The organism is Granulicella tundricola MP5ACTX9 (genome assembly GCF_000178975.2).
In the GTDB taxonomy this organism is placed as follows: domain Bacteria; phylum Acidobacteriota; class Terriglobia; order Terriglobales; family Acidobacteriaceae; genus Edaphobacter; species Edaphobacter tundricola.
In genome coordinates this window covers 1,433,470-1,547,373 of sequence record NC_015064.1, presented here as the reverse complement: position 1 = coordinate 1,547,373, position 113,904 = coordinate 1,433,470, and the positions used below count along the sequence as shown (strand labels likewise).

General features: G+C 62.3%; 110 protein-coding genes (2 of these 110 cut by a window edge). 69 read left to right on the top strand and 41 right to left on the bottom strand.

Translation table 11 applies throughout. The annotated features are described in order from the left end of the window. A protein-coding gene (locus ACIX9_RS06595; protein ID WP_013579703.1) for a hypothetical protein crosses the window boundary here: on the top strand, window positions 1–271 show its final stretch. Its footprint begins 581 nt before the window's first position; only the last 271 of its 852 coding nucleotides appear in the window; its start codon lies off the left edge, out of view; the stop codon is at window positions 269–271. Window positions 272–293: 22 nt separating this feature from the next. Here the strand turns inward: ACIX9_RS06595 and ACIX9_RS06590 are convergent, their stop codons facing one another. From ACIX9_RS06590 to ACIX9_RS06575, 4 genes are all read right to left on the bottom strand, one after another. Continuing rightward, a complete protein-coding gene (locus ACIX9_RS06590) occupies window positions 294–1,193 on the bottom strand; it encodes an SMP-30/gluconolactonase/LRE family protein (protein WP_013579702.1) in 900 nt (299 codons plus the stop codon). 109 nt (window positions 1,194–1,302) lie between these two features. Further along, window positions 1,303–2,265 carry a vWA domain-containing protein gene (locus tag ACIX9_RS06585; protein ID WP_013579701.1) on the bottom strand — a complete coding sequence of 321 codons (963 nt, stop codon included), beginning with the start codon at window positions 2,263–2,265 and terminating at the stop codon, window positions 1,303–1,305. 176 nt (window positions 2,266–2,441) lie between these two features. Then, window positions 2,442–4,682, bottom strand: a complete 2,241-nt coding sequence (locus ACIX9_RS27330; RefSeq protein ID WP_013579700.1) for a TonB-dependent receptor — start codon at window positions 4,680–4,682, stop codon at window positions 2,442–2,444. 174 nt (window positions 4,683–4,856) lie between these two features. Continuing rightward, entirely contained in the window at window positions 4,857–5,825 is a 969-nt protein-coding gene (locus ACIX9_RS06575; RefSeq protein ID WP_013579699.1) for a quinone oxidoreductase family protein, read from the bottom strand. Window positions 5,826–5,932: 107 nt separating this feature from the next. Between ACIX9_RS06575 and ACIX9_RS25655 the strand changes: the two genes are divergently transcribed. Together ACIX9_RS25655 and ACIX9_RS06570 are read left to right on the top strand one after the other, a co-directional pair. Beyond that, window positions 5,933–6,199 carry a hypothetical protein gene (locus ACIX9_RS25655; protein ID WP_157477357.1) on the top strand — a complete coding sequence of 89 codons (267 nt, stop codon included), beginning with the start codon at window positions 5,933–5,935 and terminating at the stop codon, window positions 6,197–6,199. Continuing rightward, a complete protein-coding gene (locus tag ACIX9_RS06570; RefSeq protein WP_013579698.1) occupies window positions 6,171–7,538 on the top strand; it encodes a T6SS phospholipase effector Tle1-like catalytic domain-containing protein in 1,368 nt (455 codons plus the stop codon). The genes ACIX9_RS25655 and ACIX9_RS06570 overlap by 29 nt, the downstream gene beginning before the upstream one ends. Before the next feature lie 5 nt (window positions 7,539–7,543). On the opposite strand, the gene ychF is transcribed toward ACIX9_RS06570, so the two are convergent. The 3 genes from ychF to ACIX9_RS25650 all read right to left on the bottom strand — a co-directional run bounded on the left by ychF (window position 7,544) and on the right by ACIX9_RS25650 (window position 9,497). Further along, a complete protein-coding gene (gene ychF, locus ACIX9_RS06565; RefSeq protein WP_013579697.1) occupies window positions 7,544–8,644 on the bottom strand; it encodes a redox-regulated ATPase YchF in 1,101 nt (366 codons plus the stop codon). Window positions 8,645–8,685: 41 nt separating this feature from the next. Beyond that, window positions 8,686–9,228, bottom strand: a complete 543-nt coding sequence (locus ACIX9_RS06560) for a GNAT family N-acetyltransferase (RefSeq protein WP_013579696.1) — start codon at window positions 9,226–9,228, stop codon at window positions 8,686–8,688. Window positions 9,229–9,290: 62 nt separating this feature from the next. Continuing rightward, the gene (locus ACIX9_RS25650; RefSeq protein ID WP_157477355.1) at window positions 9,291–9,497 is read right to left on the bottom strand and encodes a hypothetical protein; all 207 of its coding nucleotides are present in this window, start codon (window positions 9,495–9,497) and stop codon (window positions 9,291–9,293) included. Between ACIX9_RS25650 and ACIX9_RS06555 the strand changes: the two genes are divergently transcribed. Next, window positions 9,478–9,957, top strand: a complete 480-nt coding sequence (locus tag ACIX9_RS06555) for a DUF6036 family nucleotidyltransferase (RefSeq protein WP_408609722.1) — start codon at window positions 9,478–9,480, stop codon at window positions 9,955–9,957. The genes ACIX9_RS25650 and ACIX9_RS06555 overlap by 20 nt on opposite strands. Window positions 9,958–9,987: 30 nt before the next feature. On the opposite strand, the gene ACIX9_RS06550 is transcribed toward ACIX9_RS06555, so the two are convergent. Further along, entirely contained in the window at window positions 9,988–10,965 is a 978-nt protein-coding gene (locus ACIX9_RS06550) for a glycosyltransferase family 2 protein (protein WP_013579694.1), read from the bottom strand. A gap of 255 nt (window positions 10,966–11,220) precedes the next feature. On the opposite strand from ACIX9_RS06550, the gene ACIX9_RS06545 reads away from it, so the two are divergent. Further along, window positions 11,221–11,847 (top strand): hypothetical protein, encoded by a 627-nt coding sequence (locus ACIX9_RS06545; RefSeq protein ID WP_198152166.1) that lies wholly within the window; start codon window positions 11,221–11,223, stop codon window positions 11,845–11,847. Window positions 11,848–11,924: 77 nt separating this feature from the next. Here the strand turns inward: ACIX9_RS06545 and ACIX9_RS06540 are convergent, their stop codons facing one another. Beyond that, a complete protein-coding gene (locus tag ACIX9_RS06540; protein WP_013579692.1) occupies window positions 11,925–12,680 on the bottom strand; it encodes an SDR family oxidoreductase in 756 nt (251 codons plus the stop codon). A gap of 125 nt (window positions 12,681–12,805) precedes the next feature. On the opposite strand from ACIX9_RS06540, the gene hrpB reads away from it, so the two are divergent. Together hrpB and ACIX9_RS06530 are read left to right on the top strand one after the other, a co-directional pair. Continuing rightward, window positions 12,806–15,142, top strand: coding sequence for an ATP-dependent helicase HrpB (gene hrpB, locus ACIX9_RS06535; protein WP_013579691.1), 2,337 nt, complete (start codon window positions 12,806–12,808; stop codon window positions 15,140–15,142). 192 nt (window positions 15,143–15,334) lie between these two features. Beyond that, window positions 15,335–16,108: an N-acetylmuramidase domain-containing protein gene (locus ACIX9_RS06530; protein WP_041596973.1), complete on the top strand. Its 774-nt coding sequence runs from the start codon at window positions 15,335–15,337 to the stop codon at window positions 16,106–16,108. 2 nt (window positions 16,109–16,110) lie between these two features. Here the strand turns inward: ACIX9_RS06530 and ACIX9_RS06525 are convergent, their stop codons facing one another. Beyond that, window positions 16,111–17,232, bottom strand: coding sequence for a VWA domain-containing protein (locus ACIX9_RS06525; RefSeq protein WP_013579689.1), 1,122 nt, complete (start codon window positions 17,230–17,232; stop codon window positions 16,111–16,113). Next, entirely contained in the window at window positions 17,216–18,259 is a 1,044-nt protein-coding gene (locus ACIX9_RS06520; protein WP_013579688.1) for a VWA domain-containing protein, read from the bottom strand. Before ACIX9_RS06520 ends, ACIX9_RS06525 begins: the two co-directional genes overlap by 17 nt. A gap of 157 nt (window positions 18,260–18,416) precedes the next feature. Between ACIX9_RS06520 and ACIX9_RS06515 the strand changes: the two genes are divergently transcribed. Beyond that, entirely contained in the window at window positions 18,417–19,928 is a 1,512-nt protein-coding gene (locus tag ACIX9_RS06515) for a hypothetical protein (RefSeq protein ID WP_013579687.1), read from the top strand. On the opposite strand, the gene ACIX9_RS06510 is transcribed toward ACIX9_RS06515, so the two are convergent. Next, complete coding sequence (locus tag ACIX9_RS06510; RefSeq protein ID WP_157477351.1) at window positions 19,917–21,536, bottom strand: ArnT family glycosyltransferase; 1,620 nt, start codon at window positions 21,534–21,536, stop codon at window positions 19,917–19,919. The genes ACIX9_RS06515 and ACIX9_RS06510 overlap by 12 nt on opposite strands. Before the next feature lie 108 nt (window positions 21,537–21,644). Between ACIX9_RS06510 and ACIX9_RS06505 the strand changes: the two genes are divergently transcribed. From ACIX9_RS06505 to ACIX9_RS06475, 7 genes are all read left to right on the top strand, one after another. After that, window positions 21,645–23,039, top strand: a complete 1,395-nt coding sequence (locus ACIX9_RS06505) for a DUF1015 domain-containing protein (protein WP_013579685.1) — start codon at window positions 21,645–21,647, stop codon at window positions 23,037–23,039. Between the two features lie 186 nt (window positions 23,040–23,225). Further along, window positions 23,226–24,245 carry an N-acetylmuramoyl-L-alanine amidase family protein gene (locus tag ACIX9_RS06500; protein WP_013579684.1) on the top strand — a complete coding sequence of 340 codons (1,020 nt, stop codon included), beginning with the start codon at window positions 23,226–23,228 and terminating at the stop codon, window positions 24,243–24,245. After that, complete coding sequence (locus ACIX9_RS06495; protein WP_013579683.1) at window positions 24,242–24,931, top strand: GerMN domain-containing protein; 690 nt, start codon at window positions 24,242–24,244, stop codon at window positions 24,929–24,931. The genes ACIX9_RS06500 and ACIX9_RS06495 overlap by 4 nt, the downstream gene beginning before the upstream one ends. Further along, entirely contained in the window at window positions 24,931–25,746 is an 816-nt protein-coding gene (gene murI, locus ACIX9_RS06490) for a glutamate racemase (protein WP_013579682.1), read from the top strand. Before ACIX9_RS06495 ends, murI begins: the two co-directional genes overlap by 1 nt. A gap of 57 nt (window positions 25,747–25,803) precedes the next feature. Further along, window positions 25,804–26,181, top strand: coding sequence for an EVE domain-containing protein (locus tag ACIX9_RS06485; protein ID WP_013579681.1), 378 nt, complete (start codon window positions 25,804–25,806; stop codon window positions 26,179–26,181). A 58-nt stretch (window positions 26,182–26,239) separates the two neighbouring features. Further along, on the top strand, window positions 26,240–27,016 hold the full coding sequence (locus ACIX9_RS06480; protein ID WP_013579680.1) for an enoyl-ACP reductase FabI: 777 nt from the start codon (window positions 26,240–26,242) through the stop codon (window positions 27,014–27,016). A gap of 91 nt (window positions 27,017–27,107) precedes the next feature. Continuing rightward, window positions 27,108–27,608 carry a DinB family protein gene (locus ACIX9_RS06475; protein ID WP_013579679.1) on the top strand — a complete coding sequence of 167 codons (501 nt, stop codon included), beginning with the start codon at window positions 27,108–27,110 and terminating at the stop codon, window positions 27,606–27,608. A gap of 43 nt (window positions 27,609–27,651) precedes the next feature. Here the strand turns inward: ACIX9_RS06475 and ACIX9_RS06470 are convergent, their stop codons facing one another. Beyond that, complete coding sequence (locus ACIX9_RS06470) at window positions 27,652–28,929, bottom strand: metal-dependent hydrolase family protein (protein ID WP_041597491.1); 1,278 nt, start codon at window positions 28,927–28,929, stop codon at window positions 27,652–27,654. 65 nt (window positions 28,930–28,994) lie between these two features. Between ACIX9_RS06470 and ACIX9_RS06465 the strand changes: the two genes are divergently transcribed. Together ACIX9_RS06465 and ACIX9_RS06460 are read left to right on the top strand one after the other, a co-directional pair. Beyond that, window positions 28,995–29,246, top strand: coding sequence for a hypothetical protein (locus tag ACIX9_RS06465; RefSeq protein WP_041596971.1), 252 nt, complete (start codon window positions 28,995–28,997; stop codon window positions 29,244–29,246). Next, window positions 29,234–29,752 (top strand): PIN domain-containing protein, encoded by a 519-nt coding sequence (locus tag ACIX9_RS06460; protein WP_198152165.1) that lies wholly within the window; start codon window positions 29,234–29,236, stop codon window positions 29,750–29,752. The genes ACIX9_RS06465 and ACIX9_RS06460 overlap by 13 nt, the downstream gene beginning before the upstream one ends. A 25-nt stretch (window positions 29,753–29,777) precedes the next feature. Here the strand turns inward: ACIX9_RS06460 and ACIX9_RS06455 are convergent, their stop codons facing one another. From ACIX9_RS06455 to ACIX9_RS06445, 3 genes are all read right to left on the bottom strand, one after another. After that, complete coding sequence (locus ACIX9_RS06455; RefSeq protein ID WP_013579676.1) at window positions 29,778–31,592, bottom strand: ABC-F family ATP-binding cassette domain-containing protein; 1,815 nt, start codon at window positions 31,590–31,592, stop codon at window positions 29,778–29,780. Between the two features lie 32 nt (window positions 31,593–31,624). Next, window positions 31,625–32,377 (bottom strand): DUF1223 domain-containing protein, encoded by a 753-nt coding sequence (locus tag ACIX9_RS06450; RefSeq protein WP_013579675.1) that lies wholly within the window; start codon window positions 32,375–32,377, stop codon window positions 31,625–31,627. A 163-nt stretch (window positions 32,378–32,540) separates the two neighbouring features. Then, the gene (locus tag ACIX9_RS06445; protein ID WP_332308628.1) at window positions 32,541–32,888 is read right to left on the bottom strand and encodes a hypothetical protein; all 348 of its coding nucleotides are present in this window, start codon (window positions 32,886–32,888) and stop codon (window positions 32,541–32,543) included. Between the two features lie 230 nt (window positions 32,889–33,118). Here ACIX9_RS06445 and ACIX9_RS06440 point away from each other — a divergent pair, with 230 nt between their 5' ends. Further along, window positions 33,119–33,703 (top strand): shikimate kinase, encoded by a 585-nt coding sequence (locus tag ACIX9_RS06440; protein ID WP_013579673.1) that lies wholly within the window; start codon window positions 33,119–33,121, stop codon window positions 33,701–33,703. A gap of 102 nt (window positions 33,704–33,805) precedes the next feature. Beyond that, window positions 33,806–34,888 carry an AI-2E family transporter gene (locus ACIX9_RS06435; protein WP_013579672.1) on the top strand — a complete coding sequence of 361 codons (1,083 nt, stop codon included), beginning with the start codon at window positions 33,806–33,808 and terminating at the stop codon, window positions 34,886–34,888. 41 nt (window positions 34,889–34,929) lie between these two features. Here ACIX9_RS06435 and ACIX9_RS06430 read toward each other — a convergent pair whose 3' ends face one another. Beyond that, window positions 34,930–35,865 carry a hypothetical protein gene (locus ACIX9_RS06430; protein WP_157477349.1) on the bottom strand — a complete coding sequence of 312 codons (936 nt, stop codon included), beginning with the start codon at window positions 35,863–35,865 and terminating at the stop codon, window positions 34,930–34,932. Window positions 35,866–35,944: 79 nt separating this feature from the next. Here ACIX9_RS06430 and ACIX9_RS06425 point away from each other — a divergent pair, with 79 nt between their 5' ends. Together ACIX9_RS06425 and ACIX9_RS06420 are read left to right on the top strand one after the other, a co-directional pair. Then, window positions 35,945–36,502 (top strand): hypothetical protein, encoded by a 558-nt coding sequence (locus tag ACIX9_RS06425; protein WP_013579670.1) that lies wholly within the window; start codon window positions 35,945–35,947, stop codon window positions 36,500–36,502. 69 nt (window positions 36,503–36,571) lie between these two features. Continuing rightward, window positions 36,572–37,339, top strand: a complete 768-nt coding sequence (locus ACIX9_RS06420) for an RsmE family RNA methyltransferase (RefSeq protein ID WP_013579669.1) — start codon at window positions 36,572–36,574, stop codon at window positions 37,337–37,339. Between the two features lie 78 nt (window positions 37,340–37,417). On the opposite strand, the gene dnaJ is transcribed toward ACIX9_RS06420, so the two are convergent. From dnaJ to ACIX9_RS06395, 5 genes are all read right to left on the bottom strand, one after another. Then, entirely contained in the window at window positions 37,418–38,569 is a 1,152-nt protein-coding gene (gene dnaJ / locus ACIX9_RS06415) for a molecular chaperone DnaJ (RefSeq protein WP_013579668.1), read from the bottom strand. 73 nt (window positions 38,570–38,642) lie between these two features. Then, window positions 38,643–39,188, bottom strand: coding sequence for a nucleotide exchange factor GrpE (locus ACIX9_RS06410; RefSeq protein WP_013579667.1), 546 nt, complete (start codon window positions 39,186–39,188; stop codon window positions 38,643–38,645). Window positions 39,189–39,337: 149 nt separating this feature from the next. Next, complete coding sequence (gene hrcA / locus ACIX9_RS06405) at window positions 39,338–40,426, bottom strand: heat-inducible transcriptional repressor HrcA (RefSeq protein ID WP_013579666.1); 1,089 nt, start codon at window positions 40,424–40,426, stop codon at window positions 39,338–39,340. 84 nt (window positions 40,427–40,510) lie between these two features. After that, complete coding sequence (locus ACIX9_RS06400) at window positions 40,511–41,341, bottom strand: Mrp/NBP35 family ATP-binding protein (protein ID WP_013579665.1); 831 nt, start codon at window positions 41,339–41,341, stop codon at window positions 40,511–40,513. A 75-nt stretch (window positions 41,342–41,416) separates the two neighbouring features. Then, a complete protein-coding gene (locus ACIX9_RS06395) occupies window positions 41,417–41,938 on the bottom strand; it encodes an acyl-CoA thioesterase (protein ID WP_013579664.1) in 522 nt (173 codons plus the stop codon). Window positions 41,939–41,986: 48 nt separating this feature from the next. Between ACIX9_RS06395 and ACIX9_RS06390 the strand changes: the two genes are divergently transcribed. Continuing rightward, on the top strand, window positions 41,987–42,301 hold the full coding sequence (locus tag ACIX9_RS06390) for a tetratricopeptide repeat protein (RefSeq protein WP_041596969.1): 315 nt from the start codon (window positions 41,987–41,989) through the stop codon (window positions 42,299–42,301). 4 nt (window positions 42,302–42,305) lie between these two features. Here ACIX9_RS06390 and ACIX9_RS06385 read toward each other — a convergent pair whose 3' ends face one another. Next, on the bottom strand, window positions 42,306–42,782 hold the full coding sequence (locus tag ACIX9_RS06385) for an Hcp family type VI secretion system effector (RefSeq protein ID WP_013579662.1): 477 nt from the start codon (window positions 42,780–42,782) through the stop codon (window positions 42,306–42,308). Between the two features lie 183 nt (window positions 42,783–42,965). On the opposite strand from ACIX9_RS06385, the gene ACIX9_RS06380 reads away from it, so the two are divergent. Both ACIX9_RS06380 and ACIX9_RS06375 read left to right on the top strand, forming a co-directional pair. After that, on the top strand, window positions 42,966–44,519 hold the full coding sequence (locus tag ACIX9_RS06380) for a sigma 54-interacting transcriptional regulator (RefSeq protein WP_013579661.1): 1,554 nt from the start codon (window positions 42,966–42,968) through the stop codon (window positions 44,517–44,519). 295 nt (window positions 44,520–44,814) lie between these two features. After that, window positions 44,815–48,624, top strand: coding sequence for a carboxypeptidase-like regulatory domain-containing protein (locus ACIX9_RS06375; RefSeq protein WP_013579660.1), 3,810 nt, complete (start codon window positions 44,815–44,817; stop codon window positions 48,622–48,624). Window positions 48,625–48,702: 78 nt separating this feature from the next. Here the strand turns inward: ACIX9_RS06375 and ACIX9_RS23595 are convergent, their stop codons facing one another. Further along, on the bottom strand, window positions 48,703–49,239 hold the full coding sequence (locus ACIX9_RS23595; protein ID WP_049789240.1) for a type VI secretion system amidase effector protein Tae4: 537 nt from the start codon (window positions 49,237–49,239) through the stop codon (window positions 48,703–48,705). A gap of 12 nt (window positions 49,240–49,251) precedes the next feature. Continuing rightward, window positions 49,252–49,986: a hypothetical protein gene (locus ACIX9_RS06365; protein WP_013579658.1), complete on the bottom strand. Its 735-nt coding sequence runs from the start codon at window positions 49,984–49,986 to the stop codon at window positions 49,252–49,254. A 238-nt stretch (window positions 49,987–50,224) separates the two neighbouring features. Here ACIX9_RS06365 and ACIX9_RS06360 point away from each other — a divergent pair, with 238 nt between their 5' ends. Together ACIX9_RS06360 and ACIX9_RS06355 are read left to right on the top strand one after the other, a co-directional pair. After that, window positions 50,225–50,839: a sigma-70 family RNA polymerase sigma factor gene (locus tag ACIX9_RS06360; RefSeq protein ID WP_041596967.1), complete on the top strand. Its 615-nt coding sequence runs from the start codon at window positions 50,225–50,227 to the stop codon at window positions 50,837–50,839. Then, window positions 50,830–51,099: an anti-sigma factor family protein gene (locus tag ACIX9_RS06355; protein ID WP_013579656.1), complete on the top strand. Its 270-nt coding sequence runs from the start codon at window positions 50,830–50,832 to the stop codon at window positions 51,097–51,099. The genes ACIX9_RS06360 and ACIX9_RS06355 overlap by 10 nt, the downstream gene beginning before the upstream one ends. Here ACIX9_RS06355 and ACIX9_RS06350 read toward each other — a convergent pair. Beyond that, window positions 51,088–51,555, bottom strand: coding sequence for a hypothetical protein (locus ACIX9_RS06350; protein ID WP_013579655.1), 468 nt, complete (start codon window positions 51,553–51,555; stop codon window positions 51,088–51,090). The genes ACIX9_RS06355 and ACIX9_RS06350 overlap by 12 nt on opposite strands. 182 nt (window positions 51,556–51,737) lie before the next feature. Here ACIX9_RS06350 and ACIX9_RS06345 point away from each other — a divergent pair, with 182 nt between their 5' ends. The 15 genes from ACIX9_RS06345 (at window position 51,738) to ACIX9_RS06275 (ending at window position 64,747) form a co-directional block, all read left to right on the top strand. Continuing rightward, window positions 51,738–52,196, top strand: a complete 459-nt coding sequence (locus tag ACIX9_RS06345; RefSeq protein ID WP_013579654.1) for a MerC domain-containing protein — start codon at window positions 51,738–51,740, stop codon at window positions 52,194–52,196. Further along, window positions 52,193–53,248 (top strand): CgeB family protein, encoded by a 1,056-nt coding sequence (locus ACIX9_RS06340; protein WP_013579653.1) that lies wholly within the window; start codon window positions 52,193–52,195, stop codon window positions 53,246–53,248. The genes ACIX9_RS06345 and ACIX9_RS06340 overlap by 4 nt, the downstream gene beginning before the upstream one ends. Continuing rightward, the gene (locus tag ACIX9_RS06335) at window positions 53,245–54,408 is read left to right on the top strand and encodes a glycosyltransferase family 4 protein (protein WP_013579652.1); all 1,164 of its coding nucleotides are present in this window, start codon (window positions 53,245–53,247) and stop codon (window positions 54,406–54,408) included. The genes ACIX9_RS06340 and ACIX9_RS06335 overlap by 4 nt, the downstream gene beginning before the upstream one ends. Window positions 54,409–54,428: 20 nt before the next feature. After that, window positions 54,429–55,226, top strand: a complete 798-nt coding sequence (locus tag ACIX9_RS06330; protein ID WP_013579651.1) for a CPBP family intramembrane glutamic endopeptidase — start codon at window positions 54,429–54,431, stop codon at window positions 55,224–55,226. Window positions 55,227–55,264: 38 nt separating this feature from the next. Next, window positions 55,265–55,564, top strand: coding sequence for a ribbon-helix-helix protein, CopG family (locus ACIX9_RS06325; protein ID WP_013579650.1), 300 nt, complete (start codon window positions 55,265–55,267; stop codon window positions 55,562–55,564). Continuing rightward, the gene (locus ACIX9_RS06320) at window positions 55,561–55,752 is read left to right on the top strand and encodes a hypothetical protein (RefSeq protein ID WP_013579649.1); all 192 of its coding nucleotides are present in this window, start codon (window positions 55,561–55,563) and stop codon (window positions 55,750–55,752) included. Before ACIX9_RS06325 ends, ACIX9_RS06320 begins: the two co-directional genes overlap by 4 nt. Window positions 55,753–55,778: 26 nt before the next feature. Beyond that, the gene (locus ACIX9_RS06315; protein ID WP_013579648.1) at window positions 55,779–56,438 is read left to right on the top strand and encodes an orotate phosphoribosyltransferase; all 660 of its coding nucleotides are present in this window, start codon (window positions 55,779–55,781) and stop codon (window positions 56,436–56,438) included. Between the two features lie 36 nt (window positions 56,439–56,474). Beyond that, window positions 56,475–57,302 carry a helix-turn-helix domain-containing protein gene (locus tag ACIX9_RS06310; protein ID WP_013579647.1) on the top strand — a complete coding sequence of 276 codons (828 nt, stop codon included), beginning with the start codon at window positions 56,475–56,477 and terminating at the stop codon, window positions 57,300–57,302. A gap of 55 nt (window positions 57,303–57,357) precedes the next feature. Continuing rightward, a complete protein-coding gene (locus tag ACIX9_RS23590; protein WP_083808401.1) occupies window positions 57,358–57,882 on the top strand; it encodes an SgcJ/EcaC family oxidoreductase in 525 nt (174 codons plus the stop codon). A gap of 68 nt (window positions 57,883–57,950) precedes the next feature. After that, window positions 57,951–58,412: a nuclear transport factor 2 family protein gene (locus tag ACIX9_RS23585; RefSeq protein WP_013579645.1), complete on the top strand. Its 462-nt coding sequence runs from the start codon at window positions 57,951–57,953 to the stop codon at window positions 58,410–58,412. A 137-nt stretch (window positions 58,413–58,549) separates the two neighbouring features. Then, window positions 58,550–59,593 (top strand): S-methyl-5-thioribose-1-phosphate isomerase, encoded by a 1,044-nt coding sequence (gene mtnA / locus ACIX9_RS06295; protein WP_013579644.1) that lies wholly within the window; start codon window positions 58,550–58,552, stop codon window positions 59,591–59,593. Window positions 59,594–59,638: 45 nt separating this feature from the next. Next, complete coding sequence (locus ACIX9_RS06290) at window positions 59,639–61,531, top strand: VWA domain-containing protein (RefSeq protein WP_013579643.1); 1,893 nt, start codon at window positions 59,639–59,641, stop codon at window positions 61,529–61,531. 44 nt (window positions 61,532–61,575) lie between these two features. Continuing rightward, entirely contained in the window at window positions 61,576–61,890 is a 315-nt protein-coding gene (locus tag ACIX9_RS06285) for a hypothetical protein (protein ID WP_013579642.1), read from the top strand. 86 nt (window positions 61,891–61,976) lie between these two features. Beyond that, window positions 61,977–62,420: a large conductance mechanosensitive channel protein MscL gene (gene mscL / locus ACIX9_RS06280; RefSeq protein ID WP_013579641.1), complete on the top strand. Its 444-nt coding sequence runs from the start codon at window positions 61,977–61,979 to the stop codon at window positions 62,418–62,420. A gap of 134 nt (window positions 62,421–62,554) precedes the next feature. Further along, on the top strand, window positions 62,555–64,747 hold the full coding sequence (locus ACIX9_RS06275; RefSeq protein ID WP_013579640.1) for a M28 family metallopeptidase: 2,193 nt from the start codon (window positions 62,555–62,557) through the stop codon (window positions 64,745–64,747). A gap of 399 nt (window positions 64,748–65,146) precedes the next feature. Here ACIX9_RS06275 and thiC read toward each other — a convergent pair whose 3' ends face one another. Further along, window positions 65,147–66,631 (bottom strand): phosphomethylpyrimidine synthase ThiC, encoded by a 1,485-nt coding sequence (gene thiC, locus ACIX9_RS06270; protein WP_157477838.1) that lies wholly within the window; start codon window positions 66,629–66,631, stop codon window positions 65,147–65,149. Between the two features lie 267 nt (window positions 66,632–66,898). Here thiC and ACIX9_RS06265 point away from each other — a divergent pair, with 267 nt between their 5' ends. The 8 genes from ACIX9_RS06265 (at window position 66,899) to ACIX9_RS26330 (ending at window position 72,047) form a co-directional block, all read left to right on the top strand. After that, the gene (locus tag ACIX9_RS06265) at window positions 66,899–67,423 is read left to right on the top strand and encodes a DsbA family protein (RefSeq protein ID WP_013579637.1); all 525 of its coding nucleotides are present in this window, start codon (window positions 66,899–66,901) and stop codon (window positions 67,421–67,423) included. A 19-nt stretch (window positions 67,424–67,442) separates the two neighbouring features. Continuing rightward, entirely contained in the window at window positions 67,443–67,688 is a 246-nt protein-coding gene (locus ACIX9_RS06260; protein WP_013579636.1) for a hypothetical protein, read from the top strand. 2 nt (window positions 67,689–67,690) lie between these two features. Then, window positions 67,691–68,350, top strand: coding sequence for a nucleotidyltransferase family protein (locus ACIX9_RS06255; protein WP_013579635.1), 660 nt, complete (start codon window positions 67,691–67,693; stop codon window positions 68,348–68,350). 341 nt (window positions 68,351–68,691) lie between these two features. Next, entirely contained in the window at window positions 68,692–69,891 is a 1,200-nt protein-coding gene (locus ACIX9_RS26780) for a cytochrome c maturation protein CcmE domain-containing protein (protein ID WP_013579634.1), read from the top strand. After that, window positions 69,888–70,367: a Cys-tRNA(Pro) deacylase gene (ybaK, locus tag ACIX9_RS06240; RefSeq protein ID WP_013579633.1), complete on the top strand. Its 480-nt coding sequence runs from the start codon at window positions 69,888–69,890 to the stop codon at window positions 70,365–70,367. The genes ACIX9_RS26780 and ybaK overlap by 4 nt, the downstream gene beginning before the upstream one ends. Beyond that, window positions 70,364–71,038 carry a heme exporter protein CcmB gene (locus ACIX9_RS06235; RefSeq protein ID WP_013579632.1) on the top strand — a complete coding sequence of 225 codons (675 nt, stop codon included), beginning with the start codon at window positions 70,364–70,366 and terminating at the stop codon, window positions 71,036–71,038. The genes ybaK and ACIX9_RS06235 overlap by 4 nt, the downstream gene beginning before the upstream one ends. 60 nt (window positions 71,039–71,098) lie before the next feature. Continuing rightward, window positions 71,099–71,914: a cytochrome c biogenesis protein CcsA gene (gene ccsA, locus ACIX9_RS06230; RefSeq protein ID WP_013579631.1), complete on the top strand. Its 816-nt coding sequence runs from the start codon at window positions 71,099–71,101 to the stop codon at window positions 71,912–71,914. Beyond that, window positions 71,904–72,047: a hypothetical protein gene (locus ACIX9_RS26330; RefSeq protein ID WP_013579630.1), complete on the top strand. Its 144-nt coding sequence runs from the start codon at window positions 71,904–71,906 to the stop codon at window positions 72,045–72,047. The genes ccsA and ACIX9_RS26330 overlap by 11 nt, the downstream gene beginning before the upstream one ends. A 271-nt stretch (window positions 72,048–72,318) precedes the next feature. Here ACIX9_RS26330 and ACIX9_RS06225 read toward each other — a convergent pair whose 3' ends face one another. Then, window positions 72,319–72,669, bottom strand: coding sequence for a hypothetical protein (locus ACIX9_RS06225; protein WP_049789238.1), 351 nt, complete (start codon window positions 72,667–72,669; stop codon window positions 72,319–72,321). A 328-nt stretch (window positions 72,670–72,997) separates the two neighbouring features. Here ACIX9_RS06225 and ACIX9_RS06220 point away from each other — a divergent pair, with 328 nt between their 5' ends. Both ACIX9_RS06220 and ACIX9_RS06215 read left to right on the top strand, forming a co-directional pair. After that, complete coding sequence (locus ACIX9_RS06220; protein ID WP_232298805.1) at window positions 72,998–74,206, top strand: YncE family protein; 1,209 nt, start codon at window positions 72,998–73,000, stop codon at window positions 74,204–74,206. Window positions 74,207–74,304: 98 nt separating this feature from the next. Continuing rightward, window positions 74,305–80,334, top strand: a complete 6,030-nt coding sequence (locus ACIX9_RS06215) for a choice-of-anchor D domain-containing protein (RefSeq protein WP_013579628.1) — start codon at window positions 74,305–74,307, stop codon at window positions 80,332–80,334. A gap of 9 nt (window positions 80,335–80,343) precedes the next feature. Here ACIX9_RS06215 and ACIX9_RS06210 read toward each other — a convergent pair whose 3' ends face one another. After that, window positions 80,344–81,984 (bottom strand): carboxylesterase/lipase family protein, encoded by a 1,641-nt coding sequence (locus tag ACIX9_RS06210; RefSeq protein WP_013579627.1) that lies wholly within the window; start codon window positions 81,982–81,984, stop codon window positions 80,344–80,346. Window positions 81,985–82,076: 92 nt separating this feature from the next. Between ACIX9_RS06210 and ACIX9_RS06205 the strand changes: the two genes are divergently transcribed. The 5 genes from ACIX9_RS06205 (at window position 82,077) to ACIX9_RS06185 (ending at window position 85,160) form a co-directional block, all read left to right on the top strand. Further along, window positions 82,077–82,979: a sensor histidine kinase gene (locus tag ACIX9_RS06205; RefSeq protein WP_013579626.1), complete on the top strand. Its 903-nt coding sequence runs from the start codon at window positions 82,077–82,079 to the stop codon at window positions 82,977–82,979. A gap of 9 nt (window positions 82,980–82,988) precedes the next feature. After that, window positions 82,989–83,666, top strand: coding sequence for a MarC family protein (locus ACIX9_RS06200; RefSeq protein WP_013579625.1), 678 nt, complete (start codon window positions 82,989–82,991; stop codon window positions 83,664–83,666). 62 nt (window positions 83,667–83,728) lie between these two features. Then, entirely contained in the window at window positions 83,729–84,004 is a 276-nt protein-coding gene (locus ACIX9_RS06195; RefSeq protein ID WP_041596966.1) for a hypothetical protein, read from the top strand. Continuing rightward, window positions 83,998–84,417, top strand: coding sequence for a PIN domain-containing protein (locus ACIX9_RS06190; protein ID WP_013579624.1), 420 nt, complete (start codon window positions 83,998–84,000; stop codon window positions 84,415–84,417). The genes ACIX9_RS06195 and ACIX9_RS06190 overlap by 7 nt, the downstream gene beginning before the upstream one ends. Further along, window positions 84,414–85,160, top strand: coding sequence for a response regulator transcription factor (locus tag ACIX9_RS06185; protein ID WP_013579623.1), 747 nt, complete (start codon window positions 84,414–84,416; stop codon window positions 85,158–85,160). Before ACIX9_RS06190 ends, ACIX9_RS06185 begins: the two co-directional genes overlap by 4 nt. A gap of 45 nt (window positions 85,161–85,205) precedes the next feature. Here the strand turns inward: ACIX9_RS06185 and ACIX9_RS06180 are convergent, their stop codons facing one another. Continuing rightward, window positions 85,206–85,811, bottom strand: a complete 606-nt coding sequence (locus ACIX9_RS06180) for a DUF4126 domain-containing protein (protein ID WP_013579622.1) — start codon at window positions 85,809–85,811, stop codon at window positions 85,206–85,208. Between the two features lie 305 nt (window positions 85,812–86,116). On the opposite strand from ACIX9_RS06180, the gene ACIX9_RS06175 reads away from it, so the two are divergent. After that, window positions 86,117–88,102: a M1 family aminopeptidase gene (locus tag ACIX9_RS06175; RefSeq protein ID WP_013579621.1), complete on the top strand. Its 1,986-nt coding sequence runs from the start codon at window positions 86,117–86,119 to the stop codon at window positions 88,100–88,102. Between the two features lie 64 nt (window positions 88,103–88,166). Here the strand turns inward: ACIX9_RS06175 and ACIX9_RS06170 are convergent, their stop codons facing one another. Then, complete coding sequence (locus tag ACIX9_RS06170) at window positions 88,167–89,405, bottom strand: ABC transporter permease (protein WP_013579620.1); 1,239 nt, start codon at window positions 89,403–89,405, stop codon at window positions 88,167–88,169. A 3-nt stretch (window positions 89,406–89,408) separates the two neighbouring features. Next, window positions 89,409–90,668, bottom strand: coding sequence for an ABC transporter permease (locus ACIX9_RS06165; protein ID WP_013579619.1), 1,260 nt, complete (start codon window positions 90,666–90,668; stop codon window positions 89,409–89,411). Between the two features lie 83 nt (window positions 90,669–90,751). On the opposite strand from ACIX9_RS06165, the gene ACIX9_RS06160 reads away from it, so the two are divergent. From ACIX9_RS06160 to ACIX9_RS06145, 4 genes are all read left to right on the top strand, one after another. Then, the gene (locus ACIX9_RS06160) at window positions 90,752–91,165 is read left to right on the top strand and encodes a BlaI/MecI/CopY family transcriptional regulator (RefSeq protein WP_013579618.1); all 414 of its coding nucleotides are present in this window, start codon (window positions 90,752–90,754) and stop codon (window positions 91,163–91,165) included. 2 nt (window positions 91,166–91,167) lie between these two features. After that, entirely contained in the window at window positions 91,168–92,460 is a 1,293-nt protein-coding gene (locus ACIX9_RS06155; RefSeq protein WP_013579617.1) for a M56 family metallopeptidase, read from the top strand. Between the two features lie 30 nt (window positions 92,461–92,490). Beyond that, window positions 92,491–94,077, top strand: a complete 1,587-nt coding sequence (locus ACIX9_RS06150) for a Do family serine endopeptidase (protein ID WP_013579616.1) — start codon at window positions 92,491–92,493, stop codon at window positions 94,075–94,077. A 352-nt stretch (window positions 94,078–94,429) separates the two neighbouring features. After that, the gene (locus tag ACIX9_RS06145; protein ID WP_013579615.1) at window positions 94,430–96,064 is read left to right on the top strand and encodes a hypothetical protein; all 1,635 of its coding nucleotides are present in this window, start codon (window positions 94,430–94,432) and stop codon (window positions 96,062–96,064) included. 54 nt (window positions 96,065–96,118) lie between these two features. On the opposite strand, the gene ACIX9_RS06140 is transcribed toward ACIX9_RS06145, so the two are convergent. Continuing rightward, a complete protein-coding gene (locus ACIX9_RS06140; RefSeq protein WP_013579614.1) occupies window positions 96,119–97,012 on the bottom strand; it encodes an SDR family oxidoreductase in 894 nt (297 codons plus the stop codon). A gap of 139 nt (window positions 97,013–97,151) precedes the next feature. Between ACIX9_RS06140 and ACIX9_RS06135 the strand changes: the two genes are divergently transcribed. The 3 genes from ACIX9_RS06135 (at window position 97,152) to ACIX9_RS27320 (ending at window position 103,305) form a co-directional block, all read left to right on the top strand. Continuing rightward, window positions 97,152–99,209, top strand: coding sequence for a beta-galactosidase (locus tag ACIX9_RS06135; RefSeq protein ID WP_232298804.1), 2,058 nt, complete (start codon window positions 97,152–97,154; stop codon window positions 99,207–99,209). 115 nt (window positions 99,210–99,324) lie between these two features. Then, window positions 99,325–99,750, top strand: a complete 426-nt coding sequence (locus tag ACIX9_RS27325) for a helix-turn-helix transcriptional regulator (RefSeq protein ID WP_013579612.1) — start codon at window positions 99,325–99,327, stop codon at window positions 99,748–99,750. Window positions 99,751–99,924: 174 nt separating this feature from the next. Continuing rightward, window positions 99,925–103,305 carry a TonB-dependent receptor gene (locus ACIX9_RS27320; protein WP_013579611.1) on the top strand — a complete coding sequence of 1,127 codons (3,381 nt, stop codon included), beginning with the start codon at window positions 99,925–99,927 and terminating at the stop codon, window positions 103,303–103,305. Window positions 103,306–103,343: 38 nt separating this feature from the next. On the opposite strand, the gene ACIX9_RS24610 is transcribed toward ACIX9_RS27320, so the two are convergent. After that, entirely contained in the window at window positions 103,344–103,469 is a 126-nt protein-coding gene (locus tag ACIX9_RS24610) for a hypothetical protein (protein WP_013579610.1), read from the bottom strand. Between the two features lie 97 nt (window positions 103,470–103,566). On the opposite strand from ACIX9_RS24610, the gene ACIX9_RS06120 reads away from it, so the two are divergent. Beyond that, complete coding sequence (locus tag ACIX9_RS06120) at window positions 103,567–103,773, top strand: TOBE domain-containing protein (RefSeq protein ID WP_013579609.1); 207 nt, start codon at window positions 103,567–103,569, stop codon at window positions 103,771–103,773. A gap of 118 nt (window positions 103,774–103,891) precedes the next feature. Here the strand turns inward: ACIX9_RS06120 and ACIX9_RS06115 are convergent, their stop codons facing one another. The 4 genes from ACIX9_RS06115 to ACIX9_RS06100 are packed head-to-tail and all read right to left on the bottom strand — an operon-like array spanning window position 103,892 to window position 108,274. Beyond that, window positions 103,892–104,491, bottom strand: a complete 600-nt coding sequence (locus ACIX9_RS06115) for an HAD family hydrolase (protein WP_013579608.1) — start codon at window positions 104,489–104,491, stop codon at window positions 103,892–103,894. A 19-nt stretch (window positions 104,492–104,510) separates the two neighbouring features. After that, entirely contained in the window at window positions 104,511–105,212 is a 702-nt protein-coding gene (locus tag ACIX9_RS06110) for an L-ribulose-5-phosphate 4-epimerase (RefSeq protein ID WP_013579607.1), read from the bottom strand. 9 nt (window positions 105,213–105,221) lie between these two features. Next, window positions 105,222–106,673 (bottom strand): L-arabinose isomerase, encoded by a 1,452-nt coding sequence (araA, locus tag ACIX9_RS06105; RefSeq protein ID WP_013579606.1) that lies wholly within the window; start codon window positions 106,671–106,673, stop codon window positions 105,222–105,224. A gap of 17 nt (window positions 106,674–106,690) precedes the next feature. Beyond that, window positions 106,691–108,274: a ribulokinase gene (locus ACIX9_RS06100; RefSeq protein ID WP_013579605.1), complete on the bottom strand. Its 1,584-nt coding sequence runs from the start codon at window positions 108,272–108,274 to the stop codon at window positions 106,691–106,693. A gap of 265 nt (window positions 108,275–108,539) precedes the next feature. Here ACIX9_RS06100 and ACIX9_RS06095 point away from each other — a divergent pair, with 265 nt between their 5' ends. From ACIX9_RS06095 to ACIX9_RS06085, 3 genes are all read left to right on the top strand, one after another. Beyond that, window positions 108,540–108,956 carry a hypothetical protein gene (locus tag ACIX9_RS06095; RefSeq protein ID WP_013579604.1) on the top strand — a complete coding sequence of 139 codons (417 nt, stop codon included), beginning with the start codon at window positions 108,540–108,542 and terminating at the stop codon, window positions 108,954–108,956. 98 nt (window positions 108,957–109,054) lie between these two features. Beyond that, window positions 109,055–110,080: a radical SAM protein gene (locus ACIX9_RS06090; protein WP_013579603.1), complete on the top strand. Its 1,026-nt coding sequence runs from the start codon at window positions 109,055–109,057 to the stop codon at window positions 110,078–110,080. Window positions 110,081–110,104: 24 nt separating this feature from the next. Continuing rightward, complete coding sequence (locus tag ACIX9_RS06085) at window positions 110,105–110,866, top strand: class II aldolase/adducin family protein (RefSeq protein ID WP_013579602.1); 762 nt, start codon at window positions 110,105–110,107, stop codon at window positions 110,864–110,866. A 63-nt stretch (window positions 110,867–110,929) separates the two neighbouring features. On the opposite strand, the gene ACIX9_RS06080 is transcribed toward ACIX9_RS06085, so the two are convergent. Both ACIX9_RS06080 and ACIX9_RS06075 read right to left on the bottom strand, forming a co-directional pair. Then, window positions 110,930–112,090 carry a Gfo/Idh/MocA family protein gene (locus tag ACIX9_RS06080; RefSeq protein ID WP_013579601.1) on the bottom strand — a complete coding sequence of 387 codons (1,161 nt, stop codon included), beginning with the start codon at window positions 112,088–112,090 and terminating at the stop codon, window positions 110,930–110,932. Window positions 112,091–112,250: 160 nt separating this feature from the next. Continuing rightward, entirely contained in the window at window positions 112,251–112,631 is a 381-nt protein-coding gene (locus ACIX9_RS06075) for an ArsR/SmtB family transcription factor (protein ID WP_013579599.1), read from the bottom strand. Window positions 112,632–112,759: 128 nt separating this feature from the next. On the opposite strand from ACIX9_RS06075, the gene ACIX9_RS06070 reads away from it, so the two are divergent. After that, window positions 112,760–113,236 carry a DinB family protein gene (locus ACIX9_RS06070; RefSeq protein ID WP_013579598.1) on the top strand — a complete coding sequence of 159 codons (477 nt, stop codon included), beginning with the start codon at window positions 112,760–112,762 and terminating at the stop codon, window positions 113,234–113,236. 171 nt (window positions 113,237–113,407) lie between these two features. Here the strand turns inward: ACIX9_RS06070 and ACIX9_RS06065 are convergent, their stop codons facing one another. Continuing rightward, window positions 113,408–113,904: the end of a glycoside hydrolase family 28 protein gene (locus ACIX9_RS06065; protein WP_013579597.1), read on the bottom strand. Its footprint extends 940 nt past the window's final position; only the last 497 of its 1,437 coding nucleotides appear in the window; the start codon falls outside the window, past its right edge; it ends in the stop codon at window positions 113,408–113,410.

Here is a 113,904-nt window from a genome sequence, read left to right as displayed (position 1 = left end):
CGGATATACGTTCGGCAACAAGGCGAAGGCGGGCAAGATCAAGAAGGGCACGACCTTGTCGCGGACGGAGTGGATTTCGCAGAACCCCTCTCCGGCGTTCTTCAAGGAGGTCTACCAGACGATCCGGTTCTACGCCGATAGCGGAAACCTGACATACGAGACGGTGGGGTCTTACCGGTACCTTTACAAGCGCAATACGCAGCTGGGAACCTGCTCGGCTACGTCCGATCTGGATCAGTTGTTCATGCACTATCTGGGGCTGGCGACGTAATCTTTCAGACGACGGGCGCGGCTTACTTCGGCATTGGGATGGAGATGGCTTTGCCGGTGCCGCGCTCTGCGATCCAGATGGTATTGCCTGCGGGTTCTACGGCGGTGGGAGTCGTCAGGCCTTCTTTGAGGACGGTTACGCTGGCCCTCTCGCCGGTGATGGTCAGGAGGGAGATGCGGCCGCTGCCGTTCTCCGCTACGAGGAGCTTGCCTGCGGCGGAGCGCATGCCGTCGGGGCCTTTGACGGGCTGATCCATCCAGATGTCGATGGGGCGACCAGGTTTTCCAGCGGCGTCTACGGGGATGCGGTAGAGCTTGTTGAAGACGACGTTGTTGACGTAGAGGACGCCGTCCAGGAAGGTGATGCCGTCTACGCCGTTGAGGAGGCGGTCTTCCAGGTAGAGCTCCGGGGTGGTGGCTCCGGATGCGAGGCGATAGATCTTGCTGTTGGCGGTGTCGGTGAAGTAGAGGGCTTTGTCGGGGGCGGGGGCGAGGGCGAGGTCGTTGCAGGTGCTGGTCTCACCGGGGAGGGTCCAGCGGAGCCTGGGCGCGGCGGTGGTGAGGTCGAAGGCGCGAAGGGTGGTGCGGCGGCGGGTGGGTTTGGTGTCGGGGATGGGGGTGAGCTGGCAGGACCAGAGGGTGTTGGTGGCGGACTCGGCGAGCATGCCGAAGAAGAAGGTGCCGGGGCCTTCGGCGGTGGCGTCGACGAACTTCTCCGCGGTGGCGGAACCGGGGCGGAGCTTGTAGATGAAGGGGCTGCTGGCGCTGCCGACGATGAGGACGCCGTTGGGCGCGAGGGTGAGGGATTCAGGCTGGGATTTGGCGTCGGCGATGAGGGTTTCCGAGGCGGGGGCCTGGGCGGAGGCGATGGAGGTCAGGACGGCGAAGGTGATGGCTAGGCTGCGGGCGCTGAAGCTGGGCATCGAATGCTGATCCTGATGGGGGAAGTGGGGACGGGATCAGAGTAGCAGGGTTGCAGACGTGAAAAAGCCGGACTCTTGCGAGTCCGGCTGAGGTGGGTTGAGTTTCGGGTTAGGCTTGCGGAGCTTCGTGGTTGCCGGGGCGAACGACGTCGGCGTGGCGCAGCTTGAGTTTGGGTATGGAGCTTTTGACGTTGATGCGGACGAGCTGGGTGCGGCCCATGGCGCCGGCATCGGCCTGGAAGGTGGCGATGAAGGTCTCGGAGATGTCCTTCTGGAACTCCTTGAAGAAGGGCAGGAGCGAGACGGGATTGCCCATGCCCTGGTAGTAGGCTTCTCCGCCGGTGGCCTGGGAGAGCTGGTTGAGGTAGGACTGGCCGCTGAAGCTGGCGCGTCCGCCACGGATGCCTGCGTCGCCGTAGTAGATGGAGGAGACGGCTACGCCTGCGCGCTGGGCGTCGGCGATGGCGGTTTCGACGTAGGGGCTGTCCTGGTTGAGCACGGAGGTCGAACCGTTGTAGGGGTCGACGCCGTTGGTGATCATGATGGCGAAGCGTGCGCTGGTGCCGGAACGGGGGCCTGAGTCTGAGGAGGAGTCGTTGCCGGGCCAGTGCTTGACGAACTCGGACAGGCAGAAGTACGGGCTGGCGGAGATGCCGGGGATGCCGAAGGGGATGCGGATGGCGTTGACCGCATCCTCATGATTCGTGGTGAATTGGGAGGCTACGCGGACGCCTCCGTTGGACATGTAGCCGACGAGGATCTCGGTGCCGGTGGGGAGGGTCTCGATGAACTTCTTGACGTCTTCGAGCTGGACGGCGGCGCTGCGGCGGAGGCCATCGTCGATGAGGAGGGCGATCTGAACGCCGGTGGGCGGGATGGGCTGGATGCTGGTGAGCTGGACTTGACGGTTGTTGACTTCGAGCTTGGTGGTGTCGAGGGTGGGGATGGCGGGGTTCTTGGAATCGACACGGATAAGGGTCTGGGTTGGGACCAGGCCCTCCTGCTGGGCTTGCGCTACAGCCAGGGGAAGCAATGTGGCAAAGGTCAGTGCAGAGAGGAGTTTCATGCGCATGGTTGAGGGTCCTTTGCCCTCACACGATTAGACGCAGAAACTGGGGGGTGGGTTCGGGGACGTGCATATGATTGCCTTCTGAGGAAAGCGAATCACTGAGGACACGGAGGGTAGAACGAGGACACAGAGAAGACTCTCTCTTTTTGCTCTGTGTTCTCTGTGATTCGCTTTCCTTTCTAGTCGCCGCCTAAGCGGAGTTTGAGGCCGGCGCGGATGGTGAGGGGGGGGCCGGGGTAGCCGATGGGGCCTATGTGCTGGTCGTTGAGGAGGTTGGTGAGGTCTGTGAAGAGCATGAGGTTGTGGAAGACGGAGTAGCTGAGGTTGGCGTCGAGGCGGGTGTAGCCGAAGTCGAGGTTATGGGTGGGGAGTGCGAGGGTGGGGGTGAAGGTGCTGTCGTCCGAGCGGCCGGCGAGGGAGGCGGCGAGGCCGGCGGAGAGGGCTCGGCCGGTGTACTGGATGGTGAAGTAGCCGGTGTTGGCGGGGCGACGGAAGGGGCGGGAGCCGACGACTGGTGTGTAGAGGCTGGTGGTTGCTGCAGACTGCTCGATGAGCGAGGCCATGTAGGTGTAGCCGCCGCGGATGAAGAGGCGGGCGAGGGGCTGGTAGCGAAGCTCGGTGGTGAAGCCCTGGGTGCGGAAGGCCTGGGTGCCGGAGAGGGCGAGGGCGTTGGGGGCGAGCTGCTCGGTCTGGTGGGAGAACTGGTTGTGGAAGTAGGCGGCGTGGAGGATGAGCTTGCGACCCAGGATGTTTTGATCGACGGCGAGGTCCAGGGTGCGGGAACGCGCAGGAATGGTGACCTTGGAGACGATCTCCGGGAGGCCGGGCTCGCGGGAGGACGCGGCGACGGTGGCGTGGAGCGAGGTGCCACGGAAGCGGCGTGCGCCGAGGTACACGGGCGTATAGGTCAGGCCGAGGCGGGGGGAGCCGGTGAAGCCTATGAAGTTGGAGTGGTTGAGATCGCCGGAGGCCTCTCCGAAGAGGCGGTGTTTGTATTCTGCCTTGAAGGCGGTGGCGAAGGTGAGGTTGGTGAGGTTGAAGCTGCTGCTGAAGCTGGGGGCTGGTGTTCCCTGCTGCTGACTGGGAGCGAGGCCGGCCTGGGCGTCGAGGGCTCGCTCATTCTGGTAGCGGAAGGTGAAGAGGCCGGTGAGCCATTGGGTGAGGGGATAGTCGGTCTGGTAGGTGGCCTGGTCGCGGTTAGTGGCCTGGTCTGCGCGTGCGGGGAGGTTGGGGTAGGTGGCGAGGCCGGTGATCGTCGAACCGTTGGCTCCGCGCAGGGTGACGAGGCGCGGGGCGGGTTCGGTGTAGACGAAGAGCTGCTCACGGCGGCGGACGAGGCCGTAACGGAGCTGATTGTGCCAGCCGCCGGCGGTGCGGGTGTCGAAGGTGAAGGTGCCGTAGAGGTTCTGGGCGGCGTCCCGGGTGCTGGGGGTGAGGCCCAGATCGTAGGCGATGGGGAGCGGGGCGGCGCTGGTCTCCTGGCGCAGGGTGGCGCGGAGGCTGGTGTTGGCGGCGATGTTGTAGCCGGCGTTGAGGGCGGCGGTGCCGGTGTTGAACTGGTCGTTGGAGAGGGCGTTGGAGATGTTGAAGTGGGAGTAGGCGGCGAAGAGGTCTGCGCGGCGACGGGTGAGGGTGACGGCGGCTTCGTTGCGCCAGGCGTGGAGGTTGCCGGCGTCGCCGGAGTAGTCCAGCGCGGGGTGCGCGGTGGAAGCTCGGGGAGTGGCGAAGGCGATGGTGCCGGCTTCCGCGGCGGGGGCTTCGGTGGGGTTGGGGCCGGGGGCCAGCTGGACGGCCGCGGAGCTGGCCAAGGCGGCTAGGCCGGTGGTGGAGAAGGTGCCGTAGTTGAAGGCTCCGCCGAGCGACTGGATGGGCTGGCCGTCGAGCAGGACGGCGTTGGCGTCGGGGTTTGCGCCACGGAGGTACAAGGCCGCGGGCTGGCCTTGCTGGCCGGTCTGGACGAGGAAGGTTGCGGGGGCGAAGGGGAGCTGGCTGGGGATCTGCGCGGGGGTGAGGAGGTGATCGGCGGGGAGCTGGGTGAGGAGGGTGGAGAGCTGCGCGAGGGGTGTGTCCAGATTGTTGGGGAGGGTGGTCTTGAGGGGGGTGAGGGAGGATGGGTCCATGGTGATATCGCGGGTGACGAGATCGGTGCGGCCGGCGTAGAAATCGACGCCGATCTGCGGGGCGAAGTAGGGGGAGGCGGTGAGGAGGAGGAAGCGGCCGGCGACGTCGGTGCGGATCTCGTATTCGCCGTCGACGCCGGAGACTGCGTCCGCGACGGAGCGGGTGCCGGCACCGAGCTGAATGAGCTGAATGCGGGCGCCGGGGACGGGCTGGCCGAAGGGGCCGGTGACGGTGCCCTGGACTACGACCGCGTGGGCGGGGACCGCCAGGGAGAGAAGAGCTAAGGGCAGGAGACGCATCTGGATTGAGGATACGACTCTTGCGAAGGTGGTGGGTGAGCGGGCCGGTTCGATTCTGAGGCGAAAGGTTTTCTTCCAGCTGTCAGCTATGAGCCGTGAGCTATCAGCTTGGGGCTCTTACTTCCCACCCATCGCGGTGAGACCTGCGATGGATGGGGCACGGATGTGTTTGTGCTACGGCAGGAGGAGGAGCTTGCCGGTGGTTTTGCGGGATTCGAGATCGCGGTGGGCCTGGGCGGCTTCTGCGAGGGGGTAGGTGTGGGCGATGCGGAGCTTGAGGGAGCCCTCCGCGACCCAGCGGAAGACGTCGCGGGCGCGCTGCTCGAGATCTTCGCGGGTGGCGACGTAGTCCTTGAGCGTAGGGCGTGTGACGTAAAGGGAACCCATCTGCGAGAGGCGGATGAGATCGAACGGCGGGACTGCGCCGGAGGCTCCGCCGAAGAGGACGAGGGTGCCGCGGGGGCAGAGGCACTTGAGCGACTGCTCGAAGGTGGACTTGCCGACGGAGTCGTAGACGACGGGGAGGCGAGTGCCTTCGGTGATCTGGTGGACTCGCTCGACGACATCCTCCTGGGTATAGAGGATCACGTCGTCCGCGCCTGCTTCACGAGCGAGGGCAGCCTTCTCTTCCGTGGAGACGGTGGTGATGACGTGTGCGCCAAAGCGTTTGGCCATCTGGATGAGCAGGAGGCCGGTACCGCCTGCGCCCGCGTGGATCAGGATCTTGTCGTTGTACTGGGGGACGAACGTTGAATGAAGAAGGTAGTGAGCGGTCATGCCCTGGACGAGCGCGGCTGCGGCCTGCTGGGCGGAGATGTTGTCCGGGAGCTTGAGGAGCGCGGAGGTGGGGGCGAGGGCGAACTCGGCGTAGGTGCCGGTGGCAGCGTTGAAGGCGACGCGCTCCCCGACGTGGAAGCCGGTGACGCCTTCGCCTAAGGCAACGATGGTTCCTGCGGCCTCCTGGCCGAGGGTATAGGGCAGTTGGGCGGGGTAACGGCCTTCGCGGAAGTAGGTGTCGATGAAGTTGACGCCGGAGGCTTCAATGCGGACGGAGACCTGTCCGGGGGTTGGGGTGGGATCTGGGAGTTGGGTGAGGGTGAGGACCTCTGGTCCGCCGGTCTGGGTAATCTGAATGGCCTGCATAGCTACCTGGTATGCCTCCGAAGAATTGATGATGTCGAACTTATTTTTGACTTAGGCAACAAGATACACGTTCCATAGCGCGGGGATACTGCCTCGCATTTCTGGTGATGGCGCAGCATGAAAATGCGTTGCCTGCGGTGTCTCGGCCTGTCCTGGATGAGGCAGTAGATTTTTACCGAAACAGGAATCCGGAAGGGCCGGGACTTCCTTTGAGGGCCGGAATGGCGAAGATCAAACGATTGATCGAGTCGCGCTGCAGCCGGAGTAATTTTCTGCTTTCTTTCTTCTGCGGAATGGGGTGTATTCATTGCAATCTTTTATTCCTGATCTCTGCCGAGGTGCGCGATGCCGAAAAATATCGTTGTTTGCTGTGACGGAACGGGTAATGAGTTTGGCGACTCAAACTCCAACGTGGTGAAGCTCTACACCTGCATGAAGGTGGATAAAGAGCAGGTGGCGTACTACCATCCGGGCGTTGGGACGATGGGCAATCCCAACAAGACTGGCGTGGGCAAGAAGATGAGCCTGATCTACGGGATGGCGTTTGGCGCAGGGTTCATGGATAACCTTGCCGATGCGTATCGCTTTCTGATGGCGCAGTACAACGACGGCGACGGGCCGATGGACGCCGACCGGATCTACCTCTTCGGCTTCTCTCGCGGTGCGTACACGGTGCGTGCGCTGGCTGGCGCGATCTCCATGTTCGGGCTGCTGTGTCCGGGCAATGAAGGGCATCTGCCGTACCTGCTGCAGATGTACTCGACGGAGAGCAAGGCGGCTTATGGACGGGATAATCGCCACGGACGCCGGTTGCAGGAGACTGCTGAGTCGATGGCGTTTCGTGAGACCTTTTCGCGCCAGGTGCCGATCCACTTTGTGGGGGTGTGGGATACGGTTTCATCCGTGGGCTGGATCTACGACCCGGTGAAGCTGCTGTTCGACGGGCAGAACCCGGTGATGCGTAAGGGCCGGCATGCGGTCTCGGTGGACGAGCGGCGCTGCTTCTTCCAGGACAATCTCTGGGGGCAGCCTTTGACCCCTGCTGAGACGCCCGTGCTGGCTCAGTGTTATGCCGATGCCGCGGACCGGCAGCAGGATATCGTGCAGGCTTGGTTCGCAGGGGTTCATTCCGATGTGGGTGGAAGCTACTCGCAGAGCGAGTCCGCGCCTGCGATGGATGCGCTGCGCTGGATGCTGGATGAAGCCGTTGCTGACGGTCTGATTCAGAACGATGAGAAGCGCACGGTGATCTTCGGGGAGACCGATGCGGCGCTGCCGGGCTTGAGCGATTTGAACAAGCCGGCGCTGCCTGGAGTGTGCCTGCACGAATCGCTGAACTGGAAGTGGAAGCCGCTGGAGTGGTTTCCCCATACGTACTTTGACGATAAGGGAGACCCACAGTTGCAGTGGTCGCCGTGGCCGCACCGCAGGGAGATCCCGAACGATGCGCTGATCCACCCGAGCCTGTGGAAACGGCTGACCACCGATGCCAACTACCAGCCGCCTAACCTGAATCAGCACGACACCGTTCCGTATGAGGCTTCAGGAACACCCTTGCTGCATCCCGAGGTGAGAGCGAAGGTGCAGGCGGAGGGCTTCCGGGTATATCGACCGGGGCAGGTGGCGAAGAGCAACGCCGTGGCACAGATGAGCAGGGCCGCGGCGGTGCTGTTCGGGCTGGGGCTTACGTTGCTGATGCGGCGGAAGGGATAGGGCGGCTAGACGTTGAACTTGAAGAAGAGGATGTCGCCGTCCTTGACGACGTACTCCTTGCCTTCTGACTTGAGGAGGCCGGCTTCCTTGACGGCCTGCTCTGAGCCGAGGCGGAAGAGGTCTTCGCAGTGGTAGGCGTCTGCCTTGATGAAGCCGCGCTCGAAGTCCGAGTGGATGACTCCGGCGGCTCCGGGGGCCTTGGTTCCCTTCTTGATCGTCCAGGCGCGGACCTCCTGCACCCCACTGGTGAAGTAGGTATAGAGGCCGAGGAGGCGGTAGGCGGCGTGGATGAGGCGGTTGAGACCGGGCTCCGTGAGACCCATCTCCGAGAGGAACTCCTGGCGCTCGGCTGCGTCGAGCTGGGCGATGTCGGCCTCCATCTGACCGCAGATGCGGACGACCTCACTTCCCTCTTCCTTGGCGCGTTTCTCGACGGCGTCGGTCCATTCGTTGCCGGTGGTGAGGGCGGACTCGTCTACGTTGGCGACGTAGAGCATGGGCTTGGCGGTGATGAGGAAGAGGTCGCGTGCGATGAGCTTTTCATCGTCCTCCAGCTCTGCGACGCGGGCGGGCTTGCCTGCGTTGAGGACCTCGCGGAGCTTCTGGATGGCGGAGTGCTCGGACTTCTGGGCGGCGGTGGCGGACTGGGACTTGGCGGCTTTTTCTGCCTTGACGGCGCGCTTTTCCACGGTGTCGAGATCGGCGAGCAGAAGCTCGGTGTTGATGATGTCGATGTCGTGCAGCGGGTTGACGCCGCCGGCGACGTGGATGACCTCAGGGTCCGCGAAGCAGCGGACGACGTGGAGGATGGCGTCGGTCTGGCGGATATGGCTGAGGAACTGGTTGCCGAGACCTTCACCCTTGGACGCGCCTTCGACGATGCCGGCGATGTCGACGAACTCCATGGTGGTGGGGACGATAGAGTCGGGTTTGACCATGGTGACGATGCGATCCATGCGCGCGTCAGGGACCTGGACGACGCCGACGTTGGGGTCGATGGTGCAGAAGGGGTAGTTGGCGGCCTGCGCCTCGGCTGAGGTGAGGGCGTTGAAGATGGTGCTCTTGCCTACGTTGGGCAAGCCTACGATTCCGACGTTTAAGGGCATAGAGTCTAGTTTCTCATGGGCCAGTGAAAGCCGACATCAAGTCAATGTGCGTCTTTGGTCATGCGGACGATTTCTATGGTCTGTCCGTCGGCTACGGGGACCTGGATGCGTTCGAGTTCGCGGTAGCCTGAACGCTTGTAGAGACTGACGCCGGTGAGGGTGCTCCCCATCTCGTAGCGGCGGAAGCCGGCGGTATGGGCGGCTTGTTCTGCTGCGTGAAGGAGCATGGCTCCGATACCTTGGCGAGCCCAGTCGGGGTGGACGAAGATGGCTCGGATCTTGGCGGCGTCCACTGCGGGATCGAGCCAGTCCGGGGCCTTATCTTCAAGCTGATGATCGCCTCCGTAGAGGGTCTTGCGGGCGCTCCAGCCTCCGCAGCCGATGAGGATGCCGTCTTCTGTCTCGGCGGCGAAGTAGCCTCCGTCGGCGACGAGGCGGGTGTCTACGGTGAAGACCGTGGCGATGGCGGCTTCGCGTTGGGCTTCGTCGTAGTCGCCGGCCTGCAGGCCACGGACGGAGGCGCGGATGAGCGCGGTGATCTGGGGGATCTCATCGGTGCGGAGCGGCCTGATGTGGATCGGCACGGACAACCTCCAAAACTTCACAGCTGGAGTCACGTTCGGTTCATTGGATTCAAACACGAAGTTCAATGCCGGTGGGCGCGGATGAAGCCCCAGGGCGGTAGAATATAGCTATGGACAAGACTATCCGCAGAGTCACCGATGTGGCGGAGCAGCGGGCTGAGAACTTCCGCTACTGGCAGAGTCTTCCCGCCGGGGAGCGTCTGGCGGCGGTCTGGGACGCGACTCGCGATGGATATGCCTTCAAGGGAGATGCCGGTGGAACTGAGCAAGGATCACCTCGAACTCTTGTCCGCTTTGAACGGTCAGGACGTTAAGTATCTCGTCATCGGTGGCTATGCGGTTGGTGTGCACTCAGAACCACGGGCGACGAAGGATCTTGACGTCTTCATTCGCCAGGACGAGCAAAACAGCGAGGCTGTCTTTCGTGCGCTCGCGTCGTTTGGGGCGCCGCTAGCAGGTTTAACAGCGGCTGATTTCAATGACGGAAAATCGTTCTTTCAGATGGGGCAGCCCCCTCATCGTGCTGATGTTCTGCAGGCCATCAGCGGTGTGGAATTTGATGAATGCTATGAACGCAGGGTGTACGCGGTTGTCAACGGAAGCCTGACTGTTCCTGTCATCTCTGCGGTGGACCTGGTCAAGAACAAACGGACCGTGGGGCGTCTGCGTGATCTGGCTGATGTAGAAGACATTCTTGAGGCACAACAGGCCCTCAAGAAGGAACAATGAAGTCTTACTGTTCCCAGCCATCAGTCATTTTTAGTGGAGGAGGGATTCTTCGTTGCTGCGGAGGCGCAGGATGCGGTCGACCGCGTACGGGGCGCGGTGTTCGGCGGTGTGGAAGTGGCGGACCTGGAGCTCGCCCAGGAGGCCGATGCCGAGCATCTGGATTCCGCCCAGGATCAGTACGCTGGCGATGGTGAAGTAGGGGGCGTGATCGTCGTGGACGGCGGTGTGGGTGAGGAGCTTCAGGGCCATCAGCCAGACGCTGATCACGCCGCCGCTGAGGATGCCGGCCGCGCCGATGGTGCCGAAGAAGTGCAGCGGGCGCGTCATGTACTTGAGCAGGAAGCGGATGGTCAGGAGATCGAAGAAGACGCGGAAGGTGCGGGAGAGGCCGTAGTGGCTCTTGCCTGCGACGCGCGCGGGGTTCGAGATGGGGACTTCGCAGATGCTGGCGCCGTACCAGCTTGCCAGCGCGGGGATGAAGCGGTGCATCTCGCCGTAGAGGGGGATGTTCTGGATGACCTCGCGGCGGTAGGCCTTGAAGGTAGTGCCGAAGTCGTGGATATCGACGCCGGAGAGCGCGGCCATGAGGCGGTTGGCGATGCCGGAGGGGATGCGCCGCAGAAACATATTGTCTCCGCGCTCCGAGCGCCAGCCGCTGACGACATCGTAGCCCTCTTCCAGCTTGGCGAGGAACTGCGGGATCTCGGTTGGCTCGTGCTGGAGGTCGCCGTCCATGGCCAGGATGAAGTCGCCCTGGGCATGATCGAATCCGGCGGCGAGGGCGCTGGTCTGGCCGAAGTTGCGGCGGAGTTTGACGACCAGGACGCGGGAGTCGACGGCGGCGATCTCTTCCAGCAGGCGGTAGGTGCGGTCGAGCGAGCCGTCGTCTACAAAGACGAGCTCAAAGCTCTCATTCAACTGCTCCATGACGGCTTTGAGGCGGTCATAAAGCGTGGTGACGTTCTCCTCTTCGTTGTGAAACGGGACGACGATGGAGTATTTCGGCACCCTCTAATCATACTCGTCCGGGCCGGGCGGAGGACAGCGAGAAAGGTGTTCCGGGCGGGGGCAAATGAAAAAGATTAGCGAAAAGACATTCCGCTTGTGGCGTGCGCTGGGTTAGTGTGGGAGCATAGCAGGGAAAACATTTGCACTTGCATTGGGGCAGCCTGGGCGGATCGTTACGCCTGTGCCGCTGCCCTGGTTAGATTGCCTTTGCTGAATCGCCTTTGGAGGAATTGGATGGCTCGACGGATTCTGGTTTTGATCTTGATCGTAATTCTGGTGGTGAGCTGCTACTACGCGTGGAAGAACTACGAGCATCGCCAGCGTATGGACGACGGCAACGTCAGTTGCACGGGCTGCCTTTCGCCCGAGCAGGAGAGCGCCTTCAAGCGTGAGAACGCGGGCGAAACCGCCGACGGCCAAAGCGAACATAAGTTCGACTTCAGGGGCACGGAGCAGGATCGGCATAACGGCGAAAACGGGCGGCGGTTTGATGACGGTGGCGGCCAGCCGGTGCCGGATAACGATCCGAACCAGCGCTTCCGCATCCCGGAGCGTGACGGCGGCTATGCGGACGATCGCGGGCACGACCGTGCGGACGATCGTGGCTTCGATCACGCAAATGACCACCGCTTTGACGACCAGCAGCGCCGCTTCGACGACCCCGGCCGGCGTTCCGACCGGCCCGACTTTGGGCGGGACACGCTGCAGCCCATCCCTCCCAACGGCGCGGCGTTTGCCGGACGGGGCGAGTATCAGTGGTATCGCGAAGGCAACCTGACCTGGCGATTGAACACGGAGACGGGTGCGAGCTGCGTGGCCTATGCGACGTTGGAGGAGTGGCGCAAGCCGCTGGTCTTTACGCATGGCTGCGGACGCGGCTAGATCGTTGCACGGCTTCACAGCATGAGAAAAGCCACCCTTTGCGGGGTGGCTTTTTTTGTTTGGGTTGCGGGGGCAGGCTACCAGGGGAGCTCGTCGCCCATGTGGATGAAGCGGCCGGTGGGGCCGTCCGGTCCCAGCAGTGCAAGGGTGACGCTGGTCTTGGCACCGTCCACGATCTCCATGGGTGCGGCGTCCGTGCCCATCTCCGTCTTGACCCAGCCGGGGTGGGCGGAGTTGACCTTGATGGGAGTGTCCTTGAGCTCTGCCGCCAGGTGGATGGTGTAGGCGTTCAGTGCGGACTTGGACGCGTCGTACGCCAGCAGCTTGATGCCTGCGATGGGGCTCTTGGGGTCCGCGTGCAGGGTCAGCGACCCGAGGATGCTGGACAGGTTGACAATGCGGCCGGCGTCGCTCTTGCGGATCAGCGGGAGCAGCTCATTGGTGAGATAGACGACGGCGAAGACGTTCGTCGCGAAGATCCCCTCAAGCTCCTGCGGTGAGGTGGTGCTGGGCTTGGCGGCGTTGAACATGCCGCCCTCCGCGCCGATGCCGGCGTTGTTGATCAGGATGTCGAGCTTGCTGAAGTGCTTGAGGATGTATGCGGCTGCGTTGCGGCGGTCTTCCACGTCGGTGACGTCCAGCTTGACGCCATAGGCATCGATGCCTTCACCCTTGAGGATGCCGGCGGCATACTCCGCGGCCTGGAGGGTGCGTGCGCCGAGCACGACGCTGACGCCTTGCTGTCCGAGCTGACGCGCGGTCTCAAAGCCAATGCCACGGTTCGCGCCCGAGATGAGCGCGACCTTCTTCTGTTCTGCCTGCTGCTCTGCCATGAAACTCTCCTTCTGCTGCATGTTCATAGACACATCTGGGGTGCTGGTCGATTCAAAGATTCGGCGGCTTCCCTGCCGTCCACGCGCATTGACCCTGCCCGGCGGGCGTGTTCCGATGGAAGCCGGTGACTCAAAAAGCTGCTGTACCTTTCGCACTTCCCATCGACGAGATTCTACCTGCGATTCTGTCTTCGCTGGCGCGCACTCCCAACCTTGTGATCGAGGCCGCACCCGGCGCGGGTAAGACGACGCGCGTGCCGCCGGCGCTGCTGGGGCTGGTGCAGGGCGAGATCCTGGTGCTGGAGCCGAGGCGGATTGCGGCTCGGCTGGCGGCGCGGCGGGTGGCTGCGGAGCTGGGTGAAGAGGTGGGTGGGACGGTCGGGTACCAGGTGCGGTTTGAGGAGGTCAGCGGCCCACGCACGCGGCTGCGCTTTGTGACCGAAGGTATTCTGACGCGGCGGTTGATCGGCGACCCCACGCTGAAGGGCGTGGATGCGGTGGTGCTGGACGAGTTCCATGAACGGCATCTCGATGGCGACCTGGCGCTGGCGTTGCTGAAGCGATTGCAGGTCTCGCGGCCTGAGCTGCGGATCGTGGTGATGTCGGCGACGCTGGAGGCTGCGGCGGTCTCGGAGTACCTGGGCGGCTGCCCGATGCTGCGGTCTGAGGGACGGCTGTTTGAGCTTGCGGTGCGGCATATGCCGTACTCTCCACTGACGCTGGCCGCGCAGGTCAGGCATGGGGTTGAACTGCTGACGAAGGATGAATCATCCGGGCACATTCTGGTGTTTTTGCCGGGCGCGGCGGAGATTCGCAAGGCTATGCGGGAGTGTGAGACGGTGGCGCGGAAGGCCGGGATGATCGTGCTGCAACTGCATGGTGACCTCACGCCCGCAGAGCAGGATCGTGTGGTCTCGCCTTCGGCTGAACGCAAGCTGATTCTGGCGACGAATGTTGCGGAGAGCTCGGTGACGATCGACGGCGTGTCGGCGGTGATCGATAGCGGGCTGGCGCGGGTGGCGTCGTATTCGCCGTGGACAGGGCTGCCGACGCTGGCCGTTAGCCGGGTCAGCAAGGCCTCGGCGCGGCAGCGGGCGGGACGCGCAGGACGTACCGGCCCTGGACGCGTGCTGCGGCTCTACTCCGAGGAGGACTACCGGCAACGTGCGGATCATGACGCGCCGGAGATCGTCCGGAGCGACCTTGCGCAGTTATGCCTGGCGCTGCGGGTCATGGGGCTTGCGGGCTTCGATGAAATCGACTGGCTCGACGCGCCGCCACCCCCGGCGGTGGAGCGTGCGGAGAAGCTGCTGGATGGCCTCGGGGCGGTGGGCGCGATGGCGGAGAAGATGTCGCGCTATCCCCTGCCGCCTCGGCTGGCGCGGCTGGTGGTTGAGTCTCAGGCGCGCGGCGTGGGCGCGCAGGGATGCCTGGCGGCGGCGATGTTGAGCTCCGGCGAACGCAGCCCGCAGCATGATCTGTTGACGGCGTTGGAGGCCGAGCATGATGGGCGGACGCTGCAACTGCAGAAGCAGCTCGGCAGGATTGCCCATGCGAAGGAGGGCAGAGACGATGACGACGCGCTGCTGCTTTCAGTCCTCAGCGGCCATCCGGATCGTGTGGCTCGGCTGCGTGCGGGGAGCCAGGTGCTGCTGTCTTCCGGCGGTTCGGCGGAGCTGGACGGCGAGCCGCCGCCTTATGAGTTCATGGTCGCGCTGGAGGTGGAGGACCGCACCGAGAAGCCGCTGCCGCTGATCCGTATGACCGCGCGCATCGAGCCGGAGTGGCTCATCGACCTCTTCCCTGAACGCATGCGCGAGGTCTCCAGTTTGAGCTGGCATCGCACGGCCGAGCGGGTCGAGGCGGTTGAAACGCTGCTCTACGAAGAGCTGATCGTGCAGGAGTCGCGCGACAGTATGCCAGCCCCGGAGGCTGCGGCGGCGTTGCTTGCGGAGAAGATGCTGGAGGTCGGAGTCACGCGCTTCGTCGAGGAGGCTGCGCTTGCGGATCTGAACGCCCGCATCGAGGTTGCAGGCATCACCCCGCCTGATCTTTCAGCGGTCCTCAACGATCTATGCTTTGGCAAGCGCAGCTTTGCGGAGCTGAAGAACTCATCGGCTGATTTGCTGGCGATGCTCGAACAGGCTGCCGGCCAGAGCAAGCTGCGCGAGGCCGCGCCTACCAGCGTCAAGCTGCCCAGCGGCCGGCAGACCAAGGTCCACTACGAGACCGGCAAGCCGCCCTGGATCGCGTCGCGCCTGCAGGATTTTTTTGGCATGACGGAGACGCCGCGTATCGGCCCCGGACGCACGCCGGTGGTGGTGCATCTGCTTGCGCCCAACCACCGCGCCGTGCAGACGACCACCGACCTCGAAGGCTTCTGGACGCGGCTCTATCCGCAGGTGCGGCGTGAGCTGATGAGGCGGTATCCGAGGCACGCATGGCCGGAACGCCCGGAGTAACTCTCGGCCCCGGCGCTTGTCTTTTCCAATTGACAGAGCACTTGTGGTTCACTAGTTTAGCGCTACCGATTCAAGTAGCTTTTCATCGATCGACCCGGGCCCGTCCACCTCGCTTACACTGTTGCGTCCGCTGTCTTTTATGGCAGCACTTACGCCTGTCCCACCCCTGATTCCCTACCTTGCCTGGAGAAGATGATGCCTGATTTTGTTGGAAAAAGCCTTGCGTTGAGCGCCGACGGACTGGCTGATGTCGCGCAGAAGCTTGGCGTGGGAAGCGCCGAGATCCAGACCGTCGTCTCGGTCGAAACGCACGGTGCGGGCTTCCTCCAGGATCGCCGTCCGCAGATCCTGTTCGAGCGCCATTTCTTCTCCCGCCTGACCCAGGGCGCGTACGACGCGAGCCACCCCGGCATCAGCTCGCCGACGCCCGGCGGCTACGGCATGGGTGGTGCGAATCAGTACGTTCGGCTGGCCGAGGCCGTCGCGCTGAACCGCCATGCGGCGCTGATGAGCGCGTCTTGGGGCATCGGGCAGGTGATGGGCGCGAACTTTGCGGTGGCGGGCTTTCCGGACGTGGAGACGATGGTCGCGGACATGTGCGATTCAGAGGATGCGCAGCTCGCAGCCGTGGGCGGCTTCATCCTGGGCAACAAGCTCAACCGCTTTCTTGCCGTGCACGACTGGCAGTCGTTTGCACGCGGATACAACGGCGCAAACTACGTCATCAACCACTATGACGTGCAGTTGAACGGCTTCTACCAGAAGATCAATGCGGGGGCTTCACCGGATCTTCACGTCCGCTCCGCGCAGGTGTATCTCACCTTCAACAACCTGGACCCGCATGGGATTGACGGCTCGATGGGACCGGGAACGCGATCCGCCCTGATTGAGTTTCAGACAGCTCAGAACCTCTCCCAATCGGGCGAGGCAGACGATCCAACCATGGCCGCGCTGCTGCCGGTGTAGGTTTACTTGGCAGCCACTGCGCCTGTCGTTGTCCGTGGATAGTATCCGTTGCGCGTGCGAACCTGCAGGCGTCCGAAGCCCTTGGACTTGGCCTCCACATGCACCTGCCGGTAGCCGCCCTTGCTGGGCGGATTGGTGGAGCGGTAGGCGATGGTGTACTGGGTCCGGATATCCGCTGCAACCTCCGCCGCAATGCCGTCCACTTCCTTGAGCGACTTCGGGAAATAGGCCTGGCCGCCGGTCTCAGCCGCCAGGCTCTCCAGCACCTTGCGCGCGTGGCGGGACTCGCGCCGATCCGTATCCTCACCGAAGAGCAGACCCACGCAGTAGATCACCGGCCCGTCGAGATCCTGGATGCGGCGGATGGACTGCTCGAGCGTCGCGCTCGAAGCATTGTCCTCACCGTCCGTGATGATGATCAGCACCTGTTTGGTGTTCTTGGCGTTCTTGGTTAGGTAGTCGGCTGAGGCGACCAGTGCGTCGTACGCCGCGGTGCCTCCGCTGGATTTGATGTAGCTCAGGCCCTGCGAGAGCTTGTCGACGCTGGTGGTGAAGTCCGTGTCGATGAAGGCCTCGGTGCTGAAGTCGACCAGGAACTCTTCGTCCATGGGGTTCGAGAGCTTCACCAGGTCGATCGAGGCTTTGTCCACCGCGTTGCGCTTGTCGTACATGGAGCCGGAGCTATCGATCAGGAGGCCGATCGAGACCGGCAGGTCCTGGTGCTTGAAGCTGTTGATGGTCTGCGGGACACCGTCTTCATAAACGTGGAAGGCGTCCTGCTGCAGTGTCTGGATGGTCTGGCCGCTGCCATCGATGACGGACGCATTCAGTACGACCTCAAAGGCATCCTGTTTCAAGGTGTAGCGTCCACCCTGGCCTTTTTCCACCTGCGGGCCCTGGGTGGGTGCGGCCGCGGTTACGCCGGGCGCGGGGTCTGGATCGGGGGACGGCACGGGGTCGCGATCCACGTTTAGAGGGGCGGTGGTCGGAACCTGGCTTGGAGTCTGGGCCGGGATCGGCGTCTGAGCAGGGACAGCCGGAGCGGTCTGGGCCTCCGCACCCATCGCGCCGCCCACCATCAATCCCATGACGCAAAGTGCTGCAAAGTTACTGCGAAGCTGCATAGTACCCCTGGCGATAGTGAACATCCATAGCCGGCAAGCCTGGCGGAGGCACCAACCGTACCTTCAATTTACGCCAGTTGCCGTCTTTCTTCACTTCAGTTGGACGGTAACCAATGACATACTCGTTGCGCAACTCCGCACTGATTCTGCTGGCGATATCCGCCATGTCCGCAATGTCGGTCACCGGAAACATGCGCCCGCCGGTCATCTCGGAGATGTCCTTCAGCAGCACCGGCCCAAGTTGCTCCTCCTCGGTCGGCGCATAGGCGTCGTAGATGCCGATGGAGTAGATCTGGACGTCGCTCTCCCGCACCACGCGGCGGAGTTCGCCTTCCGTGTAGCGGCTGCGATTGTCGCCGCCGTCGGAGACGATGAGCAGCGCCTTGCGGTCGTACTTGGCCTCCTTGAGCTTGTTGACGCCCAGGTAGACCGCGTCGATCAGAGCCGTGCGGTTCTCCGGCTTCAGCATCACCATCCTGGCCTCCACATCCTCCACGTCTGATGTGTAATCCACGATGACGGCTGGCTTGTCATTGAAACCGACTACAAAAAACTCGTCCGCCGGGTTGGACGTCCGCAGAAACTCGCTCAGCGCCTTGCGCGCCCGCCCAAACTTTGAGGTCATGCTGCCGCTGAGGTCGAAGACGATGCCGATCGTTACCGGCGCGTCCTGGGTGGAGAACGTCTTGATCACCTGCCCTGTGTTGTTGTCGAAGACCTCGAAGTTAGTCGCCTCCAGCCCGGTCACCAGACGATTGGTATCGGTCGTGGTCACCGTCATGGGCACCAGCACCAGGTTGGCCTCCAGCCGCAGCCTCGCACCGTTCCTGGGCCTGGCCACGGTGGCCTCCGGCAACTTATCTTCCGGCGCAGCCGGAGCCTTGGCTGCGGGCGGCTTGGGAATCGACGTCTCCACCTTATCCAGCGGATTTTCTTGTCCCCGGCCCAGAGGTCCACACGCCAGCGCAAGCGCGAGCACCCCCAGCATCCGGCCCAACCCGTTCTTCCACCGTTCCCGATCCCGCATAATAGGCCCTATGCCCGCGCAGCTCAGTCGTTTGCAGGCAGCAATCCACGCCCGCAGATTACACCTAAGACGCTGTTTTCGAACACTTCATGACAAACACAGGACAACTTCCGTTCCAGCCTGATCAACGTTTTCCTTCTATCGATCAAAATTCTCCGTGAAAAGCCTCCGCACCCTCCAGATCCTGACCGTTACCGCTCTCGGCATGGCCGCGCTGCTGGCGCTGATCCCCGCCGCCGGGCATGACCAGCTCTGGTTCCTGCTGATGGCCCAGCGCTGGCTGCACGGCGCAACGCTGTATGGGCCGGAGATCTTCGACTCCAACACTCCCGCCGTCGTCTGGCTCTCGGCCATCCCGGTCGCGATGGCCGAGCGCCTGCACCTCGGCATCCCCTTCGCCGCCAAGCTCCTGGCTGTGCTGCTCGAAGCTGGGATCGCCACGCTTTCCTGGCGAATCCTGAGCCTCCGCGTCACCCTCAGCCCGTCACAAAAAGCGTTCCTGGCCTTTGCCTTCGTCACCCTCTTCGCCATCGTCCCGGCGCGGGATCTCGGCCAGCGCGATCAGCTCGCTGTTCTGCTCTGCCTGCCTTATGTGCTGGCCGCGGCGTCTGAGTCCTCGCCACCGTTGGCGCTGCTGGCTGCGATTGGAGCCTGCCTCAAACCCCAGCAAGCGCTCGTCCTCGTCGCCGTTGAAATCACTGTCCTGATTCGTAGACGCCGCCCTCGTGTCGACTCCGCCGTCATCCTCCTCGCCGGCGCGGCGTTCCTGCTTGCCGTCCACCACCTCACGCCGCTCTTCTTCACCCTCACCCTGCCCACCCTGCTTTCGACCTACTGGGCCATCGCCCACCTGACGCTCTTTCAGCTCTTCCTTGAATCCCTCCAGCTTCACGTCCTGGCCCTGATCGCCTTGGCACTCTTTTTCCGCCCGCGCCTTCAATCAGCGCCGGCAACCACCCTCCGCCCCACCATCACCCTGTTCCTCGTCGCCGGAACCGCTGCCACCCTTGCCTATTACCTCCAGGCCACGGGCTGGTACTACCAGCAGCTCCCGGGCATCGCGTTCTTCGGTTGTGCCCTCGCGCTTGAACTCGTCGTCCTCACCGATGCCCACCCCATCCCGACGCCCGCGTGGTTCCCCTACGCGACCGCCGCCCTCGGCGTGTTAGCCCTGACCCTCACCATCCACTTCTCGGGCTACCCCTTCAGCCTGCGCCCATTCACGGAAGACCGCACCTACGCCATAGACACCCCGGACCCAACGTTCTTCGCCAGCCTACCCCCAGGCACCCCCATCGCCACCCTCACCACCTCGGTTGACGACGCCATCATGCCCGTCTACCGCTATCGCCTCATGTGGTCTCAGCGCACCAACAACCTCTGGACGCTCCCGGCGATCCTTCGCGGCACCAAACTCACCCCGCTGCGCCGCGCCGAGCTCATCGCCCAGCAACACCGCTGGATGGTCGAAGACCTCACCCACTGGCAACCGAAGCTGGTCCTCGTAGCCCGCTGCCAGGACCCCGCCGTCCGATGCCAGGAGCTCGAAGACCGTCACGACAACCTGCTCGCCTTCTTTCAGCAGGACCCCGCCTTCAACGCCATCTGGAGCCACTACCGCTTCCTACGCAGCTCCGGCCCTTACGACGCCTACGCTCTACTGCCCTGAATGCGCCCGTCCCGGCTTGACCGTGACCTCGTAGAGCTCCGTGTCGCGATACGAATCGCTGGTCCGCGCCACCACCCTGATCTCCGCCCCATCCGCCGTCAGCTTCCGCAGCAGCCAGTCCTCCGGGTAGTCGTACCGGCCCAAGACGAAGAATCTGGGATGCTCCCGCACGAAGTCCCCGTACCCCGCAACGTGCCCGCGCAGATGGAAGCGCTCCGCCACGGACTGCATCTGCTCGAAAATATTCGCGTGCGCGAATTGCGTGCTTCCGGCCTTGTCCGTCAGGTAGTAGAGCCGATCCAGCATCTGCGCGTTCTCATGATGGTTCATCTCCATGAACGTCAGGCCGCTGGCGTCCACCAGAGGCAATGAGGCATCCATTGCAGCCGTGATCCGGCAAGCCTCGCAGGGCTTCACCCTGGGCTCCGAGTTCGCGACCGTCGGGATCAGCTCTCCGGCGGCAATCTGCTGCGGCACCACCAGCCAAAGCCCGGACATCAGCAGCACGATCCCTGCTCCCAGCAGCCCCACTCGCTCGTCCAGCCGCCCCCCGGAGATCGTCCAGCGGCCAAGCAGCGCCGTTGTCAGGATCACCACGCCCAGCGTCGCAATCGCACCGTATCGCGGAAAAAATGCACCATGCGAGGCCATCAGATCCAGAATCAGGAGCAGCGGAGCAGTCATCATCCAGATCACCGTCAACCACTCGGCCCCGGTGAAGAACCACGCCGCCCCCCGCTCCTGCGGGCCGCCGCGCAGATGCCTCACTCCCAGCACGACCAACACCGCCAACGCGGTCAGCGCCAGCGCCACAAGCTCCCGGTTCACGGACGCGATGTAGAAGTTGAAGATGGCCTCGCCATCCGGCTGAAACGCGGCCGGAAAGATGGCCTGCCCGTGATTCCGCAGCATGGGCACGTAGATCGCCGTCACCGCCAGCGGCGTTACCAGCGCGGCCAGCACCGCCCAGTCCGTTTTGCCCCGCTGCCTGCGGCTCCAAAGCTCTGCCAGGATCAGCCCCGCCATCGCCAGCAACGCAAAGATATGGCTCAGCAGCATCCCCACGCACCCCGCCAGCAGCAGACCGAGCCCCAGCCGCCGCCTGCCATCGGTCGCCTCCTGATACCCCACCATGGCCAGCGCCACAAACCCCAGCATCAGCGTGTACGGTCGCGCCACCACCGCAAACTGGAACAGATCGCTCTCCAGCAGCAGCATCGCTGCAAATACGCCGAACATCACGCCCATCCGCCGCTGCACGAACCGAAACGTGCAGAGCATCCACACCAGGAAGCCCGCAATCTCCGGCAGCCGCACCGCCAGCGTATTCACCCCGAACAGTGCAAACGACCATCGGCTCAGCAGGTACACCAGCGGAGGATTCAGGTCGAGCGTGCGCAGGTCGAACCACATCTGCTGGAGCGTTGGAGCCTGCGCGATGTAGTAGGTGAAGAGCTCGTCATGCCACATGGGCGCATGGCGGGAGGCGTCGAACGCTGCCGGCAGATACACCAGCACCAGCAGGACCGCGGCCAACCACGCATGCCGCTCAAAGAACGCGCTCACCGCACCCAGCGCCGCTCCCGCACGCATTCTGAACCACGTCAAAGCAGCCCACCTCGCCGGTCGTAAAGGTAGGCCCGGCACCTCAAAGTATAGCCAACACCCCAGTAACACCCGCCCCCGTACAATCGAAGCTGGAGAAACGACACAGACATGGCAAAGATCTACCCCTTCCGCGCCCTCCGTTACGACACCACCAAGGTCCAGATGGAAGACGTCGTCACCCAGCCCTACGACAAGATCACGCCCGCAATGCAGCAGGCCTACTACGACCGGTCCAAGTACAACCTGATCCGCGTCATCCTGGGCAAGAAAGAGCCGGATGACACCGATCCCTACGCCGCCGGCTCCATCGACACGCCGCAGCAGAGCGTCTACACCCGCGCCGCCGAGAGCCTGAAGTCCTGGCGTAAGAAGGGCATCCTCAAGGAAGAGGGCGAGCCAGCGCTCTACGGCTACTCCCAGACCTACACCGTGCCCAATACGGATGAGGTGCGCGAACGTCGCGGTTTCATCGGTCTCGGCCATCTCTACGACTACGCCGACCAGGTCGTCTACCGGCACGAGCAGACCTTCCCCAAGCACAAGTCGGACCGGCTGGCGCTCTTCAAGTCCACCCGTGCCTACTGTGAGCAGATCTACATGCTCTACAGCGACCCCGCCTTTACCGCTGAGAAGCTTATCTTCGACCGCGGCGCAGCAGCCGACCTCCAGATCACCGACGAGTACAACGTCGTCCACCGCGTCTGGAAGCTGACCGATCCACACCTCATCAACCTCATCGTCGGGGCCATGGCGGATAAGAAGCTGATCATCGCGGACGGGCACCATCGCTACGAGACCAGCGTCACCTACATGCACGAGCGCGCCGAGCAGCTGGGGCTGAACCAGCCGAAGTCCGACGAGGACGATCGTGAGTCCGAGGAATCGCCCTCAGCTCGCGTCGACGAAGGCCACTCGTTCCTGCCCAAACCGACCTTCCCGGAGGCCGCCATGATGATGACCTTCGTCAACATGGAAGCGCCCGGCATTACCATCCTCCCCACCCACCGCGTCCTCTTCAACCTGGGCGACTTCATCACGGCGGACTTCCTCGCGAAGGCTGCGGCGTACTTCGAGATCACCCCGCTCATGGAACCGAACCTAGAAGAACTCTCCGCCACGGACAAGACCGCGTTCGTAGTCGTCACGCGCGACGGCATCCACCTCCTGACCGCGAAGCCTGAGGCTATCGCAGAAGCCCTGCAAGGCATCAGCGCCCGCCAGGCACAGTTGGACGTCGTCCAACTCCACACCCTTGTCCTTGAACGCCTCATCGGCCTCTCCCACGAGTCCATTGCGGCGGTCGAGAACATCCGCTACCTCCGCGATGCCAAGGAAGCCGTCGAGCAGGTCCACAAGGGCGAGGCAGACGTGGCCTTCCTCATCAAGCCCGTCACCCTCACCCAGCTCCGCGACATCTCACTGTCCAACGACGTGATGCCGCAGAAGTCCACCGACTTCTACCCGAAACTGCTGAGCGGCCTCGCCATCTACGCGCTCGACTAGGCCGATAATTCCACGCATTCACGGCCCATCGTAAATGCGTGGGAGCCTCATTTCGTCCAGTGGGTCATGATTGGCCCGGAACACGAAGTCCAGACCTAACCCAATTATTTTGAAGACTTTGCATACTTTTACCGGGGGAGGGGTCAAGTCTACAAATCCCTTCCCTTACAATCACCAGAGCCTCCTGTGATCCCCTTCCGCATCGCCGTGCTGCTGCTCGCCGCCTCGTCCGTCCAGGCGAGCGCCCAAACAGATGCACCCGCAGCCACGCCAACACCTAAGCCCCACAAGCGAGCCGCGAAGCCCTACCAGCCCTCCTTCAACCCCACCCTGATCCTGCTCGACCCGGCGCACGGCAACCAGGATAGCGGCGCGACGCTTGGCCCCAACCTGAAGGAGAAGGACCTCAACCTGGCCTTCGCCCAGCGCCTGCGCGGCCTGCTGCAGGCCAAGGGCTTCACCGTCCAGCTCACCCGTGAGGCCGACGCACCGGCCCCCGCAGCAGCGCCGCCCGCCGATCCCGATAACCCCACTCCGCCTCCGCCACCCCCGCCCCAACTCACCCCGGACCAGCGCGCCGAGCAGGCCAACCGCCTCCACCCCGGGGCCTGCCTCCTCATTCACACCACTCCCGCCGGCCACGGCGTCCACCTCTTCCTCTCCGCCTTGACGGCACCCAACACCCAGGCTGAGCCTCGCCAGGTGCTCCTGTGGGACACCGCCCAGGCCCCGGCTCTCGCCCACTCCACCACCCTCTCCGGCCGCCTGGCCGAAACCCTCACCGCCCAGTCCATCCCCCTGGTCACCGGCCGCGTCTCCGTCAAGCCCATCGATTCGATGAGCTGCCCGGCCGTGACGCTGGAGATCGCGCCGCTGGCTGAAAAGGGCGGCAAAACCACGCCGGTGCAGGATCAGGCGTACCAGCAGAAGGTCGCCGCAGCGATCGCGGAAGGTCTGGGCAACTGGCGCACCGACGCTGAGGCCATCCTGCAGGCGGAGGCCGCTGAGGCCGCACGTGCCGCCGCCGCGCTCAACCCAGCCAAACCAGAGCCCGCAAAGCCCGCAGCCAAGCCCAAACCAGCCAAGCCCGTCGTTACGCCAGGCCACCTGATCCCCGGCCAGATCGCTCCACTGCCCAAGATTCCCCAGATCGTTGCACCCACCACCAAGCGCCCGGCAGCTCCAGCGCCAGGAGTCCCCCAGTGATCCCCAAATATCAGCGCATCGTCTACTGGACCCTGCTGGGCGGCATCCTGCTGATGGCGCTGCTGCTGATCCATGGCTGTATCCGCAGCCGTGACCGCGTCATCGCGCAACGCGACGCCAGCCCCATCGCCGCGCCGGTCGACGCGCCCGAAGAGTCGGCCCAGATTGCCACGGCCAACGATTCCGACAGCACGGTCACGCTCGACGCCATCACCCTGCCGCTTCCGCAGGAACCCTCCGTCCGCGCCCGCATCCTGCTGGATCGCCTGCTGGCCGACGCGGCGCTCCCGGCGTCTACGCACCCCCTGCCCCCCGGCCCCGCCATCGCCGGCGTCTTCTTCCTCCGGCTGCCCATCAACAATCCCGCCGATACCGGCCAGCAGGCTCACGCCTCGACCTCCCCCTACGGCACCACCCACTACGCCGGGAGCGTGCTGGCCGTGGTCGACTTCACCCAGGCCTTCGCCGACGCGCATCCTTCCAGCATCCAGTCTGAAGACCTTACCCTCCGCGCCATCATGACCACGCTCCACGCCAACTTCCCAGAGGTCGCGGAGGTTCGGTTCCTCGTAGCCGGCGTCTCACGCGACACGCTCGCAGGCCACGCCGACCTGACCCGCCCTTACCCCACCACCGACCCCGCCACCGCCATTCACCCCCTGGCCGCGGACGGCAACCCCGAATAATGTCCCTCGCGAATCCAAACGGTCCCACCATTGGCGTCTTCGACTCGGGCTTCGGCGGCCTTACGGTTCTACGCGCGCTGCTGCCGCTGATCCCCGGCGCACGCTACCTCTACCTGGGCGATACCGCACGCCTGCCATACGGAGCCAAGTCCCAGCAAACCATCGCCCGCTACGCGCTTTCAAGCGCCGCCTTTCTGCTGGAGCAGGGCATCGAGATGCTGGTCGTGGCCTGCAATACCGCGACGGCGCTTGCGCTTGATGACCTGAAGCAGGCGTTGCCCATCCCGGTCGTCGGCGTCATTGCCCCCGGCACCGCTGCCGCCGCCAGCGCGAATGCCGACACGAACGTGCTGGTCCTTGCTACCACCGCCACTGTTCAATCCGGGGCCTACACCAGAGCCTGCACAGCCCTTGGCTTAACCGCCTACGAGAAGGCCTGTCCGCTGCTCGTTCCACTCGTCGAAGAAGGCTGGATCGATCATCCCGTCACCGCCGAAGTCCTGCGCATTTACCTCACGGAGGCCTTGGAAGAAGCCCCCAATGCGACGACGCTGCTCCTCGGCTGCACGCACTACCCCCTGCTCCGCCCGATGATCGAGCGCACCCTCACCGCCCTGAATCACCCGCTGAAGATCATCGATTCCGCCACCGCAACCGCCCACGCCGCAGCCGCCCTGATCCCGGCGTCCGCACAGTCCGCCCACGCAACCTGCACCTTCTACGCGACCGATTCCATCGAGAAGTTCCAGCGCCTGGGCACCAGCTTTCTGGGCCAGCCTTTACCTGAAGTTCACCTCATAGACCTGGGCGGCTAAGCACTTACTGCACCATCACTGCCTCACCACCGCCCCATACTGCCTTACACTGCCCTTATGCCTTTCCTCCTCAAGACCGAGCCCAACAAGTACTCCTACGACGACCTGCTCCGCGACAAGGAGACCGTCTGGGACGGCATCGCCAACAACCAGGCGCTGCTCTACCTGCGCAACATGAAAAAGGGTGAGAAGCTCGTCATCTACCACTCGAACATCGGCAAGGCCGCCATCGGCACGGCCAAGGTGGTCTCCGTCGACGCGACCGATCCGAAGAATCCGCAGGTGCGCATCGCTCCCGGCAAGCGGCTGAAGAACGAGAAGCCGCTGGACCAGATCCGCGCTGCCGCCGTCTTCACAGACTCCATCCTGTTCCGCCAGTTCCGCCTCTCCGTCGTCCCCATCACGGACGAGCAGTACGACTGGCTCGTCGCCTGACGCCTGCGTCCGGCCAAACTGCTATCCTTACCCACGAACTCACAGGAGCACACGCATCATGATCGATCTCAAGGGCAAAATCGCCGTCGTCTTCGGCCTTGCCAACAAGCGCAGCATCGCCTGGGCCATCTGCCAGAAGCTTTCGGAAGCGGGCGCCACGCTCGCCATCTGTTACCAGAGCGAGCGCCTCCAGAAGGACGCTGAAGCTCTCGCGGCCGAGCTGGGCGCCATCAACGGAACCGCCGCACGCACCTTTGCCTGCGACGTCTCCTCCGACGAGCAGATCGACACTGTCTTCGCGCAGCTCAAGGATGCTTATGGCAAGCTCGACATCCTCGTCCACTCCATCGGCTTCGCGCCCAACATCAAGAACACCGTCGTCCAGACCACGCGCGAGGACTTCCGCGTCGCCCACGACGTCAGCGCTTACTCGCTTATCGCGCTGACCCGCGCCGCCGCGCCTCTTATGACGGACGGCGGAGCCATCCTCACCCTCACCTACTACGGCGCGGATAAGGTCTTCCCCAACTACAACATCATGGGCGTCGCCAAGGCTGCGCTGGAGGCTGCGGTGCGCTATCTCGCTTCCGACCTGGGCGCGCAGAAGATCCGCGTCAATGCCATCTCCGCCGGGCCCATCAAGACGCTTGCCGCACGTGGCATCGGGGACTTCTCGAAGATCCTCAACGCGGTGGAAGAGCGTGCGCCGCTGCACCGCAATGTGGATGCGCTGGAGGTCGGCAATACCGCCGCGTTCCTGTGCAGCCCGCTGGCCAGCGGCATTACGGGCGAGATCATGTTCGTCGATTGCGGCTACAACACCACAGGCCTCTAGATCACTTAAAACGCGAAGCGTCCAAAACCGTGCGAAGCACCGCCCGTCCGGCGTCAGGACGCTTTTGCCTTTGCCTTTGAAGAGGAATTTCATGACCCTAGCCGAACGCCTCCTCCCAGAACTCGAAGCCGAACTCGCCAAGACCCGCAAGGTTCTGGAAGCCGTTCCTGACGGACATAACGACTTCAAGCCGCATGAGAAGTCCATGCTGCTCAACCGTCTCGCCGGCCACACCGCCGAGTTCGCCCAGAACATCGCCCTCATCCTCACCCTGCCCGGCATCGACATGGCCACCCCGCAGGACCCACGCAAGATCCTCCGCATGGAGACAAGCGATGCACTGCTCGCAGAGTTCGATGGGCTAGTGCCCAAGGCCATTGAAGCGCTCAAGCAGACCACGGACGAGGCCTTCGACGAGACCTTCACCCTCACCCGCCAGGGCGCGCCTGTCTTCTCGAACACGCGCTACACGGCCTACCGCAACAACGCGCTGAACCACATGATCCACCACCGCGCACAGCTAGGCGTCTACCTCCGCCTCCTCGAGCAGCCCGTCCCCGCGACCTTCGGCCCCACGGCCGACTCCAAATAGCCACCGATCAGGGTGCCCCATGTCCCGCTTCTGGGACATGGGTTTACTGCCGCACCACCACCCCATCCTTCATCACAAACTTGACCTTCGTGACCGCTGAGATGTCCTTCACCGGATCGCCCTCCACCGCGATCACATCAGCGTAGTACCCCGCCTTCAGTTCGCCGATCTTCCCTTCCCAACCCAGGAGCTTCGCCCCATTGAGCAGGTCGGCGCGGAGCACATCCGGCGCAGACATTCCGTTCTGCACCATCAGTTCCAGCTCCCTGGCCTGCGTGCCATGCGGAAACGGTCCCACGTCACTCCCCACAGCCATTGGCACACCAGCCGCAAGCTGCTTCCTAAACTCGGCCACATGAAACGCATTCGCATCCTGCCTCCTGGCCTTGGCCGCCGGAGCAGTGGTCTGTTCCGCAAAGTACTCGGAGATTGCAAACGTCGGCACGGCAGGAATCCCCTTCGCCTTCATCATCTTCATCGTGGCGGCGCTCAGGTTGTCCGCGTGATCGACCGATTCCACTCCAGCCTCAACCGCGTACCCGGTCCCCGGCTCACCCGTCGCATGAACCGCCACGCCGTGCCCCGCGCCCGTGCCGAACCGGGCAGCCTCCGCAACCGCCGCCTTCAACTCCTCCACCGAGTACTGGTACGGCGTCGTAAACACTCCACCCACGTAGCTGTCGCGGCCGGTCTCATAGATCTTCGTGAAGTCCGCGCCTTCCTTCCGCTGCTGCCGCATCACCTTGACGATCTCGTCCGCTGAATCCGCATAGTCTGCGTTTGAAAGCACATGCTGCGCCGGGTTGAAACGGTTCGCATCCTCATGGCCTCCGGTCAGGTCGATTGCGTTGCAACTCATCCGCATGCGCGGCCCCGGGATCAATCCCTTGTTGATCGCATTGCGTACCGCCACATCTGCGCAGCCTGCACCCTCCGACCCCATATCTCGCTCAGCCGTAAAGCCCGCCATCACGTCCGCTTTGGCTGCATCCGCCGCGATGAGCACCCGCTCCGGCACACTCTCCTCCACCGTCTGCAGATCCTCCGCACCCACATGCAGAAACAGGTGCACATGCGCATCGATCAGACCCGGCATCAACGTCACATCGCCAAGGTCGATCACCTTCGCTCCAGCCGGAGCGGCGCCACCAATAGCCGTGATCCGCTCCCCCTGCACGACCACCATCCCGGGCGAGACTACCCGCCCCGCCCGCACATCCAGCATCCGTGCCGCCTTCAGCACCATCACCGGCTCATCGGATTTCCCCTGCCCCAAAGCCGACACCGCCGCCAACGCCAAAACGCCCGCAAGAATTTTCATGATGAAAGCAGCATACCCCACCGCCACCTTGCATCACTTCACTCATTCCGGAATAGAATGTTGCCATGGCTAGCATGAAACAGGCTGTTGCGTCGGCGGCTGACTTTGTCAAAGATTTGTTCCCGGAATCGAGGAACATACGTCTGGAAGAGGTGGCGGCTAAAGGACCGGTCTGGAATGTAGTGGTCTCCTTCACGGAGGGTGCCGACAATCCAACACTTTTGACTATCATGGGCGGTCCCTCAAGGACCTTCAAACAGGTTGAAATCGAACGCGACTCTGGCGAAGCATTAGCCTTGCGAGTTTGGAAGGCGTGAGTTCCTACACGACCACGCTGATCGAGCGTTTCGCGGGGCGTGGAGTCTTGATCGACACCAATCTTCTCCTCCTTTACGCGATTGGCAAATACGATCCCGATATCTTGAGCCGCGAGAGCTTCGATCGAGTCGCCACTTATTCAATAGAGGACTATCAACTCCTCGGCAATCTCATTTCGCTCTTCAGGCAGAAAGTTACCACGCCATATGTATTGGCCGAAGTGAGCAACTGGATCGGCTACTTGGCCCGAGCACAAGAGGTTGAATGCCTTCGTGGTTTGATTGACTCTCTCGACACCTTTACAGAACTCCAGGTTGACAGCTTTGAACTTGGAAAAGATGCGAGCTTCCCATTCCTGGGACTTACGGATATGGCACTCGCAGCCTACGCGAATGATTACCTGATCGTCACCGACGATGCCCGGCTCATCTTTCATCTCAATGAGCTTGGCCGGGAGGCGCTTAACATCAACCATCTCCGTCAAGAGATTTGGCTCATGAATTAAAATGCACACCCACTCGCAATCTCGCTTACCCAGCCTTCTCCGTTAACTCTGCCCAACGCTGATAGAGCCCATCGGCCTCCGTCTGCGCCTGCTCCATCTCATGCAGCGCCTTGGTCAGCGCCTCGGCGTTGGTTGCGACGCTCGGGTCATCCAACACATCCCGCGCCGCATTCAAGCGCTCCTCAGCCTTATCGACAAGCGCCTCGATCCCCGCATACTCGCGAGCTTCAAGATAAGAGAGCTTCTTCTTCCCGCCCTTGTCGTTGCCCCCGCCGGCAGCAGACGCGGAGCTTCCGGGCACGATCGCTTCCTCGATCTTCACGCCCTTCCACTGCTCCCACTGAGAGTAGTCGCCGAAGCGTTCCGCGCCGCCCTTGCCATCGAGCCCCAGCACCACGGTCGACACACGATCCAGCATGAAGCGGTCGTGCGTCACCAGCACCAGCGCGCCCGTGTACTCCAGCAGGCTCTCCTCAAGGATCTCCAGCGTGGCAATGTCCAGGTCGTTCGTAGGCTCATCCAGCAGCAACAGATCCGCGGGCTCCAGCATCAGCTTCGCGATCAACACACGCGCACGCTCGCCTCCGCTCAACCGCTCCACAGGCTGGTTCAACTGCTCAGAGGTGAACAGAAACTTCGTCGCATAAGAGGCCACATGCACCACCCGGCCCTGATAGACGACGGAGTCAGAGTCCGGCGCCAGTGCACGCCGCAGCGTCACCGATTCATCCAGCTCACGCGTCTGCGAGAAGTAAACGACCTTCAGGAACGCAGCCTTCTTGATCTCACCCGTATCCGGCTTGATCTCCTCCCGCAGCAACCGCAGCAGCGTCGTCTTGCCGCTGCCATTCGGCCCTACCAGGCCCACACGCATACCGCTCGTAATCAGGAAGTCCAGGTTCTCTACGATCTTCCGCGCGTTGGCACCTTCGCCAAGCGTGCAGCTCACGCCTTCAAACTCAACCAGCCGCTTCGTCTGACGGTCGGTCGCAGAAAAATCAATCCCAGCAGTCGAGGTCTGCACACGCTGATTGACCTCCTTCAACTGTCCGATCAGATCCTGCGCGCTATCGATCCGTGCCTTCGACTTCGTCGTCCGAGCCTTCGGCCCACGGCGCAGCCACTCCGTCTCGATCTTCACGCGATTCTTCAGCGCATCCTGCAGCTTGCTTTGCGCCTCAAGATACTGCTCCTTGCCCTCCAGGAACTGCGTATAGGTCCCCTTCACGCGCAGCAGCCCGTCGGCATAGACCTTGTTCAGTTCGACGATCTCCGTCGCCACATTCTCCAGAAAATAACGGTCATGGCTGACCAGCACGCATGCAAACGGAGCCGACTTCAGCGTCTCCTCCAGCCACGCGATGCCGGCGAGATCCAGATGGTTCGTCGGCTCGTCGAGCAGCAGCACATCCGGCCCGCTGACAATCGCCTCGGCGATCGCAAGCCGCTTGCGCCAGCCTCCGCTCAGCCGTGCAGCCTCAGCCGTCATATCCGGGAAGCCGGTACGGCCGCTGGTCTCCTGCAGCCGGCCTTCACGCTCGGCCTCCGGCACGCCGGCGGCTTCGACAGCCTTCTCCAGCACATCGCGAACCGTCAGCCTATCGGCAAACGTGGACTCCTGGCGGATGTACCCGATGCGCGCACGCTTGCGCGTCGCCACGTCGCCCGTGTCAGGGTCTTCTTCGCCTGCCAGAACCTTCAGTAAGGTGGACTTGCCCGCGCCGTTCGGCCCGATCAGTCCAATCCGATCGCCCTCTGAAACAGGAAACGATATCTCTTCAAAAAGCGGTACAGCCCCAAAGCGTTTCGAAACTCCCTGGGCGTTCAAAATAGGAGGCATAATCCAGTCTACCAACCCACGCCCGCAAAGCCCTAAAGCGCATGCTCCTCCACCGCGAGCACCCGCCCCAGTCCAGCCTCCTGCACGAACAGCACCAGGTGACGTCCGCCCTCCACCATCTCCGGCAGCGGCAGCTCCACCTCACGGCTTCCAGCCCTGTCCAGCGCCCCCACCCGCACCAGATTCCGCGCAATCGACACATGCTTCAACGTCCGCCCAGCATTCTCCCCCCGCTGCACCTTCGTCGAAGCCATATCCTGCGCTACCACCGCGTACACCTCCGCGCCCTTCGGCACCGCGCCGGTCACCTCAAAGCTCACCTTCACGCCGTCGTGTCCCGCCACAGCCGAGGCGATCTTCAAACCCACTCCACCCGCCTTGCCGGAGGCCTGGACAGCGCGCAGAATACCCGCCTCATCGCTGCCCACCAACTCCCGCGTCCCGTCCACGACCACCTGCGGCGTATACACGCTGTCCAGCCGCATCCGGCTGCCGTAGCCGTTCTGGCGGCTCGTAAACAGCTCCTGCGAGAACGGATCAGCCCACCCCAGCCGATTCCAGTACGTCACATGCTCGCTCAAGCCAACGATCAGCGGCCCATCCTCTCCTGCGCCGCGCGTGGCATTCAGCTTCGCCAGCACCGCATCCGCAGGTGGACAGCTTGAACAGCCCTCAGAGGTAAACAGCTCCACCAGCACCGCATTCGGCCTGATCGCTGGCGTCATCTGCCCCCATGCCGCACCACTGATTGAAACCGCCGCCAGCCAGATCGCCACTTGCTTCATCGCAACACCTCACCTAGCAAGACTCCAATCCCAGAGCAAAGGCGAGCCAAACCCAAGACAGAAAAGAGAAGCCCGATACATCCAGGGCTCCTCTCTTATCCCGCTTTGATCGTTCTTATCCTCGTCACGCCTTGCTCTTGATCGCCTCAATCAGACGCAGGAGCTAATCCAGGTCGAAGTCCCGCAGCGGCCGCTCCGTCAACGGGCTTTCCTTGGCCTTCTTCACCGCCTCCGCAAACTTCTTCGCCAGCACGTCGTCCTTGTTCTTCTGCGCCTCCACGCTCTGGGCAAAGATGGAATCCCGCCGTGCATCCGCATCCCTCGCAGCCTTCGCCGCCTCGCCAAAGTCCTCGAACATCCTCTTCTTCGGCGGAGCCTTGTGACCCACAATCGACCGCGTCACCGGATCGATCGTCATCATCGTCCCGCACTCCGGACACATCACCTCAAACACCTGATCGCTCAACCCCATATCCCAAACCTCACCCGCCCATTCTAAAACTTCTTGCAACTCAACCCCTTCCGGCGTACTCTCATCTTCAGAATGAACATGTGCTCCATCCCGACCTTTACCGTCTGCTCCTTTAGCTACCGTGGCTATTGGTGGCATCCTGCGGCTTTGGTCGGAACTGAGTGCATCTCTTAGAACACACAAGAGACTTCACCAAATCCTCCAAGCCGCAACCCTCCCAGGTTGCGGCTTTTGTCTGCCCTGAACAACAAAATCCAACGGAGAACGTCATGACCGCCACCAAACCCGCCCAGACCACCTTCACCCCCGCAGCCGTCCCCGCAACCTTGCAACGCATCATCCTCACCGGCTTCATGGGCGCGGGTAAGACCTCCGTAGGCCGTCTGCTGGCGGAGCAGCTCGGCTGGGCCTTCCTGGATCTGGACGAGCACCTCGAAACCCGCGCCAACGCCACCATCCCCGAGCTCTTCGCGCGTGATGGCGAAGCCCGTTTCCGCCGCATCGAATCCTCCGCCCTTGCCAACGCCCTCTCGCACACCCACACCGTCATCGCCCTCGGCGGCGGCGCACCGGAGCAGCTCACCAACCGCCTCCTGCTGGAGCAGACGCCCAACACCCACATCATCTTCCTGGACGCGCCGTTCCCCGTCCTCTTCGACCGCTGCATGCTCCAGTCCTTCGCCTCGCCAGACCACATCCGCCCCCTCCTCGCCTCACCCGAGCAGGCCGAAGCCCGCTTCCTCACCCGCCAGCCCATCTACCGCCGCCTCGCCCGCCTCACCCTCTCCACCGCCGACCTCACCACCCAGCAGGCCGTCGATCAACTCCTATCGTCACTGACAACTGAGAACTGATCCTGAGAACTGAATAACGAAGCCGTTGCTTTCCCCAATTCGCGCATCCAACCTCCTAAGTCCAGCAAATTGACTCACTTTGCACCGCTTCAGGAGCCCGTTTTGGCCACCACGCCCCAGATCACCAGCCCGTATCCACCACCCGAGGGCACACCGCCCTCGCCGTCCGTCGTCGAGCGCAAGAGCGCCGTCCGCTCCAACATCGTCTTCTTCTTCGCGATGATCCTGCTCTTCGTCCTGGGCTACAAGCTCCTCAAAGAGCTGGAGATCCTGTATGTCGCGGCGCTCTTCGCCGTGGTGCTCATGCCCATGGTGATCTGGATCACAGAGCGCAGCATCCGCTCGTATAAACCGAGCCGCCCCGTCGCCATCATCCTTCTACTGCTCTCGGCCGTCGTCTTTCTGGGCCTCTTCTTCACCATCGCCGTGCCGCCCGTCCTCACGGACCTGCGCAACTTCCTGGCGGATCTGCCCGCGCGTATCCCGGGTGCGGTCGCCCATCTCAAGAAGCTGCCGCTCGCGGATAAGATCGGCGTAGACCAGATCGCAGCCAAGGCGGAAGCGGTCGCTGGAGCCACCGGCTCGTACATCTTCAGCGCGCTGCCCAACTGGCTCTCACACGTCTTCGATCTCCTCACCGCCCTTTTCCTCTGCATCTACTTCATGCTGGAAGGCGAGCACGCCTACAACTTCTTCCTCTCCATCGTCCCGCTCAACAGCCGTCGCCGCCTGGACGTCACGCTCAAAAAAGCCGAGCTCAAAATGAGCAAGTGGCTCTTCGGCCAAGGTCTGCTGATGCTGATCCTGGGCGTGACCAGCACCATCGTCTTCGGCGTCCTGCATGTCCGATACTTCATCCTGCTCGGCGTCCTGATGGGCCTGCTCAATATCATTCCCATCGCCGGCGGAGTGGTCACCATTCTGCTTGCAGCCGGAGTGGCCGCGCTGGACTCCTGGACCAAGATGGCCGGCGTTTTCATCTTCTACGCCATCTACGCCAACATAGAGAACGCCTTCCTCACCCCACGCATCATGAAGTCGTCGGTCGACCTCATGGGCCTGACGGTCCTCGTCGCCCTGCTCCTGGGCACGGCCCTCGCAGGCATCGTAGGAGCCCTGGTAGCCGTCCCCACCGCAGCCCTCATCGCCGTCCTGCTGGAAGAGTACGCAGTCCAACGCCCCTAGCCTTGGGTGCCCCACGTCTCGATTCTGAGACGTGGGTTCCACTACCTTTTCCAGTCCCGATCCCGCACATCCAACCCCTTCACACACCGCTCCGCACCATCGCTCAAAACATCCTCACTCAGCCGCCATTTATCCCCAAAGAACGCCTTACCCGCCTCAAAGTCCACCAGCACAGACAGCAGTTCAGTCCCAGCATCCTGCGGCCCGAACACCGTCTCCGCATAGATCACCCGGCTGCTCTCCCCCGCATAAGCCCACGCCGTCGTATCCCCACCCAGCAGCCAGCCAAAGTACTGCGTATCCACATTCCGGTATCGCGGCTGATGCGGGCTTTTGTTCACCACCGCGAACGTCTCCCACTCCTCCCGCGACATCAGCGCCTTCCATCGCATCATCTGCGCATGAGTCGTACGCACCTGCTCACAGCCGGCCTCATCCGCGTTCTTCATCAGCAGCGGCCCCATCGCCTTCGCAAAAGCCGCCACATCCATCTCACGCCCCGCCAGCGTCCCTTCGAGCAGCCTCCGGCTCGCTCCCAGTATCTCCCTCTGCCGCGGCACCTCCTCCTCCGCGAACCCAGCCGAAGCCAGCCCACCCTCCGCCGCATTCACCTTCTCCAGCAGCCCCCGCATGCTCGCCAGATCCGCCTCCGGCAGAGACCCTGCCTTGCGTCCCGCCAGCGTGAGATAGATCGTGAACGGCACATGCGCAATATCCTTCAAGTGCTGATACCGCTCATCGAGCACCTGCGCCTTCAAAGCCTGCTGCCCATGCAGGTGCAGCAGCAGGCTATCGCCCGCCACCTCAACATAAGCCGGATGCGTCTCCCCCAGCCGAGCCGCGCGAGCCTGATACGTCGGCACAAATGATTCATTCAAAGCGTTCAACGCATCCGGCCGCCCGCCCGCAGGCGTCTGCCCAAGCCCGTACACATCCACGACCAGCATCATCATCCCCAACGCCAAAGTTCGCATCACGCGCCAAATCCCCCGAGCCCAATCGTAGCTCCCTCCGCTCCCTCACACCCAACCACGCCGCCCTTGATATCCTGAACTCGTGCCAGACCCCAGCTTCTCCCAGCCCGAGCGCCGTTCTCTCATCCTGCCCATCGTCCTCGGCCTCGCGCTCCTTGGCGTCATCTTCGCCGTGGTCGCACACCTCCGCCCCACCGCCTCCGTCGCCGTCACCCACGTCCACACCGACCTCCTCCCCACGAGCACCGTCTTCAAGTCCGACTCCATCGTCATGGGCCCCCGCGAGAACGCACGCCAACTCTTCGTCGCCACCACCGTCCGCATCGACAACAAGATCCACATCCCCATCTACCTCGACGACTTCACCTGCACCTTCACCGACCCGTCCGGTGCCATCATGAAGGTCACCGCCTTCGCCAACCCCGACCTCACCAACATCCAGACCTCCTTCCCCAAACTCCAACCCCTCATGCAGACCCCGCTCAAACGCGAGACCCGCATCGACCCCGGCCAGACCCTCCAAGGCACCATCCTCCTCAGCTTCCCCTTCACAGAAGCCCAATGGAACGCCCGTAAATCTGCCACCATCGAAATCGATCTTTACCACCAGGCTCCCCTGACCCTCGACATCCCCAAATAGTCATCTCAAAGCAGCAAGCAACTGCCTTACACTGCCTTTCACTGCCCCAAACTGCCTCATACTGTCCTTATGCGCCGCCGCTGGATCGCCGATCACTTCACCCCCGCCACAGGCCACCCTACGCACGCCGCCCTCACCGGCGACCAGGCCGCCCATCTCGCACGCGTCCTCCGCGCCCAGCCCGGCCAGATCTTTGATGTCGTCGCCGCCGGCTTCCTCCACCGCGCGGAGATCACCGCCGTCTCGCCCGAGCGCGTCGACTTCCTCCTCCACGAAGAGCTTGAATCCGATTCAGCCCTGCCACTCCACCTCTACCTCGCCATCTTCAAGTTCGATCACCTCGAATGGGCCATCGAAAAGGCCACCGAACTAGGCGCAGCGAAGATCACCCCCATTCTGGCCCGCCGCACCGAAAAACACCTGGCCCAAGCCGCCGCCAAACGCGTCGAACGCTGGCGTCGCATCGCCCATGAGGCCAGCCAGCAATCCCGCCGCACCTCCACCCCAGAGATCTCAGACCCCACCCCCCTCAAGCAAGCCCTTGAACGCGAGACCGCCCCGCACCGCATCCTCCTCAGCGAAACCGAGCAATCCCTCACCCTCTCCACCGCACTGGGTGCCCCACGTCTCGATTCTGAGACGTGGGATGGAATCCCCTCAAACTCCCAGGAGATCACCCACGCCCTGGCTATAGGTCCCGAAGGCGGCTGGACCCCCGAAGAGATGTCCCTCTTCACCCATCACCAATGGACCCACGTCACCCTGGGCCCCCGCATCCTCCGCGCAGAAACCGCCACCATCGCCGCAATAGCCATAGCCGGCACCTTCCTCGCCTGAAGCATCAAGCTGACAAGCACCTCGCAAAACACAAAAGCCCGGCTATGAGCCGGGCTTCTGTTTCATCCTCACCATCGCCTAGCTGAAGATATCCTTCACCTTGTCAATCAACCCCCGCGAGTGCGGCGCATTCTCCACCACCATCGTCTCGCCAAGCTGCTTCACCAACTCACGCTGCTGCTTGTTCAGCTTCGTCGGCGTAGCCACTCGAACCTCCACGATCAGGTCGCCCTTCCCGCGTTCGTTCAAATGCGGCACACCCTTCCCGCGCAGCCGGAACTCCTTGCCGCTCTGCGTGCCCTCCGGGACCTTGATCGATTCGGCCCCTTCGAGCGTCTCGATCTGCAACTCCGTACCCAGCACAGCCTGTGGGAAGCTGATCGGCATGACGCAGTGCAGGTCGTCGCCATCGCGCTCAAAGAACTTATGCTTCTTCACGCTCAGCACGACATACAGGTCACCCGAAGGCCCACCGTACTTACCGGACTCGCCCTCGCCCTGGTACCGGATGCGCGTGCCCTCTTCGACACCCGCCGGCACCTTCACCGTCAGCCTGTGCTCATGCTCCACCGTCGTACGTCCCTGGCAGGTCTTGCACGGATCAGTAATGACCGTCCCCGTACCACCGCAACGCGGACACGTCCGAGCCACGGAGAAAAATCCCTGCTGAAACCGCATCTGCCCTGCGCCCTTGCACTGCGGGCACGTCGCCGCCGGCTTACCCCTGGCCGCGCCGGAGCCTTCACAGTCGTTGCAGACCTCTTCGCGCCGGATCGTAATCTCCTTCTCGACGCCGAACGCAGCCTCCGTAAACTCCAGGCTCATGTCGTACCGCAGGTCGCGCCCGCGCTGCACACGCGAGCCCTTCCGCCCGCTGCCGCCCATGTTGAACATCTCGCCGAAGATATCGCCGAAGATGTCCCCCATATCCTGCCCGGCAAAACCGCCGCCCGCGCCCTGGAACGGATTGCCGCCGCCACCACCGCCGCCAGAGAACGCAGCATGACCGTAACGGTCATACGCCGCCCGCTTTTCGGCATCGCTCAGCACCGAGTAGGCCTCAGAGCACTCCTTGAACTTCGCCTCGGCCTCAGGATTGTCCGGATTCCGGTCAGGGTGATACTGCATCGCAAGCTTGCGATACGCAGTCTTGATCTCCTGCCCGTCCGCGTCCTTGGACACGCTCAACAACTCGTAGTAATCGACCTTTGTCACGTTCGCAGTAGCCATCTATTCTCTAATCTCTCAACCAAAATCCGTCTTTGTTCTCTAGGCCCTAGGCTCTAGACCCTAGGCCCTGTTCTTAGTCGTTCACGACTGCCTTGTTCTCGGCAATCTTCACCATCGCAGGCCGCAGAAGCTTCTCGCGAATCTTGTATCCGCGGCGAATCTCCTCCAGCACCTGATGATCCGGGAACTCAACCGTTTCCACGCTTCCCAACGCCTCATGGACGCGAGGATCGAACTGCGTCCCAACCGACTCTACCGGGGTCACCTGCAGACTCTTCAAAGCCTCTTCCATCTGCTTCAAAATCAGCTCGACGCCCATCCGCAACTGGTCCGCCGATCCCTGCGCCTTCAACGCCAGCTGAAAGTTATCCATCACGCTCAGGAACGGCTCAACCGTACTGCCGATCGTGTACTCCCGCGCATCCTGCCGTTCCTTGATCTCACGCTTCCGGGCGTTATCGAACTCCGCCTGCAGCCGCGCCAGACGGTCGAGCAACTGGTCCCGCTCGCCCTTCACCTGGGTCAGTTCCGCCGCGCTCTGCTCCATCGCATCTTCAACCATCACCGGTCCACTCGCCTCGTTCGCTGCCAAATCCTGTTCAATCATCTCTTCCGACATTGCTACTCCGCTCCTGTTTTCTGTTTCGTCCGTTCTATTGTCGCCAATTCCTGCCCACTTCGCTACCTTGTCCCAACCGCTCTTCCCTGCCATAGAACTCGCCTTTCCTAATCCCTAGGCCCTAGGCCCTGCTCCATCAGGCCCTAGCCTCACCTGAATCCCATCCCCTGCCGCTCCAGCACCTGCGCGATATACCCCACCGCGTTCATCGTCCGCTCGTACTGCATCCGCGTCGGCCCAATCACCGCCACCGTCCCGCGGCTCTCACCCGCTATCCGCGCCGGCGCTGCAATCAGCACCAGCCCAGCCATCTCCGGAGCCTGCTCCTCCAGGTCGAACACCACCCTCACGCTCTCCTGCCGCGTATCGATATACGCATTCAGCAGGTCCACCAGCCTCTGCTTCGTTTCGAGCGCACCCAGCATCTCCCGCAGCCGCTCCCGGTCGTCCGCCCCGCCCATCGGCCTCGAACCAACGAGGTTTGAAACCCCCTCCACATAGACCGTCTGGCTCACGCCCCCGGTCACCGGCACCGCCATCACCCAGAGCTGCTCCACCGAGTTCAGCATCCGCTGATACTCGCTGCGTTCGCGCTCTACCCGCAGCGCAATCTCCGCCCTGACCCGTTCGATCTCCCAGCCCCGGAAGTTCTCATTCAGGAACCGCGCCGCAGTCTCAAGCTCCAGCGCCGTCAGGTCCGTCTTCAGCGCCAGAACCCGGTCCCGCACCACGCCGCCCCGCGTTACGACCACGGCCAGAACCCGCATCGCGGTCAGATGGGAGAAATGCACATGCTCCAGTTGATCTCCATCCGGGACCGCCGCAATCGCCACGCCGACGCCGCTTGAAAGCGCAGCCAACACATGGCTCGTCCGCTCCAGCACCGCCTGCGTCCCCGCCACATCCGCAAACCGCCGGTCAATGTCGAGACGCGATGTGTCGGAAAGCCTCGCGCCGCCTGAAACCAAAGCTAGAGGTCCCAGCCTTTCTACGAACAATCGAAAGGCTTTAGCGGTCGGAACCCGGCCTGCAGAAGTATGTGGCTGCTCCAGCAATCCAGCCTCACCCAGCGCCGCCATCTCGTTCCGCACCGTCGCCGGGCTGACCGCAGCCGCACCACTCAGGGCAGCAACCGTTCCCGAGCCCACGGGCTCCCCGGTCTCGATATACCGCTCCACGATCGCCATCAGGATCGAACGCTGCCGCGCCGTCACCCGCTCCATCCGCTCGTCAGCCATCGAGATCACCCCCGGTAACTTAAAGCTTACCCCGTCCGTCAAGCCGATGCAACAAAATCTGACAACAGGACACTCATACCTTGACTAGCTGATCTCCAGCACATCTCCCTCGGCATCAGCGACCCGCTCTGCGGCATCAACAACCTTTTTCGCCACATCATAAAAATTCCGCCCCAGCTCAGAGTCCGGCCCAGCCAGCGCAACCGGCATTCCCGTATCCCCGCCCTTCCGCACAGCCGGATTCATGTCGACGGAACCCAGGAACTCCAGGCCAAACTGTTGCGCCGTCCGCTCCGTCCCACCCGCGCCAAACACATCCAGCATGGAGCCGTCCGGCATCCGCATCTGGCTCATATTCTCGACCAGACCCAGCACCTCCACCTTCACCTGGTGGAACATCTCCAGCGCCTTACGAGCGTCTTCGAGCGCCACGCTCGACCCCGTCGAAACCACCACAGCCCCGGTCAGCGGCACCGTCTGCACCAGCGAGATCACCACATCACCCGTTCCCGGAGGCAGGTCGATCAGCAGAAAGTCCAGGTCGCCCCACTCCACCTGCATCAGAAACTGGCGGATGATCTGGTGCAGCATCGGCCCGCGCATCATCATGGGCTTGTCGCCCGGCGAGATCAGCCCCACCGAAATAAACTTCACCCCATGCGAAAGAATCGGCTCAATCCGGTTCTCGCCGATCACGTTCGGCTGGCGCGTCACGCCCAGCATCGTCGGCACATTCGGCCCATAGATATCGGCGTCCACCAACCCCACCCGATACCCCATCCGCCCCAGCGCCACGGCCAGATTCACCGCAACCGTCGTCTTCCCAACCCCACCCTTGCCACTGCCAACCGCCACTACATGCGAAACACCCGGCAGCGGCTGAGGCCCCTGCGGTACACCATGTCCTGCGCTCATCAAACTCTCCTAAGGTCCTTGCCTTTACTGCCCTACCACTACCCGATCACTACTTACCACTGCACCATCACTGCCTCAAAGATGCCAATCCGCAGTCAACTCCTCCCGGAGCCTCTTCCGTCTCGCAGTCTCTCCCGCCCTCATCTCCCGTCGCCGACCAGCATCCTCATACCGCCGACGCTGATGATCCGTCTCCAGAAGAAGCTGCGGCACCACCAGTCCCGCCCCATTCTGATCCACCGCCACAAACGTAATGTAAGCCGAAGAAACATGCCGCAACCGCTGCTTCCGCACGTCCTCGACCATAGCCTTCACGCCTACTTCCATAGAAGTTTTGAACGCCCGATTCACACTCGCCTTCAGGATCAGCAGATCGCCCACATGCACCGGCGCCACAAAGTCCAGGTGATCCATGCTCGCCGTCACCGTGATCGCACGAGCGTGGCGGCTCGCAGCCATCGCCCCGGTCAGGTCCATAAACTGCATCAAGCGTCCGCCGAACAGGTTTCCCAGCGCATTCGCATCGCCCGGAAAGATAATCTCGCTCCGTTCCGACTGCGACTCCCGCACCGCCCTCAAAACAACTTCGTCACTCATACCTATAAGTCTAAACCGCCACCCGAGGCACCATCTAAAATAGACATCATGGACAAGCTCGCAATGCTCTCCCAGATCCTCCAGCAGAACCCCACCGACTCCTTCGCCCGCTACGGCCTCGCCATGGAACTAGTCTCCCAGAAGAGAATTCCCGAAGCCCTCGCAGAGTTCGACACCTGCATCCAGCACAACCCCGACTACGTCCCCGCCTACCAGATGTCCGCCCAGACCATGGCCGCCAACGCCCAGCCTGAGGCCGCCATCGAACGCCTCCACCAGGGCATCGCCACGGCAAACCGCACCGGCAACCAGCACGCCCTGGCAGAGATGGAGGCCCTCCGAGAGGACCTCACCACCCGCTAGCTCGCTAAACCGCCTTGTTGGAGACGACGTCCCACCCTGCCGGGGCCTTCGTCGACAACGTCCCGTCCGCGGCCTGCGCCTTATACGTGTACAGAATCGATTTATAGGTCAGATGGACCGTCTCCACCGGCACCTCGCCCGTAGCCGACGACGTGAAACCGGCCACAAACACCTCCGTCATTTCGAGCGTGATGTAAGCCGTGCTTCCCCCGCCCGACTTCACCAGCGACAGCATCCCCTTTGGAATATGCGTCCCCTTGCACATGTCCAGGAACAGCGGACCGCTTGCCGAATCCGCGTGCTTCGTGATCGTCAACGGCCCCAGATTCACCTTGCCCGCTCCGGACCCGCCATTCGTGCCCACCGACGAGACGTTCGTCCCGCCAAAGGAATAGGACTGCACCTGAATCTGTCCCTTGAACGCCGCCACCTCAGACTCTCCCGTAATCCCATTCAACTCCAGATAAAAATCGACCGCCATGACATCTCTCCTTGAGAAGTTTTCAGCCGGATCACCTCCCGGCTCGACTCTCATCCTCCCGCCCAGCCGCCACAAAAGTCCTCAAACCACGCTCAACTCTCCCTCAATCGCCCCTTAACACCCGTTGATCTCGCGCAAGTCCCCTGAATCCTTACCCCCACTCAAACGTCTATACTTCCACCTATGGCGAACACCGCACTCCCCCAGACCCTCGGCCAACTCCGCGCATCAGAATTCACCGCCGCCTTAGTCGGCCGCTCCGTCAAAGACGAGCTCCGCGACAACCTCATCGTGCGCCTTCGCGAGACCGCCAAGACCAAAGCCCCGCTCTTCCCTGGTATTGTCGGTTACGACGACACCGTCATCCCCCAGATCGTCAACGCCGTCCTCTCCCGCCATAACTTCATCCTCCTCGGCCTCCGCGGCCAGGCCAAGTCGCGCATCCTCCGCGCCCTCACCACCCTGCTCGACCCGCAGTCCCCTTACGTCGCCGGCTCAGAGCTCCGCGACAACCCCTATGCCCCGCTCTCCCGCTACTCCAAAAACCTCATCGCAGAGCAGGGTGACGACACCCCCATCGCATGGATGACCCCGCAGGAGCGCTACGTAGAAAAGCTCGCCACCCCTGACGTCACCGTCGCGGATCTCATCGGCGACGTGGACCCCATCAAAGCCGCCCGCTCCGGCCAGGAGCTCGGCTCCGAGCTCACCATGCACTACGGCCTCCTGCCCCGCGCCAACCGCGGCATCTTCGCCATCAACGAGGTCCCGGACCTCGCCGGCAAGATCCAGGTCGCTCTCTTCAACATCATGCAGGAAGGCGACGTCCAGATTAAGGGCTACCCCGTCCGCCTTGAGCTCGACGTAGCCATCGTCTTCTCCGCCAACCCGGAGGACTACACGGCACGCGGAAAAATCGTTACACCCTTGAAGGACCGCATCGGCTCAGAGATACGCACCCACTACCCCGAGTCCATCGACGAAGCCATCAGCATCACCGAGCAGGAAGCCTGGACCGCCCGCTCCTACGCCGCAGGCAACGACGCCATCTCCAAGATCGAGATCCCCCACTACATTCGCCAGATCGTAGAGAACATCGCCTTCGCAGCACGCGAAGATAAGAAAGTCGACAAGCGCTCCGGCGTCTCCCAGCGCCTGCCTATCTCGACAATGGAATTGGTCGTCTCCAACGCCGAACGCCGCGCCCTCATCCACGGTGAGAGCACCGTCGTCCCCCGTGTAGGCGACATCTACGCCGCCCTCCCCGGCATCTCCGGCAAGATCGAGCTCGAGTACGAGGGCGAGATGCGCGGTGCCGACACCGTCATCCGCGAGATCATCCGCACCAGCGTAGCCACCGTCTTCGACCAGTACTTCGCCGACCAGAACACCCAGCAGATCGAGCAGTGGTTCAACCTAGGCGGCACCGTCCAGTTTGACGACACCCAGTCCTCCGCCGCCGTCCTCACCGCCCTCAAGGGCATCCAGGGCCTCTTCGACAAGCTGACTCCCTTCCACATCACCGCCAAGTCCCAGCCGGAGATCGCCGTCTCAGCAGCCGAGTTCCTCCTCGAAGGCATGACCGCCCACAAGCGCATCAGCCGCAGTGAAGAGCGAGCCTTCACCGCGGCGGAAAAGAAGCAGCGCAACAAGGACGCCTCAGAGTTCGCAGAGAGGGTCCGCGACCGAGAGTTCGAAGACAACCCAAGAAACCGCAGCCGCCGAGGCTTCAACTAAAGCACTTATTCCATGACCAACCACCTGAGGCAACGGCCGCGACACGCGGCTGTTGCCTCAGTTTCACGTAGGCCTCCGATTATTCCCGGTCTGAAGTGACCCACGTCAAAAAGTCTCACCAATCGAATCCTTCTATCCCTCCCATAACCCAATCCCCAACTCATCCCTCCGCACCACCCCCTTCGCATAAGCTCTGAGCAAGCAATCTGACATTCACTGAGATCTCAGCCGAACCCGCACCTCGCGGCGCTCGCCCTGCAGACACATACACCTGCTCGCTTCTCGGAGGCTGTACATGCGCACTCGTTCCACCCGGCTCAACGCCGCCCTGCTCTTCGCTCTTCCCCTCGCCGCCATCTCCGCGCCGCTCATCGCCCAGAACAACACCTCTTCCCTCTCGGGCACCGTGACAGACAACACCGGAGCCATCGTCCCCGGAGCCAACATCTCCATTGAGAACGCCGCCACCAACAAGACCCAGACCACCCAGAGCCAGTCCAAGGGCGAGTTCTCCTTCGACCAGATCGCTCCCGGCACCTACCAGGTCCACGTCACTGCCCCCGGCTTCTCAGAGCAGCTCCAGAAGGTTGAGCTCCTCGTCGCCACCCCCGTCAAGCTCACCTTCAAGCTCTCCGTCGGCACCAGTGAGGTCGTCAACGTAGAGACCAATCTGGCAGAGGTCAACACCACCGACGCCACACTCGGCAAGGCCTTCAACAGCGCCCAGGTCCAGAACCTCCCCTATCTCGCCAATAACGTTACCTACCTCCTCTCGCTCCAGCCCGGCGTCCTCGCCCTCGATAGCGGTGCCCAGACCGGCGGCCTTAATACCGATCCCCGCACCGGCATCGTCAACGGCGCGCGCCAGGACCAGTCCAACATCACTCTCGACGGCGTAGACAACAACGACCAGGTCTTCGGCTACGCCTTCAACGGCGCACTCCGCTCCACCCGCGACTCCGTAGAAGAGTTCCGCGTCACCACCACCAACGCCAACGCGGACTCCGGTCGCTCCTCCGGCGCTCAGGTCTCGCTCGTGACGCGCAGCGGAACCAACACCTTCCACGGCAGCGCATACGAGTTCTATCGCGATCCCGCCACCACCTCCAACAACTGGTTCAACAAGCAGGCCCAGCTCAACTCCGGCCTCCCCAACACCGCCGCCAAGGTCCTCGAGCACACCTACGGCGCGTCCTTCGGCATGCCCATCAAGAAGGACAAGCTCTTCTTCTTCGCCGCCTATGAAGGCTTCAAGCAGGCCAGCTCCATCCTCGTCTCGCAGACGGTCCCCTCCGTCCTCGGCGGAGCCGGTCTTGTCACTGGAAACGTCGTCTACTCAGCCTGTCCCACCTCCGCCACCTGCCAGAACGGAACCGTCCTCAAAACCCTCACCCCCGCAGACATCGCCTCGCTCGACGGACGCGCCTCGGACTCCGCCTGTACTCCCATCTCCGCCTGCGCCGCACCTTCCACCAACGCAGCCGCCGTCGCCTACTTCAAGACCTTTCCTCTCGCCAACTCCAACGCCACCGGCGACGGATACAACACCGGCACCTATAACTTCACCTCCCCCGCGCCCGTCCACCAGATCACCAACATCGTCCGCCTGGACTACAACCTCAGCCCCAAACAAACCCTCTTCGTCCGCGGCAACCTCCAAAGCGATAACCAGGCCGCAGCCCTCCAGTTCCCCGGCCAGGTCGGAGCCTCCAACACCTACGGCAACAACAAGGGCATCGCCGCCGGCGACATCTGGAACATCAGCGATCACCTCATCAACAACGCCCGCTACGGCTTCACCCGTCTCGGCAACGCCAACCGCGGCACCGCAGACTTCTCCAAGCCCTACGTCGAGTTCGGTGCCTTCGCCACCCGCACGCCTGAGACCACCACCACCATCTACGATGTCACCACCAATAACTTCGCGGATGACATCACTTACACTAAGGGCCGCCACACCATCCAGGCTGGCGTGAACCTCTACTTCATCTCCAACGGCCAGTACTTCGACTCGCCCCTCCTCTCCCTCGCCATCATCGATCCCAATCTCCTCGCCACCGCTGCCATCGCCAACCAGGGCGGCACCCTGGACCCCGGAGCCTTCGCCTGCGCCGATTGCGGCACCGTCTCCTCCTCCTTCCAGAACTTCTATAACTCCTCCATCATCGCCAACGTCGGAGCGATCACCCGCTCCCAGTCCGGCACAGAGTTTGCTCTAACCAATAACTCGCTCGTCCCCCTCGGCGCAGGCGTCGTCCCCACCCACACCTTCGTCAACAAGGAGCAGGAGTACTTCATTCAGGATCAATGGAAGGCCACCCAGCACCTCACCCTCACCTTCGGTCTGCGTTACGTCTACCTCGGCGTCCCGTATGAGAAGAACGGTCAGCAGATCGCCCCCACCATCCCGCTCGATACCTTCCTCGCCAACCGCGAGTCCGCCGCCGCGGCCGGCTCCGCTTACACCACCCGCATCTCTTTCCGCGCCTCCGGCTCGCCCAACGGTCAGCCCAACTTCTGGACGCCCCAGAAGGCCAACTTCGCACCGCGTGTCGCCTTCGCCTACTCCACCCCGGACAACAAGTCCTCCATCCGCGGCGGCTTCTCCCTCGCCTATGATCACTTCGGCTCCGGCGTCATCGACTCCTACCAGTCCAACGCCAACTCCCTGCTCTCCCTCTCCAAGGCCAACCGCACCTCGTTCTCGGACATCAACACCAGCCCCCGCTTCACCGGCTATAACATCGTCCCGCCCGTCCCCGGCGCAACGACTGCCCTGCAGCTTCCCAACACCCCCGCAGACAGCGCCTTCTCCTTCGACACCAGCATCAACGACCACCAGAAAACCCCCTACGCCGAGTCCTTCAACCTCACCCTCGAGCATGAGTTCCACCACAACCTCGACGTCACCGCATCCTACGTCGGCCGCCTCGGCCGCCACCTCCTCTCCAACATCGACGTAGCCCAGCCCACCAACCTCGTCGATCCCGCCAGCGGCCAGAGCTACTTCCAGGCCGCCACCGCCTACGCAAAGCTCATCGACGCCGGCGTCAGCCCCGCCACCATCCAGAACACCGGCTACTTCAAAAACGTCTTCCCCAACCTGACCTACCAGTACCAGGCCGCCACCTCCAGCACTCCTGCTCTCTATTACTACGGAGCCCAGGCCTACTACGCCTCCCTCGCAGACAACCGCGGCAACGAGACCAACGCCCTCTTCAACGCGGACACCGACCCAACCACCTCACCCGCCGGCCAGTCCTTCCGCTTCTTCTATCCCCAGACCTCGTCCATCTACGTTCAGTCCACCATCGGCACCAGCAACTACCACGCCCTTCAACTCTCCGTCCGCCAGGCTCTCGGCCACGGCTTTGAGTACGACATCAACTACACCTACGCCAAGTCCATGGACCTCGGCTCAGACCCGGAGCGCAGCGGCGAAGGCGCAAGCCCCATCCTCAACACCTTCTCGCCCGCCCAGATGTACGGCGTCTCGGACTTCGACGTACGCCACAACATCACCGCCAACTACACCCTGCCGCTGCCCTTCGGCGCAGGCCAGATGTTCCTCCACAACGGCGGCCTCCTTGAGCGCATCATCGGCGGCTTCCAGTTGAACGGCGTCGTCCACTACAGCACCGGCTTCCCCTTCAGCGCCGTCGCCGCCAATACCTACGGAACCAACTTCGCCTTCTCCAGCAACATGGTCCAGACCGGCCCAATCCCCACCGGCGGCCACCACTACGACGCCCCCAACCTCACCGAGACCGCACTCAACGGCGTCACCTCCGCCCAGGCTCTCGCCAACCTCCGCTTCGCCTACCCGGGCGAATCCGGACAGCGCAACAACTTCCGCGCAGATGGTTACCTCTCCATCGACGACGGCCTCTCCAAGTCCTTCCGCACCTTCCGCGAGCAGCAGTTCCGCATCTCCGCAGAGGTCTTCAACGTCCTCAACACCAACCGCTTCAATTCCGGCGGCGGCAACAACCCAGCCCTCCAGACCGACGGCACCAGCTCCAACTTCGGTGCCTACATCGGAGGCCCCAACGCCCTCCTCCTCCAGCCCCGCCAGATGCAGTTCTCCGGCAAGTACATCTTCTAAACCAACTAGCAACCCGGGTGCCCCATGTCTCGCTTCTGAGACATGGGTTCCACCGAACTCAACCCAAACCGTCATCCTTCAGTCGGTGGCAAACCACAACACCGCATCCTCTGCCACGTCGAAGTCGTCCTGTTCCTGTCCCTGCTGGCTGTATTCCCCCGCAAACTGCGTCCCATCCCAAAGGTCGATATGCCCTGCCGCCGCCGTATTCTCTCCCGGGCGAGGCGCATAGTGAATCTTCAGCGCCAGGATGCCTTTCCTGCCCTTGTAAGCGTCCATCGAGATCTTCTGCCCACGCACCGGAGCCACCGACGGCGGTCCTAACTTCGCCTGCAGCCAAGCCTTCAGTTCAGCCACCCGGATCGCATACCACATACCGTCGCCGCCCTTGACCACATACATCTTTGAGTGGCCTTGCGCCGGGATGGGAAACCCCGAGTAGTTCAACGCACGGCTCATCCGGATCGCGCACGTATCCGTGATCCACGCCGCATTCACGTCGCCCCCGATCAGCGTCTTCGGAACCTCAGGGCCGCCCTCATGCGGATAATTGCTCAACATCTGGCTGAAGCTCGGAAGCGTCTTGTAGACGTGCGGCGCAGGGTTTGCCATCATCTCTCCTATGGTTTATTGATCGGCTGTCAGTCTGAAATCGATTGCAATGCGTGCCGGCAGAAGGTCGTTCGCCTTCACATCCACCGGCAGATGGGCCCGCTGTCCTTCGTTGAGCTTTGACACCGGAAGCACCCGAAGCTCTTCCAGTCCTCCAGCGATCCCCACCCGATAGTGAAACCCGGCCATCGTCTCGGCCAACTCCCGGTAAGCTCCGCCGCGCGTCAACAACGACTCCAGATACCCATATCCCGGCTGCTTCGACACTGGCTGCCCCTTCGTCCGGTTCCAGCCGCTATCCTTAGCCGCAAGCTCCGGCAGCCGCTCATAAAGCCTGCTGTAGCCATAGAACAGAAGCCCGTACGCTGGGTCCGGCTTCTCCGTCTCCAGAAAGCGCTTCATCAGGGGCCGAAAGAATGCCAGTCTGCGCTCCAGCGGCAGTGCAGGATCGTCGCGAAAGCTATGCACGTCGCCTGCCCACACATTGAACCGCAGCTCCGGCTTCAGACGCTTGTCCTCCATCCGGTCCACGATCAGCTCCCCATGGTCGTGGCCTTCGCTCAACCCGTAGACCGTCCGGCTGCCTTTGCCTGGCAACTGCGACGACCGCTCCACCGTGACTCGATCCGCGGTCAACAGCCCCGCACCCTGTGGCTCGCCCATCCCCCGAGCATTCACGCCTGTAAGCCCCACCACCAGCAGAAGGGCAGCGGCAAAGCAGAATTGGCGGATGAAAGAGATTCTCGGCACTTGCTCTCCTGATTCCGGGATCGCCAACCACTCTAAGACCTCACAGACAAAAATGGGCAACATTTTTCCAAAAAAAGACACCCTCTCCCCCACCAAACGATCGCGTACCTCATCGGCAAAGCCGACTCCCCCACCGCCCTACACCCCTCAATCATTCCAGGACCATGCACCAAACAATCCTGACCGTGTAACCTTCTCCCTCTATCTCACTCCAATGAAAGGAGAAGGCCCCCGGTCCATGCTCGAAGCCCCCAACCCGCGCAACGAGCCCCAGATGATCGCCGCCATCCTCGCCGGCGACAATGAGCTCTTCCACGAGCTGATCCGCCCTTACGAGCGCAGCGTCTTCGCCATGGCCATCTCGCTCCTCCGTAATGAGGCCGACGCCGAGGACGCCGCCCAGGAGGCCTTCCTCAAGGCCTTCCGCAACCTCCATGCCTTCCGTGGCGAAGCCAAATTCTCCACCTGGCTCATCAGCATCGCGCTCAACGAGGCGCGCGGCCGCCTGCGCAGACAAAATATCCTACCCATGGAATCCCTCGACGACGAGCCCGAAAAGATCTCACCCGCCCTCCTCCGAGACTGGCGGGAGATTCCTTCGGACGCCCTCGAACGGCAGGAGGTCCGCCTCATGTTGCAGGACGCCATCGCCGCACTTCCCCCGCACTATCGAGAGGTCTTCCTCCTCCGCGATGTCGAGGAACTCAGCACCAACGAAGCCGCGACCGTCATGCAGATCAGCGTCGCATCCCTTAAAGTCCGCTTACATCGCGCAAGAATCATGCTGCAGAAGAATCTTGCGCCGCAACTCAAGAAGATGAATCCAAAAAGGAGGTGGTTTCAATGGTCCTAGAATGCAAACACGTCTGGACTCACATCTCCGCATACCTGGACGGCACACTGGACCCCACTCTGCTCGCTGAGGTGCAGCGTCACCTCGAACACTGCGAGATCTGCTCCGCCATCCTGGACTCCACACGCAATATCCTCGTCCTCACCGCGGATGAGCGAGTCTTCGAGCTGCCCCTCGGCTTCAGTGACCGTCTCCACGCCCGCCTCGCCCAGGAGATGAAGCTCGCCGCTCAAGACGAACCCGTCAGGCTACCGGAGTAGCCCGCCGAACGTCCGCACATGCCCCACCCACTCCACCCCGATCAGGACCAGCGTCATCAGCGCAATCCCGATCTGGATCGCCTCCGCCCGCCGCTTCGCAGGAGCCAGCGGCTGCATCCTCCACTGTGAAGAAGGCCGCGCCCTCAGCCGCCGCGCACGCCAGATCGAGTACAGGTTGATCACCGATCCAGCCACCGCAAAGATCATCATCGGGATCCGGATGGGCCCGCCGTGAATCCTGTCCAGAAACTTCGCCCCTGACGTAGCCGCCGCCAGCGATCCCACTCCAATCAGCAGCCGCAATCCACTGATCGCCATAAACGCGGAGCACACACTCTGCAGCAGGATGAAGAACAGGCTCGTCCAGGCCAGAACCCACGACCTCTCCTGCGCCACAGCCCCTGCGCCAGCATCCCCGCTCACATCCCGCGTCCTGACCGCCTCGTTCACGCTCACCTGACCACCTGTTGCTGCCATTATCGTCTACCCAAGCGGGTCCTCGCGGCTGTCTTCCCTGCCGCGTGCATTGGACTGCACCAACCTCATCAAGGGGAGCGGCAGAGGTTCGCCAGGGCAATCCCCGGATTCAATCTCATCCTGCTACCGCTATTGTATTATCATTAGTAAGGAGAGATCCCATGTTCACCCAAGCCAGCTCCCAATCCCACATCCAGCCCCAGACTTCCGCCTGGCCAGACCGCCTCGGCGTCTACGCCTCCGCAGCCTGCATCCTCCACTGCCTCATCACCCCGGTCCTGCTCTCCCTCTCCGCAGTCTTCGCCCACCTCCTGCCGTCGGAGGAGCGCACCCACCGAACCCTCGCCCTCCTCGTAGCCCTCCTCGGCGTAATCGCCCTCATTCGAGGCTTCCGCACACATCGCCGCCGCCGCATCCTCATTCTCATGGCCGCCGGCCTCGCCTGCATCTTCTTCGCAGCCTTCGCCGGAGACAGCCTCCCCGCCCACTGGTATGAGGTTGCCATCACCTTCCTCGGCAGCGCCTTCATGATCGCCGCCCACCGCCTCAACCACACCTTCTGCCGCGACTGCGCCTGCACCCGATCCACTCTGATTCCCTGTACCCTTGACCCAGCATGAAAATCTTGTACGCAGGATCCATGAAGCCGGTCGCGTCCACTCACACGCGGATGCTCGCGCTTCAACGTCTCGGCCATACTGTCATCCCCTTTGACACAGACGCGTATGAAGAGAAAAATCCGAACCTTCATCGCATCGCCTTCCGCCTCGTCATAGGTCCCGGCGTCAACCGCCTCAATCGCGACCTCCCGCGCATCGCGACCGAAGAAAAGGTCGACCTCCTCTTCGCGGACAAGGTTCTCTCCCTCCGCCCCGGCACCATCCGCAAGCTTCAGGCCCAGAGCATCTTTACCCTCTGCTACGTCATCGATAACGCCTTCGGCCCTCGCAAAGATCCCGGCTGGCGTCTCTACAAGAAATCCATCACGCTCTTCGATCTCCACGTCACCCAGCGCGATGTCAGCGTCCACGATCTCACCCAGCGCGGAGCACGCGACGTCATCAAGACCCAGACCGCCTACGATCAGGCCATCCACTTTCCCCCGCCTGAGCCCTACACGGACGCCCAGCGAAACCGTGGCGTCTCCTTCCTCGGCACACCCTACGACGATCGCGCCGGCTTCCTCTCCAGCCTCCATGCAGCCGGACTTCCCGTCGTCATCTCCGGCTCGCCCAACGCCTGGCAGCGAGCCCTCTCGACAGACCTCTACCAGCAGCTCTATCGCGAAGGCGAACTCGCCCAGAAGGAGTACCGCGAAGCCATCTGGCGCTCCAAGATCAACGTCAGCTTCCTCACCAAATCCAATCAGGATGAGGTCACGCAAAAGAGCTTTGAGATCGCCGCCTGCGGTGGTTTCCTGCTCGCGGAACGCTCGGAAGGTCACAGCGCTCGCTTCGTCGAAGGCGAAGAAGCCGTCTTCTTCTCGGGCCTGAAGGAATGCATCGCAGTCATCCAGCGCTATCTCCCCGATGAAGCTGCACGTAACCGCATCGCAGCCGCCGGCATGGAACGCGCCCGGCGCAGCGGCTATAACTACGACCATCAGGTCGCGCTCCTTATCGAGCGGGTAGAAGCCCTCAAGGCCGCACGCGCAAAGGTGCCCGCACAATGAAGGTCGCGCTCGCCACCATCGGAAAATTCCACACCTTCGCCTTAGCCCGCCAGCTCCTCCGCTTTGACGCCCTGGCCACCGTCATCACCGGATACCCCTGGTTCAAGCTTCAGCAAGAAGGCGTCCCACGCCAGTTCGTAGACTCCTTTCCTTACGTCCACGGCCCGTACATGGCCACCGGCGGCAAGGTCCCGGCCTCGATCACCCGAGCCATCAGCGCCCTGGACCGCGTCTCATTCGACCAGTACGCCCGCCTCCGCATGAAGCCGTACGACATCTTCCACTGGCTCTCCGGCTTCAACCTCAAATCCGCCCGCGCCGCCCGCAACAAGGGCGCGCTCCTCATCGTCGATCGCGGTTCCACCCACATCCTCCACCCGGACGAGATCCTCCGCCCCGAGTACGACCGGCTCGGCCTGCCCTTCACCCCCACCCCACCCATCGCCATCGAATACGAGCTCGCCGAGTACGGACTAGCCGACGCCATCACCCTCCCCTCCTCCGTCTGCCTCGATACCTTCGTCCAGCACGGCATCCCCCGCGAAAAACTCCTCCTCACCCCCTACGGCGTAGACGTCGACCGCTTCCAGCCCCTCGAGCGCCCGCCCCAGTCAGAGCTGCGCGTCCTCTTCGTCGGTAGCCTCTCCGTCCGCAAGGGCGTCCACTACCTCCTCGAAGCCTTTGATCGCGTCACCCACCCCAACAAGACCCTCCACCTCGTCGGCACGGAGTCGCTCGACTACGCCCCCGTCCTCGCCCCCTACCGCAACCGCCCGGACATCCGCTTCCACGGACACCTCGGCCAGCACGACCTCAACACCATCATGAGCGGTAGCACCGTCCTCGTCCTCCCCAGCGTGGAGGAAGGCCTGGCCCTGGTCCAGGCCCAAGCGATGGCCTCCGGCTGCCCCGTCCTGGCCACCAACGTCACCGGCTCTCCGGACCTCTTCACCGACGGCATAGAAGGCTTCATCGTCCCACCCGCATCCCCGGACGCCCTCGCAGATCGCCTCCAACAACTGGCCGACAACCCCGGCCTCGCAGACGCCCTCGGCCAGGCCGCCCGCACCCGCGTCGAACACCTCGGCGGCTGGAACGAGTACGGCGACCGCATGTTCGCCCACTACAACGCACTCCTTGAAAAACACGGCCGCACCTAGAGCCCGGACAATCGACACTGATGACCTCCCGCCGCCTCCCCCACCTCGGCCACACCCTCCTCTTCCTCCTCTTGGCCGTCATCGCCTTCGTAGCGTCGGAAGCGGTCATCCTTGCCCTCTTCGGCCGCACCCACACGCTCGAAGCCCTGCAAAATCAGCGCCTCCAGCTGGCCGCCACCACCCTCACCTACCTCCTCACCCTCCTCGCCGCCCGCTTCATCTACCCCCACATCTGGTCCGAAACCTTTGCCCAGGGCATCCACTGGAACCTCGTCAAAGCCCGCGCACAAGCCCCCAAGCTCATTCCACTCGGTCTGGTCCTAGGCTTCCTCCTCCAGGCGGTCGAATCCCTCATCACCATGCCCAAATCCGTCCCCATGGAGGACTACTTCAAGACCCCACAAATGGTCTGGTTCCTCACGTTTTTCGGCACATTATTAGCTCCCGCCTTTGAAGAAATCCTCTTCCGCGGCCTCCTCTTGCCCGCCCTCGCCATCGCCATCGACTATATGAAACTCCCCAAAACCCCGGACTCTCTCGAAACCTGGCGCACCTCAACTTCCTTCTCGCCCGTCGCACTCATCATCTCTTCGATCATCACCAGCCTCCTCTTCGCCGCCATCCACGCTCCCCAACTCGGCTACACCTGGGCCGCCGTAGCCCTCCTCGCCTGCGTCTCCCTCCTCCTCTGCGCCATCCGCCTCTATACCGATTCCACCGCCGCCTCCACCCTCGTCCACGCCTTCTACAATCTTTCCGTCTTCATCACCCTCTTCGTCTCCACGGGAGGCTACCGCCATCTGGACAAAGTGTCATGACACGCACAGGTACAGGCACATGGGTGTAGCATCGACACATGGCGACCGCGACCCCAAACACCCCCTCGCAAAGAACCGTAGTTCTCCTCCGGCCTAATGAAAAGAAGCGCCTCCTCAAACTGGCCCGCGAAGAAAAGGTCTCTTCCAGCGAAATCCTTCGCCGCTCCCTCAACGCCTACCAGAGCGGCTCGAGCGATTCCGAAGAGCATCAGCTCAAAAAACTCTTCGCAGAGATGAACGCTGCCCTCGACGATGCTCTGATCTCCACTCGTAATGCCCGCGTTGAGATCGCGGAAGATCTTGCCCAGATGCGCCAGCGACGGGAGCAACGAGCATGACCCTCGGCAGCGATGTTTACGAAATCATCCGCAAAATCTTCCTCGTCAGTGACGAGCTGAAACGCCTCTCCTCAGAAATGAAAGACCTTACCAGCAACGTCAAAGATCACGACATACGCCTCGCAGTCATCGAAACCACTCTATCGATCGCGCAGCGCTCCTCAAAACTCATCCTCCCCGGCAACTAGCCCTGCGTTCTCGCTACACTAGATCCATGCCCGCCAACCCACGCGCCGCCCTCCTCGACCTCATCGCCACCCTCTCCTTCAAGCTCGGCGACTTCACCCTCGCCTCCGGCGCAAAGTCCGACTACTACATCGACTGCCGCATCACCACCCTCCACGCCGAAGGCGGCCGCCTCTCCGGCATCGTCCTCTACGAGCTCATCCGCCAGCACCTCCCCACCGCCGTCGCCGTAGGCGGCCTCACCATGGGCGCCGACCCCCTCGTCTCCAACACCGCCACCGCCAGCGCCGCAGCCCTCGCCGACTACGAAGAGATCCAGCTCCTCACCTCGGAACTAGACCTCGACGCCCCCGCCGAAGAAGAGCCCGCCCCAACCCTCATCCACGGCTTCCTCGTCCGCAAAGCCGAAAAAACCCACGGCACCGGCCGCCTCCTGGAAGGCTTCCTCCAACCCGGAGCCGAGGTCGTCATCGTAGACGACGTCTGCACCACCGGCGGCTCCACCATCCAGGCCATAGAAGCCACCCGCGCAGCCGGCATGAAGGTCATAGGAGTCCTCTGCCTGGTCGACCGCGAACAAGGCGGCCGAGCCAAAATCGAAGCCGCCCTCAAGACAAATGAAGGCGACGTCCCCTTCATCCCCGTCTTCACCGCCACCGACGTCCGCCGCGCCCATAAATCTGTCTGAAAACTTCCTCGCCGATGTTAGTCCTGGAGTGACTGCATGAGCTCCCTGATCGTTCGACCGATGACAGTACGACGGTGGAGACCCTGCGCGGAGCTGTGGCCGTTTGTAGAGGCTTACGGCTTTCGCGCAGCAGAGTTCGGAACGAGTCAGGTCTATATCCCACTGCCGGCCCGGCGTGACTGCTTCCTGGAGTTTTATCTGCAGGGTCGCTACCGGATTGTGACGGTGACGACCGGAACCGAGCATTGGGCCCCACGTTGCGTCCTGGTGGGCCCGAGCACACAGCGGAAAGAAGACCTGAAGCTTTCAGGGTCGTTGCAGGTTTTTTCCATTCGCTTTTCACCGGTTGGCTTTCGTGCGCTGTTTGGCATTCCCGCGAGCGCGCTGCGGGACCGGGCTTTGGAAGCGGAACACGTATTGGGTCGAGAGATCGTCGAAATGCATGGGCAGCTTGCAGCGGTCGGCCCGGCTCAGTGGGAATCAGTTGCGGAACAATACCTGCTGAAACGCGCGCGGGCGCTCGGCATCTCTGCGGAGAGCCGCGTTGCCCATCAAGCAGCGGCGGCCATGCAAAGGTCTCGTGGAAAGATGGCGGTGGCAAAGATCGCCGCCGGGTCGGCAGTCAGCACAAGGCATCTGGAACGTTTGTTTCACGAGCAGATTGGGGTTTCGCCCAAGGTCTTCGGGAGGCTGCTGCGGCTCGATCACGCGCTGGAGTTGGCAGGCTCGGGAAGCAATTGGGCGGAGGTCGCCAATTCGTGCGGCTACTTCGATCAATCCCATCTAGTTAGGGATTTCCGCGCCATGACCGGAGCGACGCCCTTGGAGTTCGCGGCGCTGCGTGCTGCGCCGCCGCAGTCGTGAGAGACGATGTCGCATTTTTCCTATACCGCGAAGGCATGACTGGCTAAATTGAGGCATGAAGATTTTATGTATTGTTGCTTTGGCTCTCTGCTTCTATGGCCCAACCCGGCCACTGTATGCGCAACCTAAAGGCCCGGAGGAGTTGTTGATGCTCTCTGCTGCAGACAAGAGGGAAATAGTAGCCGTCGTTCACGGATTTGAAGATGCCTGGGCAAAGCGTGACATGGATGCATTCCGCGCCATGCTGACGGAAGACTGTGACTGGGTGAACATCGTCGGCATGCACTGGCACGGCCGCGAAGAGGTGACCGAGATGCACCGCGTGCTGCTTGAAGGGCGCTACAAAGGCGTCAACGTGCATACCCTCTCCCATGAGGAAAGTGAGATCGCGCCCGGTGTTGCGCTGGTCGTACAGAAGTCGCAACTTGACGACTTCACCACGCCGGACGGGCATCTCGTGAAGGGGCTTCAGAACATGGGGATCATGGTCTTGGTGAAGCGGGATGGCAAGTGGCTGATTCGCGCGTCGGAGAACTCATCGATCGATCCCAGAGCTTCGATGAAGCCGCCAGCACAGTAGCTTCGTTCAACCCCGTCTCGAAGCAGAAACGCCTGTGTAACCCACTTCCGTAAGGAGGAGATCAAATCGTGTTCTTACGCATGATCGTGTCGCTGTTCTTGTTGGTGGGGGTCTCCACCCTTCACGCCCAGGATGATCTTGATGCCAAGCGCAAGCTGGCGAGCGCTGGCCAGGCGCTTGGCAAAGCGCTCGCAACGCACGACCAGGCTGCCTTAGAAAAACTATGGTCGCCGCAGATGATCGTCAACGGTCCAAACGACACCGTGCTGACGCGTGCCGAGATCTTTCAAGCCCTGAAGGACGGCCAAGTGGACTACGAGTCCGGCTATAAGTCGACGCTGGAGAAGGTCCAGTTCTTCGGCAACATCGCGGTAACCATGGGAGAAGATACCTACACGCCCGCATTCGGTCCCGACAAGGGCAAGCTCCTGCACAGGCGATCCACAAACGTATGGCAATACAAAGATGGCGACTGGATGATGATCGCGCGGCAGGCCACCATCTACGATCCCGCAGTGAAGCATTACTAACCATGATGCGCAACGACTCGCTGCAAGAGCTAGCCGGATTCGCAAGAGAACGATCTCGATGGTTAGAAGAAGTACCTGACAAACGTCCCTCTCGTCATCCGCGCCCACCACCCCATCCGCGATAAACTAATCAAGACATGATTCCCACCCTAGAATGGCTCCCTGAAGGCATCAACTTCCTCGATCAAACCAAGCTTCCCCTCGAAGAAACCTACGTCCTCGCCACCGACTATAAACAAGTCGCCACCGTCATCCGCGACATGATCACCCGCGGCGCCATGGTCATCGGCGTCTCCGGAGCCATGGGCGTCGCCATCGGCATTGACCGCTCCACCGCCACCGACATCCCGACCCTCAACGCAGAGGTCGCCGAGATCTGCGACCACCTCGCCGCCACCCGCCCCACCGCTGTCAATCTCTTCTGGGGCATCGGCCGCGTGCGCGATCTGTACAACACCCTCGCCGCAGCCAACACCCCCATCCCAGAGATCAAAAAAGCCGTAGTCGCCCTGTCCCTTGAAATGTACGACGAGGACATCGCCAACTGCCGCACCCTCGGAGCCTTCGGCGCAGACCTCCTCCCCCAGGAAGGCACCATCCTCACCCACTGCAACGCCGGCGCATTAGCCGCCTGCGGCTACGGCTCCGCCCTCGGAGTCATCCGCGCCGCCGTAGAAAAGGGCCACAAGATCTCCGTCCTCGCAGACGAGACCCGCCCCTACCTCCAGGGCGCGCGCCTCACCGCCTGGGAGCTCATGAAGGACAATATCCCCACCACCGTCCTCTGCGACAACATGGCCGCATCCCTCATGAGCAAGGGCCGCATCCAGGCCTGCATCGTCGGCGCGGACCGCATCGCAGCCAACGGCGACACCGCCAACAAGATCGGCACCTACGGCGTCGCCATCCTGGCCAAGGAGTTCGGCATCCCGTTCTACGTAGCCGCCCCCTGGGCCACTCTCGACCTGGCAACCGCCACCGGTGATCTCATCCCCATCGAACAGCGCGACGCCCGCGAGGTCACCCACTCCAACGGCCGCCAGATGACCCCCACCGGCGTAGGAATCGAGAACCCGGCCTTTGACGTAACGCCTTTCAAGTACATCACCGCCATCATCACAGAACGCGGAGTCCTCAAAGCCCCCTTTGAAGAATCCATCCGAGCCATGGCCGCGCAATGACCAGCCATTGGAAGGTGTCGTAAAGTATCGTAACGACACCTTCCAATGGACCTCTCATCGCCTCTCAGGAGACAGACCCTGCGCGCACCTCTTCTCTTCGCCATCGCTCTCTCCCTTTCGCTCCGCACGTTTAGCCAGCAAGCCCCCGCCACAGCTACCCTCCGCACCCGCGCCCGCCTCGTCGTCCTGGACGTCGTCGTCACGGACAAAAACAAGAATCCCATCCACGGCCTCAAGAAGGATGACTTCACCGTCCTGGAAAGCAACAATCCCCAGAAGGTCGGCTCGTTTGAGGAGCATGCTGCTCTCACTGCCGCACAAGCCGCCAGTGCCCCGCCGCCGCCAAACTTCGGCCCTGGCATCTTCACCAACTACACCCCAACCCCCGTCAACTCGGCCGTCAACGTTCTCCTTCTCGATGCCCTCAACACTCCGCACATCGATCAGGCCTACGCCCGCTCACAGCTCATTCAGTACCTGAAGAACGCCCGCCCGGGAACCAACACCGCCATCTTTACCCTCACCACGCAGCTTCATATGTTGCAGGGCTTCACCTCGGACCCGGAGGTCCTGCGCAAGGTCATCACAAAACAGACCGGCAGGAGTTCGCCTCTCTTGGATGACGCCACCGGGGGTGGTGGTCCTCCTGTCAGCGTCACAGACCAGATGACGGAGGAGCTTGGCGGCACCGTGCCCGCCCAGGTTCTGGCCAACATGCAGACCTTTGAGAACGACCAGAACTCCTTCCAGCTTCAACTCCGCGCCAAATACACCCTGGACGCCATGAACCAGCTCGCGCGCTTCCTCGCCGGCATCCCCGGACGCAAGAACCTCATCTGGTTCTCCGGCTCCTTCCCCCTCAACATCCTGCCCGATACCTCCGGCCAGTCCAGCGATCCCTTCTCCGCCATCGCCTCCTCAGAAACCGAATACCGGGAGACCACCAACCTCCTCGCACGCAGCCAGGTCGCCGTCTACCCCATCGACGCGCGCGGCCTCATGACCTCACCCTCTTACAGCGCAGCAGCCTCCGGCTCAAAGTATGTCCACAATCCCGGTGCCTTCGCAAAGGACGAGTCGGACTTCTTCTTCAAGACCGCGGACGAACACGGCACCATGACGCGCATGGCGGAAGACACTGGCGGCCACGCCTTCATCAACACCAACGGCCTCACGGAAGCCGTCGCCCAGGCCATCGACGCCGGCTCCAACTATTACACCCTGGCTTACACCCCCACAGACGCCAAGTGGACCGGCAACTACCGCAAGATCCAGGTCAAGCTCGCCCAGTCCGGCTACACCCTCGCGTACCGCCACGGCTACTACGCCGATGAGCCCGGCTCCGCCTACAGCGCCGTCACCGCCGCAGATACGGCAACGACGCCCCGCACCGATCCCGCCCTCATGCAGCGAGCGATGGCCCACGGCGCACCGCCCCAGACTCAGATCATCTTCAAAATCCGCGTCCTGCCCACCACCACGGAAGAAGAATCGAGGCTCGTGGAGGGCAACGTCGCAGTCCTCGGAAAGATCAACGGACCATACCGCCGCTACGCCGTAGACTTCGCCGCCGACCCGTCCCACATCTTCTTCACCCACACGCCTGAGGATCACTACCTCGCCCGCATCGAGTTCGTCGCCCTCGTCTATAACGCAGACGGAACGCTCGTAAACTCCATCGCCCAGACAGTCCCCGTCAACGTCATCGCCACCACCTTCAAGGAGCTCCTCCACTCCGGCATCCCCTTCCATCAGGAGATCAGCGTCCCCGTCAAAGGCCAGTACACGCTCCGTGTCGCCATGCATGACCTCCACAACAACAACATCGGCGTAACCGAGCTTCCCATTGCCGCCGTCAAAAACCTGCCACCCGTTCCTGTGCCCGCCCAATCACCCACCCCGCACACGGAGGCTCCATCCCCACCCTCCAAACCATAACCCGTTATCCTTGACCTAGCGGGATTGGAAAGGGCCCGCGCAGCATGGCATCGGCACTCCCGGTCATCTTCAATCCTCGCCGCAAATCCCTCATCCGCGCCAACGCCCTCGTCCTCATCAGCTTCCTCATCGCCGTCCGCCTCTCGCGATTCCCGGAAAACCACGCCACCCTCTGGCTCGTCCTCCCCGTCCTCATCGCCTGCGTCGGCACCGCCGATACCATCCGCAACATGCAGCCGCGCTGGAGCTTCTATCACGGCGGCGTAGTCCTCTGTATCTACATGGATCTCATGGCCCTCGCCATGATGCTCTTCTTCCTCTTCTACCCGTACGCCCTCTGGCTTTCCTCCTCCCGCTAAATCCTCTTTTCCCGCCTGTCAATCCCTCCTTTGAGCTACACTAGCGCCAGCTTTCCCAGCCTCAACATTCAGACGGAGACCACTCAATGCTCAAGGGATTTCGCGACTTCATTCTTCGCGGCAACGTAGTCGACCTCGCAGTCGCCGTCATCATCGGAGCAGCATTCGGCGCAATCACAGCCTCCTTCACCGCCGATATCATCACCCCCCTGATCTCCGCCATCGCCGGCACGCCGGACTTCTCCTCCCTCGTCATCCACATGCCGGTCCTTCACGCCGTCACCCCGCCCAGCCCGCTTCCCGCCAACTACATCCCACCAGGCGAGCTGCACGTCGGGAAGCTCCTCAACGCCGTCATCAACTTCCTCATCGTCGCCGGCGTCCTTTACTTCCTCGTCGTCATGCCAATCGGGAAGCTCCTCGCCCGCCTGAATCCTCCCGCCGCGGTCACCACCAAGCCCTGCCCCCAGTGCCTCTCGGACGTCCCCCTCGCGGCCACCCGCTGCAAATTCTGCACGCAGCCCGTCTAGCCCAATCCGAGCACTCCAACCCGGAAGCACGGCGATCAGCCGTGCTTCTTCTTTAAGCTCGCGGCCTTTCCCCCCGCTCAGCCGTCCTTAGATCATCCCCGCAGCACATCACTTGCATACCCGAGGTGCAGTTCTTGAATCGTCCCGCAATCCTGCCCGTCCTGCTCGCCCTTTCGTCCGCCGCCGCCCTCGCCCAGTCCGCCACCCAATCCAGTGTCCCGCCCGCCCCCACCAGCGTCTTCGGCTATAAAGATTTCTCCCAGCAAGCCAAATGGGACGCCGCCTTCCAGGCCATCCCGGACTCCAAGCTCGCCGGCGAGCACCTCAAGACCCTCACCAAGGCCCCCCACTGGGCCTCCTCGCCAGAGGACTACGCCACAGCCGAGTACGTCGCCGCCAAGTTCAAAGCCGCCGGCCTCCAGACCGAGATCGTCCCCTACAAGGTCCTCCTCAACAAGCCCGTAAAAATCGTCATCGAGGCCTTCGACGCCACCGGCGCCAAGCTCATGTCCGGCCCCTCGCCGGAGCACGTAGACCCCACCAAGGACGGTGGCGATCCCTTCCAGGACGACCCCCGCATCCTCCCCGCGTTCAACGGCTCCTCCCCCTCCGCCGACATCGCCGCAGAGGTCGTCTACGCCAACTACGGCACCCCCGCCGACTTCAAAAAACTCGCCGACCTCGGCGTAGACGTCAAGGGCAAGATCGTCATCGTCCGCTACGGCGCCAACTACCGCGGCATCAAGGTCTACGACGCCCAGAAGGCCGGAGCAGCCGGAGTGCTCATCTTCTCCGACCCCGAAGACGACGGCTACTTCCGCGGCGACAAGTACCCCAAAGGCCCCTACCGCCCAGACTCCGCCGTCCAGCGCGGCGCAGTCCAGTTCCTCCCCATCTACCCCGGCGACGCCACCACCCCCGGCATCGCCTCCACCCCCAACCTCCCCGACTCCCAGCGCATCCCCGCCGACAAGATCCAGGCCAACTGGCCCAGCATCCCGTCCAACCCCCTCTCCTATAAAGACGCCGCCCCCATCCTCGAAGCACTCGGCGGACCCGCCGCCCCCCACGCCTGGCAAGGCGCACTCCCCTTCGCCTATCACGTAGGCGGCGGACCAAAGATCATGGTCCACATGCACCTCGAGCAGGACACCAAGCTCCGCACCATCTGGGACGTCATCGGCACCATCCCCGGCACAGACCCCGCAGAGAAGAACGACTGGGTCGTAGCCGGCAATCACCGTGACGCCTGGGTCTACGGCGCAGTCGACCCCAACTCCGGCACCGCCGCCATGCTTGAAACCGTCCACGGCCTCGGCGACCTCCTCAAGCAGGGCTGGAAGCCCAAGCGCACCATCGTCATCGGCTCCTGGGACGCAGAGGAAGAAGGCCTCATCGGCTCAACCGAGTGGGTCGAAGCCCATCCCACCCAGCTCCGCAACGCCGTCGCCTACTTCAACACAGACGTAGGCGTCTCCGGCCCCAACTTTAACGCTTCCGCCGTCCCATCCCTCAAGCAGTTCGTCCGCGAGGTCACCCGAGAGGTCCCTTCACCCGCCGGCGGCACCGTCTACGACCAGTGGCTCAAAGGCCAGACCGATCGCCGCAACGAGAGCGAAGACGAAGGCGGCGCAACCCGCGGCGCACGTCCCGCCGGCCGCAACGGAGGCACCGCCGGTGAGATCCGCATCGGCGACCTCGGCTCCGGCTCCGACTACACCCCCTTCCTCCAGCACCAGGGCGTCCCCGCAACCGACATCGGCTCCGGCGGCCCCTACGGCGTCTACCACTCCGTCTTCGACAACTACAACTGGTTCATCAAGAACGCCGACCCCACCTTCGTCTACGAGCAGCAGCAGGCCCGCGTCTTCGGCCTCGAGATCCTCCACATGGCCGACGCCGACGTCCTCCCCTACGACTACCAGGCCTACGGAACCCAACTCAAGGGCTACATCGAAGCAGCCAAATCGCGCTCATCCGCGATGGGCCTCGACTTTGCCGCCCTCGAATCCGCAGCCAACCGTTTCGCAGCCGCAGGCGTAGTCATCCGCCAGCGTCAACTCACCCCGTCCAACACAGCTACCCTCAACACAGCTCTCCGCTCGGCTGAAGACGCCCTCCTAGACCCAGCCGGTCTCCCCCACCGCGCCTGGTACAAGCACACCATCTACGCACCCGGCGAGTTCACTGGCTACGCCGCCGTCGTCATCCCCGGCGTCAATGAAGGCATCGACGCCATCGACAAAGCCCGTACCCAGACCCAGATCGAATCCCTCACCGCCGCCGTCAACCGCTCCGCAGCCATCCTCGAAGCCGCAGCAAAATAGCTCCCACAAACCCGTCAAAACGCTCCATGGAGAGGATTATGTAAAATCCTCACCGTGGAGCGTTTCCCATTTCGGGAAAGAACACCGCAGGTAATGCCCCGGTCACACTTTTGTGTTAACAAATCCGCGCCCATTGTGGAATATCAATATGGGCCACGGCATACGATGATCGTTCTCACAGAAACGGTCACACCGCCGCCCGCAAGCATCAAAAAGGAGTTCCCCTTGTTCACGGATATCGCACTAGCCCTGGCCCTGCTCAGCGTCATCGTCGCCCCCGCCCTCATCGCCATGCGCGTCACCGGCTCATCGCAACAGCGCGACATCCTCTAACCAAAGAAAGAGGCCACGACTCACTGAGTCGCAGCCCTCCGTCTTCTACTTCCTGATCCCTGTTCCCTATCCTCTGAGAGCCATCTGCTCCGTCATAATCTGCGTCAGATCCGGCTTCTTCAGCCCAAACTCACTCTCATTGAACTTATCCACCTTGGAAGACCAGTTCATCGAGCAAAATTTGGGTCCGCACATGGAACAGAACGCCGCTTCCTTGTAGTAATCATCCGGCAGCGTCTCATCATGCATACTCCGAGCCGTCTCCGGGTCGAGCGACAACGCAAACTGCTTATCCCAGTCGAACGTGTACCGAGCGTGCGAGATCGCATCATCCCTATCTCTTGCACCCGGCCTGTGCCGCGCGACATCCGCAGCATGCGCCGCAATCTTGTAAGCGATAATCCCGTCCTTCACATCCTTCTCGTTCGGCAGCCCCAGGTGCTCTTTCGGAGTCACATAGCAGAGCATCGCCGCGCCATGCCATCCGATCATCGCCGCCCCAATCGCTGACGTAATGTGGTCATATCCAGGCGCGATATCGGTCACCAGCGGCCCCAGCACGTAGAACGGAGCCCCGTCGCAAAGCTCGACTTCCTTATCCACCTGCAGCTTGATCTGATCCATCGGAATATGTCCCGGCCCTTCGATCATCACCTGCACATCGGACTTCCAGGCCTGACGAGTCAGATCGCCCAGCGTCTTCAGCTCCGCAAACTGAGCCTCATCGGAGGCATCGGCCAGGCACCCAGGCCGCAGCCCGTCGCCCAGGCTGTAGCTGACGTCATACTTCGCCATCACCTTCGTGATGCGATCAAAATTCTCATACAAAAAGTTCTGCTTGTGATGATGCGTCATCCACTGCGCCATGATCGCGCCGCCCCGGCTCACGATGCCGGTAATGCGCTTCGCCACCAGCGGAATGTACTGGACCAGAACTCCCGCATGAATGGTGAAGTAGTCCACACCCTGCTGCGCCTGCTCCTCGATTACCTCGAGATACACATCGATATTCAAATCCTCGAGCCGCTTCACCCGGTTCAGCGCCTCATACAGCGGCACCGTCCCAATCGGCACCGGCGAGTGACGCAGAATCGCCTCCCGAATCATCGGGATATCGCCACCGGTCGAAAGGTCCATCACCGTATCGGCCCCGTAGTGCACAGCCGTATGCAGCTTCCGCAGCTCTTCATCCACATTCGAAGTCAACGCCGAGTTGCCGATATTCGCATTGATCTTGCACAGCGACTCCACTCCAATCGCCATCGGCTCCAGCTCCGGGTGATTGATATTCGCCGGGATAATCATCGTCCCCTTGGCGATCTCGCTCCGCACCAGCTCCGCCGAAATCTTCTCTTTCGTCGCAACGTACAGCATCTCCTCGGTGATCAGGCCCTTACGCGCAAAGTGCATCTGCGACATATTCGTATCGCCCGTCCGCTCTGCCTCAGCCTTCCGTTTGACGATCCACTCCGCCCGCCCCACCGGCACAACATAATCGTTCCCCACATGATGCCCGTTGCCATTGCTGTGGCCATTGCCATTCGATTCCATACTCACCAGTAAATCCCCCTGCCGCAGCCATCTGCGTATGAAGTAGACGTTATCGAAAGAGTATACGCCGGTAGATCCGAGCAACATCGGGTGCCCCATCCTCGGCGCGGTCTCATCGCGACAGGGTGGGGTATCGTTTGCGGTAGCAAACGACCGCTTTCCTTTCCCCCATCCACTCCTTCTGCATCACGCTTTGCTGGCTCCTCCATGACCCCCAAAGTCGAACCCCACTCCACAAGCATCAAACCCCTCAGCAAAGGAGTCCCAATGCCCCTCACCGTACCCGTAGGCCCCAAGGACCACACCCAGGGCCCCACCGACGCACCCATCACCCTCGTCGAGTACGGCGACTTCCAATGCCCAAGTTGCGGCTCCGCCTACACCGTCGTCAAAAAGCTCCAGAGGCACTTCGGCAAGCGCCTCCGCTTCGTCTTCCGCCACTTCCCCCTCACCGACATGCACCCCATGGCCGAACCCGCCGCCGAAGCCGCCGAGTACGCCGCCACCGAGTCAGAAGAAAAGTTCTGGGCCATGCACGACCTCCTCTTCGAAAACCAGCAAACCCTCTCCACAGACCTCTTCGCCGACCTGGCCGAAGAACTCGAACTCGACGCCACCAAGCTCGAGAAGGCCGTCCACACCCACAAGTTCAAATCCCGGATCGCCGCCGACCTCGAATCCGGCGACGCCAGCGGTCTTACCGGCACCCCCACCTTCTACATCAACGGCCACCAACATAAGACCGCCTACGACTACACCACCCTCTCCGAAGCCATCGAAACCGCCTTATAATGGGCTCGAGGAACGTCAAATGGCTAAGCAGACCGAAAAGATAAACATCCTCGAAGATGCAGGGTACAGATATAACTTCGACAGAATGATGTATATCAACCGGAACGTTCGAAAGGCCTTCAGTGTTGAGTTCATCGATGACAAGGCTGCCTCTGAGATCACAGAAAAAATTCAACATCAAAAAGCGAACGAGGATTGGGAGTTTTACACTACCTCCCACTTGTCGGATGGAATCGTCCGCGAATTGAAGAGAGTCTTGCAGTAGATATGTCCAGCCGCAAGGTCGAAGATCTCCTCCGTGAGGAATACCTGGACCTTTTGCCTGAACTGGTGCGCCTTGCGGATGACCTCAAAGCGCGGATCGAGTTTCATATCCTGCCTGTTGCCCGCCAGTTGAAAACCTACGAAAACCTAATCGTCAAGGCACGAATCAAAGACTGTAGCAGCGCAATCGACGCCCTGAAAAGGAGAAGCCAGGCCCGCCTCTTCGATCAGGAGCACCCTGACCTTTATTCGCTCAAAGCGCTTCGAGACCTCGTTGGGATTCGCGTACTCGCTTTTCCTTCCGAACAGGCGGCGCAAGTCGACACACTTCTCCGTGATGAATTTCCAGAATGGACCTCCGACCCGGTTATCGACAGCCAAACAGGCCAGCAACTCGCGTCCAAGTACTACGGCGTCGATCCGCACTCCCCATCTGCCTTGCTCTGCGAATACCAGATCGCCTCAACCCTCACAGGTCTCTTCTGGGAGGTTGAACACGCAGCCATCTACAAATCGGCACCCAACCTCAAAGCCTTTATCAACTCTCCCGCAATGCGCGAGCGAACCTCAGACGTATACAGTGCGCTCAAAGCGTTTGAAGGGGAGTTCGAACGACAACTGAAGCAAGCCGATCGATCCGGCAAATCCGTCGTATCTGCATGACAAGACATTTCTCAAGCGAAACCCTCAAAAACCCCAGCAAATTCACCTGTCAAGTACCTTAACCCTAAACAAACCCACCTAACTCCAACATTCCAAAGCAGATAAAACCTGAAAATAGTTGGGGTATTCACTCCCCGCAATTCGGTAAAATAGAAGCAGGGAAAAGAAAGCGATCTCAGCTTGGGAGTCCCAGGCTAACTTCTTTCGATTGAATACTTTGCCCGCAACTCACTTGGAATGAAGGGTTTGCGCTTTGGTTCAGACGCAACTCTTTTGTTTTGAAGACTTTAGATACATACAGCCGGGGTGGGGGTACCCATCCGAAGCACCAGAAGAGAGCCATGCAGAAGAGCCCCATCCGCATCATCGTAGCCTCGGTCATCCTCGTAGCCGTCGTAGCCTGGCTCGCCATCTCCGGCGCTCAGGCCAACAAGAGCTACTACGTCACCATCTCCGAGCTCCAGGGTATGGGCGGCAAGGCTTACACCCGCCACCTCCGCGTCGCCGGCAACGTCAAGGCGGGCAGCATCCAGCGTGTCGGCACCAGCGCCCACTTCACCCTGATGGAGCAGGGCAAGGCCCTCCAGGTCGCCTACCAGGGCTCCGAGCCGCCACCCGACGCCTTCAAGGACGACGCTCAGGCCCTCGCCATCGGAACCTACGGCCGCGACGGAGTCTTCCACGCCACCGCCCTCCAGGCCAAGTGCGCCAGCAAGTACGCCCCGGCCCCCGGCGCACGCCCGCCCGCAGCCACCGCCTCGGTAGTCCCCCCACCCCCATCCAGGCAGCCCGTTAGCGTGACCACCCCGGCCGCAGCAGCCGAGCTTCACAACGTCTCCAAGATCTTCGGCACCTTCGCCGCCGTCCGCAACGCCACCCTCACCCTCCCGGCCGGCACCGCCACCGTCATCCTGGGCGAGAACGGTGCCGGTAAATCCACCGTCCTCCGCCTCCTGGCCGGCCTCACCGAACCCACCCAGGGCACCCTCAAAGTCCTCGGAGATTTCCCTCAACTCCAGCGCGGCCGCGTCGCCTACATGAGCCACGCCCCCATGCTCTACGACGAGCTCACCGCCATGGAGAACCTCAACTACTTCGCCCAGCTTCACATGGGCCCCGGAGCCTGCGCCTGCCAGGGCTCCCCGGAGATGGCCCTCCGCTCCGTAGGCCTGGACCCCCACCTCAAGCGCCCCGTAGGCCAGTACTCCCAGGGCATGCGCCAGCGCACCTCCCTCGCCCGAGTCCTCCAGACCGACCCCGAGCTCCTCCTGCTCGACGAGCCCTTCTCCAACCTCGACGTAGCCTCCGCCAGCGCCATGGTCGAGCTCCTCGCCGACTTCCTCACCTGGCCCCACCACACCCCCGGTGCCCGCCGCACCATCGTCCTCACCACCCACCAGCACCACCTCGCCGAGCCCCTGGCCCACCTCACCCTCACCATGCGCCAGGGCACCATCGTAAGCCAGGTAAGTACCAACGAGAGCCGTGTGCCCCACCCTCGCGAAGCTAGGGTGGGTTCCAATGCAGGCGAGTCAGCATGAAGCCCCCCGCCAAAACCAACGCAGCCCGCATCCTGGATCAGCTCGCCATCCCCTACGAGCTCCGCCCCTACGAGGTCGACCTCGAAGACCTCACCGCCATCAACGTAGCCCGCAAGATAGGCCTACCCCCCGAGCAGGTCTTCAAAACCCTCCTCACCGAATCAAGCTCCGGCGAGCACTTCTTCGCAGTCATCCCCGGCGACGCCGAACTAGACCTGAAGAAGTTAGCCCAGGCCACCGCCCAGAAAAAACTAGATCTAGCCAGCCTCAAGCAAGTCGAGCCCCTCACCGGCTACATCCGCGGCGGAGTAACAGTCCTAGCCGCGAAAAAACCCTTCCCCGCCTACGCAGACGAGACCATCGAGCTCTTCGACATCATCAGCGTCTCCGCCGGCCAGCGCGGACTCCAACTCATCCTCTCCCCCGCAGACTACCTCCGAGCCACCGCCGCCACGTTGGCCGACCTCACCAAATGACCTACCTCCGCCACGTCCTCACCCATCTCCAAAAAGACCTCCGCCTGGAGTGGCGTTCCCGCGACTCCGTCACCGGCATGCTCTTCTTCTCGCTCCTCGTCGTCGTCGTCTTCTCCATGGCCTTCGACCCCACCAGCGCACTCTCCCGTCAGATCGCCGGCGGCATCCTCTGGATGACGCTCCTCTTCGCCTCCATCACCGCCCTCAACCAGTCCTGGACCCGCGAGCAGCGCAACCACGTCATGGACGCCCAGCGCCTCGCCCCGTCGGCCGCCAGCGCCCTCTTCCTCGGCAAAGCCCTCGCCAACCTCATCTTCGTCACCGCGGTCGAGCTCGTCCTCGCCCCCATCTTCACCGTCTTCTACGATCTCCACGCCCTCGGCCAGGGCTGGCTCCTCCTCGCCGTCCTCCCCCTCGGCACTTGGGCGCTGGTCTCAAACGGCACCTTCTTCGCCGCCCTCGGCCTCCGCACCCGCAACCGCGAGCTCATGCTCCCCCTCGTCCTCTTCCCTATCTCCATCCCCGCCCTGCTCGCCATGGTCCAGGCCACCACCGCCATCCTCACCGGCGAGTCAGACCCCGGCCTCTGGATCAAGCTCCTCATCGGCTACGACATAGCCTTCACCACCGTCTGCCTGCTCCTGTTTCAAACCGTGCTCAATGCCGAATAACGCACCCATCTCAATCAATCGGTTGACTAGCCGCATACGCAAAAAGGTCTAAAATAAATCATGGCGCAGAGTACGCAACCCTCCTCAAGCCGCACTTTCACCCCGGTTCAGCAGCCTGCGTCCCCCGCAAAGCTCCTCCTCGGCGCACTCTGGCTCGCAGCGACGCTCATCGTCCTCGCCATCGGCTTCCGCCAGGCCATCTTCATCGCCCCCACGGAAGCCACCATGGGCGACGTCCAGCGCATCTTCTACTGGCACGTCCCCTCCGCGCTCCTCGGCCTCATCTTTCCCTACGTCAACTTCGCCGCATCCATAGCCTTCCTCTACCTCCGCCGCCGCAATCCCCTCAGCGCACTCACGGCCGACGCCATCGCCGTAGCCGCCGCAGAAGTCACCGTCATCTTCACCACCATCTGTCTCGCCACCGGAATGCTCTGGGGCAAGGCGAGCTGGGGCATCTGGTGGGCCTGGGACGCACGTCTCACCTCGCTGCTCCTCCTCTGGCTCCTCTACGTCGCCTACCTGATGACCCGCCGTCTCTCCGCCACCGGCCAGACCGGCACCATCGGAGCCGTCATCTCCGTCTTCGCCGCCATCGACGTCCCTATCGTTTACTTCTCCATCCAGTGGTGGCGCACCCAGCACCCCTCCCCGGTCCTCACCGGCGAAGGCCACATGGCCGCCCCCATGTGGATCGCCTTCGGCTGGAACGCCGTCGGCTGGCTCATGTGGGGCATCTTCATCCTCGTTTTACGCTTTGCCCTTGAACGCCGCCGCCAGCGCCTAGACCAGGAACACACCCTCCGCTCCCTCGAAGCTACCCTCACCCCAGCCGACGGCCTCACCTACGGACAGGAGCCCAACCATGCATCTTGATCGCGGCTTCCTTAACAGCATGGAAGGCCACCACTTGATCGCCGCCTACGCCCTCGTCGTCCTGATCCAGGGCGGTTACGTAGGCTGGATCGCCTACACCTGGCGCAAAATCGGCAAACCCCAAAACTCCTAGCCTAAAAAAAGCAACGAAGCCGGATGTAGCCCGCCGACTTCGTTGTCCGAGGAGTTTCGCAAACGACGTGGGGATTGCAAACGTGACAGCATCCACTCACAGAAGCAAAAACCCACCCATCTATGGTTAGTTGCGCTCATAGAGACAGAATCTTAGAAGTCCATATGTTCAGTAGCCCTTATGCCTGGGTTGCAACGAAATTGTTACCTGCAAAATCCAGATCAAATTGCTGACTCAAGCCGAAGCTATAACCTGTGTGCTCGAATGACCTTTAAGTGAAGGTCAATCTGTCCAAGATGATGGGACTCATGCTCGCAGACATGGAACCACTTGCAGAAGTTGTTGGTCGGTCCCATCCCCAGTCTTCGTCGATAGCCATCAGCCAGTCATCATTCCGCTTCCTCAACTCGGCCAGCGTGCGCTCACGCACCTCGTGGAGCGTCTCCACATAGAACGAGAGCTCATGGCCCTTCACAAGTCTCCGCCCAGCGTCGCCGAGCTTCATCGCAGGTCCAAACCGTTGCTTCGTCTCATTCGAGGTCGTCGGCCAGGGCAAGCCCTCGAAGGAATTGAACTGGTAGTAAGTCTCGGCAGCGGCCAGATGAAGCAGTTGCGCCCCCACCGTGTTGCCATCGGGGAGAAGGAAGCCAGTCCAGATCCTCCGTCGTCAGATCATGCAGCCGCAACAGAACACATCAACGCATCCAATCGAGTTGTGAAACAAGAAGACTGATCTGCGGACTAAACCCCGCTCTAGACCAAGGACCGAGAGTCCTGCAAGCGGTGACTTCGGATGAGTGACAGGCTCATTGGACGCATCCATAGCAGCTATCTTGCCCGGATCGACCCCCCGATACAACCCCGTCTCCTACCGCGACCACTCCCAGAACAATCCGCAACCGTATACTTCACCTTCCCACCCACCCCACCCGTCCACTAAACTCACAAAAGTGTTCTCTTCCCCCCAATCTCTACGCGGCATCCTCCTCGCAGCAGCCCTCCTGCCCCTCGCAGCCTGCAAGCACTACAACATGCCGGACTACCCCGCCGGTTACCGCGAGTTCGCCTACGTCGCCAACAGCACCGGCAACACCGTCACCGTGCTCGACCTCGTCTACCTTCGCCCCGACCGCACCCTCAAAGTCGGCGCCGACCCCACCGCCATCGCCGTCAATCCCAAACTCGACGAAGCCTACGCACTCAACACGCAGCCCAGCGACTCCACCGGCTCCGTCTCCGTCATCGACACGGACAAAAACGAAGTCGTCGCCACAATCCCCGTCCACCGCACCCCCAGCGCCCTCGCCATCTCGCCCGACGGCCTCCGCGCCTACGTCACCAACCAGGGCTCCAACACCGTCAGCGTCCTCGACCTCAAGACCCGACGCGCCATCGCCTCAGCCCCGACTGGTGATCAGCCCGCCGGCATAGCCATCGCCCCTGATAACCGCTCCGTCGTCGTCACCAACCAGGCCAGCGGCTCCGTCAGCATCTACGCCATCGGCATCCAGAAAGCGTCCCCCCTCACCCTCCGAGCCACCTTCCCAGGCTGCCCCGGAGCCACCAGCCCGGTTATCATGCCCGACTCCGCCAAGACCTTCGTCGCCTGCTCTACCGGCCACCAGATCATGGCCATTGGCCTCTCCATGGCACCGGACTCCTGGGCCCTCAAGCAGGACGCCTCCCTCAACACCGATCGTCTCCTCGCCCTGCTCGTCGTAGGCCAGCACCCCACCCACATCACCATGAAGCCGGACGGCGGAGAGGTCTTCGTCTCCAATCAAGCCTCAGACTCCATCTCAGAGGTCTCCACCCAGACCAACGACGTCGGCAGTACCTACGCCATCGGCGACCGGCCCACCCACGGCGTCGTCAGCGCCGACAACTCCGCCCTCTGGGTCGCCGCCTCCGGCAACGACTCCGTCTCCCTCTACTCCATCGACGACGGCAAGTTCCTGTCGAGCCTCCGCACCGGCAGCACCCCGGACGCCCTCGCCTTCTCGGCAGACCAGCACCTCATCCTCGCCGCGGACTCCCACTCCGGCGACGTAGCCGTCATCCGCACCGCCACCAAGCTAGGCCCCGCCCTCCTCACCATCCTCCCCGCAGGCGGAACCCCAGTAGCCCTCGCCGTAAAGGCCACCCAGACCAAACCCTGACGTAGCCCCGTGTACAAAAACATATATCCGCAGTGGCCCGCCTAAGCTAAACTGTGCGCTCAAGCCTGAACTGACTTTCCTCGTTCCTCCGGACACCCATGCGCCCTGCCCGTCTTTCTGTTCTCTTCTCCTTGGCGTTGTCCACCCTGCTCTATGGCTGCAGCTCTCCTGTAGCCCCCTTCACCAACCCATCTCAGCCCGCCGTAACCATCACCGGTAAAGTTCAAGCTGGCCAGCAGGCCGTCTCCGGCGCCACCATCCAGCTCTATACCGTAGGCACCACGGCCGATGGCTCAGCCGCCACACCGCTCCTCACCTCCACGGTCACCACGGATGCCAGCGGCAACTTCGCACTCAGCGGCCTCTATAGCTGCTCCCAGGCCACCCAGGTCTACGTCACCGCCGTGGGCGGGAACCCCGGTCTCTCGGCAGCGAATCCCAACCTCGCTGAAATGACCGCGATCGGCCCCTGCTCCAGCCTCACCCCCAACACCCTCATCTTCGTCAACGAACTCACCACCATCGCCGCCACATCCGCGCTCGCTCCCTACGCTACCTCCGCCCCTGCCATCGGTTCTTCCTCAGCCGACTCCACCGCCCTGGCCTCCGCCTTCACCCTGGCCGGCGAACTGGTTAACACGGTCACCGGCACCACGCCAGGCACCGCAGTACCTGCAGGCTCCACAGTCCCAATCTCGCTGATCGACACACTCGGCAATATCATCTCCGGTTGCACCCACTCAGCCGGAGGAGCCACCTCCGGCTCAACCTGCACCGCGATCCTCAACCTCACCACACCACCCAACAGCAAAGCCCCTTCCGATACCCTCCAGGCCCTCTTCAACATCGCCAATAACCCCACCCTCAACATCGGCCCGCTCTTTGCCCTGGACCCACCCACCGCTCCCTTTCAACCGCAGTTAGCCTCCGCGCCCGCTGACTTCGCCATCAAGCTGATGCCCCTCATCAGCTCATCGACTCTCACCATCACCCCATCCAGCCTCGCCTTCTCAGCGACAACCCTGGGCTCCGTTGGCCCGGCGGCAACCGTCAGCATCACCAATCCCGGCACAACCGCGGTCGCCCTCAGCTCAGTCGCAATCGCCGGCGTCAACTCGGCTGACTTCACCCAGACCAACACCTGCGGCACCAGCATCGCCGGCGGGGCCACCTGCCAGGCACTCGTCACCTTCGCCCCAGCCGCCACCGGCACTCGCAACGCATCTCTGGTCTTCACCTCCAGCGCCACCGGTTCGCCTCAGACCGTAGCTCTCACCGGCACAGGCGCAGCCGCCACCGTCGGCCCTATCGCCTTCAGCCTTCCATCCCTCAGCTACAACGTCGACGACAGCATCCAGGACGTGAACCTCCAAAACCTGGGGAACGTGCCCCTCACCATCAGCAGCATCGCCACAGACAACACAAACTTCGAGGTTGAAAGCAGTAACTGTGGAACAACGCTCGCCGCCCAGTCGGTCTGCACCATCTCCGTCCGCACCCTTGGCTTTTTATGGAGCGGCTCGACGACACTGTACTCAACCTACACCGGCAACCTCATCGTCAATAGCAATGCCTCCGCCGGACCGCAGACGCTCCCTCTTTCCTCCACCAATACCCTCTATCTCCCAGCCATCCCGGCCGACTTTGGAGCGTCGCCCGTAGGCATCACCCAGACCAGCGGCACCATCACAGCATCCCCCGGTTCTTACTACGAATCAGCGAGCCTTAGTACCTCCATAGGCGGTGCCAACGCCTCGGACTTCGCCGTCTCACCCGCTTCGTGCAACGTGCCAGTCTCTTCAGTCACCAACTGCAGCCTGGCCATCAGCTTCACGCCATCGGCCTCCGGCACACGCAGCGCCATGCTCTATGTGGCCACCGGAAACGATTCTCCCAACTCAGCCACCAACAAGCAGTACCTCAGGCTCTCCGGCATTGGAAACACAACCGGGCCATCGTTCGCCGTCACCTATAAATCCTCAACGCAAACCCGTGGTTACGCCATCCTCAACACCGCCGGAACCGCCTCAAACACAGACACCTACACCGTACTCAACACCGGCAGCACAATCATCTCTTTGAGCGCTGCCCTGACCGGCTCAGCCGCCGCCGACTACACCTCCACCAATAACTGCGTCTCTATATCTCCCAGCAGCTCCTGCACGCTCAATGTCGTATTCACCGGCTCAAGCGTCGGAACCTTCCCCGCCACACTTACCTTGACGGACACTGTCTCCACATCCTCCCAGCCTCTTCAACTCTCCACCCTCGTTCAGTACCCAACCCCCGTCCCCTCCCCGTACTCAACAGACTTCGGCACTCAGCCCCTCAACATCGCCGCGACGCGAAACGTCTTCATCACCAGCGGAACCTACGGCTCAACCCTCGAAGAACCGGTCACCGCCTCCATAACCACCGGCTCCGGCGTCTTCTCACTGCCCGGAGGCTCAACCTGCCCCGCCAGCACCAGCCAGACCTGCACTCTGACCGTCGCCTTCACCCCCACAGCCGTCGGCAACTTTACCGGAACCCTCACCCTCACCGGCCAGACCAGCGGCAATCAGGCCAACTATCCACTCTCTGGCGGTGGCGGCGTCGCCACACTGGCCCTGTCGCCGGCATCGCTCACCTTCCCGGTGAGGACAGTCGGAACCACCTCGACTCCCATGAACGTCACGGTCTCCAGCACCGCAGCCCTTTCGCTCAACATAAGTTCCATCACCATCACCGGCGTCAACAGCAACGACTTCACCCAGACAAATAACTGCACCGCGGTTACCGTCAGTTCGACCTGCACCATCGCCGTGACCTTCACCCCTACGGCCATCGGCACCAGCAACGCAAACCTGGTTCTTACCTCCAACGCCACCGGCTCTCCTCAGACCGTGCCTCTCACCGGTACAAGCGCAGCCGCCACCGTTGGCCCCATCGCTTACAGCCTCGCATCGCTCAGCTACACCGTCGATGGCAGCATCCAGGACGTGAACCTCCAAAACCTCGGCTCCGCTCCCCTCACCATCAGCAGCATCGCCACAGACAATACAAACTTTAAGGTAGAGAGCAATACCTGTGGAACCATGCTCGCCGCCCAGTCTGTCTGCACCATCTCCGTGAGCACAGGTGGCTTCAACATAATCAACCAGCAGTACAGCACCTATACCGGCAACCTCGTCGTAAGTGACAATGCCACCGCCGGCCCGCAAACTCTTCCTCTCTCCTCCACCAACACCATCTCTATCTCGACTGTCCCGACAGACTTCGGAGCATGGCCCATCAACACCACGAGGACGGGAGGCATCATCACAGCCAACACCGGCAGCTACTATACCTCTGACGCTCTCCTGGCCGCGGTCGGTGGCACCAACGCCTCAGACTTCGCTGTCTCTCCGAGCGGTTGCAGCATTCAGGCCAACACCTCGCCTTCCAACTGCAGCCTTGCCATCAGCTTCACGCCCTCAGCCACTGGCACGCGCAGCGCCAAGCTTTACGTCAGCAATGCTTCCGGAACGCCAAACTCGCAGTACTTCAGACTCTCCGGCACAGGCGATGCCACAGGCCCCTCCTTCGTACTCACTTACAAATCTTCCACCGGCTCCCCTGTCCTGAATACCAGCGGCACCGCCTTCTACACCAACACCTACACCGTCCTCAACAACGGCACCACCACCTTGACTCTCAGCGGCATCGTCAGCGGTCCCGCCGCCGCGAACTACTCGTCAAACAGCAACTGTAGTTCCATCGCTCCCAACAACTCCTGCACCCTCAACGTCACCTTCAACGGCGCCAGCCACGCAACCTACCTGGCCACCCTCACCTTGAGCGACAGCTTCTCGAGCTACTCTCAACCTCTTCAACTTTCAACGGTCGTTCAATACCCCACCCCGATCCTCTCGCCCAACTCACTGACCTTCAGCGCGCAGCCACTTAACACCACCACAACACAAAGTCTTACCATCTCAAGCGGCACATACGGCTCCACGCTGGAAGAGCCGGTCACAGCCGCACTGGATACGTCCAGCATCTACTCCAACGCCTTCTCCCTGCCCGCAGGCTCAACCTGTCCAGCGAGCACAAGCCAAACCTGCACCCTGACAGTAGCCTTCACGCCCACAGCCGCCGCCAACGGAGTCAACGGAAGCGTCATCTTCACAGGTCAGATCAGCGGCAACAAGGCTTACCTTGCACTCTACGGAATCGCCGGCTCGCCCGCACTTTCCCTCTCACCAACCTCACTCACTTTTCCGGCACGCGCGCTCGGAACCACCTCCGTTCCCATGAACGTGACCGTCTCCAACACCGGAACCCTGCCGCTCAACATAAGCTCGATCACCGTCACCGGAGCCAACATCAGCGACTTCACCCAGACCAATAATTGCTCCACCGTTGCCGTCGGCTCGACCTGCACCGTCGCCGTCTCCTTCACCCCCGGAGCCACCGGCTCTGGCAACGCGTCTCTGGTTCTGACCTCCAACGCCCCCGGCTCACCTCAGACCGTAGCTCTTACCGGCACAGGAGCAGCCGCCACCGTCGGCCCCGTCACCTTCAACTTCTCATCTCTCTCCTACACGGTAGGCAATAGCATTCGAGACGTAAAACTCCAGAACCTCGGGTCCACTCCGCTCACCATTACCGGCATCGCCACTGACAACACAAACTTCAAGGTTGAAAGCAACACCTGCGGAACGACGCTCCTCGCTCAATCCCTCTGCACCATCTCCGTCCAGACTCTCGGCTTCGGCTTCAGCGGAATCACCTTGAACTACACCTCCTATACCGGCAACCTCGTCGTAACGGACAACGCCACAAGCGGGCCTCAAACCCTTCCTCTAACCTCCACCAACACCGTCGAGGTCGGAGCCACAGCAGACTTTGGGGCTTGGCCCGTGGAAACCACTCACACCGGGGTCATCAGCTCCTCCTCCGGCACTTACTACCAAAGCTCGGCGGTTTCCTTCGTGCTCGGTGGCATAAATGCCTCCGATTTCGGTCCCTCAGGGGGCGGTTGCTACACAACGGCACTTCAAAACTCCTCCTGCAGCGAAAATCTCTCCTTCACCCCATCGGCAACAGGCGTCCGCAGCGCGGTACTTTATGTCAACTCTTCCAATCTGTCTGCAGACGCAAGCCAGTATTTCAGGATCTCCGGCACCGGTGACCCTGTTGGGCCCTCCTTTATAGCCACCTATAAATCCTCCACGCAAAGCCGTGGACGCGTCGTCCTCACCACCGCCGGAAGCGCAACCAATACCGATACCTACACCATCCTGAACAACGGGAGCACCACCCTCACCCTCAGCGGCATGGCCAGCGGCTCAGCCGCCGCCAACTATTCGTCCACCAGTAACTGCGCCTCGATCGCTGCCGGCAGCTCCTGCGCCTTCAGCGTCACCTTCACCGGAACCAGCATCGGAACCTTCCCCGCAACGCTGACCATAAGCGATAGTCTCTCCAGCTACTCCCAGTCCCTTCCAGTCTCCACCACCGTTGTTTACCCCACACCAACACCCTCATCAAGCTCACTGAACTTCAACGCTCAGCCTCTCAACTCCACCACAACGATGAGTGCGACCATCTCCAGCGGCACGTATGGTTCCACGCTGGAAGAACCAGTCACAGCGACGTTTATGAGCAACTCCAGCAGCTTCTTCTCCCTGACCAACGGCTCAACCTGTCCAGCCGGCACCAGCCAGGTCTGCACCCTGACCGTCGCCTTCACCCCCACAGCCGTCGGCTACGTCAGCGGAGCCATCATCCTCACCGGTCAGACCAGCGGCAACCAGGGCTACCTTAACCTCTACGGAATCGGCGGATTGCCCGCGCTCTCACTCTCACCTACCTCACTCACCTTCCCGGCACGCTCGGTCGGAACCACCTCCGTTCCCATGAACGTAACCGTCTCCAATACCGGAAACCAGCCGCTCAACATAAATTCGATCAACGTCATCGGAGCCACCAACAACAACTTCACCCAGACCAACAACTGCACCCAGGTTGCCGCCGGATCGGCTTGCACCATCGGCGTCACCTTCGCCCCCACAGCCTCTGGCTCTCAAGCGGCGTCCATCCGCATCATCTCCAACGCATCCACCTCGCCGGACACGATCACGCTCTCCGGCTCCACGAACTAGGCGGCCGCGCTAAGTCCCCGGTTGCCGATACTTCGCCCCCACCATCATCCGCCGCTCATCCCCTCGCGGATCGCTCCCCACCTTCGACACCCGGTCAAACATCATCGTCTCCCGATCCTTCAGCCCATAAACCGGCCAGTCGACGGCCCCCGTCCGCGCAAACTCAATCAGCATCCCGCTCATCCGCGTAGCCAGTGGCTGAGCCGTAGCAATCTCCGCCTCACTCGCCCCCACCATGCCCGGCGAGAGCCGCAGGTTATCGAACACAAACGCCAGATCCTCCGTGTGCGGAGCACGCCCATCCGCCGTGGGCGACGGAAAATCCATCTGGTACACCCACGTCCGCTTCGCGCTCACCGGGTCCGACGCCCGCCGCTCCGCCTCGATCACCTGCCCCGGCCACGACCGGAAAGCAGCCATCGCAGCCACAAACACATCCACCGGCTTATACCCCGGATACCACCTCCGGTATGCCGCCACAATCTCCTCAACCGGATAAGGCCCACGAAACTCCGCAATCGCCTTCCCCAACTCCGCAGGCAGTGTCTCCCACGTAAGACCCGCCTGCCGCCACGCCGTCCCGCCCATGATCTCGTCCTTCGTATTCCCCAGAATCATCGGGATCTTCGCCGACATTCCCGGCGCATCCGGGTCGAACGGGTCCCTTGCCAGCACCCACCCGTCCTTCACCGGCAGCCAGCTTCCCGTAGTCCTCGCCCCCGCCTGGATCTGCTCCATCGTCAGCCCATCCAAAGCCTCAGCAGTCACTTGACCAGGCTTCGCAGGGTCGAGCCCCATAGCCTTCAGCGCCACCTTAGCCCGCTCCGTAGCCAACGCCATCGGAGCCGCCCACACCTGCTGCCCGCTCATCGTCAGCACCCGATGAAACAACCCCTTAGCACTCTCCATCGCCATCAGCGTCGCGCACTTCGCCCCACCACCCGACTGCCCAAAGATCGTTACCCGCCCCGCATCCCCACCAAACTCCGCGATATTGTCCCGCACCCATTCGAGCGCCAACACCAGATCCAGCATCCCCACATTGCCTGAGTCCTTGTACCGCTCTGCCAGCCCAGGCAGACTCGCCAACTCCATATATCCAAACGCATTCAGCCGATGGTTCACCGTCACCACCACCACATCCCCCCGCTGACAAAGCCGCCGCCCATCATACAAATCCGCGTTCACAGTCCCGTTGTTATAAGCCCCGCCATGGATATAGAACACCACCGGCCGCTTCTTCCCATCCCGAAGCCCCCGCGTCCAAACGTTCAGATAAAGACAATCCTCACTCTGCACCCCTTGATCCGCCGGCAGATGATAATGCCCATCCTCAACAGCTCTCTGCCCCCGTTCCGCCCCCTGCTGCTGCGGAGCCCGGTGCGGCCACTCCGTACAAGCCTTCACCCCGGCCCAGGCCGCCACCTTCTTCGGAGCCATAAACCGAGTCCCCCGCGTATCCGCCCCATACGCAATCCCCTTGAACACCTTCACCCCATCCACCAAAGCCCCCGAAACCCGCCCACCAGAGGTCTTGGCAACACGCACCCCCTCACCCAGCGCCCCCACCGGCCCCATCACAGCAGCCATACCCACCAACCCCGAGTACCGCAAAACCGCCCGCCGCCCAACCATCACCGATGCACTCATAGCCCACAATCCTAACCGGAACGTTATACCCTAACCAAAAGCACTGCCCCATCACTCATCATCACTTCATTCAACTGCACCTCCACTGCCCTATGAACTTCACCCGACGCCGCGGAGCCATCGCCACAGCCATCACCCTCGGCTCCCTGCTCGTCGGCCTCGCCGTCACGCTCAACATCGCCTGGATCGTCAACAACGAGGCCCGCCTCGCCTACACCATCCTCGGCGTCATCCTCTTCAGCATCCTCGTCGCCGGCGTCGTCCTCAACACCGTCTTCCTCGTCCGTGAGGTCCGCCGCAACGAGCGCCAGGACTCCTTCCTGAACGCCGTCACCCACGAGCTCAAAACCCCCATCGCCAGCATCCGTCTCTACGTCGAAACCCTCCAGCGCCGCCCCCTCGACGAAGCCCAGCGCCAGAAGTTCTACTCCATCATGCACGCCGATTCAGACCGCCTCCTCGCCACCGTAGAGCAGGTCCTCAAAGCCGGCGAGCTAGGCCAGCGCCAGCGCCAGCAAAACCGCCAGCACCTCGACCTCGAACCCCTGGCCGCCGACTGCATCCGCATCACCCTCGAGCGCCACCACCTCCCACCCGAAGCCATCACCCTCGATCCCGTCCCCGGAGCCGTCCGCCTCCGCGTCAACGGCATCGCAGAGGACCTCCGTACCGCCATCCTCAATCTCCTCGAAAACGCCGTAAAGTACAGCCCCAACCGAGTCGACATCCGCGTAGCCCTTGCCATCACCAACTACACCAACGCCGCCCTCACCATCCAGGACCACGGCCTCGGCATCCCGGAGCGCGAGCTCAAACGCATCTTCAAACGCTTCTACCGAGTCCCCGGCCGCTACGAAATCAAGATCAAAGGCACCGGCCTCGGCCTCTTCCTCGTCCGCACCATAGCCCGCCAGCACGGAGGCTCCATCACCGCCGCCAGCAAGGGTGCCAACCAGGGCACCACCATGACCCTCACCCTGCCTTTGGCACAGTAAGATCGAACCGTGATCCTCTGGAACTCCTTCGTCCTCGCCTTCAGCGCGCTTCTCCCGCTCATCAACCCCCTGGGCTCCGCCCTCGTCTTCCTCGGCCTCGTCGGCGAAGCCTCTCCCCAGACCTACCGCATCCTCGCCCGCCGCATCGCCATCAACACCGCCATCTTCCTCGCCGTCATCGAGCTTCTCGGCTCCGCCCTCCTCAACTTCTTCGGCATCTCCCTCCCCATCGTCCAGCTCTCCGGAGGCATGGTCGTCGCCGCCATCGGCTGGTCCCTCCTCAATGAAAAGGACGCCCAGGCCGCCACCAACAACAAAAAGATGGAGCTCGAAGCACGCACCGAAGCGCATGACGAGACCCTTTCCCAGAAGACTTTCTATCCCTTCACCTTCCCCATCACCGCCGGCCCCGGCACGGTCGTGGTCATGCTCACCCTTAGCGCCCACGCCTCCGACCACGTCGTCAGCACCAACGTCCTGGCCCATCTCGGAGTCTTCCTGGCCGCCGTAGTCCTTTGCGCCCTCGTCTACATCTGCTACGCCTTCGCCCCCGCCATCACCCGAGCCATCCCACCCTCCACCGCCCACGGAGTCCTCCGCGTCATCGCCTTCATCCTCCTCTGCATCGGCGTCCAGATAGCCTGGAACGGCCTCTCCGCCCTCATCGCCACCCTCCACCTCACGTAGCCTGCCTGTCAGGCAAGACTTGTTTCTGGTATTTTCCCAGCAAGTGCGCCTATGATTCACGTATGGCCGTCGAGACTGCAACCGTCCCTCAATACGCTGTTCTCAGCACCAACGGTGAGCTTCTTCTGTCATCGGAAATGCAGGAAAGTTTGGGCCTGCATCCCGGCTCGCGCGTTGCCATGTCAATTCAGCAAGGCCGTCTGGTCCTTGAGCCTGCAGCCGACGATCTACTGGAAGAACTTCAGCGAACCTTCGCCGGCGGCCCCAGCCTTGAAGACGAACTCTACGCAATGAGGCGCGAAGAGCGCGAACACGAAGCTCGCAAATCGGGATGTTGACCTACGTCTTTGAAGCGAGTTCTCTCCTCCGCTTCCTCGATAATGAAGCCGGTGCGGATCGCGTGAAAGAACTACTCAATCTTTCACGGAATGGTGTGTGCCACGCCGAAATCTCTGCCGTTCATTGGGGCGAAATGGTCTCCACGATTGCCCGGAAGCGCGGTCTCCAACACGTCGCGGAACTCTCGAAACTTCCCGCGCCTTACCACCTCAATATCATCCCGGCTACCGCTGACCGCGCCCACCGTGCAGGCCTGATCAAGTTCACGCAAAAGATCCCATACGCGGACGCATTTGCCGTTGAGTTGGCCAGCGATTCCCCCGACCACATCCTCATCACTGCAGACTTCGACATGAAACCAGCCGAAAACGACATCCAAATCGAATTCCTCCCCACAAAGCAAACCCCGTGACCACACCCACCGACTCCCCCCTCATCCTCCTCGTGGAAGACGAAGAGCACCTCGCCCAGGGCCTCCTCTTCAACCTTGAAGCCGAAGGCTACCGCACCCGCCACTTCGCCGACGGAGCCGAAGCCCTCACCTGGCTCCTCGAAACCCAGGACCCCATCGGCGCCATCCTCCTCGACGTCATGCTCCCAGGCAAAGACGGCTTTGAGATCGTCAGCACCCTCCGCGACCAGCACCTCTACTTCCCCGTCCTCATGCTCACCGCCCGTTCCAACCCCCAGGACATCCTGGAAGGCCTCAACGCCGGCGCGGACGACTACCTCCCCAAGCCCTTCGACCTCGAAATCCTCCTCGCCCGCCTCAAGACCATGCTTCGCCGAGCCGCCTGGCAGCGCACCACCCCCGACGCCCCCGAACCTGACCCCGCGCCCTCAAAAGACGTCTACCTCTTCGCCACCCGCGAGATCCACTTCGACACCCTCGAGCTCGTCGTCCCCAACCGTCCCACCATCCACCTCACCCTCATGGAAGCCGACCTCCTCCGCTTCCTCACCGACCGCGCCGGCCAGATCGTCCCCCGCAAGGACATCCTGGAGCAGGTCTGGCGCGTCCACGAAGACACCGACACCCGCGCCATCGACAACTTCATCGTCCGCCTCCGCCGCTACATCGAAGACGACCCCGCCGACCCCAAACACCTCCTCACCGTCCGCGGCATAGGCTACCGCTTCCTCCCCAACCCCTGAATCAGCACAATGGGTGCCCCATGTCCCGCTTCTGGGACATGGGTTTCAACGAGCCGGCACCACATCACCCCGCCGCCGCTCCCACATCCGCCGTCCCCACACCACCAGACTCCTAACCATCACCCCCGCCACCAGCACCAACCCACCCACCACCCCAGCCGCCACATACGGATGATGCACCGCCACCCACGTCAACCCGATCGCCCCCACATCCTCCATGGAACTCAGCGCAATATTGGAAACCGGCTCCGGACTAGGCGTCACCAGCCCCCTCACCGCCAGCTTCGACCCATGCGCCAGCGCCGCCACCACCGCACCCAGCACAGTCACCAGCACCTGCATCTCCGGCCGCAGATGCGACGTAGCCCCATACGCCAGCAGCCCCGCCACCGGCACCCTGACAAACGTCTGCGCCGCATTCCAGACCAAATCGAATGCCGGAATCTTATCCGCCACAAACTCCACCAGAAACAACCCCGCACTGATCCCGATCACCCACCAGCTCCCCACCACCTCCATCCCACCCGGCAACTGAACCCACCCCATCCGGCTCAACCCACCCAGCGTCAGCAGCGTCGCATAGACATTCAGCCCTGCCGCAAAGCTAACCCCAATCACCAGCCCCGCCAGATCCCCCGCCGAAATCCCCATCCCACACCCCCAAGCCTTTGCTTGTTCTTACTATCCCTTGCCGTTGCCTGTTCTTCTTTCTCCTGGCCTGCTTTGCCTTCCTATCCTAGTCCCGCCTCGGAATCGCTTTGAGCTGTCACCTAAGCTCACTCACCCAGGTAAAGATCCGCCTTGATCGTTCTTATCCATTTTGATCCCCATAGTCCGTCCCATCCCATTCCACAGAAGCCCCCTCAAGTCCGATCCCCCAAAACCTGCGTCTAACAAAAAGACAAGCCACGCCTAAGATAGATCCAGCCAGAGCACGCACCAAAGGACCCGCATCAATGAAGTCTTTCCTCAAAGCCGTAACCGCTGCCGCCGCCCTGACCTTCGCGACCACCGCCCTCGCCGCTCCCACGCGCCCCCAGCTCCGCGTCACCGCATACGTCATCCACGCCGAGCTCGACCCCGCCTCCTCCAGGCTCTCCGCCACCACCGCCGTTACCTTCACCGCGCTGGAAGACCTCTCCACCCCCACCTTCGAGCTCAACAACGGCCTCGCCCTCACCTCCGTCACCGATTCCGCCCAGCACACCCTCACCTCCGAGCGTCTCTCCACCCAGAACGCCGTCCGCTTCACCCTCGCCACCGCCATCCCCAAAGGCACCTCCACCACCTGGACCTTCACCTACTCCGGCGCACTCACCGGCTCGGACACCAGCCCCGTAGAAGGCATCAAGCTCGCAGCCGTAGCCGACCCCATCTCCATGCTCCTCTACCCCGGCCGCTGGTTCCCTATCTCCCAGACCGGCCTTTACACAGACCGCTTCACCGCCGAGATGCACATCCGCGTCCCCTCGGACGAGCGCGTCGTAGCCTCCGGCCCCGTCGGCACCCCAGTCTCCGTCGGCAAGCAGACCGAGTATTCCTTCAACTGGACCAAGCCCGGCTTCCCCGGCACCGTAGTCGCCGGCAAGTTCCTCGCCCCGCAAACCGTAGGCAACTTCAAGATCTACGTCACGGAAAAGCGCAAACTCGGAGCCCTGGCCTTCGGTGAAACTGCCGCCAAGGAGTTCGAGTTCATGTCCACCACCTTCGGCCAGCCTGAAACCGGTGCCATGTCCATCGTCGAGCTTCCTGAAGACGGTGTCTCAGCCTCCTGGGGTCCCGGCATCGCAGCCATCGCAGGCAACCGCATCATGGACCACAACTCCGCCCGCCTCCTGGCAAACACGTTGGCCCACCAGTGGTGGGGCTCTGAGGTCTCCCCTGCCACCCTCAACGACGCCTGGATCACCAACGGCATGTCCCGTTACGCCGAGCTCATGTACGTCGAAGACGCCTCCGGCTCCCAGGCCTTCCAGACCGCCGTCGGCGATGTCTCGGCCGGCGCCCTCGCCTACGATACCGAGCCCCTCTCCACCCTCGGCCGCCTCGATCCCTTCTCCCCCCAGTTCCAGTCCATGACCCTTGAAAAAGGAGCCATGGTCTTCCACATGCTCCGCTGGGAGATGGGCAACGAGGGCTTCACCCGCTTCCTCCGCGAAACCCTCAGCCAGTACACCGACAAGGGCATCCGCAGCCGCGACCTCGAGACCGTAGCCGAAGCCCAGAACCGCAACGCCGGCGGCGAACAGTCCACCCTCCAGCCCTTCTTCTCCCAATGGGTCGACGGCACCGGAGCCCCCCAGTTCAACGACAAGTACACCGTCTACCGCCTCGGCAACAACAAGGGCTTCCGCACCGTAGGAGCCATCACCCAGGACCTCGACCTCTTCCGCATGCCCGTCGAACTCCGCATCGAGACCGAAGGTAAAACAGAAACCCGCCGCGTAGACGTAGCCGGCACCGACTCCCAGTACGAGGTCGAAACCTTCGGCCGCCCCCGCCGCATCACCATCGACCCCCAGGGCTGGCTCCTCAAAACCACCCCCGATCTAGCCGTCAAAGTAGCCGTCCTCCGCGGTCAGCAACTCGTAGCCCAGGGCGACCTGACCGGAGCCCTGGTCGAATATCAAAAAGCCCTCGACGCCAACAAAAATAGCTCTTTAGCGGCTTATCGAATCGGCGAAATCTTCTTCAACCAACACAACTTCCAGTCCGCAGCCAACAGCTTCCGCGACTCCCTCCGCGGCGACGGCGACCCCAAGTGGACCGAGGTCTGGTCCCACGTAGAACTAGGTCGCATCTTCGACGTCACCGGCCAGCGCGAGCGCGCCGTCAACGAGTACCGCCTCGCCGTCCAAACCAACGACAACACCCAGGGAGCCATCAACGAAGCCCGCAACCTCATGATCCACCCCTACACCCGCACCCCCACCGACAACTAGCTTCAACACCGGAACGATGGGTGCCCCATGTCCCGCTTCTGGGACATGGGTTGTAGCGGCACAATCATTCAAACCTAAGCGCCTCAATCGGATCCATCCTCGCCGCCTTCATCGCCGGAACCATCCCACTGATCACCCCCACCACCGCCAGGATCCCCACCGCCACCCCCAGACTCCCCGGCGAGATCGTCAGATGGATATCCGCATCCGTAGCATTACTAGCCAGCGCGCTATAAAACGGAATCGACCCCGCCGCCAGACTTACAAAGTAAGCAATCCCGATCCCCAGCAGCCCCCCAACCCCCGTAATCGCCATAGCCTCCGCTAAAAATTGCAGCAGAATATGCCGCCTCCGAGCCCCCAGCGCTTTCTCGATCCCAATCTCCTTCGTCCTCTGCTGCACGCTCACCAGCATGATGTTCATTAGCCCCACGCCCGCAATCCCCAGCGTCAGCGCCCCGATAAACGAAAGCAAAACCTGCAGCCCCAGCGAGATCAGCCGAAACTGAGAAAGCTGCTTCATCAGATTCGCAACATAGATCGCATTGTGGTCGCTGGCCCGGAACCCATGCGCCGTAGCCAGGGTCTCCCGCGCCGCCTTCTCCGTCGCCTCAAAGTCCCCGTGATAGCTGAACCACACCCCATCGATATACTTCGTATCCTTGATATCGCCAATTGTCGAAAACGGCACATTGATCCCCCGGTTGATATCCGAGTCCCCCTCCTGCATCTTCGCCACCTGCACCCCCACCACCTGGAATGACACCCCATTCAGCCGGATCGTCTCCCCCACCGCCTCCCGCCCGCCAAACAGCTTCGTCTTCGCCTCACTCCCGATCATCGCCACATGCGCCCGCGTCTCCACGTCGCCCTCCGTCAACTGCCGCCCATCCGCCACATCCAGCTTCTGAATCGTCTGCAGCTCCGGCTTGATCCCATCCACCTCCCACGAGTAGCTATGCAGCTCGTTCGACACCGGAACCGTCTTCGCCACAAACGGCGAGACTAAGATGACTCCACCCACGCTCTCCTGAATCCGCTCCACGTCTTCGATCGTCAGCCGAACCGCCACCCCCGCCTTCGCTCCACCCGCCTGCTCGCTCGTCCGCCCCGGAAACACGCCAATCTCGTTCGTTCCAAACTGCGCAAAGATCGCCTCGATCGCATGACCGAACCCCGCGCCAAACGCCAGCAGCAGCACCACCGTCGCAATCCCCCAAGCCATCCCCACCACCGTCGTGATCGTCCGCCGGCGATTATGCTTCATCGCCTCAACCGCCTGCCCCCATATATCCGTCAGCATCTCTTAGTCCTTCCTCAAAGCTTCCACCGGCTCCAGCATCGCCGCTCGCCGAGCAGGCACCAGCCCAGCCAGGCATCCCGAAATCGTCAAAGTCCCCACCGCCAGCGCCACAGACCACGGCACCAGCCGCGGCGGATCGAACCCATTCGTATTCGTCCCAGCCACCGCCGTCAGCACGCTCATCAGTGTCCCCGCCCCCACAATCCCCACCGCCCCACTCACGCCGGTGAGCAGCAAGCCCTCCAGAAAAAACATCGCCATCACGCTCTTATTCGTCGCCCCCAGCGCCTTCCGCAGCCCAATCTCCTTCGTCCGTTCGCTCACCATCACCAGCATGATGTTTACGATCCCCACCGCTCCCAGCGCCAGCGTCACAATCCCCACCGCCCCCAGGAATAGGTCCATCGCCGTAAAGATCACCCCCACCATCTTGTTGTTCTTGATCGTGTCCCACTCCTCAAACGCATCCTTGCTCAGCGGATCGAACCCATGCCGCGCCCCAATCACACGATGCACCTCCGTCTTCGCGGTCTCGTTCAACTCCTCCGTCGCCGGCTGATACTGGATCGACGAGACCGAGTCCGCCGGAATATTCTCCCCCTTCAGCGGAAAGCTCTGCAGCATCACCGAGATCGGCACATACACCTTCTGGTTATCGCCGTCGTTGTTTCCCCGGCTGATCCCCGCCGCCACCCCCACCACCAGGAACCGTTCCCCATTGATCGTGATGTAAGCCCCCACCGCCGGACGATCCTCCGGAAACAGCAGCTCCGCATTCTTCTTCCCCAGCACCACCACCCGCCGAGCCGTCGCCACATCCTCCGCATCCAGCAGCCGCCCCTTCGCGAGCGGCAGGTTCCGAATCTCCGGATAGTTCGCTTCCACCCCCAGAGCCTGCCCACCCGCGCTTGAAAACTCACTGACCTGCTTTAGATCCCCACGGCTCACCACTGCCGTAGCGTTCCTCACATGCGGAGCCTGCTCCATAATCGCCTTCTCATCGCTCAGCGTGACCTTATAAGCCCGCATCCCCGTATGCTGATTCGGCACCGCCGGAACATTCCCACCCTCCAGGAAGATCACATCCGACCCCAGCTCCTTCAAGCTCCGCGTCTGCCCTGACCGAAACCCCTCACCCAGCCCAATCAGCAGCAGCAGCGAAGCCACACCCCACGCAATCCCGAACATCGTCAAAAACGAGCGCAGCCGGTTGGCCCAGATGGACTGAAAGATCTGCCGAAGGATATCGCTGAGGGAGAGCACACCCCGCAGTACGCACCCAGCCAGTTTTTCGTTCCACCCTTGCTAACTAGTTCATTAGTTCTCCCGTCTCACCATACAGACCGATGCCGCCGAAGCCCTCCATCACGTTGACCGAAGCCGAGCTCAGACTCATGCGCGTCCTCTGGCTGCGCGGCCAGTCCTCCGTCAGCGACATGGTCACCGCCCTCGAGCACACCACACCCCTCGCCTACAACTCCGTCCTCACCACCATCCGCGTCCTCGAAACCAAGGGCTACGTCACCCACACCCAGGAGGGCCGAGCCTTCCTCTACAGCCCCTCCATCGCCCAGCACGAGGCCAGCCGTTCAGAGATCGGGCACGTCCTCCAGCGCTTCTTCGGCAACTCCCGCGAGCGCCTCCTCCTCTCCCTCCTCGGCGACGACGAAATCACCCCCGAAGAGCTTCAGCGCCTCAAGCAGGCCATCGCCAACACCCCGGATGACGCCGCACCCGCATCAGAGAAGGAGCAGGACTGATCATGCTCCCACTCCTCCAGCACCTATCCGCGTCAGCCGCCGCCTCACTCATCACCTCCACGGTAGAAGCAGCCCTCCTCGCCATCAGCGTAGCGATCTGCCTCCGCCTCATCCCGGACCTCTCCGCCACCGTCCGCTCCATCCTCTGGACCGCAGTCTTCCTCGTCGCCGCTGCCCTGCCCTTCCTCACCCCCACGGCCTCAGGCAGCCCATCCACAAGCACCGCAACCCCCATCGCCCTCAGCATCGACTGGGCCATCGGCATAGCCGCCTTCTGGGCCGCACTCTCCCTCTTCCGCATAGCCCAGCTCCTCCGCAGCGCCGTCCACCTCAACGGAGTAGCCCGCCGCTCTGAACTCATAATCAGTGACGCTGCAAGCCACGCCCCCATCGCCACCTCCACCGAAATCGACATCCCCTGCGTAGCCGGCTTCTTCGCCCCGCGCATTCTCATCCCCACAAGCCTCTACGCCGCCCTCCCCCCATCCGAACTAGCCCAGATCATCACCCACGAGCAGGCCCACCTCAACCGCTTCGACCACTGGACCAACCTCCTCCAGAAGCTCCTCATCGCCCTCTACCCCATCCACCCCGTCCTCCTCTGGATCGAGCGCCGCCTCTGCATCGAACGCGAACTGGCCTGCGACGACGCCGTCCTGCGGCAAACCGGAGCACGCAAGCAGTACGCCCTCTGCCTCACCAACCTTGCAGAAAATGGATTGGCCCGCCGAGGCTTCACCCTGGCCCTCCGCGCGTGGGAGCGCCAGTCCGAGCTCACCCGCCGCGTCCTCCGCATCCTTGAGGTTCCCACCCGCCAGCTCCGCCCCACCCAGTCAGCAGCGGTAGTGGCAACCCTCCTCGCCGCCCTCACCACCGGAGCCACCACCCTCGCCCACACCCCCCAGTTCATCTCCTTCAGCACGCCTGAAGCACCACAATCTCTCCATGAATCTCTCCGTGCCCCATCCATCGCAGAGCTTCATCGCGATGGGTGGGATGTAAACTCTCACCCCGCCACCTTCACCCCAACCACCAAACCCACCATGGTCAACACCTCTATGGAGCTCCCAACCAAACCCAAAAAGTCCCTAACCAAACTCAAGCCCACCAAAAAGCATTCCACCCCCATCACCCAGGCAGCCCTCCGCCAAACCCAACCCCAGCAGTGGATCATGCTGACTACCTTCCAATCCACGGAAGCCCCAGCCCACTACCACCAAGCCATCTTCCAGATTTCAGACGCAACCTACGCCGCGGTCCCCACGCAAGCCGGCTGGCTCATCATCGAACTCTAACCGCCAAACCATTTCCAGGAGCTTCAATCCATGTCCGCATCAACTAATAATCTAGTTTCAAAGATTAAGCACCACGCCCTCCCCACCGCAATCGCCACCACCATCGCCGTAGGCACCGTCCTCTTCGCCAACAGCAACGGAGTCCACGCCTCCGCCGTCACTGCCTCGCCACTCGACGATCACAGCGTCTCCGCCCTCACCTCGCTCGACACCGCCATGGAAGCAGTCACCGCCCGCGTCCAGCGCGCCGTCGTCAATATCTCCGTCACCTCCAAGGGCAACCCGGAAGAAGCCTCAGACGGCGACGACCAGAACTCCAGCCAGATGCAGGGCCAGGGTCAGGGCCAGTCCATGCAGGGCCTGCCCCCCGGCTTCGCCCAGTTCTTCGGACAGGGTGGCGGAGGCGGTCAGCGTATGGTCCCCCAGCAGCCGCAGGTCCAGCACGGCATCGGCAGCGGAGTCATCATCTCCTCTGACGGTTACATCGTCACCAACGACCACGTCGTAGCCGGAGCCACCCAGATCCGCGTAGCCCTCCACGACCGCCGCGTCCTCACCGGCCACGTCGTCGGCACAGACAAGCTCACAGACATAGCCGTAGTCAAGGTAGACGCAACCGACCTCCCCGCCATGTCCTGGGGCGACTCCTCCAAGCTCTTCCCCGGCCAGACCGTCCTCGCCTTCGGCAGCCCCTTCGGCTTCTTCCAGGACTCCGTCACCCGCGGCATCATCAGCGCCGTCAACCGCGCCAACCCCTACTCCACCGACGCCCGCAAGCCCGGCGCCTTCATCCAGACCGACGCCGCCATCAACCCCGGCAACTCCGGCGGCGCGCTCGTCAACACCCACGGCGAGCTCATCGGCATCCCCAACTCCATCATCTCCAACTCCGGCTCTTTCGCCGGCGTAGGCTTCGCCATCCCCGCCCAGATCGCCCGCGCCACCGCCGAGCAGCTCATCAAGCACGGCCACGTCGACCACGGCTACCTCGGCATCAGCATGAACGACGTCACCCCGGAGAACGCCCACTTCTTCAACCTCCAGGATGCATCCGGAGCTCTCGTCGCCCAGGTCACGCCCAACTCCCCCGCCAGCCGCGCCGGTCTGCGCCAGGGTGACGTCATCGCCCAGCTCAACGGCCAGAAGATCCTCAACGGGAGCGCCCTCCAGGTCGCCGTCAGCCAGGACGCTCCCGGCACGAAGATCGCCCTCGGCATCCTGCGTGACGGCAAGCCCCAGACCGTCGATCTCACCGTCGGCCAGTACGGCAAGGACGACCAGGTCGCCTCAAACGATGCCCCCGCCGGCTCCAACAAGGGCAAGCTCGGCATCGGCGTAGCCGACCTCACCCCGGACGTTCGCCAGCAGATCAACGCGCCCGATCAGGTCAAGGGTGTCGTCGTCGAAAGCGTCCGCCCGGACAGCCCCGCAGACGACGCCGGCCTCCAGCCCGGAGACGTGATTCTGGAGTTGAACCGCCAGCCCGCCTCCTCGGCCAGCCAGCTCATCTCCCAGATCCACAACGCCGGCAACAAGGACCTGCTGCTCCTCGTCTGGTCCAAGGGCAACGCCAGCTACCGCACCGTCCGCGCCGCCCAGAACGACCAGAACGGCTAACCCAACTCAACCCCAACGCCCCGCCGATCCCCATCGGCGGGGCCTCATTTCGTCCGGTGGGTCATGATGCGCCCGGAGGCCGAAGTCCAGACTTAACACACCCCGAATGAAGACTTTAGAACCAAAAACCCCGGCAGGGTCAAGGGGTCGATTTCCCACTTGCACTCCCACACCGCAAGGAGTACGTTAGTCACCGTGAGCGTCAGCCGTCCATCGGCTTGACCCCAGTAAGGCCCTCACCCCGGCCCCATCCCCAGTCTGATCCCGGTAGGCCCCTCGGCCCCGCTTCAAGCCAGATGCAGCACCGCGTCTGCCTGTGCTGAAGCCCCAATCCACTCTCCGGAGCACTCTCATGACCACCATCCGCAGCACCTGGACCAGACCCGCGCCCACGCTCACCGGCCTCCTGCCCTCAACCGCATGGTCCGGCTCCGCCACCATGCCCATCCCCCACGGCACCCTCATGGCCCAGAACGACGCCACCACCCTCTCCATCGGCATCGACATCACCGACGAGACGGGTGCCGCCAACCCCGACGACTACTTCTGGTTCATCGTCGACATCAACGACAACGGCGTCATCGACTCCAAGCGTGACATCCTCTTCGGCGAGTGGCCCGGAAACCCCAACCGCCTCGGCCTCTGGTACATGGCCGCGCCCAACGAGACCTGGCCCGCCCCCAACACCCAGGTCATCGCCTCCAAGGTCATGCAGGGCTTCGGCGCCTCAACGAACTCCGCCACCGCCCATCGCCAGTGGCAGATCACCTTCACCCTGAACGAGCTCGGCATCACCCTTGACCCCACCGCACCCGCACCCGTAGTCCGCTTCGGCCTCCGCATCGCCACCCTCTCCGCCGCCTTCCTGGGCGAGACACCCCCAACCCCCCTCGCCTCCTTCACCAACTTCAACGAGATCATCCTCTCCACCGCCCCCACTCTCCCAGCCACCGGCCCCTCCGGCCCCGTCATCGCCTCCATCGGCCTCATCGGCACCGGCCTCATCGGAGCCGACGGCTACTGCAACGTCCCCGCCACGTACATCATTAAACCCGTCGAAGCAGCCTTCAGCGGCACCCTCAACTTCATCTCCAACGTCGGAGCCGTGACCTCGCTCTGGGCCGCCGGTGCCACCAAATACAAAGTCTTCCGCCGCTTCGGCCTCACCCCCGCAGCCGCGGCAGCCGCGCCCTGGCTCCCCATCCTGCAAGCCTGGACCAACTTTGAGGTCGTCGGCACAACGGACGTCTGGCAGTCCTTCGGCCCGGACTCCGCAGGCTTCTATCCTCTGGTCAATCCCGGCCTGTCGTACACCACCCAGGACCTCATCTTCCAGTGGTCCACCGGTGCGGAGTCGGACGGCGTCCACCAGTTCGAGTTCGCCTTCTTCAACGCATCCGGAACGTCCATAGCCTCCACGCCCCAGATCGTCACCCTCAAGCTGGACAACCAGGCCCCCATCGTCGATCTCACCAACGTCCTCCATGCAGGCGCACCCGTCGCGTCCTGCGCCATCGTCAACCTCACCTCCATCACGGATGGCGTCCAGATCCAGTACGAAGCCTTCCAGCCTGAGGGCGATCTCGAGAGCTTCGCCCTCACCGCTCTGTACGGCCATGGCCAATACTCACCCATCTACTCCGACGCCTACGCCGCCCACGCCAGCCCAACCCACATCTGGCAGGGCGTCTCCACCGATACGCAACCCGTCCCGCCCGCACTCTGGGTCCCACCCGGCACCTGCGCCTATCTCTTCCAGATTCAGGCCTGGAGCCGCACCACGGACGGCTACTCCTACCCCGTCATCCAAAGCACAGACTTCCAGACCGTCACCCTCATCAAGCCCGGCATCATCCTCAAACCCCTGCCGATCCTGGCCCCCATCCACGCCACCCCAACCGGCTTCGGCCCACCACCCGTACTTGGCACAACGACCCTCGCACCCGTCTCCGTGCTCCCACCCGCAGTCGAACCCCTGAAGTCCTGACCCGGCGCGTGCGCCATCTTCGAGCCCACCCGAAGATGGCGCACGCCCGTCGTTCTACGAGATCTCCAACCCGCCCGTAGCCCCATAGACCTCGCCCGTCACATAGCTCGCCTCCTGAGAAGCCAGCAGCACATAAAGCGGAGCCAACTCCACCGGCTGTCCGGGCCGCTTCATCGGCGTCTCAGAGCCGAACTCCGGGATCTTCTTGTCCGGCTGCCCACCGCTCACCTGCAACGGAGTCCAGATAGGCCCCGGGGCCACACAGTTCACCCGAATCCCATCCTCCGCCACCTGTCTTGCCAGCGCACGAGTAAACGCCAGGATCGCCGCCTTGGTCGGAGCATAGTCCAGCAGGCTCGGACTCGGATGCGTCGCCTGAATCGAAGCCGTCGTAATGATCGAGCCACCCGCAGGCATCAACGGCAAAGCCTCCTGGCATAGCCAGAACAGCGCAAACACATTGACGCGATACGTAGCCTCCATCTGCTCCGTCGTCACATCCTTGATCTTCTCCACCGCATGCTGCTTACCCGCAACACACGCCAGGATATCCAGCCCACCCAGCTTCTTGTGCGCATCCTTCACCAGCTTCCGGCAGAAAGCCTCATCGCTCAGATCCCCAGGCATCGCATACGCCTTACGGCCTTCCTTCTCGATCAGCGCAATCACTTCCTTAGCATCAGCTTCCTCTGAAGGCAGATAGTTGATCACCACATCCGCGCCCTCACGCGCGAACGCAATCGCCGCCGCCCGGCCAATCCCGGAGTCGCCCCCGGTCACCAGCGCCTTCCGCTTCGGGAGCCGGCCATTGCCTTTATAGCTTGTCTCGCCATGATCCGCCTTCGGCGTCATATCTTTATCGAGCCCGGGCACGGACTGCGGTTGATGCTTGAACTTCGGCTGTGGATACTGCTTCGTCGGGTCTTGCAATTTGTATAGATCACTCATGGCTCTTTGTGATGCAGCCTCCTTCAGCGCCGTTTCCTTTGCAGCCACCCCTGAACAACCGCCCCTTGCCCTTCGCAACTTGCAACTTTCACCACAACACGCGACCCTATAGCTCCAGTCTCATATGAGGTTTCCCATCTTGCGCCTGCCCCAAACCCTGCTCGCCGCTCTGCTCCTTGCCCTCATCCCATCAGCCTCCTTCACCCAGGCCACGACTCCGCAGCCTCCACTCCTCCTCGGCGCAGCCTGGTACCCGGAGCAGTGGCCGGAGGCCCAGTGGGACCACGACCTCACCCTCATGGAACAGGCTCACATGCACGTCGTCCGCGTAGGCGAGTTCGCCTGGTCCACCATGGAGCCCTCCGACAACCACTTCGACTTCGTCTGGCTCGATCACGCCATAGCCGCCGCCGCAAAGCACCACATCTCAGTAGTTCTCGGCACCCCCACCGCCGCCCCGCCCGCGTGGCTCACCGCCAAATACCCCGAAACCCTCCGCATCGACGAAGGTGGCCGCCGCGACGAGCACGGAGGCCGCGAGCAGTTCTCCGCCAACAATCCCAAATACCGCGAGCTCTGCGTCCGCGTAGCCCACGCCATGGCCGCACGCTACGGCCACAACCCCAACGTCCTCGGCTGGCAGATCGACAACGAGATCGGCGACCCCACCTTCGACGACTCAGCCAAACTCCAATGGCACCAGTGGCTCCAGAAAAAGTACGGCAACATAGCAGACCTCAACCGCCGCTGGACTACCGCCTATTGGTCCCAGACCTATGACACCTTCGACCAGGTCCCCTATCACTCCCGCGGTGAAAACCCCGCGCTCCTGCTCGACTACAAGCACTTCGTCACCGACACCTGGACCTCCTACATCAGCGCCCAGGCCGACACCATCCGCCCCCTCGCCCTCAAGTCCCAGTTCATCACCACCAACACCATGGGCTGGTTCTCCACCTACGACCACTACATCATGCATAAGAATCTGGACATGGCAGCCTGGGACGACTACGTCCCGGACGGCCACCCCGACTACCCCCGCAACGCCGCCCTCCACGACCTCGTCCGCGGCTACAAGCAGAAGAACTTCTGGGTCATGGAGACCCAGCCCGCCTTCGTCAACTGGGGTCCCATCAACACCGCCCTGCCCCCCGGAGTCACGCGAGAGATGGCATGGCAGGCCATCGGCCACGGTGCCGACGCAGTTCTCTACTGGCAGTGGCGCTCCGCCCTCAACGGCCAGGAGGAGTACCACGGCACCCTCGTCGGAGCCGACGGTGAACCCGTCCCTATCTACTCAGAGATCGCGAAGCTTGGCGCAGACTTCGCCGCCGCCGGCCCTGCCCTCGCCGGCACCAGCCCCCACGCCCAGGTCGCCATTCTCCAGTCCTACGACGCCCACTGGGCCATCGACTTCCAGAAGCACTCCGCCGACTTCGACTACCCGAAGAACGTCCTCGACACCTACCGCGCCATCTCCCCCATCGCCCAGACCATAGACGTCATCTCCCCCGAGTCCGACCTCACCCCTTACCCCATCGTCTTCGCCCCCGCCCTCAACATCCTCTCGGAAGCCGAAGCCGCTCACCTCCTCGCCTACGTCAAACAAGGGGGCCAACTCGTCCTGGGCACACGTTCCGCCATGAAGAACGCCGACAACGGCCTCGACCCCCACCGTCAACCCGGCCCATTCACAGAAGCCCTCGGAGCCCACGTAGACCAGTTCTACGCCCTCGATCCCAAAGACCCCGCCCCAACGGTCTCCGGCCCTCTCGGCACCGGCACCGCAAGCATCTGGGCAGAAGTCCTCTCCACCCAACCGGACACCAAAGTGCTCCTCACCTACGGCCCAGAAAATGGCTGGTTAGCAGGCAAACCCGCCGCCGTCTCCCACCCCTACGGCAAGGGCACCCTCACCTACATCGGCACAGTCCTCGACCCCAAACTCATGGCCTCAGTAGCCACCCAACTCCTATCCGCCGCAGACATCCACCCCACGCTCCCCAACCTCCCCACCGGCGTAGAACTGATGCCCCGCACCGCCCCCAACAAGCCTCCAGTCTGGATCATCATCAACCACACCAACACCCCACAGCACATCATCCTCCCCGCAAACATGAAGAACCTCCTAACCTCATCCTCCGCCCCCACCCTGGACCTACCCGCCCACGAAGTAGCCGTCCTAACCACACCTTAGAAAAATAAAAAGAGAGGAGCCCGCAAACAATCCCAGGCTCCCCTCTTATCCCGCTTTTATCCGTCTTTTCCCCGTTACGCCTTGCTCTTAGCTCTTTATCTCCTACAATCACCCCATGCCCGCACTCGACCCCATGCTGACTCCCCGCGAAGCTGCTCGTCTCCTCGGCATCAGCTACCCCACCATCAAGCAGTGGATTCTCTCCGGCAAGCTCGCCACCAGCCCCACTCCCGGCGGCCATCACCGCATCGCCGAGTCCACCCTCAAGCCCTTCCTCGCCTCGGACGCCGCCAAACCCGCACCAGAGTCCCGCGAGCGTTACCGCCGCGTCTCCGGCCGCAACCAGCTCGCAGGCAAGGTCGTCAGCATCCGCGTAGAAGGCCTCCTGGCCGAGGTCATCCTGGCCGTCGCCGGCAGCCACATCACCGCCATCATCACCGCCAGCGCCGTCCATGAACTCCGCCTCAAAAAAGGTGACTCCGCCGCCGCCCTCATCAAGTCCACGGACGTCATGATCGAGCGCCTCACCGACCCCGCCTGACCCATCCCGCAACACAATTGACCTATACGGATCAATTCATCTAAAGTCGAACCACCGCAGACTGAAGATGAACTGTCCGTAGAAGCACGTCTGCTCCAGGCAGCACTCCTCCGTCTGTAACCCTCTTTTTCTAATGTCCAGGCCCGCACACCCGAGCCTTCAGGAGCCCCACGCGTGAAGCTGCACCCCATCGTCTCTGCCTCCCTCTTCGCCATCTCAGCCTCAGCTGCCTACGCCCAGGTCGCCGCAGACCTCCAGGGCCGCGTCGTCGATGCCTCCGGAGCCGCCGTCCCCAACGCCGCCATCACCCTCCGCAGCGCCGCCACAGCCATCCCTCAGCAGACCACCTCCAGCAGCGCCGGCGACTACACCTTCACCCACCTCGTCCCCGGCACCTACACGCTCGACGTCACCGCCCCCGGCTTCCAGCATCTCTCCCGCCGCGGCGTCACCGTCATCGTCGGCCAGACCGTCACGGCGGATCTCCCGCTCGTCGTCGGCTCGGAGACCCAGTCCGTCACCGTCACAGCCGACGCACCACTCCTCCAGCAAGCCACCTCCAACATCGAGACCAACATCCCCGGCACGACAGTCGCCGCCATGCCCCTCAACACCCGTAACTTCATCCAGCTCGCCACCCTCGCCCCCGGCGTCGAGCTCCCTCCCGGCACCCTCCTTCCCCGCATCAACGGCGGCCGCCCCCGCACCAACGAGTACATCTACGACGGCATCTCAGCCCTCCAGCCCGAGCCCGGCCAGGTCGCCTACTTCCCCATCGTCGACGACATCCAGGCCTTCACCATCGAAGCCGACAACGTCCCCGCTGAGTTCGGCCGCTTCAACGGCGGCGTCGTCAACGTAGCCACCCGCAGCGGCTCCAACCAGATCCACGGCAGCCTCTTCGAGTACTTCCGCAACGAGATCCTCAACGCCCGCAACTACTTCTCCCCCGCCGCCACCGTCCCCCGCAAACCCGAGTACCGCCGCAACCTCTACGGTGCCACCCTCGGCGCGCCCATCCTCCACAACCGCCTCTTCGTCTTCGGCGATTACCAGGGCGTCAAGCAGCTCATCGGCAAGACCGTCACCTCCACCGTCCCCACCCTCGCAGAGCGCGGCCTCGTCACCCCCAGCGTCTACAGCTTCGCCGGCGTCTCCAAGATCTACAACCCCTTCGCCGCCACCACCACCGGCGGCCGCACCATACGCACAGAGTTCGCCAACGACTCCATCAACTGCGCCCTCATCAAATGCGACCCTGCGGCCCTCGCCCTCCTCGCCCGCTACCCTCTACCCCTCACCACCGCACTCGCCAACAACTACTCCCGCACCGCCAATGACGCCGACCACCAGAACCAGTTCGACTTCCGCGTAGACGGAGCCTTCCGCAGTCGCGACCGAGCCTTCGGCCGTTACTCCTACTACAACGAGGTCGAGCAACCCATCACCTTCCTCCCCGATGGCAGCGGCCCCGCCGTCACCGGCATCATCGGCACCGGCGCAGTCTCAGGCCTCACCAGCATCCTCGGCCAGCAGGCCGTCTTCGGTGAAACCCACACCTTCACAGACCACCTCCTCAACGACGCCCACGTCGGCTACACCCGTCGCGGCAATATCTCCTCTGGACCCTCGCTCGCCAACACCGCCTCCACCGCGCTCGGCATCCCCGGCATCCCTACCAATGCCGCCTTCAACAATGCCCTGCCCCTCTTCACCTTCTCCGCCGGAGCCTTCCAGCAGTTCGGCCCTGCTGCCAGCACCTTTGCCAACTTCCAGACCGCCGTCTGGCAGTTCACGGACTCCGTCAACTTCACCCGAGGCCGCCACGCCCTGAAGTTCGGCGTCGATTATCGCTGGTATCAGCTCAACACCATCGCCCCGCCCAACCCCACCGGCAGCTTTGCCTTCACCACCACCGGCACCAACACCCAATCCACCGCCGCAGCCGCCACCACCGGCGGCAACGCCCTCGCCAGCTTCCTCCTCGGCCAGGTCGATACCTTCTCCATCGACCTCCAGACCTCCAAGCTCCGTCCCCGCGACCACATCCAGGAGTACTTCGTTCAGGACGACTGGCGCGCCACAGACCGCCTCACCTTCAACATCGGCGCACGATGGACCCTCCACTTCCCTTCGACAGAAAAGAACAACCAGGGCGCAATCTTCAACCTCGCCACCCAGCAGCTTGACTACGTAGGAGTCAACGGCAACTCCAAATCCGCCCGCCAGCTCCACTACACCAACGTAGCCCCCCGCCTCGGCCTCACCTATCTCGTAGACCCCAAGACCGTCATCCGCGCCGGCTTCGGCATCGTCTTCATCGACCAGTCCGGCATTACCACTCCCTTCACCGTCCCCCAGTTCCCCTTCATCCAGAACGTCCAGCAGGCGACGCAAGACAGCATCTCCTCGCCCTTCACCCTCTCGAACGGCCCCACGGTAGCGCCCATCGCCCTCACCCCCAGCGCTGGCCTCGGTCAGTCCGTCTACACCGCCAACCGCACCGCAGGCTCCGGCTACGTCCAGCAATGGAACCTCGCCTTCCAGCGCCAGGTCACCAACAACCTCTCCGTTGACGTAGCCTACGTCGGCTCCCACATCGTCCACGTCGGCATCCCGGATTCGAACCTCAACCAGCTCACCCAGGCCCAGCTCACCGCCGGAGGCACCGCCCTCCAGACCAAGGTCACCAACCCCTACGCCGGCCAGCTTCCCGGCACCCTCGGCGCAGCCACCATCTCCAACGCCCAGCTCCTCAAGCCATACCCGCGCTTCCAGAACGTAGCCACCTACCGCAACAACTCCGGCACCACCAACTACAACGCCATTGAAGCCAAGGTAGAGCAGCGCCTCACCAAAGGCATGTACCTCCTCGCCGCCTACACCCACTCCAAGCTCATCGACGACGCCTCCTCCGTCTTCTCCTCCACCGTCCTCTCCTCGCCCAACACCAGCTCCCTCATCGCCGCCGACGCCTTCACCCCCCGCCTCGAGCGCGACTCCTCCAACGGCGACATGCCCAACGTCACCTCCCTCAGCGCCATCTACGACCTCCCCGCCGGCCGCAACCACCGCTTCGCCAACAACGCCATCGGCAACACCCTCCTCGGCGGCTGGCAACTCAACGCCATCATGAGCCTCCAGTCCGGCATGCCCGTCACGGTCACGCAAGCGACAAACAACAACGCCTTCGCCGGCTTCTCCCTCCAGCGCCCCAACCTCATCGCGAACCCCAAGTTCGCCCCGGAACTCCGCTCCCCAGGCAAGTTCTTCAACACCGCCGCCTTCCAGGCCGCACCCACCTTCGTCATCGGCAACGCCTCCCGCAACCCGGTCCGCGGCCCAGCCTTCCGGGACCTCGACGCCGCCCTCGTCAAGCACACCCACATCGGCGACCGCACAGACGTAGAGTTCCGCGCCGAGATCTTCGACATCACCAACACCCCCGCCTTCGCCCAACCCAACGGCAGCGTAGGCAACGCAGCCTTCGGCAGCATCACCGCCACCACCACCGACCCCCGCGTAGTCCAATTCGCCCTACGCCTCAGCCGTTAAACCCAACTCTGAAAGGTCGTCATTGCTATAAAAGGTCGTCATTCTGAGCGAAGCTCAGAACCTCCGTATTGGCAGTTGCAGTTGCTGTTGCCGTTGCCGTTGCCGTTGCCGTTGCCGTTGCCGTTCGGATTAGAGGGGGGCTTCAGCCCCCCGTCAAGCGGCATGGAAAATAAGCGGGCTTTAGCCCCGGGCAGCCGCTGTTGTCTGTTTACATACCGCAGCGAACCAAAAATCCACCCACCCAACCACTACAATCACCCCATGAAGATCTCAGCCCGCAACCAGCTAAAAGGCACCGTAGAATCAGTCGTCCTAGGAGTAGTCACCGCCAAAGTATCCGTCCGGGTAGGCGACAACCTCATCGAATCCGTCATCACCCGCCAAAGCGTAGAAGACCTCAACATCCAGGTAGGCAGCACCGTAACCGCCGTCATCAAGTCCACAGAAATCATGCTCATGACCGACTAAGCCCAGTCGCCCGTCGCGTTGTACTTGCCGTTGCCGTTCGGATTAGAGGGGGGCTTCAGCCCCCCCGTCAACGGGTATGGCAAGTACAGGGCTTTAGCCCCGGTGGGCACAAGATTCTTTAAGCCAACACCGGCCCAGGCACCCTCACCCAGCTCATCCCAGCAGCCTCAGCCGAAGCAATCCCCGCATCCGCATCCTCAAACACCAGGCAGTCCTTGGGAGCAATCCCAAGCAACTCCGCAGCCCTCAAAAACGGCTCCGCATCAGGCTTACCCTTCGCATAATCCTCCGCCCCAACCAGCACCTCAAAACTATCCAGCAGCCCCAGAAAAGTCAGCGTCTTCTCAATCGACTCCCGCGGCGACCCCGAAACAATCGCAAACCGGATCTTCCCCCGCGAAGCCTCGATATGCGCCACCACGGAAGCGATCGGCTTGATCGTAGGCAGCGACTCGAAGTAAAGCTCCTCCTTCCGCCGCGTCACCTCCGTAGCATCCAGAGAGTAGCCATACTTCTCATTCAGCATCGCCGCCACCCGAGCCGGCGGTATCCCGCCCCACGCATAAAACACATCCTCGGGAAACGTCCCACCCTGTTCCGTCACAGCCTTCACCCAGGCCAGGTAGTGGATCGGCATGGAGTCCGCAACGGTCCCATCCATATCAAACAGAAAAGCCTTGAACTCGCCCTCAGGCAGAACTAACGCAGTTTCACTCATACATCCAGTTTACCCGCCGTCATTTCTGCCCGTAAGTAGCCGCACTCCCATGCTTCCTGAAGTAGTGCCGATCCAGCAGCGCCTGCGAAACCCCCAGCACGTCCGCCTGCAGCGTCAGAGTCCGATAAGCCATCTTCGCCACCGCCTCCAGCACCACAGCATTATGTGCCGCATCATGCGCCGTCCGCCCCCACACAAACGGTGCATGCCCATTCACCAGGCAAGCCGGCACAGCCAGCGGATCGAGCGGATGTTCCCCCTTGAACCGCTCCACAATCGCCAGCCCCGTCTCATGCACATACCGCCCGCTGATCGCCTCATCCGTCAGCGCAGCCGTCACCGGCACCGGCCCATAAAAATAGTCCGCATGCGTAGTCCCAAACGCCGGAATCGCAAGCCCCGCCTGCGCAAAGCTGGTAGCAAACTCCGAGTGCGTATGCACCACCGCCCCAATCTCCGTAAACTCCCGATACAGCAGCGTATGCGTATCCAGGTCGGACGATGGCCGCAGCGTCCCTTCGACGATCTTCCCGTCCAGGTCCGTCACCACCATGTGCTCCGGCTTCAGGTCGTCGTAGTCCACGCCAGAGGGCTTGATGACCACCAGCCCCTGCTCCCGGTCGACCCCGGAAGCATTGCCAAACGTATAAAGCACCAGCCCCCGACGAACCAGCTCCAGGTTCGCCTCGAGCACCTCTTCCCGCAGTTCCTTCAAAAGCATCGTCAACTCCTAACGTACCTGCCGCCGCAACTCCCGCAGCTTCGTATCCGCATCGATCACAATCATCTCGATCCCCGCAATCTCCGCGAAGTCCTCCAGATGCTCCGTCGTCAGCGCCTGGCTGAAGCACGTATGGTGCGCTCCACCCGCATAGATCCAAGCCGCAGCCGCAACCTTCAGACTCGGCCTCGGCACCCACACCGCACGAGCCACAGGCAGCTTCGGCAGCGCCTGCTCCGGCTGAATCACATCCACCTCATTGACGATGAGCCGATACCCCTCACTCATCTCCACAATCGAAGCACAAACCGCCGGTCCATCCGGAGCCGTAAACACCAGCCGAGCCGGATCGCCCTTCCCGCCAATCCCCAGCGCATGAACCTCCAGCGATGGCTTATCCGCCGCAATCGAAGGACAGATCTCCAGCATGTGCGAGCCCAGAATCTTAGGCGTCCCGCTGAAGTCATACGTATAGTCCTCCATGAATGACGTCCCACCCGTCATCCCCAGCGCCATCACCTTCATCGTGCGAACGAGAGCAGCCGTCTTCCAGTCGCCCTCACCGGCAAACCCATATCCATCCGCCATCAACCGCTGCACCGCGATCCCCGGCAACTGATCCAGCCCATGCAGATCCTGGAACGTATCCGTAAACGCCCCATACCCACCCTCAACCAGGAACGCCCGAATCCCCAACTCGATCTTCGCCGCAGACCGCAGCGTGCTCACGCGATCATGCTCCTTCGTGATCGTGTAAGCGTCGCGATACTCCGCCACAAGCTGATCCACCTCCGCATCCCCAAACTGGTTCATGCGGTCGACCAGGTCCATCACCCCATAGCCATTGACGCTGTACCCCAGCACCGCCTCGGCCGAAACCTTATTGCCATCCGTCACCGCAACATCGCGCATGTTGTCGCCGAACCGCACCACCTTCAGGTTCTGCGATTCATACCAACCCGCAGCAGCGCGAGTCCAAGCAGCAATCTCCGCCACAGTCACCGCATCCTGCCAGAACCCCACCACCACCTTGCGCGGCAGCTTCAGCCGAGAGGTAATAAACCCAAACTCACGATCCCCATGTGCCGCCTGATTCAGATTCATGAAGTCCATATCGATGGTCGCCCACGGCAGCTCACGATTGAACTGCGTATGCAGATGCAGGAAGGGCTTCGTCAGCGACTTCAGTCCCGCAATCCACATCTTCGCCGGCGAGAACGTATGCATCCAAAGCACAAGCCCAATGCAGCTCTTCACATTGTTCGCCTCACGGCAAAGCTCCGTGATCTCATCCGCCGTCGTCAGCACCGGCTTGAAAACCACCTTCACCGGGATGCCCGTCTCCGCATTCAACGAAGCCGCAATCTTCTGCGAATTCTCCGCAACCTTCGCCAAAGCCTCAGCCCCATAAAGATGCTGGCTGCCAGTCACAAACCATACTTCCAGGTGATCCAAAGTCATTCGCTTCATCCTCATTCTCAAACAGTCTTTCGAGCTTCCACAGCAATCCGCCGAAGCTCAGGAAGCACATGCCCCATCGCCACGGCGGCTCCATCCTTCGCACCAAACGCAAAGTAGATCGCCTTATAAATCTCAAACAACTCGTCATACCGAGCCACAGCCGCAGCCTCCGGCTCATACGTCCTGAACGCCAGGCACATCTTCGCCTGCGCCTCTTCAATCGACGCAAACACTCCCGCCGCAACCAGCGCAAAGATCCCCGACCCCAGGCTCGTCGGCGTCCCATCCGGCACCAGCACAGTCTTCCCCAGCACGTTCGCATACACCTGGTTCAGCACCGTATTGTTCTGCGGAATCCCGCCACCATTGATCACCCGATCCACCGGCACCCCATGCTCCGCCATCCGTTCCAGGATGATCCTCGTATGAAACGCCGTGCCTTCAATCGAAGCAAACAACTCGTCCTGCGCCGTATGCCCCAGGTTCCACCCCAGCGTCATCCCACCCAGCTCCGGATTCACCAGCACCGTCCGGTCGCCGTTATCCCAGCTCATCCGCAACAGCCCCGTCTGCCCGGCAGCATACTGATCCAGCCCTTGGGAGAGCGCCTTCACATCCGTCCCAGCCCGTTTCGCAATCGCCTCAAAGATATCCCCCGTAGCCGACATCCCCGCCTCAATCCCCACGAACTCCGGATGTACGCTCCCCGGCACAATCCCACACACACCCGGAATCAGGCTGGTCGTCTTCGCCATCGCAATAATGCACGTCGAAGTCCCCACCACATTGACGACATCGCCTTCCTTGCACCCGGCCCCAATCGCATCCCAATGCGCGTCGAACGCCCCCACCGGAATCGGAATCCCAGCCTTGAGCCCCATCCGCTCCGCCCACTCCGCACTCAGCCCGCCCGCGACCCTCTCCGACGTACTGTAGATCCCCGTCAGCTTCTCCCGCACTCCATCAAACAGCGGGTCCACACTCGACAGAAACTCCTGCGAGGGCAATCCACCCCATCGCGGATTCCACATCCACTTATGCCCCATCGCGCAGATGCTCCGCGGCACCTCGGCGACGTCCGTGATCCCAATCAACGTCGCCGCCACCATATCGCAGTGCTCCAGCGCCGTAGCAAACCTCTCCCGCTTCTCCGGATTATTCCGCAGCCAGTACAGCAGCTTCGCAAACCCCCACTCATGCGAGTACACCCCACCACACCACTCAATCGCCTCGAGCCCCTGCTCATGCGCCAGCTCCGTAATCCTCTGCGCCTCTTTGTGCGCCCGATGATCGCACCAGAGCAAATACTCATCCAGAGGCTGCACCTGCGCATCCACCGGAATCACACTCGACCCAGTCGTATCCAGCGCCAGCGCCACAACCTCAGTCCCCGCCACCCCAGCCTGCGCCAGCACGGCCTTCGTCGCCTCCACCAGCGCATTCATCTGGTCGTCGTGAGACTGCGTCGCATAGTCCGGATCTTCCCGTCGCCGATGCAGCGGGTACCCGGCAGCAGCGGTCCCCAGCCGCCCCCGCTCACTATCCAGCAAGGTCACCCGAACACTTAACGTCCCAAAATCGACTCCAGCTACGATCGCCATGGTTCCAGACCTTCTTCCACGGCCCACGTTCTCGTGACGCCGGCTATTCCCTTCCCACCTAGCGTTTCGGCATGAAGAATAACTCGACCAGTGTAAACGTTTCCTCGAACTTCTGGCACCCATCCGCCCCTCAATTCTCCAACGCCTCAACTCGCCCCCAATAATCAACCCAGACGGCGCCTGCAAGGCCTGAGTGTCGCCAGGCCGACACTCAAAGTTCGGGAACGCAGACCAACCACACCACGATTCCGAGTAAAATAAAGAGGTGAGAGGCCCCCGGCAGCGCACGTCCACCATCATCGGACAGCCCAAGCATCAGATGTCTCATGCCTGGGTCAAAGGAAGCAGGCTCCTGCTCCTTGTCACCGCCCTCCTCGTCCTCGTCATGCCCCTCACCGAGTACTTCTGGCACTTCGATAAGTTCCTCCATGGTGGACAAGACTTCGAGCTAAGCCTCCTCGCCGTCGCCACAAGCCTCTGTCTGGCACTCGTACTCCTCCAGCAGCGCAAAAAAGGCATCGCCATCATCCTTGCCGTCAGGCAATGGCTCTCCTTCCTCTTCCAGCACGGAGACCTCACCAAAGCCCGCACCCCCGCCCGTGCAACTTCGTTGATCCCCGTCCCGACTCCCCCGCTAGCACTCTCAGCGCTGAGTCTCTACAACCAACCCCTCCAGATCTGATCTCTCTTCTCCGCAAGGTCCTCAGAACGGCGCTCCAGCCGCTCGCGACTCCCTGTAACCGGATCATTCGGCCCCGCCGTTTGATGTTTGGAGAAGTAATGAAAAAGTCTGAAGTCTTCCACGCCTGGGCCTCCATCCTGTCTGGCCGCGCGCCCTCGCTTTCCATTGAAATCACCAAGGAGTGCCCCCTCCGCTGCCCCGGCTGCTACGCCTTCGACGCCGCCCACCTCGGCGGCTCAACCCAGCTCCGCCAGCTCTCCGACTTCAAAGGCGACGAGCTCGTCCAAAAAGTCCTCGCCGTCATCGACGAGCACAAGCCCCTCCACGTCTCCCTCGTCGGTGGCGACCCCATGGTCCGCTACCGCGAGCTCGAACTCCTCCTCCCCCAGCTAGAAAGCCGCGGCGTCCACACCCAGATCGTCACCAGCGCCTTCCGCATCATCCCCCCGGCCTGGAAGCAGTACAGCAAGCTCAACGTCGTCGTCTCCATCGATGGCCTCCAGCCCGAGCACGACGCTCGCCGCGCCCCAGCCACCTATGACCGCATCCTGAAGAACATCGCCGGCGCAAAGGTCACCATCCACTGCACCGTCACCTCCCAGATCGTCGACCGTCCCGGCTACCTCGACGAGTTCCTCGCCTTCTGGAGCGCCCGCCCTGAGATCGCCAAGGTCTGGTTCAGCATCTTCACCCCCCAGATCGGCGCCACAGACCCTGAGATCCTCACACCCGCCCAGCGCACCGCCGTCATCGCGGAACTAAGGCTCCTCCGCGTCAAATATCCCGTCCTCGACATGCCGGAGATCGTCATCGACGAAATCGCCAACCCACCCAGAAATCCAGACGAGTGCATCTTCGCCCGAACCACCGAAACCATCTCCGCCGACCTCACCACACAGATCACCCCCTGCCAGTTCGGCGGCGAGCCAGATTGCCAGCAATGCGGCTGTATCGCCTCAGTTGGCCTCGCAGCCGTCGGGCACTATAAGATCATCGGGCCACTCACGGCAGGACATATCTTCATGGCTTCTGACCGATTTGGAAAAGGCTGGCGTAAGCTTCAGAGAAGCTTTGCTCCTAAGCCCGTCGTCACCCAGCAACCAGCACCCTTCAAGATCCTCTAGCCCGAACTGCCTCAGGAGAGAACGATGCACGACAGGAACAACGCCCCGGCGGAGAGTGAGTGTAGGACTGAAGCACAGTTGCGCCAGGAGCTGGTCCGTTTCGGCAAGTGGGTCCACCGGCTCGGCTTCACCCCAGGAACCTCCGGCAACCTCTCCGTGCGCCTCGATCGCCAGCGCCTTCTCGTCACCCCCACTGGCGTCAGCAAATGCCTCCTCAAGCCGGCCGATATGGTCATCGTCGATCTTCGCGGCCGGCTCCTCGAAGGCACACGCAAGGTCACCAGTGAGATTGGCATGCATCTCGCCGTCTACGACCAGCGCCCCGACGTCCAGGCCGTCATCCACTCCCACCCACCCATCGCCACGGCCTTCGCCTGCGCAGGCCGCGCCCTCAGCGAGATGCTCTGCCAGGAAGCCGTTATGACCCTTGGCATCGTCCCCCTCGCACGCTACGCCACCACCGGCACCTGTGAGGTCGCGGAGAGCCTCGCGCCTTACCTTCCGGCCCACGATGCCATCCTGCTCGCCAACCACGGTGCCGTCAGCTACGGCCTCACCCTGCTCGAAGCCTTCCAGAAGATGGAGACCCTTGAGCATCTCGCCCAGGTCAGCCTGGTCGCCCACCAGCTAGGCACCGCCCAACCCCTCACCGCCCAGCAGATCGAGCAGCTCCACCTGGCCCGCTCCAAGTATCTCCACAACGCAGCCCAAACCAACGAGCCCGACTCCCTCCCCCACCGCACCCAGCAGCACGAAACAGAACTATTCGTCGTGGAAAGCCGTTAACCCACCACAAACAAAGCGGCTCGCGGCAAGATCACTCTCGCCGCGAGCCGCTTTACCTCCAGCCTAGTTCTTAGGCTGCTTCTCCACACCCATGCCCGGATTGCTGGCGTCCACCAGCTCCGGCGTAGACACCGCCCCCAGCGTCATCTTCTGCGCCGCTGTGTCGATCCGCTTACTCCGGCTGAACGGCTCCAGCATCACAGCCTGCCCCGTCTCCACTGCCTTGATAATCCCTTCGAGCACCCGCACATCCGCAAAGCCCTCTTCGCCATCCGGCTCAGGCTCCGTGCCATTCAGAATACAGTCCGAGAAGTACTTCATCTCCCCGCCAAAGTGATCCGTGTTCTTGAAGCTCTCCTTGCTCTTCTTCTCCCCAATCGCCGTCGTCTGCTCCAGCCCCTTGCCGAACATGTAAGCCGGATCAAGCTGCACACTTCCCTTCGTCCCAACGGCCGTAAAGAAGTTCGTAGCATTCCCAAAATACGAAAGTGTGAACTGCGCCAACCGCTCCCCCGGAAACCGCAGCGTCACCGCAACCGTATCCGCAAAGTCCTGGTCGAACCCCGACTCCGGATGCTTCGTCCCCACCGCCGAGACCACCTCCGTCGGTTCATCTTCAAAGATGTACCTCGCCGCATTCACCGGATAAGGCCCCATATCCAGCACCGGCCCAGCCAGCTTGCCGGAGTGCGCCCGATGATTCTCCGGATCGACCATCTGCGCAAACGTCGACGTAAACAGATGCACCCGCCCCAGTTCCCCAGACCGAACCTTCTCGATCGTATCCAGCGTCCCCGGCTCAAAGTGAAGCCGGTAAGCCACCATCAGCTTCGCGCTGGAAGCCTTCTCCGCCGCCAGAATCTCCTTGCACTTCTCGGTCGAAACCTCCAGCGGCTTCTCCGTCAGCACATGAATCCCGGCCTGCAAGGCAGGAACAATGAACTCCGCATGACGCCAGTTCGGAGTAGCCAGATAGATCGCATCGAACGTCCCTGAAGCCAGCGCCTCGCCAAACTGTTCATACGTAAACGCAGCCTGTACACCGTACTTCTCGCCAAGCTCCCTGGCCTTCACCGGATCAGACGTAATCAGCACACTGATCTCGGAGTTACCCGTATGCCCCACACCCGGCATCATGTCTTCCTGCGCAATATCTCCCAGCCCGACAATCGCATACCGAACCTTCTTGCCGACACCAAACCCCAAAGCTTCCTTCAGATCCATCACACATCTCCTCGCGTCGCAACGCAGTCGTCGCCAGCACGTCCCATGGCTCCCGTCTGTGATGCAACTGTTCCTTCGCAAGGATGTAAATGGATCGCAGTTGGGTGCCCCACGTCCCGATTCTGGGACGTGGGTTTCCACCAACCCCACCCGGTCCCCTCTACTTCTTGGTCGACGTCTTCTTCTTGGCAGTCCCCGCAGCCTTCGCCACACTCGCCAGCTGAATCGTATGTGCATTCACAATCGCCGCAATCAACCCCGGAAACCGCACCTCGATCTCAGCACACCGCGACGTATTATGCATCTCCACCCCACGCCGCTCGCCCCGAATGATCCCCGCCTCACGCAGCACCTTGAAATGTTGTGAAAGCGTAGACTTCGGAATCGTCTTCTCGCTCACCTGCAGAAACGTCGAGCAGTTCTGCGAGCACGACTGCCCCACAATATCCGCAAAGATCGCCACCCGCACCGGGTCCGACAGCGCATGAAGAATCGCCTCAACCGTCACATCGTCAACCGAAGGATGAAAGAGTGGTCTCATAACCTTCAATCCTACTCGCAATTCATCCATCGTTCAATTGTTCATGTATATCGAACAATTGAATCAGCCTGCAATTCCCGTACATCCTATCCGTTGAAAGCCATTCAAACACAAGACAGGAACGCCCCATGACCCCAGAAGCATCCTTCACAGACGCCGCCCTCCGCCAGTGGAAGCAGCAGGCAGACCGCACCGCCAAAATCCTCCACGCCCTCTCGGACGAGCAGCTCCAGCAGCCCGTCGCCCCCGGCAAAAACCGCCTCTCCTACCTCTTCGGTCACCTCCTCGCCATCAACGACGCCATGCTCCCTCTCCTCGGCCTCGGCGCCCGCCAGCACCCGGAGCTTGACGCCATCTACCTCGCAGCCCCGGACCGCACCCAACCCCAGACCCTCGCCGCCGCAGAACTCAAGCAGCAATGGGACCAGAACGCAGAAGCGCTTTGGACTGCCTTCAACACCCTCACGCCGGCCCAATGGCTGGAGCGTCACACCGCAGTCTCAGAAGAAGACTTTGCCCGCGAGCCCCATCGCAACCGCTTCGCCATCCTCCTCGGCCGCACCGCCCACCTCGCCTACCACGCAGGCCAAATCAAACTAGTCTAACTACCCCAACAAAAAGGCGAGCCACTCTTAGAAAAAGAGTGCCTCGCCTTTCGTAACTAAAAAAATAATAAAAGAAGAAGAAGAACCAAGCCCAACAGAAACCACTAAAGCTAAAACTCCCCTCCTATCCCGCTTTTATCCGTCTTATCCCCGTTACGCCTCGCTTGTGCTCTAAGACTTATCCTGCTCCTTGAAGCTCTTGGCAGGCGCATCCGTCTTAGGCTTCTCACTCCCAGGATAAGTCGGAATCCCTGTCACATCCGTACTATCCAGTAACTCCACCGTACTTCCATCCTTAGTCGTCAGCGACACATCAGAGAACGTCCAATCCTTCGCATCGGCAATATGCCCCGCAGTCAACGCGTCGATCTTCAGATGATCCAGTTGAAACCGTTCCAGCGGTGCCTGCTTATAAGCCTCCACCTCAAACGCTGACTTAGCCCCCGTCGCTGCAATATTCCAGATATGCACGTCATGCACATGCGCAATCCCCTGCGCGTCCGGCACCGGCGTCGAGAGTACCTTCCAGTAAGCCGGATAGTTCGTCTCCGTCGCCGGAATCGTCGCATAGCTGTAAGAAGGATTCCAGTTCATCGTCACCTTCAACACCACCGGAATATCCGTCAGCGTCAGATCGTGAATCCGCACATTCTCCGCAAAGCCCCCGC

Excerpts from the sequence above, each read along its gene's own strand:
- ACIX9_RS06590 (WP_013579702.1), bottom strand. The coding sequence starts at position 1,193 with ATGCCCAGCTTCAGCGCCCGCAGCCTAGCCATCACCTTCGCCGTCCTG.
- ACIX9_RS06585 (WP_013579701.1), bottom strand. The coding sequence starts at position 2,265 with ATGCGCATGAAACTCCTCTCTGCACTGACCTTTGCCACATTGCTTCCC.
- ACIX9_RS27330 (WP_013579700.1), bottom strand. The coding sequence starts at position 4,682 with ATGCGTCTCCTGCCCTTAGCTCTTCTCTCCCTGGCGGTCCCCGCCCAC.
- ACIX9_RS06575 (WP_013579699.1), bottom strand. The coding sequence starts at position 5,825 with ATGCAGGCCATTCAGATTACCCAGACCGGCGGACCAGAGGTCCTCACC.
- ACIX9_RS25655 (WP_157477357.1), top strand. The coding sequence starts at position 5,933 with ATGGCGCAGCATGAAAATGCGTTGCCTGCGGTGTCTCGGCCTGTCCTG.
- ACIX9_RS06570 (WP_013579698.1), top strand. The coding sequence starts at position 6,171 with ATGCCGAAAAATATCGTTGTTTGCTGTGACGGAACGGGTAATGAGTTT.
- ychF (WP_013579697.1), bottom strand. The coding sequence starts at position 8,644 with ATGCCCTTAAACGTCGGAATCGTAGGCTTGCCCAACGTAGGCAAGAGC.
- ACIX9_RS06555 (WP_408609722.1), top strand. The coding sequence starts at position 9,478 with ATGCCGGTGGAACTGAGCAAGGATCACCTCGAACTCTTGTCCGCTTTG.
- ACIX9_RS06540 (WP_013579692.1), bottom strand. The coding sequence starts at position 12,680 with ATGGCAGAGCAGCAGGCAGAACAGAAGAAGGTCGCGCTCATCTCGGGC.
- ACIX9_RS06530 (WP_041596973.1), top strand. The coding sequence starts at position 15,335 with ATGATGCCTGATTTTGTTGGAAAAAGCCTTGCGTTGAGCGCCGACGGA.
- ACIX9_RS06525 (WP_013579689.1), bottom strand. The coding sequence starts at position 17,232 with ATGCAGCTTCGCAGTAACTTTGCAGCACTTTGCGTCATGGGATTGATG.
- ACIX9_RS06520 (WP_013579688.1), bottom strand. The coding sequence starts at position 18,259 with ATGCGGGATCGGGAACGGTGGAAGAACGGGTTGGGCCGGATGCTGGGG.
- ACIX9_RS06505 (WP_013579685.1), top strand. The coding sequence starts at position 21,645 with ATGGCAAAGATCTACCCCTTCCGCGCCCTCCGTTACGACACCACCAAG.
- murI (WP_013579682.1), top strand. The coding sequence starts at position 24,931 with ATGTCCCTCGCGAATCCAAACGGTCCCACCATTGGCGTCTTCGACTCG.
- ACIX9_RS06485 (WP_013579681.1), top strand. The coding sequence starts at position 25,804 with ATGCCTTTCCTCCTCAAGACCGAGCCCAACAAGTACTCCTACGACGAC.
- ACIX9_RS06480 (WP_013579680.1), top strand. The coding sequence starts at position 26,240 with ATGATCGATCTCAAGGGCAAAATCGCCGTCGTCTTCGGCCTTGCCAAC.
- ACIX9_RS06475 (WP_013579679.1), top strand. The coding sequence starts at position 27,108 with ATGACCCTAGCCGAACGCCTCCTCCCAGAACTCGAAGCCGAACTCGCC.
- ACIX9_RS06470 (WP_041597491.1), bottom strand. The coding sequence starts at position 28,929 with ATGAAAATTCTTGCGGGCGTTTTGGCGTTGGCGGCGGTGTCGGCTTTG.
- ACIX9_RS06465 (WP_041596971.1), top strand. The coding sequence starts at position 28,995 with ATGGCTAGCATGAAACAGGCTGTTGCGTCGGCGGCTGACTTTGTCAAA.
- ACIX9_RS06455 (WP_013579676.1), bottom strand. The coding sequence starts at position 31,592 with ATGCCTCCTATTTTGAACGCCCAGGGAGTTTCGAAACGCTTTGGGGCT.
- ACIX9_RS06450 (WP_013579675.1), bottom strand. The coding sequence starts at position 32,377 with ATGAAGCAAGTGGCGATCTGGCTGGCGGCGGTTTCAATCAGTGGTGCG.
- ACIX9_RS06440 (WP_013579673.1), top strand. The coding sequence starts at position 33,119 with ATGACCGCCACCAAACCCGCCCAGACCACCTTCACCCCCGCAGCCGTC.
- ACIX9_RS06420 (WP_013579669.1), top strand. The coding sequence starts at position 36,572 with ATGCGCCGCCGCTGGATCGCCGATCACTTCACCCCCGCCACAGGCCAC.
- dnaJ (WP_013579668.1), bottom strand. The coding sequence starts at position 38,569 with ATGGCTACTGCGAACGTGACAAAGGTCGATTACTACGAGTTGTTGAGC.
- ACIX9_RS06410 (WP_013579667.1), bottom strand. The coding sequence starts at position 39,188 with ATGTCGGAAGAGATGATTGAACAGGATTTGGCAGCGAACGAGGCGAGT.
- hrcA (WP_013579666.1), bottom strand. The coding sequence starts at position 40,426 with ATGGCTGACGAGCGGATGGAGCGGGTGACGGCGCGGCAGCGTTCGATC.
- ACIX9_RS06400 (WP_013579665.1), bottom strand. The coding sequence starts at position 41,341 with ATGAGCGCAGGACATGGTGTACCGCAGGGGCCTCAGCCGCTGCCGGGT.
- ACIX9_RS06395 (WP_013579664.1), bottom strand. The coding sequence starts at position 41,938 with ATGAGTGACGAAGTTGTTTTGAGGGCGGTGCGGGAGTCGCAGTCGGAA.
- ACIX9_RS06390 (WP_041596969.1), top strand. The coding sequence starts at position 41,987 with ATGGACAAGCTCGCAATGCTCTCCCAGATCCTCCAGCAGAACCCCACC.
- ACIX9_RS06385 (WP_013579662.1), bottom strand. The coding sequence starts at position 42,782 with ATGGCGGTCGATTTTTATCTGGAGTTGAATGGGATTACGGGAGAGTCT.
- ACIX9_RS06380 (WP_013579661.1), top strand. The coding sequence starts at position 42,966 with ATGGCGAACACCGCACTCCCCCAGACCCTCGGCCAACTCCGCGCATCA.
- ACIX9_RS06375 (WP_013579660.1), top strand. The coding sequence starts at position 44,815 with ATGCGCACTCGTTCCACCCGGCTCAACGCCGCCCTGCTCTTCGCTCTT.
- ACIX9_RS23595 (WP_049789240.1), bottom strand. The coding sequence starts at position 49,239 with ATGATGGCAAACCCTGCGCCGCACGTCTACAAGACGCTTCCGAGCTTC.
- ACIX9_RS06360 (WP_041596967.1), top strand. The coding sequence starts at position 50,225 with ATGCTCGAAGCCCCCAACCCGCGCAACGAGCCCCAGATGATCGCCGCC.
- ACIX9_RS06355 (WP_013579656.1), top strand. The coding sequence starts at position 50,830 with ATGGTCCTAGAATGCAAACACGTCTGGACTCACATCTCCGCATACCTG.
- ACIX9_RS06345 (WP_013579654.1), top strand. The coding sequence starts at position 51,738 with ATGTTCACCCAAGCCAGCTCCCAATCCCACATCCAGCCCCAGACTTCC.
- ACIX9_RS06340 (WP_013579653.1), top strand. The coding sequence starts at position 52,193 with ATGAAAATCTTGTACGCAGGATCCATGAAGCCGGTCGCGTCCACTCAC.
- ACIX9_RS06335 (WP_013579652.1), top strand. The coding sequence starts at position 53,245 with ATGAAGGTCGCGCTCGCCACCATCGGAAAATTCCACACCTTCGCCTTA.
- ACIX9_RS06330 (WP_013579651.1), top strand. The coding sequence starts at position 54,429 with ATGACCTCCCGCCGCCTCCCCCACCTCGGCCACACCCTCCTCTTCCTC.
- ACIX9_RS06325 (WP_013579650.1), top strand. The coding sequence starts at position 55,265 with ATGGCGACCGCGACCCCAAACACCCCCTCGCAAAGAACCGTAGTTCTC.
- ACIX9_RS06320 (WP_013579649.1), top strand. The coding sequence starts at position 55,561 with ATGACCCTCGGCAGCGATGTTTACGAAATCATCCGCAAAATCTTCCTC.
- ACIX9_RS06315 (WP_013579648.1), top strand. The coding sequence starts at position 55,779 with ATGCCCGCCAACCCACGCGCCGCCCTCCTCGACCTCATCGCCACCCTC.
- ACIX9_RS06310 (WP_013579647.1), top strand. The coding sequence starts at position 56,475 with ATGAGCTCCCTGATCGTTCGACCGATGACAGTACGACGGTGGAGACCC.
- ACIX9_RS23590 (WP_083808401.1), top strand. The coding sequence starts at position 57,358 with ATGAAGATTTTATGTATTGTTGCTTTGGCTCTCTGCTTCTATGGCCCA.
- mtnA (WP_013579644.1), top strand. The coding sequence starts at position 58,550 with ATGATTCCCACCCTAGAATGGCTCCCTGAAGGCATCAACTTCCTCGAT.
- ACIX9_RS06290 (WP_013579643.1), top strand. The coding sequence starts at position 59,639 with ATGGACCTCTCATCGCCTCTCAGGAGACAGACCCTGCGCGCACCTCTT.
- ACIX9_RS06285 (WP_013579642.1), top strand. The coding sequence starts at position 61,576 with ATGGCATCGGCACTCCCGGTCATCTTCAATCCTCGCCGCAAATCCCTC.
- mscL (WP_013579641.1), top strand. The coding sequence starts at position 61,977 with ATGCTCAAGGGATTTCGCGACTTCATTCTTCGCGGCAACGTAGTCGAC.
- thiC (WP_157477838.1), bottom strand. The coding sequence starts at position 66,631 with ATGGAATCGAATGGCAATGGCCACAGCAATGGCAACGGGCATCATGTG.
- ACIX9_RS06265 (WP_013579637.1), top strand. The coding sequence starts at position 66,899 with ATGCCCCTCACCGTACCCGTAGGCCCCAAGGACCACACCCAGGGCCCC.
- ACIX9_RS06260 (WP_013579636.1), top strand. The coding sequence starts at position 67,443 with ATGGCTAAGCAGACCGAAAAGATAAACATCCTCGAAGATGCAGGGTAC.
- ACIX9_RS06255 (WP_013579635.1), top strand. The coding sequence starts at position 67,691 with ATGTCCAGCCGCAAGGTCGAAGATCTCCTCCGTGAGGAATACCTGGAC.
- ACIX9_RS26780 (WP_013579634.1), top strand. The coding sequence starts at position 68,692 with ATGCAGAAGAGCCCCATCCGCATCATCGTAGCCTCGGTCATCCTCGTA.
- ybaK (WP_013579633.1), top strand. The coding sequence starts at position 69,888 with ATGAAGCCCCCCGCCAAAACCAACGCAGCCCGCATCCTGGATCAGCTC.
- ACIX9_RS06235 (WP_013579632.1), top strand. The coding sequence starts at position 70,364 with ATGACCTACCTCCGCCACGTCCTCACCCATCTCCAAAAAGACCTCCGC.
- ccsA (WP_013579631.1), top strand. The coding sequence starts at position 71,099 with ATGGCGCAGAGTACGCAACCCTCCTCAAGCCGCACTTTCACCCCGGTT.
- ACIX9_RS26330 (WP_013579630.1), top strand. The coding sequence starts at position 71,904 with ATGCATCTTGATCGCGGCTTCCTTAACAGCATGGAAGGCCACCACTTG.
- ACIX9_RS06215 (WP_013579628.1), top strand. The coding sequence starts at position 74,305 with ATGCGCCCTGCCCGTCTTTCTGTTCTCTTCTCCTTGGCGTTGTCCACC.
- ACIX9_RS06210 (WP_013579627.1), bottom strand. The coding sequence starts at position 81,984 with ATGAGTGCATCGGTGATGGTTGGGCGGCGGGCGGTTTTGCGGTACTCG.
- ACIX9_RS06205 (WP_013579626.1), top strand. The coding sequence starts at position 82,077 with ATGAACTTCACCCGACGCCGCGGAGCCATCGCCACAGCCATCACCCTC.
- ACIX9_RS06195 (WP_041596966.1), top strand. The coding sequence starts at position 83,729 with ATGGCCGTCGAGACTGCAACCGTCCCTCAATACGCTGTTCTCAGCACC.
- ACIX9_RS06190 (WP_013579624.1), top strand. The coding sequence starts at position 83,998 with ATGTTGACCTACGTCTTTGAAGCGAGTTCTCTCCTCCGCTTCCTCGAT.
- ACIX9_RS06180 (WP_013579622.1), bottom strand. The coding sequence starts at position 85,811 with ATGGGGATTTCGGCGGGGGATCTGGCGGGGCTGGTGATTGGGGTTAGC.
- ACIX9_RS06175 (WP_013579621.1), top strand. The coding sequence starts at position 86,117 with ATGAAGTCTTTCCTCAAAGCCGTAACCGCTGCCGCCGCCCTGACCTTC.
- ACIX9_RS06170 (WP_013579620.1), bottom strand. The coding sequence starts at position 89,405 with ATGCTGACGGATATATGGGGGCAGGCGGTTGAGGCGATGAAGCATAAT.
- ACIX9_RS06160 (WP_013579618.1), top strand. The coding sequence starts at position 90,752 with ATGCCGCCGAAGCCCTCCATCACGTTGACCGAAGCCGAGCTCAGACTC.
- ACIX9_RS06155 (WP_013579617.1), top strand. The coding sequence starts at position 91,168 with ATGCTCCCACTCCTCCAGCACCTATCCGCGTCAGCCGCCGCCTCACTC.
- ACIX9_RS06150 (WP_013579616.1), top strand. The coding sequence starts at position 92,491 with ATGTCCGCATCAACTAATAATCTAGTTTCAAAGATTAAGCACCACGCC.
- ACIX9_RS06145 (WP_013579615.1), top strand. The coding sequence starts at position 94,430 with ATGACCACCATCCGCAGCACCTGGACCAGACCCGCGCCCACGCTCACC.
- ACIX9_RS06140 (WP_013579614.1), bottom strand. The coding sequence starts at position 97,012 with ATGAGTGATCTATACAAATTGCAAGACCCGACGAAGCAGTATCCACAG.
- ACIX9_RS27325 (WP_013579612.1), top strand. The coding sequence starts at position 99,325 with ATGCCCGCACTCGACCCCATGCTGACTCCCCGCGAAGCTGCTCGTCTC.
- ACIX9_RS24610 (WP_013579610.1), bottom strand. The coding sequence starts at position 103,469 with ATGCCGCTTGACGGGGGGCTGAAGCCCCCCTCTAATCCGAACGGCAAC.
- ACIX9_RS06120 (WP_013579609.1), top strand. The coding sequence starts at position 103,567 with ATGAAGATCTCAGCCCGCAACCAGCTAAAAGGCACCGTAGAATCAGTC.
- ACIX9_RS06115 (WP_013579608.1), bottom strand. The coding sequence starts at position 104,491 with ATGAGTGAAACTGCGTTAGTTCTGCCTGAGGGCGAGTTCAAGGCTTTT.
- ACIX9_RS06110 (WP_013579607.1), bottom strand. The coding sequence starts at position 105,212 with ATGCTTTTGAAGGAACTGCGGGAAGAGGTGCTCGAGGCGAACCTGGAG.
- araA (WP_013579606.1), bottom strand. The coding sequence starts at position 106,673 with ATGACTTTGGATCACCTGGAAGTATGGTTTGTGACTGGCAGCCAGCAT.
- ACIX9_RS06100 (WP_013579605.1), bottom strand. The coding sequence starts at position 108,274 with ATGGCGATCGTAGCTGGAGTCGATTTTGGGACGTTAAGTGTTCGGGTG.
- ACIX9_RS06090 (WP_013579603.1), top strand. The coding sequence starts at position 109,055 with ATGAAAAAGTCTGAAGTCTTCCACGCCTGGGCCTCCATCCTGTCTGGC.
- ACIX9_RS06085 (WP_013579602.1), top strand. The coding sequence starts at position 110,105 with ATGCACGACAGGAACAACGCCCCGGCGGAGAGTGAGTGTAGGACTGAA.
- ACIX9_RS06080 (WP_013579601.1), bottom strand. The coding sequence starts at position 112,090 with ATGGATCTGAAGGAAGCTTTGGGGTTTGGTGTCGGCAAGAAGGTTCGG.
- ACIX9_RS06075 (WP_013579599.1), bottom strand. The coding sequence starts at position 112,631 with ATGAGACCACTCTTTCATCCTTCGGTTGACGATGTGACGGTTGAGGCG.
- ACIX9_RS06070 (WP_013579598.1), top strand. The coding sequence starts at position 112,760 with ATGACCCCAGAAGCATCCTTCACAGACGCCGCCCTCCGCCAGTGGAAG.